The organism is Neobacillus niacini (assembly GCF_023715415.1).
In the GTDB taxonomy this organism is placed as follows: domain Bacteria; phylum Bacillota; class Bacilli; order Bacillales; family Cytobacillaceae; genus Neobacillus; species Neobacillus niacini_C.
In genome coordinates this window covers 115,343-230,685 of sequence record NZ_JAMBOB010000001.1, presented here as the reverse complement: position 1 = coordinate 230,685, position 115,343 = coordinate 115,343, and the positions used below count along the sequence as shown (strand labels likewise).

The window sequence follows — 115,343 nt, the reverse complement described above, 5'->3', positions numbered from 1 at the left end:
CCTGAAAATAGGTGACCCTATTGTTGTAGGAAACACGTATGGTCGTGTTCGTGCAATGGTAAATGACCTAGGACGCCGTGTGAAAGAAGCGGGACCGTCTACACCTGTTGAAATTACGGGCTTAAGTGATGTTCCACAGGCTGGTGACCGTTTCGTTGTATTTGACGATGAGAAAACTGCTCGTCAAGTCGGTGAAGCACGTTCACAGCAAGCATTGGTAGCACAACGTGGTGAGAAATCAATCGTCAGCCTAGACAATTTATTTGAACAGTTAAAGCAAGGTGAGATGAAGGATTTAAACATCATCCTAAAAGCTGACGTTCAAGGTTCAGCTGAGGCTGTGGCAGCTTCACTGCAAAAGATTGATGTTGAAGGTGTTAATATTAGAATTATTCATAGTGGTGCTGGTGCCATTAATGAGTCAGATATTACCCTTGCCGCTGCTTCAAATGCGATTGTGATTGGATTTAACGTTCGTCCAGACGTAAATGCGAAGCGTGCAGCTGAGCAAGAAAAGGTCGACGTTCGACTTCATAGTATTATTTACAAGGTTATTGAAGAAATTGAAGCTGCTATGAAAGGTATGCTAGACCCTGAATTTAAGGAAAAAGTAATTGGTCAAGCAGAAATTCGTCAAACCTTTAAAGTTTCAAAGGTTGGAACCATTGCAGGTTCTTACGTGACAGACGGGAAAATTACTCGTGATAGCGGAATTCGTTTAATTCGTAACGGGGTTGTCATCTTTGAAGGAAATATCGACGCATTAAAACGTTTTAAAGATGATGCCAAAGAGGTTTCACAAGGTTATGAATGTGGTATTACCATTAAAAACTTCAATGATGTTAAAGAAGGAGATATTATTGAAGCATACGTAATGGAAGAAATTGAACGCAAATGATTGTTGGTTTAGCAGTATGTGAATGTATCATCTACGATGCTCATTCTCTAAAAGAGAAACGTGCGGTACTACAGCGTATTCTCACTAGGTTAAAACAAAAATTTAATGTGTCTGTCTCAGAGGTTGATTATCAGGATATGTGGCAGAGAACAAAAATAGCTATTGCTACAGTAACATCCAGCCGGGTAATGACTGAACTAGAGCTGCAAAATGCACTTAAATTAATTGATTCTTTCCCTGAAATAGAAAGAACAATCACCGATATAGAATGGCTTTAAATTAAGAGGTGAAGTAATGAGCCACAGAGCAAATCGTGTTGGAGAACAAATGAAGAAAGAACTAAGTGACATCATCGGTCGAAAAATTAAAGATCCCCGGATCGGTTTTGTGACAGTCACTGATGTTCAAGTAACAGGAGATCTACAACAAGCAAAAGTATATATTTCTGTTTTGGGCGATGAAGAACAAAAGGAAAACACACTTAAAGGTCTTGCAAAGGCGAAAGGATTTATCCGAACTGAAATTGGACATCGTATTCGCTTGCGCAAAACACCTGAAATCCTTTTTGAATGGGATGAGTCAATGGATTACGGAAATCGAATTAACTCGCTTATTCACCAATTGCACCATGAAGAAAGAAGCATGGAAAAAAATGAAGAAGAATAAATGGATAGACAATTGTCTATCCTTTTTTTTCGATACAAAAAAGAATTGGAGTGACCAAGGGTGGAAGGAATCTTACCTTTATATAAACCGGCTGGACTAACGTCGCATGATTGTGTTTTTAGATTAAGAAAAATATTAAAAACAAAAAAGGTGGGTCATACGGGAACGCTAGATCCAGATGTAACTGGAGTGCTTCCTATCTGTATAGGGAAAGCAACTAAAGTAGCTGAATACATAACAGACGCCGGAAAGAGCTATGAAGGTGAAGTAACCCTAGGTTATTCCACTACAACCGAAGATGCTTCCGGAGAAAAGGTTGAGGAGAAAAAGGTTGTAGATACCTTCAGCAGGAAAGAAATACTTAAAGTTCTCGAATCTTTTACAGGTGAAATCGAGCAAACTCCACCAATGTATTCTGCGGTAAAAGTAAATGGAACAAGGCTTTACGAATTTGCTCGCAAAGGAATTGAAGTGGAACGCCCAACTAGAAAAGTGACCATTTATTCGATAGAACTTCTTGATGAAAGAGAAGAGTTTTCAGGAGAAACCATTTCTTTTCGATTTAGAGTAAGCTGCAGTAAAGGAACCTATATTAGGACATTAGCGGTTATGATTGGCGAGAGTCTTGGATACCCGGCACATATGTCAAATCTAATTAGAGTCCAATCAGCAGCATTTACACTTGATGATTGCCTGACGTTTGAACAAATAGAAAAGTTAATGGAAAGTGGTACTATTTCAACCTGTTTAAGACCTTTAGAAATGGCACTTTCTCATTTGCCGAAATACATAATAAATGATAAAGTAGCAGAGAAAGTGAAAAATGGCGCACTTTTACCTATACCAGAGTATTTAATAAATAGTAACGAACCTATTATCGCTCAAACGGAAGAGGGAAATGCTCTTGCCATTTATTCGGTACATCCGAACAAGCCAGGGCTCTTAAAACCAGTTAAAGTTTTGCGTAATGATCAAGGTTAAAAAGGTTACTGATAAGAAAAGGTGAGTTTCAATTGGAAGTAATAAAGCTAAAATATCCATTAAATATAGATAAAACTGAAATTCCTCCATTATCCATGGCACTTGGTTATTTTGATGGTGTTCACCTTGGTCATCAAAAGGTGATACTTGAGGCAAAAAAACAAGCGCACCAAAAAGGACTCCACTCTGCCGTTATGACCTTTGACCCTCACCCATCGGTTGTCTTAGGGAAAACTGACAAGCATGTTCAATACATAACACCTTTAGCTGAGAAAATAAAAATCATTGAGGAATTAGGTATTGATTTTCTTTTTATTGTCCATTTTACACCGGAATTTGCTAATCTGCTGCCACAAGAATTTATCGACCAGTATGTGATTGATTTAAATGTAAAACATGTGGTTGCGGGATTTGATTACTCTTACGGCCGTTTGGGGAAGGGAACCATGGAGGTATTGCCTTTCCATTCAAGAGAAAAGTTTACTTTCACCACTGTTGATAAATTAACCAGTGGGAATGAAAAGGTAAGTTCAACGAGAATTCGTCAATATATCAAAGATGGAAAAACAGTCGAGCTGCCAGAATTACTCGGAAGATTTTATATGACAGCAGGTATTGTTGTCCATGGAGATAAAAGAGGCAGAACGATTGGGTTTCCAACCGCAAATGTTGAAACGAAAGATGAATATATTTTACCTCCTCTTGGTGTTTATGCAGTGAAAATCAAGATAGGGGAAGACTGGTACGAAGGTGTATGTAATGTAGGCTACAAACCAACCTTTAATAAAGAAGCGTTAAAAGTGTCAGTTGAAGTCCATGTGTTTGACTTTAACAAAGATATTTATGGTGAGGTAGTAAAGGTCGAATGGCATCATTACCTGCGAAAAGAACAAAAATTCTCCGGAATCAAAGAACTAGTAACCCAAATCGAAAAAGATAAACAGAATGCACTTGAATACTTTAGTAAAATCGACAAACACTTACCGAATAATTGCGAATAATAGCCTTTTCTTAGGTTATAACTTGCTTTTTGACGTGAAACGTTGTATTCTTATTAACGTATTAAAAATAACCTTTGCTTGGCAAGTCGAGTCACCGACGCTTGCTCAGTAACAGGGGATATGAAATTTAGGAGGTGAATAGGATGGCAATCACACAAGAACGTAAAAACGAACTTATCGCTGAGTACAAAACTCATGATAACGATACTGGATCTGCAGAGGTTCAAATCGCTGTCCTTACTGAATCAATCAACAATTTGAATGAGCACTTACGTACTCACAAAAAGGACCACCACTCACGTCGCGGTCTGTTGAAAATGGTTGGTAAGCGTCGTAATCTTTTAACGTACCTACGTAATAAAGATGTTCAACGTTACCGTGTATTAATCACTAAACTTGGACTTCGTCGATAATCAAAAGAAGCGGGATTTTTCCCGCTTTTTTGTTAGGTTAAAAAAAGAATATCATACGAACAACACAAAATCTTATATACATATTTTAAGTCGCGAAAATTTGTGCATACTAATAGTATATTTGTATTGATAACATAAGCGTAAAACGCTTTTTTTATATTAGATGATTAGAGCGAAGTTATTTCGCATTATCCTCTAAAGTGATTTGGATAGAGAGGGGTAAGAATATGGAACATACGAAACATGAGTATTCCATGGATTGGGCTGGACGTAAATTAACCGTTGAAATTGGACAACTAGCCAAACAAGCAAATGGAGCCGTAATGATCCGTTATGGAGATACGGCAGTTTTAAGTACAGCTACAGCTTCAAAAGAACCAAAAAACTTAGACTTTTTTCCATTAACATGTAACTATGAGGAACGATTATATGCAGTTGGGAAAATACCTGGAGGCTTTATTAAACGGGAAGGTCGTCCAAGTGAAAAAGCTATTTTAGCTAGTCGCTTAATTGACCGTCCCATTCGCCCGCTTTTTGCTGATGGATTCCGTAATGATGTCCAAGTAATCAGCATTGTCATGAGTGTGGATCAGGATTGTTCGTCAGAGATGGCAGCAATGTTTGGATCCTCTTTAGCACTATGTACATCTGACATTCCATTCGAGGGACCAATCGCTGGTGTAATCGTTGGTAGAGTTGGCGGAGAATTTGTGATTAATCCAACCGTAGAACAAGCTGAAAAAAGCGACATTCATTTAACCGTTGCAGGTACAAAAGATGCAATTAACATGGTTGAAGCTGGTGCTGATGAAGTTTCTGAGGAAGTAATGCTAGAAGCTATCATGTATGGACATGAAGAAATCAAACGTCTCATCGAATTCCAAGAAAAGATTATGGCTGAAGCAGGCAAGGAAAAGAGAGAAGTTGTTCTTTATGAACTAGATAAAGATTTAGAAGCTGAAGTTAGAGAAATATGCGAAGCTGAAATGGTAACTGCTATTCAGGTTCAAGAAAAGCATGCACGTGAGGATGCCATTAAAGAAGTTAAAAATCGGGTTATAGCTAAGTTCCAAGAGGACGAGGCAACAGACGATGATTTGAAGCAGGTAAAACAAATACTAGATAAAATTGTTAAAGGTGAAGTCCGCCGTTTAATAACAGTTGAAAAAATCCGTCCAGACGGTCGGAAAATCGATGAAATACGTCCTTTATCTTCACAGGTAGGGATCCTGCCGCGTACTCACGGTTCAGGATTGTTTACACGTGGACAAACTCAAGCATTAAGTATTTGTACTTTAGGTGCCATGGGTGATGTTCAAATTCTAGATGGTTTGGGTATCGAAGAAGAAAAGCGTTTTATGCACCATTACAACTTCCCTTTATTTAGCGTTGGTGAAACTGGACCAATCCGTGGACCAGGCCGTCGTGAAATAGGACATGGGGCTCTTGGTGAACGGGCACTAGAACCAGTAATACCAAATGAAAAGGATTTCCCTTATACGATTCGCCTTGTTTCTGAAGTTTTAGAATCAAATGGTTCTACATCTCAAGCAAGTATCTGTGCAAGTACATTAGCGATGATGGATGCAGGTGTTCCAATTAAAGCACCGGTTGCAGGTATTGCAATGGGTCTTGTAGCTTCTGGAGAATATTACACTGTTTTATCCGATATTCAAGGTATGGAAGACCACCTTGGCGATATGGATTTCAAGGTTGCAGGAACAGCTAAGGGAGTCACTGCCCTTCAAATGGATATTAAGATTAAAGGACTTTCACGTGAAATCCTTGAAGAAGCATTGCAACAGGCTAAAAAAGGCAGAATGCATATCTTAGATTCGATGCTGGCAACGATTGCAGAGCCTAGAATCGAGCTTTCACAATTTGCTCCAAAAATCTTAACAATGAAAATTAACCCAGATAAAATCCGTGATGTTATTGGGCCAAGCGGTAAGCAAATCAATAAGATTATTGAGGAAACTGGTGTTAAGATTGATATCGAACAAGATGGAACAGTATTTATTGCCTCTACAAATCAGGAAATGAACCAAAAGGCAAAGAAAATTATTGAAGATATCGTTCGTGAGGTTGTTGTAGGCGAAATGTATCTTGGCAAAGTCAAACGCATTGAAAAGTTTGGAGCGTTTGTAGAAATATTTGCCGGAAAAGATGGACTTGTCCATATTTCCGAACTAGCTGAAGAGCGAGTTGGAAAAGTGGAGGATGTCATCAAAATTGGTGATGAATTCCTAGTGAAAGTTACAGAAATTGATAAACAAGGTCGTGTAAACTTATCACGTAAAGCAATATTAAAGGAACAACGTGAAAAGGCTGAAGCAGAAAAACAACAATAAGCCCTACCCGTTTAAAAGTGATATAGAAAGGTCAGGGGGAACCCTGACTTTTTCCATGTTAGATGTATCTTGTTCTACCTTGTCCCCCTAATTCATATATTGATTATGAAGGGGGAAGGTATATGAAGAAGTTATGTTTGTTTGCTTTCTTATTGTTTGCTGCATGGTTATCAGTTAATAATCCTTTTGTGGATACATATGTTGCTTCGCTCACAAGCAACGTGCTAACCGTGGGAAAGCAAGAAGATCCTCTTTATCAAAGTATTGTAAAAAATGCTTCTACATATGAAATACCGCCTTCCAATGCTAAAATTGATGAAGTATGGAAAGCGATTCCAGGTTATAATGGGATAACTGTCGATATTGAAGCTTCATATAAAAATATGAAGAAAATCGGTACGTTCAATGAAAAAAAATTAGTATTTAAACAAACAGTACCATCTGTACATCTTAACGATTTAACTCCATCTCCTATTTATCGGGGCCATCCTGATAAACCAATGGTCAGCTTCATCATAAATGTAGCTTGGGGAAATGAATATTTGCCTGAAATGCTTGCTGCCCTTAAAAAGCACCAAGTCAAAGCAAGTTTTTTCCTTGAGGGAAGATGGGTGAAAAATAATCCTGAATTGGCAAAAATGATCGTGAGTGCAGGTCATGAGGTGGGGAATCACTCCTACACACATCCTGATATGAAAAAAATATCAGCAGCACAGACTAGGGAGCAATTACTGAAAACGAATGAAGTAATTGAAGCAGCAACAGGAAAAAAAAGCACATGGTTTGCACCTCCGAGCGGCAGTTACCGGGACGAAACCGTTTCAATAGCAGCAGAGTTTAAGATGAAAACAGTTATGTGGACGGTAGATACCATAGATTGGCAAAAGCCATCACCAGACCAACTAATTAATCGTGTTACTTCAAAAGTTGGTAAAGGTTCAATGGTACTCATGCATCCAACTGAATCTACAGCAAAATCATTAGACACCCTAATAACACTTATTGAAGAAAAAGGATTAAAAATAGGTACGGTTAGTGACTTAATGAGTGAAGAAAGAATTATGAAATAAATTTAACAAAGTATCCAGATAATAAAAGATAATAGCTAATTTTTCCGCTTTTCTATAGACAGGAGGATTTTGATGATTAACAAATATTCTTGCAAAAATGGAGTAAGAATTGTATTAGAAAATATTCCAACAGTGAGATCTGTGGCGATTGGAGTCTGGATTGGAACTGGTTCAAGAAATGAAGATCCCCAAACCAATGGTATTTCGCACTTTTTAGAGCATATGTTTTTTAAAGGAACGAAAAACCGATCAGCGAAGGAAATAGCTGAATCATTTGATAGTATTGGCGGTCAAGTGAATGCTTTTACCTCTAAAGAATACACCTGCTATTATGCTAAAGTACTGGATACTCATGCACAATTCGCTTTAGATGTTTTAGCGGATATGTTCTTCAATTCAACCTTTGTAGAAGAAGAGTTAAATAAAGAAAGAAATGTCGTTCTTGAAGAAATTAAAATGTATGATGATACTCCCGATGATATTGTCCATGATTTACTTAGCAGGGCCATATATGAAGATCATCCACTAGGATATCCGATATTGGGCACAGAAGAAACCTTAAACACATTCACAGGATCGACACTTAAGGATTATATCCATAATCGTTATACACCAGAAAATGTTGTTATTTCTATAGCTGGGAATGTTTCGGATAAATTTATTCTTGAGGTAGAGAAGTACTTTGGCTCCTATGAGGGCGGAGATAGCTCAATTATTGAAAATATTCCAGTCTTCCAATCCAATCGATTATCACGAAAGAAAGAAACAGAACAAGCTCATCTTTGTCTAGGTTTTGAAGGATTAAAGATTGGACATGAAGATGTATACAGCTTAATCATTTTAAATAATATTTTAGGCGGCTCAATGAGCAGCAGATTGTTCCAAGAAGTTCGTGAGCAGCGTGGATTAGCCTATTCTGTCTTCTCTTACCATTCTGCATATCAGGATAATGGAGTTGTGACTGTATACGGTGGAACGGGGGCCAAGCAGCTTGATGTGTTATACGAAACGATTCAAGAAACACTTGAAAAATTAAAACAAAATGGAATAACTGATAAAGAATTAAATAATAGTAAAGAACAGTTAAAAGGAAGTTTGATGTTGGGCTTGGAAAGTACGAATAGCAGAATGAGCCGAAACGGTAAAAATGAACTTCTCTTAAAGCGTCACCGATCTCTTGATGAAATTATTGAGCAGATTGACCAAGTTACGAAACAAAGTGTAAATGGGATGGCGACATCAGTTTTCACAGACAAATACTCAGTTTCATTAATTAGTCCCACTGGAGAATTACCTAAAACATTAATTTAAAAGAAAAAACAGTTCATTCTAGAACTGTCAGGCTGTCGAGAAACTCTCGACAGTCTTTTATTTTGGCTCTTTTCGTATAAAATGTTGTCTTCTGTATACAAATGAACCGTTCCTTTCCTCTACAGGTGCTTGCTTTCCGCGGGGAGGAAGTCGAGCCTCCTCGACGCTGCGCGTCTGTGGGGTCTCGACTTTTCCTCTACATCCCGCAGGAGTCAAGCACCTTTCGCTCCAATCCACTCTTTGCTTTCAATATTGATAAAACATCTATCTGTTAGAAAAGAGCCTTTAATTATCAATAACTTTATCGATTCACGAATTAATTTATATAATATTATTAATATTAATAGGACGGTGATTAAACGTAAAAGCCAAAAATAGAGATACATAATGAAGCGAAATTTGTATTTATTGATGATTTAGTGCCTCAAGATCACCTGTTAAGTCATAACTGATGCGTTTGTAACACCAGGAAATGTTCATGACAGCATGCCAAAATATGAAAAAGATTGCTACGCACTTAGCCAGATTTGAGAAAGTGTGTGGCAATCTCCTGGTTCATTCCCCCTGTTGATTGGAGCGGAAGGTGCGAAGACTCCTGCGGGAGTACGGGGCTGGGGAGACCCCGCAGGCGCTTAAGCGCCGAGGAGGCTCCCCGGCACGCCCGCGGAAAGCGAAGCACCTGAAGCGGAAATCAACAGGCCTTTGGGCAGGCTGAAAAGTAAAAATTGCCGAGAAAGATACCTTCTCGACAATCTGACAGTTCGTTCTTAGAACTGTTTTTCTTTTTGCCCAAGCGCTGTTGGCCTAGCACTTTCACTTTTCTTAGTCTAAATTAGGACTTCCATCGATAAACTTATAGTAAGGAGTGTAGAGAGAGGAGTTCATTATAATGAGGTTAAGTGAATTAAGTGGAAAAGAAATAGTAGATGTGAAAAGGGCAGAGCGGTTAGGCGTTCTTGGTCAAACAGATTTAGAAATCAATGAGAACACCGGGCAAATACAAGCCTTGCTAATTCCGTCTGTAAAATGGTTTGGATTTAGAAAACAAGGCGGGGAAATAAGAGTACCATGGCAGCATATAAAAAAAATAGGAACGGATATGATCATTATTGATGTCCATGAAGAAGAAAAGGCTGAAGAATAACGAAACGGTAAAAAGCCCAAGCAAATAAAATTTTGCTTGGGCTTTTTTTTTTATCTGTGAATGAAAAACTCACAGATTCATTCACTCTTACATAAGATGTTGAAGTGATAAGAAGAAAAAGACTTCTGTTAGGATTTTTAAAAAAAGAAGGTGAATGATTTCATGCTGACAGGGATGCAGATAGCCGTGATCGGTGGAGATGCAAGACAGCTGGAAATTATCCGGAAGTTAACCGAGTTAGATGCCAGATTATCTTTAATTGGCTTCGAGCAGCTTGACCACGCATTCACAGGCGCTGTGAAGGAAAAGTTGGATGAAGTCGATTTTTCAAATATGGATGCTTTAATCTTACCGGTACCCGGTACAAATTTAGAAGGGCATGTTGAAACAATCTTTTCGAATGAAAAGGTAATTTTAACAGCCGAAATGCTCTTGAAAACACCTGAACATTGTACCATTTACTCCGGAATTAGTAATACCTATTTAAATGGTATTACGAAGGAAGCGAATCGACCGCTTGTTCAGCTATTTGAAAGGGACGATGTGGCTATTTACAATTCTATTCCGACTGTGGAAGGAACGATTATGATGGCCATCCAGCATACTGATTTCACGATTCATGGCTCAAATATTACAGTATTAGGCTTAGGAAGAGTTGGGATGAGTGTCGCAAGAACGTTCCATGCGCTTGGAGCAAAAATAAAGGTTGGTGCCAGGAAAACCGAACATATTGCAAGAATTACCGAAATGGCTTTAACTCCATTTCATTTAAACGAAATAGAACAACAGGTGAAGGATACAGATATCTTAATTAATACAATCCCGTTATTAATTGTAACGGCATCCGTTATTTCCAAACTGCCTGCTCATACTTTGATTATTGATTTAGCTTCAAAACCAGGTGGAACGGATTTTCGGTATGCTGAAAAAAGAGGAATAAAAGCACTACTAGCTCCAGGGTTACCTGGAATTGTCGCGCCAAAAACAGCTGGTCAAATATTAGCCAATGTTCTGGCCCAATTGCTTCAAGATGATTTAGGTAAGCGAAAGGGGATAATAAAATGAGTTTAAAAGGAAAAAAAATAGGCTTTGGTTTAACTGGATCTCATTGTACGTATGACGCAGTTTTTCCAGAAATTGAGAAACTGGTTCAAGCAGGTGCTGAAGTTTTACCTGTCGTTTCTTTTACAGTTAAAAATACAGAAACCCGTTTTGGTAAAGGGGAGGACTGGATTCAGAGAATCGAGGATCTAACAGGTAACAGAGCGATAGATTCAATCGTTAATGCTGAGCCATTAGGGCCGAAAATTCCTTTAGACTGTATGGTTATTGCCCCCTTAACTGGTGTTTCAATGAGTAAGTTTGCAAATGCAATGAATGATAGTCCTGTTTTAATGGCTGCAAAGGCAACGCTAAGAAATTTAAAACCAGTTGTACTTGGAATATCTACAAATGATGCTTTGGGATTAAATGGAGTTAACTTAATGAGATTAATGGCAACAAAAAATATATATTTTATCCCATATGGGCAAGATGATCCGGTAAAAAAGCCTAACTCGATGGTGGCGAGAATGCCGATGTTAATGGAAACTGTTGAAGCAGCAATTGAAGGCAGGCAAATTCAACCTGTCTTGGTGGAAAGATATAGGGATGCAGACTAATTCTCACACCTTTCGTCAAATATGGTTATTTCTTTTAAGGAATATGTTAATATATTAATAATTCAATCATCAGTGGGACCAATTTTCTCACTGATGAGAGTTTATATTAATCTTTTCTGATTTCTAAACCATTGAAACAGAAATGACCAATCATTATAGATGAAAGATTGAGAGGGGTACTAGAATATGAAGCAATCAAAAGGTTATCATGTGGCTGTTGTAGGAGCGACCGGAGCAGTCGGTCAACAAATGATCCAAACATTAGTGAAAGAAAAATTTCCTATTGGACAATTAACTCTACTCTCTTCTGCCCGATCCGCCGGTAAAAAGGTTACAATTGACGGTGTTGAGCATACGATTCAAGAAGCAAAGCCTGAAAGCTTTGCAGGAGTGGATATTGCTTTATTTTCGGCAGGCGGCAATATATCAAAAGAACTTGCTCCAGAAGCAGTAAAACACGGAGCAATCGTAGTAGATAACACAAGTGCATTTAGAATGGATGAAGAAATTCCTCTGGTTGTGCCTGAAGTTAACGAAAATGACTTGCATAATCATAATGGTATAATTGCAAATCCGAATTGTTCAACTATCCAAATGGTCGTAGCATTAGAACCAATTAGACAAAAATATGGTCTAAAGAAAGTGATTGTTTCCACCTATCAAGCAGTTTCAGGTGCAGGAGCCGTTGCAATTGAGGAGTTGCAGGATCAAACAAAGGCTATCATTAATGGTGAGACAATAGAACCTAAGATTTTACCTGTTAAAGGTGACAAGAACCACTACCAGATTGCCTTTAATGCGATACCACAGATTGATAAGTTCCAAGATAACGGCTATACTTTTGAAGAAATGAAAATGATTAATGAAACGAAAAAGATTATGCACTTACCAGAGCTTGCTGTTGCTGCAACCTGTGTGAGATTACCAGTCGCAGTGGGGCACTCTGAATCTGTTTATTTTGAAATTGAAGCAGACAACGTCAGTGCAAATGAAATAAAAGAATTATTGAAATCAGCACCAGGTGTTGTTTTGCAGGATGACCCAGAAAATCAAGTATATCCAATGCCTGCAAATTGTGTAGGCAGTAATGATGTGTTTGTAGGAAGGATTCGTAACGATTTAAATGAGAGTCGTGGTTTCCATATGTGGGTTGTTTCTGATAATTTACTAAAAGGTGCTGCCTGGAATTCAGTTCAAATTGCAGAAAGCTTAATAAAGCTTGGATTAATCAAAGAAAAAAAATAATGGTTTGATGATAAAGGCAGGTTACTATGTCTATGAAAATAATAGTTCAAAAATTTGGCGGGACATCTGTCAGGGATGAAGCAGGCAGGGAACATGCAAAGAAACATATCGAAAAAGCATTAGCAGATGGATATAAGGTTGTAGTAGTAGTATCGGCGATGGGTAGAAAGGGAGATCCCTATGCAACAGATACACTTCTCTCTTTAATTGGGGGTAATCAAAGTAAGGTTTCTAAACGTGAAAATGACCTGCTTTTATCCTGTGGTGAAATCATTTCTAGTGTTGTTTTTTCCAATATGTTGAAAGTCAATGGCATAAACGCTATTGCTTTGACCGGGGCTCAGGCAGGATTTCGAACGAATAATGAGCATTCACAAGCAAAGATTGTTGAAATGAAATGCGATCGATTACTAAGAGAGTTAGAACATAATGATGTGGTCGTAGTGGCTGGATTTCAAGGTGCTGCAAAGAACGGTGACATCACAACAATTGGACGAGGTGGCAGTGATACTTCAGCAGCTGCTTTAGGGGCTGCATTAAATGCAGAATGGATTGATATTTTTACAGACGTTGAAGGCATTATGACAGCTGACCCAAGAATAGCTGAAAATGCTAGGCGTCTATCTGTGGTTACCTATACGGAGCTATGTAATATGGCTTATCAGGGTGCAAAGGTGATACATCCAAGAGCAGTTGAGATAGCAATGCAGTCAAAGGTTCCCATTCGAATTCGCTCCACGTACTCAGATGATTTAGGAACATTGGTAACATCTATTTCGAAAGATTCACGAGGCAGTGATATTAAAGAAAGAACGGTTACGGGCATTGCACATGTTTCCAATGTAACCCAAATTAAAGTTTTTGCAAAAAAAGACCAATACTATTTACAAGCAGAAGTTTTTAAAGCAATGGCAAATGAAAAAATCAGTGTGGATTTCATCAATATTTCACCAAATGGTGTTGTATACACGGTTACGGATGAAATGACGGAGAGAGCAATAAAGGTCTTAAAAGAAATAGGTCATGAACCTGTGGTGGAGCGTCATTGTGCAAAGGTGTCTGTCGTTGGAGCCGGTATTGCCGGAGTACCAGGTGTTACTTCTAAAATTGTTACAGCTCTTTCTGAGAATGGAATTCGGATTCTTCAATCAGCTGATAGCCATACGACCATTTGGGTACTAGTGAAACAAGATGATTTGAAAAAATCTGTGAATGCATTGCATGACGCCTTTCATCTGGAAGAAGAAGCAATTGAAACAAAACTTACAGATATCTAATAGTGTAGAGGATACGATAAATGGCAGTTTGAAACCAAAAATGCCATTGTCGCTGCCTGGATTTCGTAATTGAAAGGAGTAGTATAATGGTTCATTTTGGGCGGGTTTCAACAGCCATGGTTACACCTTTTGATAAAAAAGGACATATCGATTTTCAGAAGACCACTCAATTAGTAAATTATTTGATAGAAAATGGTACGGATTCCCTTGTGGTTGCAGGTACAACGGGCGAATCGCCTACACTATCTAAAGAAGAAAAATTAGCTTTATTTGCTCATGTAGTAAAGGTAGTTAAGAAAAGAATACCGGTAATAGCAGGAACAGGCAGCAATAATACCTATGCTTCAGTGGAACTGACAAAAAAAGCGGAACAGCTTGGAGTGGATGGTATTATGGTGGTCGCACCCTACTATAATAAACCAAATCAAGAAGGATTATATCAGCACTTTAAATCTGTTGCTGAAGCTACTACTCTTCCTGTAATGGTTTATAATATTCCAGGAAGAGCATCAGTAAATATTCATCCTGATACCATCATTAGGCTTTCAAAGGTTTCAAATATTGTAGCTGTGAAAGAAGCAAGTGGGGATTTAAATGCAATGACTCACATTATTGCGAATACTGATAGTGATTTTGATCTATACAGTGGTGATGATGGTATAGCCATTCCAGTGCTTTCTATAGGAGGAGTAGGAGTTGTCTCTGTAGCCTCTCATGTAATTGGGAATGAAATGCAAGAGATGGTAAAGGCCTTTTTAGAAGGAGAAAATGAGAAAGCAGCAAAGCTGCACCAACAGCTTCTTCCTATTATGCAGGGACTTTTTGCTGCTCCAAGTCCTGCCCCTGTTAAAACAGCGCTTCAAGTTAAAGGACTCGATGTAGGTTCAGTAAGATTGCCGCTTGTTCCTTTAACCGAACAAGAAAGGTCAACATTAATTAAAATACTATTATAATTTATACAAAATGCCAATCGGAAAAATTCGATTGGCATTTTAAATGGCATAACTTACGATTCATTTATTTTCCTCCAAAGGGTAAAACAACTAAATTTGGTTGTAAAGGTTTTCAACTATCAAGTATAATAAGCATAACTGCCACTCGATCGGGCAATTTTGAAATGTCGAAGAACTTTTACGAAAAAGAGAGCTAGACAATCATCATAGGAGGAAACGGAAATTGATAAATAGAAAAAATAGTTCCATTAAGATTATTACGCTTGGTGGTATTGGAGAAATCGGGAAAAATATGTATCTTGTCGAGGTGGACAAGGACATCTATATCATTGATGCCGGGTTAATGTTCCCCGAGGATGAAATGCTTGGCATTGATATTGTGATTCCAGACATCAGTTACTTAACAGAAAACAAGGAAAGAGTGAAGGCAGTATTCCTTACACATGGTCATGAAGATCATATCGGTGCCCTTTCCTATCTTCTCCGTCAAATGGACGTACCTGTTTACGGAACAAAACTTACCTTAGCGCTCGCGGCTGCAAAGTTAAAGGAGCAGGAATATGGTGGGAAGACTAATTTTATTGAAGTGACATCGGATACGATTGTAGAGATGGATTCTGTCCAAGTAAGCTTCTTTCGAACAAATCACAGTATTCCAGACTCAGTAGGTGTATGCATCCATACTTCAGAAGGCAGCATCGTATATACGGGTGATTTCAAATTTGATCAGGCAGCAACAAAACTTTATAAGCCTGAAATAGGGAAAATGGCCGCTCTAGGAGAAAAAGGCGTATTATGTTTACTCTCAGACAGTACGGAAGCAGAGAAGCCTGGATACACCACCTCCGAAGCAATCGTTGAGCGAGAGTTATCCACTGCTTTTTATAATACACGCGGCAGAATGATAGCTGCATGCTTCGCTTCAGACATTAACAGAATTCAACATATCTTTGATGCAGCAAGGGATAATGGCCGTAAAGTAGCAGTAGTGGGGAAAAGTCTTGAAAGAATTTATCATATTGCACTGGATTTAGGCTATTTAGAAGTGAGCGAAGATCTAATTATCCCTGTTGGTGAAATAAATAATTATGAAGACAGAGAAATCGTTGTATTAATGACAGGAAGTCAAGGGGAGCCGATTGAAGCTCTTCAAAAAATGGCGAAGCAAACGTCAAAACATGTAAATATCAAACCTGGTGATACGGTTCTAATCGCTGCATCAACTCTTAGAGGTAGTGAACTATTGATATCCAGGACAGTGGATATGCTTTTTAGAGCAGGAGCAAATGTTATCTCAGGAAAAAGACCGTTACATGTTTCCAGCCATGGCAGCCAAGAAGAATTAAAGTTTATGATTAACTTAATGAAGCCTAAGTACTTTATTCCGGTGCATGGGGAATATAGAATGCTAAAGGCACATCGGAGACTGGCTCTTGCTTGTGGAGTACCGGATGAGAATATTCTTATCCCAGACCGTGGGGATGTGGTTGAATTTAAGGAGGGAAAGTTTTCTATCTCGGGTAAAGTTCCGTCAGGGAATGTATTAATTGATGGAATTGGTGTAGGTGACGTTGGAAATATCGTTTTACGAGATCGAAGACTACTGTCTCAGGATGGTATTTTAATTGTAGTGGTTACCTTAACTAGACAGGATAAGCAGATTTCTGCAGGTCCAGAAATTATTTCACGTGGTTTTGTCTATGTCCGTGAATCAGAAAAATTAATGGATGAATCCACAAAATTAGTTCGAGATATCGTGCAGAAGAACATTTCTAAAGAATCGTTTGAATGGTCAAGCCTTAAACAGGACATAAGAGATGGGCTAAACAGATATTTGTTTGAAAAAACAAAAAGAAGGCCCATGATACTTCCAATCATAATGGAAGTTTAAGAAGGTAAAGGAGGCATTGGGTAAACCAATGCTTCTTTTCTTTACCTAGGATTTTATTCCATGTAAGAATGAAATTGTTTCATAGGTCAATACTAACGTTATCATGCGTGAAGGGAGACTTATGATGAATAAGGATATACAAAAAAGTGAATCGGGAAATCAGGAAGGGCAAGAACCTCAAAAAGAGGATAAGCCTTCTTCTTTAATGGAAAAAATACAGCAGCTAGGGCAAACGAATGTTCCTCAGCTTTCTTCCGACTCTAGAATTCATTGTTTGACAATTATCGGCCAAATTGAGGGTCATTTAGCGCTGCCTCCACAAAATAAAACGACAAAATATGAACACTTGATTCCTCAATTAGTAGCGATTGAACAAAATCCTAAAATAGAAGGAGTATTGATAATATTAAATACAGTAGGCGGAGATGTGGAGGCTGGATTGGCCATTTCTGAAATGATGGCAACACTCTCAAAGCCAACTGTCTCGATTGTCTTAGGTGGAGGACATTCAATAGGAGTGCCGATAGCAGTCTCATGTGATTACTCCTTTATAGCTGAAACAGCTACGATGACCATCCATCCAATTCGTTTGACTGGTCTAGTAATTGGAGTACCTGCAACCTTTGAATATTTAGATAAAATGCAGGATAGGGTTGTCAATTTTGTAACCAAACACTCAAATATTACGGAAGAGAAATTTAAGGATCTAATGTTTGCTAAAGGTAATCTTACTCGTGACATAGGGACAAATGTCGTTGGTCCTGATGCAGTAGAGTATGGTTTGATTGACGAGGTTGGCGGACTAGGTCAGGCAATGAAGAAGTTAAATGAATTAATAGATCAATCAAAAGCTGCTAGTGAGGGGCTGGTTCAATGATTCTTTATACGATGATGCCGCAGGAATTAATTTTTCCAAATGACACAGAAGCCTTTAGTCGACAACAAACTGTAACCTATCAAGGAGTGTCAATGATAGTAGAACAATCGGATGCCCAGAATGTCCAAGTCATTCGCATATTAAGTAGTGATCCTCAGCATTATTTAGACGAGCGCCTATGCCCAGGTGCTAAAATTTCTTGTGCAAGCATTGAAGGATTGTCATCAAACTAATAGAATATTATGGTATAATAAGGATACCTAGCTTAAGCAGCCAATAACGGCTGCTTTCTTCCTTTTGTGGGTAATTTTCTAATAGGGAGTGCGTTTGATAAAGCAAAAGGTTGATAATGATGATAGTACTACACTTAGATAGACAGGTGATATGATGGCGAAGAAAAAGAGAAGATCAAAAAAGCGAGATAATCATTTAAAACAAACTGTACAATACGAACTTACTGCGCTTGCCTTATTAGCGCTTGCTATTATATCGATAGCTAAATTGGGTGCTGTTGGGGAAGCAGCCGTACTATTTTTTCGATTCTGGATGGGCGAATGGTACATGCTCAGCTTAATTGGCCTTGTTATTTTAAGCGTGTATCTTATGTGGAAACGGACAATTCCTTTTATTTTTCATATTAAATTAATTGGAATTTATCTTATCGTTTCTTCTATTCTCCTTTTAAGCCATGTAACACTTTTTCATTTATTAACGAATGATGGAAACTTTAAGAATCCTAGTGTGATTAGTAATACATGGGAAATATTTATGATGGAGGTTAAAGGGGAAACAAGCACCATTGACCTTGGTGGAGGGATGATTGGCGCCGTACTTTTTGCTATGTTTCATTACCTCTTTGCTGAAACAGGCACAAAGATTATTGCCTTTATTTTTATTCTAATAGGATTTATTTTGCTTACCGGTAAATCATTCGGAGAGTTTATTGCAAAAGTAGGAAACACGATGATTGAATTTTCAAAGGGACAATGGAGTGCCTTTCGATTAGATATGGAAGAATGGAAACGAAAAAAGCAAGAGCGGCGGGAAGAAAGACGGATACAACTGCAGCGAGAACGTGAGAACAGGGCAACAGCATCCGTTCAGCCAGAAATCATTCCACCGTTACAAAATGATCAAGAAGAAATCATCATCCCTGAACCCCTAATCTCAAGCTTTGCAGATCGTGCTTATCCTGATGAAGAGCCACAAAGAGCTAAACGAAGAAAAGAGGATTCAAAAAATAAAGGGACTGAACAGAAAATAGAAGAAGATAGTACACCTCCGATTACTTTTACAGAAGTGGAGAATGTTGCATATGAATTACCGCCGCTAAGACTTTTAAAGCTTCCGAAAAAAACAGATCAAAGCGGGGAGTACGAATTAATTCATGCGAATGCAGCTAAACTGGAAAGAACTTTTCAAAGCTTCGGAGTAAAGGCCCGAGTAACACAGGTACATCTTGGTCCAGCCGTTACAAAGTATGAAGTACATCCTGATGTCGGCGTTAAAGTTAGTAAAATAGTGAGCTTGAGTGATGATCTAGCATTAGCACTAGCTGCTAAAGATATACGAATTGAAGCCCCTATTCCTGGAAAGTCAGCGATTGGAATAGAAGTACCAAATTCAGAGGTGGCAGTTGTTTCACTAAGAGAGGTCCTAGAAGCTACTCAAAATAATAAGCCAGAAGCGAAGCTACTGATTGGTCTTGGCAGGGATATTACCGGGGAAGCAGTACTTGCTGAATTAAATAAAATGCCCCATCTCCTGGTGGCCGGGTCAACTGGAAGCGGGAAAAGTGTTTGTATCAACGGTATTATCACAAGCATATTAATGAGAGCTAAGCCACATGAAGTCAAATTAATGATGATTGACCCTAAAATGGTAGAGTTAAATGTTTATAATGGAGTACCACATTTATTAGCACCAGTTGTAACGGACGCTAAAAAAGCATCACAAGCTTTAAAGAAGGTTGTCAGTGAAATGGAGAGACGATATGAACTGTTCTCTCATACTGGAACTCGGAATATCGAAGGGTATAATGACCACATCAAAAGACATAACATCGAGGAAAATGATAAACAGCCACTTTTACCATATATTGTCGTCATTGTGGACGAGCTTGCTGATTTAATGATGGTAGCCTCTTCTGATGTAGAGGATTCCATTACAAGGCTTGCACAAATGGCTCGAGCAGCCGGAATTCACTTAATAATAGCAACCCAGCGTCCATCCGTTGATGTCATCACAGGTGTAATTAAAGCAAATATTCCTTCAAGAATTGCCTTTGCTGTCTCTAGTGCCACGGATTCAAGAACAATCTTGGATATGGGTGGCGCAGAAAAACTGCTGGGCAGAGGGGATATGTTATTTTTACCTGTGGGTGCTTCAAAGCCAGTTCGAGTACAAGGTGCCTTTCTATCAGACAATGAAGTAGAGGAAACGGTTAATTTTGTAATTGGGCAGCAAAAAGCACAATATCAAGATGAGATGATTCCAGACGATACACCTGAAGCAGTTGGCGAGGTAGATGATGACCTTTATGCCGACGCTGTGGATCTAGTAATCGATATGCAAACGGCTTCTGTTTCCATGTTACAGCGTCGTTTTCGTATAGGATATACAAGAGCGGCACGATTGATTGATGAAATGGAAGCTCGTGGGATTGTCGGAGCATATGAAGGCAGCAAACCGAGAGCGGTATTACAATCGAAACCAAATGAAGAAGTAAATTAAAAAAGAGCCAAACGGCTCTTTTTATTTTTCTAAAATATTCCTATTTGATTTGGACAATAATAAATTATAGCAGATTTAAGAGTAATTAGGCCTATTTTTTTGAATACTATTCGACATTATTACTTTTTTCGACAATTTCATGAATTTCTATTTCCTTATGATAAAAAAAGTGTTATATTATTTTCGATTAGTAGGAATGATTATACATCAGATGTCTGATGTCTTAGGAAGAAGCTGGAGGTACCCGCATGTCTATTAAGCTAGATAACCGACATTTATACCTACAAGTTATCGATCGGTTAAAACAGGATATCGAACAAGGAGTTTACAAGGAAAAAGAAAAACTGCCATCTGAATTCGATCTTGCCAAACATCTCGGTGTAAGCAGAGCCACACTTCGAGAAGCACTACGCATACTTGAGGAAGAAAACGTTATCATTCGCCGCCATGGTGTAGGTACGTTTGTTAATTCTAAGCCGCTGTTTACATCAGGAATTGAACAACTTAATAGTGTAACTGACATGATATTTCAGGCGGGGATGAAGCCAGGTACAATCTTTTTAAGTTCATCAACTGTTGGAGCTACTGAAGAGGACATTCGTCGTTTCTCATGTTCTGTTAATGAGGAAATTGTGATCATGGAGCGGGTTAGAACTGCAAACGGGGAACCTGTTGTATATTGTATCGACAAGGTACCTGAAAAAATCTTGCCAGAGACTTTTTCCCATGGAGAGGAATCCATTTTTTCCATTTTAGAAGAGGAGGCAAACCGAAAAATTACATATGCGGTTGCTCAAATCGAACCAATTGGTTATCATGAGAAAATTTCTCCCATATTAGAATGTGAACCAGAAACTTCTTTGCTCGTTTTAAAGCAAATGCATTTCGATGAAATGGATGAACCTGTGCTTTTTTCGGTAAACTACTTTAAAGCAGATAAATTTAGTTTTCAGGTATTAAGAAAAAGAGTGTAATTTTCTTAAATATTACGGAATAATAAATCATGTCTGCACTTTAGTACATTTCTACTAAATCAAACAATAAATATAGGGGGTAAATTGCCTTGAAAAAACGTAATTTTGGCTTGGCTATGTCAATGATTTTAGCTGCAGGCACATTGTTAGGAGCTTGTGGTGGCGCTGACGACAAAGATACTGGCAGCAAAGATAATGGTAAAGATGCTGTTAAAGTAGGTATGGTTACCGATGCTGGTACAATTGATGACAAATCTTTTAACCAAGGTACTTGGGAAGGTATTCAACAAGCTCAAAAAGAATTAGGCATTCAATCAAAATATCTTAAGCCAGCTGGTACAACAGAGGCAGAATACCTAAAAGAAATGGGCAATTTATATGATGCAGGGTATAAGTTTATTGTATTACCTGGATTCAAGTTTGAAACTGCTGTATTCAAAGCACAGGATAAATACAAAGATTCAAAGTTCGTCATTCTTGATGGTAATCCACATTCTGGTGACTTTAAACCAGTTGTTAACGATAACACAGTGGCAGTATTCTTCGCTGAACATGAATCAGGTTTCTTAGCAGGTGTAGCTTCTGCACTTGAATTAAAAGAAGGCGAAGCTGGATTTATCGGTGGTATGGAAATTCCAGCTGTTCAAAAGTTTAACTGGGGCTTCCAACAAGGTGTTAAATACGCTAACGAAAACCTAGGTACGAAACTTAACATGAAAGCTGAAAACGTACTTTACCAAGGTTCATTTGATAACGTAGCTGCTGGTGGACAAATCGCAGCACAAATGTTTGACCGTGGTGTAAATGTAATCTTCACTGCTGCTGGCGGTGTTGGTGTTGGTGCGATCAATGAAGCAAAAACACGTGGTAAAGCGGGAGACAAAATCTGGATCGTTGGTGTTGACTCTGACCAATATGCGGATGGTATCTATGAAGGTGAAAAATCAATTATCTTAACTTCAGCAATGAAGAAATTAGATAACGTAACATTTGACTTAATTAAGCGTGAATTAGATGGTGATTTCCCTGGTGGCGAGACATTAACATTCGATGCTAAAAACGATGGTATTGGTCTTCCAGAAGAAAATCCAAACTTAAGCGATGAAACATCTGCTAAAGTAAAAGAAGTATTTGAAAAAATTAAGTCTGGCGACATTAAAGTTGCGGCTGAACAAGGTGACTTGTTCAAGTAAAAAAGATCATAAAAGAGACGGTATTTTTCCGTCTCTTTTATGTACTAAATGTTTAACTTTTCAGATGAATAAAAATTATTATTGAAAATAAATAGTTTACTAATTAGCTTTAGTACTAAATTATTTTTTCAATATCCTTCAGTATTTGATGATCTGATAGGGGACTCCTAGTATCCCCGAGTCTAATTAAAAAGGTGAGTGCTACTATGAGTTATGTGGTTGAAATGCTGAATATTAGGAAAGAGTTCCCTGGTATTGTAGCAAATGATAATATTACCCTGACATTAAAAAAAGGGGAAATACATGCCCTATTAGGTGAAAACGGTGCTGGTAAATCAACACTCATGGGTGTATTGTTTGGCATGTATCAGCCTGAAAAAGGGATCATAAAGATACGGGAGAAGGAAGTAAAAATTACGAGTCCTAATGTTGCCAATCAACTTGGTATCGGAATGGTCCATCAGCATTTTAAATTAGTAGAAAATTTTACAGTTACAGAAAATATAATACTAGGCAGTGAACCGTTAAAAGGTATGGTCCTAGATATTGATAAGGCAGCAAAACGAATTGCAGAATTATCAAAACATTATGGTTTAAATGTTGACCCTCATTCAAAGATTGAAGATATTTCTGTAGGTATGCAGCAGAGAGTAGAAATTATGAAAATGCTATATCGCGAAGCCGAGGTTCTTATTTTCGACGAACCAACTGCAGTTTTAACTCCTCATGAAATAGAAGAACTAATGAAAATCATGCGTAATCTTATTAATGAAGGTAAATCGATTATTATTATTACACATAAATTGAAAGAAATTAAAGCGGTTGCAGACCGTTGTACTGTTATTCGACGTGGAAAAGGAATCGGAACGGTTAACGTAAAAGAAACAAGCACGGCACAAATGGCAGAAATGATGGTTGGCCGTGAAGTTAACTTTAAAGTGGATAAGAAAGCTAGTACACCAGGTGAGGTCGTACTTCAAATAGATTCTCTTTCTGTAAAAAATAATAGAAAAGTATTGGGACTGAAAAATTTTTCTGTTGAAGTTAAACGAGGAGAAATTTTCGGTATCGCTGGGGTCGAAGGGAATGGACAATCAGAAATCGTTGAAGCGATTACCGGACTAAGAAAAGTAGAATCTGGAAAAATTTTATTAAATGGTAAAGAAATAACAAATATTCCGATTCGTAAAAGAATTGAAAGCGGAATAGGCCATATCCCTGAAGATAGACATAGACGCGGACTTGTACTTGATTATACTTTAGAAAATAACATGGTTTTAGAAGTTTACAATAAACCGCCGTTTGCAAAGGCTGGATTACTTAATGGCTCTGCGATTAAGAATTATGCTAAGAGTATTTTAGAAAACTTTGACGTTCGTTCTGGTGAAGGCGGGGCATCCATTGCAAGGACTCTATCAGGAGGGAATCAGCAAAAGGCAATCATTGGCCGTGAAATGGAATTAGATCCTGATTTGCTTATTGCTGTACAACCTACACGTGGATTGGATGTAGGATCCATTGAATATATTCACAAAAGATTAATTGAACATCGTGATAAAGGAAAGGCTGTTCTTCTGGTATCTTTAGAGCTTGATGAAGTACTGCAGCTTTCAGACCGTATTGCCATCGTTAACAATGGAGAGTTAATCGGAACTGTAATTGCTTCCGAAACGAATGAGAATGAGGTAGGACTGATGATGGCAGGAGTTAGTAAGGAGAGAAGTGTATGAGAAACACCATAGTTTCATTAATTTCAATCGTTTTAGGACTAATAGCTGGGGGCTTACTAATGCTCTTCATTGGGGCAAGCCCGATTGAAGGGTACACATATTTATTCCAGGGTGCATTAAAGAATATTTCACGCATAGGTGATACTCTTGCAACCGCAACACCACTTATTTTCTCTGGACTTGCTGTGGCTTTTGCCTTCCGTACTGGACTCTTTAACATTGGTGCATCTGGCCAAATGTTGATTGGCGGTCTTGCTGCCACTGCAGTAGCCTTAACGTTTGATTTATCAAGACCGATTCTACTTATTGTAATGGTACTTGCCGGAATAATAGGTGGAGGATTATGGGCATTTATTCCTGGACTTTTTAAAGCGAAATTTAATGTGCATGAAGTAGTATCCACAATCATGATGAACTGGATTGCCTATTGGACAGTTTATTATGTTGTTCCTGGTTATTTTAAAGGTGAATTCCTAGAAACTGAGTCACGAAAACTAGCAGAAGAAACTACTCTGAGAACACCTTGGTTGACAGAATTGTTTCAGGGATCGTATATAAATTTAGGATTATTCTTTGGAGTTATTGCTGTAATCATCATGGCATTTATTATTAATAAAACAACACTAGGATTTGAATTAAAAGCTGTAGGGTTCAATCGACACGCAGCAGAATATGCAGGTATGAAAGTAAATCGAAATATTATCTTATCAATGTTAATATCAGGTGCTCTTGCAGGACTTGGTGGGGTTGCATTATACACTGGAAATGCTTCCAGCATGCAAATTGGTATACTACCATCGCAGGGTTATGATGGCATTGCCGTTGCATTACTTGGGGCAAACTCTCCAGTCGGCGTGTTCTTTGCAGCACTCCTTTTTGGTATTCTATATTCAGGAACTGGCTTTATGAATGCCATGATTGAGATTCCCCCAGAACTTGCTAATACAATCATTGCCATTATTATTTATTTTGCTGCTACCAGCGTATTGATTCACCGTGTACTTAATAAATTCCGCAAGACTCGTTCAAATTCAAACGATGTAGACGGACCTGTTGGCAAGAAGGGAGAAGCTTAAAATGTGGACCATAATTGAACAAATATTCCCTTACGCAATTGTTTTTACCATTCCACTTCTTATCACAGCCCTAGGTGGTCTTTTTAGTGAAAGAAGCGGTATCGTAAATATCGGTTTAGAAGGTTTAATGATTTCAGGAGCATTTGCGAGTGCATTAACGGTCAACTTTTTGCAGGACAAGATGCAAGGTTCGTCGATCCTGTGGATGGGATTATTAGTTGCGGTGGTAGTAGGTATTTTATTTTCACTCTTACATGCCTTTGCCAGCATTAATCTAAGTGCAGACCAAGTAATTAGTGGTACTGCAATTAACATGATTGCCATGGCATTAACCGTATTCTTGGCTAGAAATATTACTGGAAGTGGTAATATCCGTATTACCAGTGGTTTTACACCATTTGATGTGCCAATTTTATCTCAAATTCCGATTATTGGGGATTTATTGTTTACAAAAACGTATGCAACAACTTGGTTTATTTTATTAGTACTACTTGTTAGTGCGTTTATTTTAAATAAAACGAAATTTGGCTTGCGTTTAAAATCTTGTGGGGAGTTTCCACAGGCTGCTCAAGCTGCGGGGATTAATGTAGTAAGAATCCGTTATATCGGGGTTATGCTTTCTGGCGCTTTATCAGGACTAGGCGGAGGAATCATTATTTTAACGTACGCAGGTGAATTTACCGGTTCCGTTTCTGGTCTTGGTTTCTTAGCACTTGCTTCATTAATCTTTGGTCAATGGAGACCACTAGGAATCTTAGGAGCAACACTATTCTTCGGATTTGCCAGTACAATTGCTAACGTATCTCAAGTTATTCCTGAATTGGCCGTTATCCCGCCAATCATTTTGAAAATTTTCCCATATGTAGTCACGTTAATTGCTTTAGTTATCTTTTCTAAATCTTCACAAGCACCTAAAGCAGCTGGAGAACCATTTGATCCAGGTAAACGATAAATAGGATAAACAGGCTGGCTAATTAGTCAGCCTGTTTTAATTTGTTAGAAGCAGTGGTTGAAGCTTGTAAAATCCAAGCCTGGCAAATTATAGTAAGAATAAGGGTTTATAACAATGGAAATGATGTAAAATAACCGGATGATTGCTTACATATATAATAAGTAGGATTTTGAAATTTTAAGGAGGTCTTTTAATGGATTCAACAGCTGAAAAAATTACGGCTATGCAGGGATACAAACTCCATGTCATTGAAACAGATAAATATAAAACGAATACATTTGTATGGAAAATGAAAGCACCATTAACAAAGGAAGACGTAACGAAAAGGGCTCTGCTTCCACAGGTTTTACAAAGCAGCTCCGCAAAATATCCAACCACAACAGCATTGCGGTCATATTTAGATGAATTATATGGAGCTACACTGTTTATAGATTTAGCAAAAAAAGGTGAATATCATATAATCAGTTTGACGCTAGAAATCGCGAATGAAAAATTCTTAAGTGATCCTACCCCATTATTGAAAAAAGGATTCGAACTTCTTTCTGAGGTTTTGACGAAGCCGAATGTTTCAGGTGATAGATTTGATCAAGATACAGTGAACAAAGAAAAAAGAACATTAAAACAACGGATTCAATCTGTATATGATGATAAAATGCGCTATTCAAATGTCCGTCTGCTCCAAGAAATGTGTAAAGGGGAGCCGTATGCCCTTCAAGTAAATGGAGAAGCAGAGGATGTAGAAGCAATAACCCCAGAAAACTTATATGACTATTATAAAATGGCGTTTTTAGAAGATGAAATGGATCTTTATGTAATTGGAGATGTTAAGGAAGAAGAGGTGAAAAGCCTTGCCAAAGATTTGCTGAATTTTGAAGACCGCACTCCGAAGAAGCTAGACCCATTAGATGTACAGAAAAAGGAAAAGGTAAACGAAATTAAAGAAGAGCAGGATGTAAAACAAGGGAAATTAAACATTGGTTATCGTACGAATGTTGTCTACGGGGATAGCGATTACTTTGCTCTTCAATTGTTTAATGGAATTTTTGGAGGTTTCTCACACTCAAAGCTATTTATCAATGTCCGTGAAAAGGCAAGCTTAGCCTATTATGTTTCAAGCAGGCTTGAAAGCCATAAAGGATTAATGATGGTAATGTCAGGGATTGACCTAAAGAACTTTGACCAGGCAGTTGGAATTATTCGCGATCAATTGGAAGCGATGAGAAAAGGCGACTTTTCTGAACAAGAATTAGTTCAAACCAAAGCCGTCATTCGAAATCAGATTCTTGAAACCATTGATACTTCAAGAGGATTAACAGAAATCCTTTACCATAATGTTGTTGCTGGTAAGGATATAAAACTTGAGCAGTGGATTACCGATATGGAGAAAACGACAAAAGAAGAAATTGTCGCTGTCGCTGCTAAAATAGAACTTGATACCATCTATTTCTTAACTGGAAGTGAGGCGGTAAAATAATGGAGAAAATTAATTTTGACCAGCTACAAGAAGAACTTTACCACGAAAAGTTATCCAATGGTTTAAATGTCTATATATTACCGAAAAAAGGATTTAATAAGACATTTGCTACTTTTACCACAAAGTATGGATCAATTGATAATCACTTTGTTCCATTTGGTCAAGAGGAATATAAAAAAGTTCCCGATGGGATTGCTCATTTTCTTGAGCATAAGCTTTTTGAAAAGGAAGACGGAGACGTCTTTCAACAATTTAGCAAGCAGGGGGCTTCAGCCAATGCCTTTACCTCTTTTACCCGTACTGCATACTTGTTCTCCAGTACTTCAGATGTAGAAAAAAACCTGGAAACGTTAGTTGATTTCGTTCAGGATCCTTATTTCTCAGAAAAAACGGTTGAAAAGGAAAAAGGGATTATTGGTCAAGAAATCACGATGTACGATGATAATCCTGATTGGCGTCTCTATTTCGGGTTGATTCAAAATTTGTATCAAAACCATCCTGTAAAGATTGATATTGCCGGTACAATAGAATCAATCTCCCATATTACGAAAGATTTGCTTTATGAATGCTACAATACCTTTTATCATCCGAGTAATATGTTATTGTTTATTGTTGGACCAGTTGATCCGAATAAATTTATGGATCAAGTGAGAGAAAACCAATCGAAAAAGGATTACAAAGAGATGCCGGAGATTCAGCGTAAATTTGAAGATGAGCCTCTTCAAACTGCCGAGCAAAAACAGGTGCTGGAGATGAATGTGCAGACCTCTAAATGCTTAATTGGGATGAAAGCCTTACATGTAGATCAAAGTGGTGCTGAGTTATTAAAGAATGAACTGACTATGAATGTACTCTTGGATTTGTTGTTTGGTAAAAGCTCAGAAAATTATAACCAACTTTATACGGAAGGTTTGATTGATGAAACCTTTTCTTATGATTATACACAAGAACAGGGGTTTGGCTTTGCGATGATTGGCGGGGATACAGAAAATCCTGATAAACTAACAGAACAGCTGAAAAACATGCTTTTCCATGCGAAAAATGCTACCTCATTTTCAGAAGAGCAATTGGAAAGAGCGAAGAAGAAGAAGATTGGATCATTTTTGCGTGCTGTGAATTCTCCAGAGTATATAGCAAATCAATTCACAAGATATGCTTTTAATGACATGAACTTATTTGATGTTGTTCCTACTTTAGAGAAAATCACTTTGGATGATGTGAAGAAATTAGCATCTGAAGTTATTTCAGAAGAGCGTTTCTCCGTTTGCCAAGTGATTCCTAAAAAGTAAGAAGTAAGCGTCGCTAGCCGGCGCTTTTCTTTCGATTAAAATAAGGATTAGTTAATATAGAAAGAGTGAAGTTCGTGGGAAAATATGCACTAATTACAGGAGCAAGCGGCGGAATAGGACAAGCGGCAGCGTTAAAATTGGCTTCTCTAGGTTATCATTTATATTTACATTTTAATAAAAATGAAACAGCAATCAAGGAATTAGTAGAGCAACTTGAATCCTTTGGTGGTGAGTACATACCAATTCAGGCGGATTTAGAGGATCCAGAAGGATATAAAAAGATATGTTCACAAATATTCTCGCTTGATGCCATTATTCATTGCAGCGGCAATAGCCATTATGGTCTCCTCGTTGACTTAAAATATGAAGAAGTTGATGCCTTAATGAGGGTTCATGTTATGAATCCTATAATGATCACAAAAGAACTACTGCCAAAACTAATTAAAAAACGATCAGGAAATATCATTCTTATCTCCTCGATATGGGGTCAAACAGGTGCTGCCTGTGAAGTAGCCTATTCGACAGCAAAGGGAGCACAAATTTCTTTTGTTAAAGCTTTAAGTAAAGAGGTTGCATTGAGCGGAGTGCGTGTGAATGCCATTGCGCCTGGCGCAGTTGAAACTGCGATGATGGGTAAATTCTCAGAGGAGGATATTCAATTACTTCAATACGAAATCCCGATGGGTAGACTAGGTATTCCAGAGGAAATAGCGAATGGCGTGAAATTTTTATTATCAGATGAATCATCGTATATAACGGGACAAGTACTCTCGATTAATGGCGGCTGGCATACATAATTTATACATTTTTTTTCGTGAATAATTCCCGTCCTTTGTAAGCAAAATAACAATGTACAACTATAAAGGAGGGTTTATTATGTCTGTTTTAGATAACTGGAAACAATGGGAAGATTTTCTCGCTGATCGACTTCATCAAGCACAAAATGAAGGAATGAGCGAAGGGGCTATAAGCGCTCTTGCTTTGCAAATAGGTGATTATTTATCAGATCAGGTAGAACCAAAAAACGAGCAAGAGAGAATCTTGGCTGATTTATGGTCTGTTGCGGATAAAGAAGAGCAGCAAGCAATCGCCAACATAATGGTAAAATTAGTTCAAAATAATGGAAGTCGCTAAAAGGAGAGGTTTTAACCTCTCTTTTTTTTGCGATTAGAAGCAAAAATATATTAAATAAGCAATGAACTTGTTTTTGCTTTCATCTTCAATCAAAATCATATATTATAATGGATAGATAAGGAAATGAAAAATTTGTCGTTTTAGTTTAGGAGGTTTTTATGGAGAAGAAAGAGTGGTATTTAGAATATGAGATTCAAAAAAACCGTCCTGGTTTGCTGGGCGACATTTCATCATTACTAGGAATGCTGTCAATCAATATTGTAACCATTAATGGAGTAGATGAAGGGCGGCGCGGATTATTAATCTTAGCAAAAGATGATAATCAAATTAAACGGTTAGAGTCAATTTTAAATACAATGGACACAATAAAAGTAATTAAGATTAGAGAACCAAAGCTTCGTGATCGACTGGCAGTCAGACATGGACGGTACATACAACGTGACGCGGATGATAAAAAAACATTCCGATTTGTTCGAAATGAACTTGGATTATTAGTTGACTTTATGGCAGAATTATTTAAGCAGGAAGGACACAAACTGATTGGGATTCGTGGGATGCCGAGGGTTGGTAAAACAGAATCTGTGGTTGCTGCGAGTGTATGCGCAAATAAAAGGTGGTTATTTGTATCTTCGACTCTTTTAAAACAAACCATACGTAATCAGCTGATTCAAGATGAATACAATGAAAATAATTTGTTCATTCTTGATGGGATTGTTTCAACCAAACGTGCAAGTGAAAGGCATTGGCAGCTTGTACGCGAAATCATGCGTTTACCTGCGGTTAAAGTGGTCGAACATCCTGATATCTTTGTGCAAAATTCTGAGTATACACTTGATGATTTTGATTATATTATCGAGTTACGGAACGAGGCAGACGAAGAAATTACATATGATATTGTCGACCAAAATAACTTATTCTCTGGCTCTGATTTTGGAGATTTTGGATTTTAAATAATTGGAAGGTGTTAACAAGTGACTGAATTAGGTAATCGACTAAAAGAAGAGCGATTAGCCAAAGGTTTAAGCTTAGAGGATTTACAGTCTCTCACAAAAATTCAAAAGCGTTATTTAGTTGGTATTGAAGAAGGAAATTATTCTAGCATGCCAGGAAATTTCTATGTTCGTGCTTTTGTAAAGCAATACGCTGAAGCTCTCCAGCTAAATCCGGATGAAATTTTTGAATTATATAAGAATGAAATACCAGCAACCCACATTGATGATTTACCTGAACAATTGTCTAGAGTAAAAACACGTAAGAGTGTCTCAGAAGGTTCCTCGAAAATTTTTGATATTATCCCAAAAGTCTTAATTGGAGTCTTTATTATCGGTGCTGCGGGGGTACTTTATTATTTCGTTGTAAATAACGTCGGAGACAAGGCGAATGATTTGATAAACAATGAAAATGAACCTGTAAAGTTTGTCCGCTCTCAAAATCTTGAAAAAGCAGAAGATGCAGAGAAAGATACGACAAAGGAAACCGAAAAAGAGGAAGAAAGTGATGAACAGACTGTTGAGGAAACTCCTGTTGTAGAAGCACCGAAACAGGAATTAATCCCAATTCAAAACAGTGGAAAAAACTCTACCTATGAATTGAAAAATACTGATAAATTTATCGTGAGACTAGTTTCAACAGAGAAATCATGGGTAAGTGTTAAAAATGGCAGTGGCGTTTCCAAGTTTAATGGGCTATTATCAACCACTGGAACACAAAGTACTGAAGTAGATTTAGCGGGTGAACCCCAAGCAGTCATTGTTGTTGGAAATGCGGTTGCTACTGAGATTTATGTAAATGACCAAAAGCTTGAGTATGCAATACCACCTGCTGATGTGGTTGTTCAGAACATTACGATTCAATTTGTTCCGAAGAACGAATAGTCATCTAGTGATGACTATTTTTCGTTCTAATATTATTTGGAGGAAAAACGATGAATGTACCAAATCAAATAACGATATCAAGAATACTGTTAATACCAATTTTCTTGATTATTATGCTTGCCCCCTTTGAGTGGGGAAATATGCACCTACTGGGAGCAGACCTACCCGTTACCCATTTTGTTGGAGCTTTAATTTTTATTTTTGCTTCTTCTACAGATTGGGTAGATGGGTATTATGCTCGAAAATATAATCTTGTTACAAATATGGGGAAATTCCTCGATCCGCTAGCCGATAAATTACTTGTCTCTGCTGCACTGGTTGTCCTAGTTGATCTTGGATATGCAGCTTCATGGATTGTCATTGCAATCATAAGCAGAGAATTTGCTGTCACAGGTCTGCGTCTTTTGCTGGTTGAGGGTGGAGAAGTGGTAGCTGCCAATAACCTCGGGAAAATCAAAACCTGGGCACAAATCATCGCAATTTCAGCACTTTTATTACATAATATTATTTTTGAAATGATTGGATTTCCATTTGATGATGTAGCACTATGGGTTGCATTAATTTTTACTGTCTGGTCTGGATGGGATTATTTTTCAAAGAATATGCATGTTTTCAAAAATTCTAAATAGAACTTGGGGTAAAAGATGATGAATGCCGAAATTATTGCTGTTGGTTCTGAATTACTGTTGGGTCAAATCGTTAATAGTAATGCACGATTTATATCGCAACACATTGCTGGACTAGGGATAAATGTTTTTTTTCATACAGTAGTTGGCGATAATCCTGATAGATTAAGATCAGCAATTGAAATCGCAGAAAAACGCTCTAACTTAATCATTTTTACTGGCGGACTTGGACCGACTAAAGATGATCTGACAAAGGAAACGATTGCTCGTCATTTAGGAAAAAATCTCGTAATGGATCAAGAAGCATTAGAATCTATTGAACTGTATTTTAAAAAGGGAAATAGGGCAATGACTGAAAATAATAAGAAGCAGGCTCTTGTTTTAGAGGGTTCTGTAATACTGCCAAATCATCATGGAATGGCTCCGGGTATGATGGCTGAGAATGGTAATTGTATTTATATGCTTTTACCTGGGCCACCGAAAGAAATGGAGCCTATGTTTTTACAATTTGGTACAGCTGCTCTATCAAAACAAGTAAAAACGGATGAAAAAATAGTTTCGAGAGTGTTAAGGTTCTTTGGAATCGGAGAGGCTGCGTTAGAAACGGAAATCATGGATTTAATAGAACAACAAACCAATCCAACGATTGCCCCGCTTGCAGCTGACGGAGAATGTACCTTAAGGCTTACGGCAAAGCACCAAGATATGCAAACTGCAGAGTCAATGCTTGATGAAGCTGAGAGTAAAATTAGAGCTCGTGTAGGGAAGTTTTTATATGGGTATGATAATACTTCTTTAGTTGCTGAATTAATGAAGGTTTTAGATGAAAAAAATGTTAAAATTTCCGCTGCAGAGAGTTTAACCGGGGGATTGTTCCAAGAGGGAATAACTAGTTTTCCAGGTGTTAGTTCAGTCTTTAAGGGTGGAGTGGTTTGCTACACGAATGAGGTTAAGGAGAAAGTCTTAGGAGTTAAAAAGGAAACAATTGAAAAGTTTGGCGTAGTAAGTCATGAGTGTGCGAAAGAGCTTGCAGAAAATGTTGCAACATTACTATCCACTGATATTGGCATAAGTTTCACTGGTGTTGCTGGTCCTGATGAGCTTGAGGGTAAGCCTGTAGGTACCGTTTATATCGGTATTTCGATCAAAGGGCAACAAACCGTGGTTGAAAAGCTGGAGCTCGGCGGATCAAGGGAAGCAAACCGGAGCCGTTCGGTAAAATATGGCTGTTACTACTTAATAAAGCAATTGCAAGAATCACAGAAAGCTAACTAATCGTGACTTACAGCAGTTATAGTGACCGAGGCTCCTGCTAATTTGGGGTAACGGTAACTATAGAGCAGTTATAGTGACCGAAGCTCCTACTAATTTGGGGTAACGGTAACTATAGAGCAGTTATAGTGACCGAAACTCCTGCTAATTTGGGGTAACGGTAACTATAGAGCAGTTATAGTTACCCTAGTTCCAACTATTTTGATGTTACGGTAACTATATAGCTGTTATAGTGACCCTAGCTTCAACTAATTTGAAGTTACGGTAACTATAGAGCTATTAATCACAGAAAGCTAACTAAGCTCTCTGTGATTTTTTTTATCATAAAGAGAAAGGTCTGAAAATAGATGAAAAAGGTGAAATCAATGGAGAAGTATATCAAAAAGATATAATTCACTGGGGGAATTACCTATTTTTACATGACTATTAGCTTCAAAAAAGTCGAATGAATGTTCGTTTTTTTGCTGTACAAAAGTCAAAAAAGAGGTTATATTATTAATAGGATTTAAATTATAGATTTTGGCTATTAACTTTTTGGTTTATATATAAGGGAGGAACTAGTAGTGACTGATCGTAAAGCGGCCTTAGAAATGGCGCTAAAACAGATTGAAAAGCAATTTGGTAAAGGCTCTATCATGAAAATGGGAGAGAAAACAGACACAAGGATTCTAACAAGTCCTAGTGGCTCATTAGCACTAGATTCAGCACTTGGAGTTGGCGGATACCCTAGAGGAAGAATTATCGAAGTTTACGGTCCGGAAAGCTCTGGTAAAACAACCGTTGCCTTACATGCAATTGCAGAAGTCCAAGCTGCAGGCGGACAAGCAGCGTTTATCGACGCTGAACATGCCCTGGATCCAGCATATGCACAAAAACTAGGAGTAAACATCGATGAATTATTGTTATCCCAGCCAGATACTGGGGAACAAGCGCTAGAAATCGCAGAGGCACTTGTACGAAGCGGTGCAATTGATATTCTAGTAGTCGACTCCGTAGCAGCATTAGTTCCAAAAGCAGAAATTGAAGGAGAAATGGGAGATTCTCATATGGGTCTTCAAGCTCGCTTGATGTCTCAAGCACTCCGCAAACTTTCTGGTGTCATAAACAAATCGAAAACTATTGCAATCTTTATTAACCAAGTTCGTGAAAAAATTGGAGTTATGTTTGGAAATCCCGAGACGACTCCTGGTGGTCGTGCGTTGAAATTCTACTCTACGATTCGTGTTGAAGTACGTCGTGGAGAAGCATTAAAGCAAGGTACGGATATAGTAGGAAACAAAACGAAGATTAAAGTGGTTAAGAATAAAGTAGCTCCTCCATTCCGTACAGCTGAAGTAGATATTATGTATGGTGAAGGAATTTCTAAAGAGGGCGAAATCATTGATATCGGCTCTGAACTAGATATCGTTCAAAAGAGCGGTTCTTGGTATTCATATAATGAAGAAAGAATCGGTCAAGGCCGCGAAAATGCAAAGACTTTCTTAAGAGAAAATCCAAGCATTCGTCTTGAAATTCAGCAAAAAATCCGCGAGCATTACGGATTAGATGGTGAAAAGATTGTCACTGAAGTGGATGATGATGAGCAGTTTGAATTAATAGATTAACAAAAAGAGCAAAGCCTGATTAGGTTTTGCTCTTTTTAGTAAAATGCATAGTTATTAGTCTTTATGTATATTTATTCAACTCCTAACGATTTGAATATTGTTAAACTATGAACAAAGTCTAAATATTTCAAAAAGCTACCAGGAGTTACCCTTGACAATGAATATACACACATTTACAATTAACATGTATATTTTACATTTTTGTTAATATTACAATGAAAAGCCTGGTGCTTGCTGTATGTTGAACCAAACCAATGTACATGCCGACACTTAAAAGAGGGAAACAAAAGTTCATAGCAAGAGGAGGTGTAACGATGGACACTATTACTATCATCTCCATTTTGCTTGGCATTATCGTCGGTGCCGTTGTTGGCTATTTTGTTCGTAAATCCATTGCTGAGGCAAAAATAGCAGGTGCAAAGAATGCTGCAGAGCAGATTCTTGAAGATGCAAAGCGTGACGCTGATTCATTGAAGAAAGAAGCTTTGCTTGAGGCAAAGGATGAAATTCACAAGCTTCGTACAGAAGCCGAACGTGAGGTTCGTGAACGAAGAAATGAACTGCAAAAACAAGAAAACCGTTTACTGCAAAGAGAAGAGAATTTAGATCGAAAGGATGAATCGTTAAATAAACGAGAAATTCTATTAGAAAAGAAGGATGATTCTCTAAACCAAAGACAACAGCATATTGAACAGATGGAAAGCAAAGTGGACGAGTTGGTACGAAAACAACAAACTGAACTTGAACGAATTTCGAGTTTAACTCGTGAGGAAGCAAAGACCATCATTATCGATAAAATGGAGCAGGAATTAACCTATGACACTGCGATAATGATTAAGGAAAGTGAAAACCGTGCGAAAGAGGAAGCAGACAAAAAAGCGAAAGAAATTCTATCGCTAGCAATCCAGCGTTGCGCTGCTGACCATGTTGCGGAAACGACAGTATCTGTAGTCAACCTTCCAAATGATGAAATGAAGGGTCGTATTATTGGCCGTGAAGGAAGAAATATCCGTACACTAGAAACACTTACGGGAATTGATTTGATTATTGATGATACACCAGAAGCAGTAATTCTATCAGGATTTGACCCAATTCGTCGTGAAACAGCTCGATTGGCACTTGAAAAGCTTGTTCAAGATGGACGTATCCATCCGGCACGTATTGAGGAAATGGTAGAAAAATCACGTCGTGAAGTGGATGAGTATATCCGTGAAGTGGGTGAACAAACGACGTTTGAAGTCGGTGTTCATGGACTACATCCGGATCTCATTAAAATCCTTGGACGCTTAAAATTCCGTACGAGTTACGGACAAAATGTCCTTAAGCACTCAATGGAAGTTGCTCAGCTATCAGGCTTACTTGCGGCTGAACTTGGTGAGGATGAAACGCTGGCACGCCGTGCAGGGCTATTGCATGATATCGGAAAAGCAATTGACCATGAAGTGGAAGGCAGCCATGTTGAAATTGGGGTCGAACTTGCAACTAAATACAAGGAACACCCAGTGGTTATCAACAGTATTGCTTCTCACCATGGTGATACGGAGCCAACATCAACCATTGCGGTTCTAGTGGCTGCTGCTGACGCATTATCAGCCGCAAGACCTGGAGCACGTAGTGAGACTCTAGAAAACTATATCCGCCGCTTAGAAAAGCTGGAGGAGATTTCTGAGTCCTATGATGGTGTTGAGAAATCCTTCGCTATTCAAGCTGGTCGTGAAGTGCGGATTATTGTAAGACCTGATGCGGTTGATGACTTAGCTGCACATCGTTTGGCTCGAGATATTCGGAAACGAATCGAAGAAGAGCTTGATTATCCAGGACATATTAAAGTGACAGTCATCCGTGAAACACGGGCTGTGGAATATGCAAAATAAAGCGGTGCTTATGCACTGCTTTATTTTTTTGCAAGGTATCTAACGGTTAAATAAAATAAAAGTGTGATACAATTTATAATAAATAAATGCATCACGAAAGGATAACAAATGAACTTATTATTTATTGGAGATGTTGTAGGCTCACCAGGCCGAGATATGGTGAAAGAGTATGTGCCGAAAATTAAAGAAAAATATCGACCTAATTTTACGATTATAAATGGTGAAAATGCTGCAGGAGGCAGAGGGATTACAGAAAAGATTTACCGTGAGTTTTTGGGTTCCGGTGCACAGGCTGTTACCCTTGGAAACCACTCGTGGGATAACAAGGAGATATTTGAATTTATCGAATCGGCTAAGAATATGGTTCGGCCTGCAAATTTCCCTGAGGGTACCCCTGGAAAAGGATTGGCATTCTTTAAAGTAAATGACGTGGAAGTTGCTGTCATCAACTTACAGGGACGCACTTTTATGCCGCCTTTAGATTGTCCTTTTAAAAAGGCGGATGAATTAGTGGAATTGGCTCAGGAGAGAACACCATTTATTTTTGTGGACTTTCATGCGGAAGCAACGAGTGAAAAACAAGCAATGGGCTGGTACTTGGATGGAAGGGTGTCAGCTGTAGTAGGTACACATACACATGTTCAAACCGCAGATAGCCGCATTCTGCCGGGCGGAACAGGTTATTTAACGGATGTAGGGATGACAGGTCCCTATGATGGAATTCTTGGTATGGAAAGAGATGCAGTCATCACAAAATTCCTTACAAGCCTTCCAGTTAGATTTGAAGTCCCTAAAGCAGGTAGAACACAGCTTAGTGGAGTCTACATAGAACTTGATAGAAAAACAGGCAAGAGCAAAAAAATGGAAAGAATTTTAATAAATGAAGATAATCCCTGGTATTCTTAACCTTCCATTTAATGGAGGGTTTTTTCTTTGTCTAGCGCAAGCGGCCTAGGGGCTCTATGGTCTAAGTCAATCCGTCAAGAAGGTAAAAACCAACCTTCTCGCCGGCTCGTCTTATGCCTGTCGCCCCGAGGAAAAATTGAACTGCATTTTTCCCTGTACAAGGCGCTTCCGCTTTTCAAATTTTGTTGAGAAATATGCACTTTTTTTGTCCAAGCCGGAATATGTCTTTTGCAGAATGAATATAGTAGCAGTGGAATCTTATATACCTGATTTGCTCATGAAACTGCTCATGCCAGGATCGGGATTATACAAGGGGGAGCTAGGAATGGAAATATTAAAAGTTTCAGCAAAATCTAATCCTAATTCTGTAGCTGGTGCACTTGCTGGAGTTCTGCGTGAAAGAGGTGCAGCAGAAATACAGGCGATTGGTGCAGGTGCATTGAATCAAGCTGTTAAGGCAGTAGCGATTGCAAGAGGATTTGTAGCACCTAGCGGAGTAGATTTGATTTGCATCCCTGCGTTCACTGATATTCAGATTGATGGTGAAGAACGCACGGCTATAAAGCTTATTGTTGAACCAAGATGAAAGAGATAGAATCAATGAAGTGAAACAAAAAAGCACAAAGAAAAAAACAATCTTTTACCTGCTTAAATAATAAGCAGGTATTTTTATATACAAAATAGTATAAAAATGTTATTCTAGTATAAATGAAAACGTTTTCTGAATTAAAGTATTAAAGTAATATATGTTATTAGATTTATTAATAAATCGCATAACAACAGCGTTTTATCTCAATTTTATAGAGAGGTATGCAGATTTAGTAAATGTCAATTTTTATAATATAAAAAAATATTCATATTTTAGACAATATTTCGTCTGAAAGGGTTGCAATTTTTGATTTAGAGGTCTAGAATTGTAAGCGTTTAGTACATCTTCCAGTTTCAATTGATTTAAGTCTTTAAAGCTTTAAAAGGCTAAATTCTAGTGAATGACTCGGAATTGTGCTACACTAATTGTGAGTTATAAAATATATTTTTTACATATCCAAAGGGGTGTAAGTCATGATCAATCAACTTTCGTGGAAAGTTGGCGGACAACAAGGGGAAGGTATTGAAAGTACTGGGGAAATATTTGCTATTGCATTGAATCGCCTAGGTTATTACTTGTATGGTTATCGTCACTTTTCATCTCGTATTAAAGGCGGTCATACAAACAACAAAATCAGAGTAAGTACAACAGAAGTTCGTTCAATCTCTGATGATTTGGATGTTCTAGTCGCTTTTGACCAAGAAACTATCGATTTAAACTACAAAGAGTTACACAGTAAAGGTGTAATACTTGCAGATGCAAAGTTCACGCCGAAGAAACCAGAAGATACACAAGCAGCATTGTATGCGGTTCCATTTACAGAAATTGCTACTGAATTAGGAACATCCCTAATGAAAAACATGGTAGCCATTGGTGCTACATCCGCTGTCTTGAATCTTGATATTCATGTTTTTGAAGAAGTAGTTCAAGAGATTTTTGGTAAAAAAGGTGCTCAAGTAGTTGCGAAAAACATGGATGCCATTAAAGCTGGTTATGATTATATGAAAAAACAGCTTGTAGATGGTGTTGAAATAATGGAACTTGAAAAAGCTGACGGTAAGAAGCGTATGTTCATGATTGGAAATGACGCGATTGCATTAGGAGCAGTTGCTGCAGGATGTCGTTTTATGGCAGCATACCCAATAACACCAGCTTCTGAAATAATGGAATATTTAATTAAAAAGCTTCCTGCTCTTGGTGGTACGGTTATTCAAACGGAAGATGAAATTGCTGCATGTACAATGGCAATTGGTGCTAACTATGCTGGCGTTCGTACAATTACGGCATCTGCTGGTCCAGGACTATCGTTGAAAATGGAAGCAATTGGTCTTTCAGGAATAACTGAAACTCCACTTGTAGTTGTTGATACACAGCGTGGCGGTCCATCTACAGGATTACCAACAAAGCAAGAACAATCAGATTTAATGGCGATGATCTATGGAACACATGGTGAAATTCCTAAAATCGTTATGGCTCCAAGTACTGTAGAAGAGGCTTTCTATGATACAACTGAGGCATTTAACCTTGCTGAAGAATATCAATGTCCTGTAATCGTTCTTACAGACCTTCAACTATCTTTAGGTAAGCAGACAGTTGAACCTTTAAGTATGGATAAAGTTGAAATCAGACGTGGAAAGCTTGTTACGAACGAAATTCCTGATAGTGAAAATAAAGCGTATTTCAAACGTTATGAAGTTACAAATGATGGTGTTTCTCCACGTGTTGTTCCTGGTATGAAAAATGGTATTCACCATGTAACAGGTGTTGAACATGATGAAACAGGAAAACCTTCTGAATCGGCAGTAAATAGGAATGCTCAAATGGACAAGCGATTCCGTAAAATTGAAAATATTCGTTTTAATACACCAGTGTATAAAAACGTTAAGCATGAAGAGGCTGACGTATTACTAGTTGGTTTTAATTCAACTAGGGGTGTCATCGAAGAAGCAATGGTACGCTTAGAAAATGAAGGAATGAAAGTTAATCACGCTCATATTCGTTTGATTCACCCATTCCCAACAGATGAAGTATTACCACTGGTTCGTTCAGCAAAGAAAGTAGTAGTTGTTGAAAACAATGCTACAGGTCAATTGGCAAACATAATGAAAATGAATGTTGGCCATGCTGAAAAGATTATTAAACATTTAAAATATGACGGTAATCCGTTCCTACCACACGAAGTATATACAAAATGTAAGGAGTTGTTCTAAGCATGGCCACTTTTAAAGACTTTAGAAATAATGTAAAACCGAACTGGTGCCCTGGCTGTGGCGACTTCTCTGTACAAGCGGCAATGCAACGTGCAGCAGCAAATGTAGGTCTAGAGCCTGAAAACTTAGCTGTTATTTCTGGTATCGGATGTTCTGGTCGTATCTCTGGATACATTAATTCATATGGCTTCCATGGAATTCATGGGCGTTCATTACCAATCGCACAAGGTGTAAAAATGGCAAACCGTGATTTAACAGTCATTGCTTCAGGTGGTGACGGTGACGGCTTTGCAATCGGGATGGGTCATACCATTCATGCTATCCGCCGTAATGTAGATATCACTTACATTGTTATGGATAACCAAATCTATGGTTTAACAAAAGGACAAACGTCTCCACGTTCTGCAACTGGCTTTAAAACGAAATCATCGCCGCTAGGTTCGATTGAACAACCTATTTCACCAATGGAGATGGCTTTAACAGCAGGGGCGACATTTGTAGCGCAAAGCTTCTCGACAGATCTTAAAGACTTAACGGCTTTAATTGAAGCTGGTATTAAGCATAAAGGGTTCTCTTTAATTAACGTTTACAGTCCTTGTGTAACTTATAATAAGGTCAACACATATGATTGGTTTAAAGAAAATCTAACAAAATTAAGCGACATTGAAGGATATGATCCTTCAAACCGTGAAAACGCGATGCAAACATTGATGAAGCATAATGGATTAGTTACTGGTTTAATTTATCAAAACACTGAGCGTAAATCCTATCAGGAATTGATTAATAATTACTCCGAAACTCCATTAGCACATGCAGATTTAAACCTTGATCAAGAATACTTTGATAAATTAGTTAACGAATTTATGTAAAAGTACAAAGAAAATCCCGTAGTTACTACTACGGGATTTTCTATTGTTTTCAAGCCTATTAACCTTTATACTATAATAATGTGCGGGAGTGTGCTAGGTTGGATTCTTACACACTAGTACAGGGAAAATTTTTACTTTTCATAGAAAAAACTTTATACATTGATTGAAAGGAGATTACTATTTATGAATGAAAAACAACGTTTAGATGCCGGGCAAATCGAAGCTGCTAATTCTTCGGACAAAAAATCCGCCAAGGATTATAGTAAGTACTTTGAGCAGGTAATTACTGCACCTTCCTTAAAAGATGCAAAAAAGCGTGGCAAAGAAGAAGTAAAATATCATAACGATTTCTCTATTCCAGAAAAATTTCGTGGTATGGGAGATGGACGTAAGTTTTATATCCGTACCTATGGCTGCCAAATGAATGAGCATGATACCGAAGTCATGGCAGGGATCTTTTTAGCGTTGGGGTATGAGCCAACAGATTCTACAGAGGATGCCAATGTTATTCTTTTAAATACTTGTGCAATTCGTGAAAATGCAGAAAACAAAGTGTTTGGAGAACTTGGCCATTTAAAGCATTTGAAGTTGGAAAAGCCTGATTTACTTATAGGTGTTTGTGGATGTATGTCACAGGAAGAATCCGTTGTTAATAAGATTCTAAAAACTTATAACCAGGTTGACATGATATTTGGCACACATAATATTCACCGTTTACCAAATATTTTACATGAAGCATACATGTCCAAAGAAATGGTTGTTGAAGTATGGTCAAAAGAAGGGGACGTTATTGAAAACCTTCCAAAGGTAAGACGCGGAAATATAAAGGCTTGGGTTAACATTATGTACGGCTGCGACAAATTTTGTACCTATTGTATTGTTCCATTTACACGTGGTAAAGAGCGAAGCCGTCGTCCTGAAGAGATTATCCAAGAAGTACGCCATTTAGCCGCACAAGGATATCAGGAGGTTACACTCTTGGGTCAAAATGTAAATGCGTATGGGAAAGATTTAGAGGGAGTGAAATATGGTCTTGGTGAACTTATGGATGAATTACGGAAGATTGATATTCCGCGTATTCGTTTTATGACAAGTCATCCACGTGATTTTGATGACCGTTTGATTGAAGTTCTTGCAAAAGGCGGCAACCTAATGGATCATATCCATCTTCCTGTGCAGTCTGGTTCTACAGATGTGCTAAAGATTATGGCTCGTAAATATACGAGAGAACAATACTTAGAGCTTGTAAGTAAAATTAAAGCAGCCATTCCAAACGTTTCATTAACCACTGATATTATCGTTGGTTATCCAAATGAAACAGATGAACAATTTGAAGAAACAATGTCTTTATATCGTGAAGTGGGCTACGAACTAGCGTATACGTTTATTTATTCTCCTCGTGAGGGTACCCCTGCTGCGAAAATGCAGGATAATGTCCCAATGGAGGTAAAGAAGGAACGCCTGCAGCGTTTAAATGCTTTAGTTAACGAGATGTCTGCTGAGGCAATGAAGAAATATAAAGGACAAATTGTCGAGGTTCTTGTCGAAGGGGAAAGCAAGTATAATCCTGAAGTACTTGCAGGATATACTTCTAAAAGCAAGCTAGTTAATTTTGCTGCACCTAAATCAGCAATTGGTAAGATCGTTAAGGTGAGAATTACTGATGCAAAAACATGGTCATTAAACGGAGAAATGGTGGAAGAATTAGAAACAGTAGAGGTGAAATAAATGGTTAAATATACAAAAGACGATATCATCGCTCGTGCACAAGATTTGGCTCGTATGATTGCGGACACAGAGGAAGTTGATTTCTTTAAACGAGCAGAAGCACAGATTCACGTAAATGCAAAAGTTAGTACGCTGATTTCTGATATTAAGGGTTTACAAAAGCAAGCAGTGAATCTACAGCATTACGGCAAGCCAGAAGCACTTAAAAAGGTGGAAGATAAAATTGCTTCCCTTGAACAGGAACTAGACGATATTCCGGTTGTTCAAGAGTTTAAACAGTCACAAACTGAAGTAAATGACTTACTTCAGCTAATCGCCACAACCATCTCAAATAAGGTAACGGATGTCATTATTGAATCTACCGGTGGAGATGTATTAAAAGGTGAAACAGGTGCAAGTGTAATGAATGGTGGATCTTGTGGAAATCACGATGACCACGACCACAATCATTAAATAAAAAAACCAGGCTTTGTAAAAGCCTGGTTTTTTTATGCATAAATTTCTATTTAGAAAATCCCCCTGACTTATACATGCCTAATTGTAACCTACATAAAACTCCCGCATAAAATGAATCATGACTAAACTTTTAACCAGTATTCTCAGAAATATATCGCACACTAGTCTAAAAAATTGCATAGGATGAAATGAAAATGAATGAGGAGGTTTCGCGCGAAATGGGAGAATATAGAGAGATAATTGTTAAGGCCGTAGTAGCGAAAGGGCGTAAATTCACCAATTCCAATCATACGATTAGCCCGGCACATAGTCCAACCAGCATACTTGGCTGTTGGATTATCAACCATAAATACAACGCGAAAAAAGTCGGCAAAACTGTAGAGATACACGGCTCTTATGACATCAATGTATGGTACTCATACAATGACAATACCAGAACAGAAGTTGTTACTGAGTGTGTTAAATATACAGATGTCATTAAGTTGAAATACCGTGACCATGATTGCTTGGATGACAATGAGATTTGTGCACGTGTTTTGCAACAGCCTAATTGTTGTGAAGCAGTCATCTCCCCAAATGGTAATCGAATCATTGTCCATGTTGAAAAGGAATTCCTAGTGGAAGTAATTGGTGAAACAAAAGTATGTGTCGCCATTAATCCAAAGGGCTGCCATGATGATGACGATGATTGGGGAATGGATTTAGACGACGAGGAATTTGAGGAATTAAACCCAGATTTCTTACTTGGAGTCGAAGAAGAATAACCATACTAGGAAGTTTCTACTTCCTAGTTTTTTCTTTTGTATCACTGTATAATAATCTATAAGGAAAAAATGTATGATAAAAAAGAAAAATCAGCATGCTATTTTTTAGGAGGTGTCAAAGACATGGAGCCTAGACAACCCGGAAATAACAAACTGCCTGATTTCGACCAATTAAATGACAGGATTATTGCTGAGCAGCCCTCGGAACCACATTTGATTATTAAAACCAATCTTGACCCACAGGATTCCACTGGAAATAATCCATATTATCAGGGGAAGGATACCGTAAACCCCAAAGCATTTAAAGACTATTTTGAGGAATAAAGAAAGCCAGGATACATTTTCCTGGTTTATTTTTTTTATTTTGAGAAATAAAGTGTATATCGGATATATACTTAAATAAAGAATTTTAATCCGTTATATTCTGAGGTGTGCAATGAATATAGAGAAATATATAAAATTAATTGGTAATGAGTTACTGCCCAATATTCAACTATCCATGGAAGATCCATTTGAACCAATTATTGTGAAGAATTTCTCGAATACATGGAAAACAATTGGCAGCGGCAATTATGCAGGTGTCTTTTTGCATCAATCAAATCCTAAATGGGTTGTAAAGGTGTATGGAAGAAAACCTGAGGATTTAAAGAAGGAAGTGGATGTATACAAAAAGTTAGGTAACCATGAATCTTTTTCATCATTGATTGACTATGGAGATAACTATCTAATTTTAAAAAGGATAGACGGAATAAATTTGTTCGATGCCGTAGTAAAAGGCATTCGTATACCAGAATCAGTCATCGTAGATGTAGATGAGGGGATCGCCTATGCACGTTCAAGGGGACTGAATCCGTTTGATGTCCATGGGAAAAATGTCGTTATGAGTGATGGTAGAGGGTATATTGTGGATGTTTCAGATTTTTATAAGCAGGGTAAATGTCGTAAATGGGACGACTTGAAAAAGGCATACTATAGAATTTATCTGCGGTTTATTTATAAATATCATCCACCCATTCCATTTTTTATTGTTAATAGTGTCAGAAAAGGATATCGGTTATACCGAAAAATAAAAAAAGGGAAATAAATAATCCTATTTCCCTCATTTTGTTTATTGATTATTATTTTGAAATTGAATCATGAATTCACTAAATGCTTTACATGTTTCATATGGGACCGAGTTGTAAGTGGATGCGCGGCAGCCACCAACAGAACGATGTCCATTAACACCGATGAATCCTTCGCTCTTTGCCTCACTTAAAAATTTCTTCTCCAATACTTCATCATTTACTCGGAATGTAATATTCATAAGTGAGCGGCTTTCAGGCTCAGCGTGACCAACATAAAAACCATTGCTTTGGTCGATTGCATCATATATAAGTTTCGCTTTAACCTCGTTGCGTTCCGTAATAGCATTCATCCCGCCTAGTTCTTTTATCCAGCTTAATACTTCGCCAAGCATATAGATTCCGAATGTCGGAGGGGTGTTATATAAAGAGTTGTTTTTTGAGTGGGTGCTATACTTTAACATTGTCGGGATGTTTGGATTAGCCTTTTCAATCAAATCCTTGCGAATGATTGCTACTGTAACGCCGGAAGGACCAAGATTTTTTTGAGCACCGGCATAAATTAAGCCAAACTTGCTGACATCGAATGGCTTGGATAAGATATCACTAGACATATCGGCGATTAGTGGAACATCACCTGTGTCTGGAAAGTCACGCCACTGAGTACCATAGATCGTGTTATTAGATGTTAGATGTATATAGGCATCCGTTGGGTTGTACTTCAATTCGTCAAGTGAAGGGATTCGACGATATTGGCTTTCCTTCGTGCTGGCAACATGATAAGGCTCCCCAAACAATTTTGCCTCTGAAAAGGCTTTTTCAGACCAAGAACCTGTCATAATATAGCCTGCTTTTTCCCCAGCCTTCAAGAAGTTCATGGGAACCATTGAAAACTGTAGACTTCCTCCACCTTGCAGAAAAAGTACCTCATAATCTTCCGGAATAGATAACATTTCTTTTAGAAGGGCAATGGCATTATTATGTACCTCTTCATAGGCTGCGCTTCGGTGACTAAGCTCCATGATTGACATTCCAGTGCCACGAAAATCAATAAGTTCCTGCTTCGCTTTTTCAAGCACCTCAAGTGGAAGGGCAGATGGTCCTGCGTTAAAATTATAGGCACGCTGTATTAGTGAATTCATTTTCTCACTCCCTATTTTCATTTATTAGAATATAACATATTTTCTTACATTTTAAATATAAAAGAATCAAAATAATTCATTGATATATCAATATTTCTAGTGAATACGGTTACATTTTACGTGCGTACTTTATTGGTTTTCCAATATATATAAATACATAGAAAAATTGGTTATCTTGCTATTAACAAATTAGATAAAAAACGCTGAAATTTCAGCGTTTTTTTCATTTTCTAGTCAATAATCTAATGAAAATTATTCAGAAAATAAAAAACATTATGAATATATTGACAAGTATTTGTAGCGAATGTAGAATTACAGTTAGCAAAAGAAAGCGCTTTTTTTACGCTTTTCACCGGTAAAACGTAAAAAAATAAAAAATTAAAATTTTAGTTTAACAATAACTGGAATTTTAGCTGTTGTATCTTGCAGGCCACAAGGACAGCAGAGTCTATCTTTTTTTTAAAATGAAAACAAATAAAGGGAGGATTTAAATGGCAAAAAATATCAGTAAAAATATGCTTAAGTTTTTAGTCGTCATTCTAGCGTTCCAAGATGTAGCCGCTGGTGTAGCAGGATCCATTATGGCAGACATTATTAAAGCATTTCCTGAATATAATCCAACGATTGTCATGTTGGTAGCTACATTCCCAGGTCTCATACAAATCGTTCCTGCACTGTTTTATGGAAAATTGACAAAATTGTTTAAAAAGAAAACATTGTTATTTATCGGTTTGACCTTATTTATAATTGGTGGGACACTCCCAACCTTTATAGATAACCTGCCGATGATTATTGCGATGAGAGGGCTTTTAGGGCTCGGCGTTGGGATAACCATGCCGTTATCGATAGATGTAATTACAGATTTCTTTGATGGCAGAGAAAGAGATTTCTTAATTGGTTTTGGAACTTCCACGGTTGCATGTATTGGGGCAATTTTCTTCCAGTTAGGCGGCGGGATATTAGCTGATTCCTTTGGCTGGCAATATGGTTTCCTAACATACCTTTTCCCAATTTGGATTTTGGCTATCACCATGTTATATCTTCCTGAACCACAGAAGAAACAGATTTCAGAAGCGGCGGGCGCTAAGGAAAAGGTCAAGCTTCCAAAAGCAATTTATTGGGTATGCTTAGGACAGGTAATTTATTCTGGTTTGATTTTTGGTTATGTAACAAATATTTCTGTTGTTATACAGGGGGACCAACTAGGTAATGCAACAGAGGCAGGTATGGCGATCTCTGTATTTACTTTTGGTACGCTGCTAGCTGGGTTTATTTTCGGAAAAATAAAACATGCACTGCCAACCTTCTATCTGCCTGTAGGCGTTTTGGTAACAGGGATTGGGATGGCAATCTGTTATTTCTCACCTACCTTAACAATGATTCTTATTGGTAGTATTATTGGTGGGTTTGCAATGGGAATTGGACTTCCAGGGGTATTCACTAAAGTATCAGAACTTACTCCTCCAGGTGCCCCTCCAGCAGTAGGGTTAGTTGTTGTAGGTCAGGGTTTAGGTGGTATTTTAGGACCATTTGGATTCCTAATGGTACAGAATATTTTTAATCAAGATATTGGCAGATTCCCATTAGCTGTAAGTGCAATCGGATTAATTATGTTGGCTCTGATATGGGCGATAGCGGTTAGGAAACCGAACAAGGATTTAGAAGCTACTTTAAATCATTAACATTATACGAATGTGAGGATGATACAAAGAAAATTTTGTACATCCTTTTTTTAGTTATAGGACAAATTCTATAGTTTTTTAGTTGTAAGTTTTAAATTTATAAAATATTTAGAATTTATTGACAAGGGTTGAAAGTGGAGGTAAAATTATAGTTAGTTAATGAAAGCGCTTTTAGTGCACGGTTTACACTGTTTATATGGTGATAAACACAATACTAAAATTTTAGTTAAGGGAAGTACTACTGCATTAAAGTATTTTAGAAGGTGAGGTTATGAAGGATGTCGGTTGTTAATACTAGAAAAATTCAAACAGGGAACTATCAAACTTTTATTAATGAGGGTGGAGATAAGAAGTCATCTGAGACCATTATATTTCTTCACGGCAGCGGTCCAGGGGTAAGTGCCCAGTCAAATTGGAAGGAAATATTACCTCACTTTAAAGGGAAATTCCATGTAGTGGCACCTGATATCTTTGGCTTTGGAAATACTGAGCATCCTGAGAATTACCCTAATAATGGAGCAGAGTGGATGAACATAAGGGTGAAGCAAGTAATTGAGTTGATGGATGCTTTAGAAGTTGATAAAGCCCATCTAGTTGGAAACTCACTTGGAGGTGTTATCGCTCTTCACCTACTTATGTATGCTCCAGAACGGTTTGACCGTGTCGTTCTAATGGGAGCTGGAGGAGGATTAACAGAACCTACTCCTGAGTTGGCTAAATTAGCAAATTTCCACAAAGATCCGAATCCAGTTGCCTTTAAGAACTTATTGAGCTGGTTCTTATATGATAAAAGTATTCTTGAGGATAAACTTGGGGAAATCGTATCTGAACGCTTAGAGCTGTTCCTAAGGCCGGATGTTCGCAAATCATATGAGGAAAATTTCTCAAAGTCTCAATTAACAGATATGTTGGTCCCACCATCAGCACTCAAAGAAATGAATCATGAAATCTTACTGATACATGGGCATCAAGATCGATTTGTACCGCTTCAAAGCAGCCTCTATGTAATGGATTATTTGCCAAATGCACAGCTCCATATCTTCAAACGTTGTGGACACTGGGCACAGGTAGAGCAAAAAGAGAGATTTATTAAACTAACATCAGATTTTTTCAACGGTGAATGATAAAGAATCAATATATTGATAGTAATTATCTATTTAAATATACCGTTGAATCCCTTACCTTATTATTAAGGGGACAAAAACAAAAAAGAGGATAAAGGGTGTATTGGAAAATGAAAATAGATCAAGCATATCGATATATTAAAATGCAAATAATTGATGGCATATGGGAACCTGAATCTGCTATTAATGTGAATGAAATTACTGCACATCTTAACATAAGTAGAACGCCTGTTCATAAGGCATTAGCGAAGCTTGAACAAGAGGGTTTTCTTTCTATTATTCCACAAGTAGGGGTTTACGTTAAACGACCAGAGCCAAGTGACGTTTTAGAACGGTTATTAGTTTGTGCAAATCTGGATGCCTTAATGACAGAACGTGCTGCATTTAACCTCACCGACGAGGAACTTACATACATGAAAGAGACATTGACGATGATGGATAATCTAGATTTATCCGAGGATGAGTATTCGGCCCTTAATATTGAGTTCCACCGGACTATTTATGAAGCCTCCAAGTTAACGTATGCACTAAGTCTTGCCAAGCAGCTTTGGGATTACCTGAATTATGTAGGGAATCCAGTAATACTGTTTTCAAAGGATAGAAGAAAGCAATCACAAGCTGAACATTGGTTAATCTATTATAGTTTAAAAGAAAAGGATGCAAAATTAGCAAAAAAGCTGATGGAAAAGCATTTGCTACGCGTTGCCGAAGCCGTAAGCTTGAAATACCAGGATATAGACAAAAATCAACATATGTTTAACTAGAATTAGTGAAAGATTCAGATTTGCCACTATTTTGCAGGAGGTAATGAGATGGAACAAAGTGTGTTGGAAACCAAAAATGTATTGGTAGATAGAGCAAAGGCTCTTATTCCTAAACTGAGAGAGTATAGTGGTGCCATTGACAAGAATAGCAGAATCCCTGATGAAATTATTGAAGATTTGAAAAATCAAGGTCTTTTGAAAGTACTTAGACCACATATGTTTGGTGGTTATCAAACAAATATGAGAGCGTTCACAGAGGTCGTTACCGAAATATCCCGCGGAAATGGATCAGCCGGTTGGTTCGTATGTCTAAGCAATATTCGTGATTATATGATTTCTTACACATTCGGAGAGAAAGCACTAAATGAAATCTATAATTCTGGCAAAGATGTAGTCCTTGCAGGAAATTTTAAACCGATTAAATGTGATATCAAAAAAGTAGAGGGCGGCTATTACATTGAAGAAGCTCAATGGCCTTTTGTATCTGGCAGCCCACATGCTGACTGGTGTTACTTTGGTTTCCCATTAGTGGATGAAAATGGCGGAATGGAAATGGCTATTATGGTTATTCCTCGTGAAGAACTTGAAATCCTTGATGACTGGCATGTTATGGGACTAAAGGGGTCCGGCAGCAATAGCTGTAGAATTCAAAATGTATTTGTACCTGAACACAGGGTATCATTGGACCGTTTAGCGAGCAAAGGTCATTACTTAATTGATCCGCTTAAGGATGTGGCTTTATACAAGTCTTCCTTTGTTCCATCACTTACTCTATCAATTGTAGGGCCGGCTTTAGGACTTGCACAGGCAGCGATGGATCTCTATATGGAAAGACTTCCGAAAGCTGGAATTGGGAACACATTCTATCATAAACAAAATGAAGCACCAATCACACATCACCAGGTTGCCCAAGCACAATTGAAAATCGATACTGCTGAAATGTTTTTATACCGTGCTGTGGATAAAATTGATAGCTATGCTGAACGTGGAGAAGTAATGGATACTGCTGAAATTGTAAAAGTGAAGGCAGATTTCGGCTATGTGAATCAATTATGTAAGGAAGCAATTGATCTTCTAGTTGCAGGAGTCGGTTCTATGTTTACCTATCATAATAACCCTTTACAATTAGTCTATCGTGATTTTTTTGCCATGCATTTACATGGTTTCATCACACCATCAAGTTTAATAGAAACATATGGAAGAGTTCTTTGCGGCCAAGAACCGAATACCTATTTTGTCTAATCTAAAATGAAAAGGCTTTCTGTTTTTTGAATATTCTAGTAAAACTAATTAGGAGGAAAAAATATGAGTTTACCAGAAATCGCAAAATTAGGACACGTAGCTTTAGTTTCGTCAGACCTTGAAAAATCACTTTGGTTCTTTAAGGAATTGATTGGATTAGAAGAAACAGAAGAAGTAAACGGTACACATTATTTACGCGCATGGGGCGACTTTGAACATCACACTTTATCGATAACTGCTGGCGAAAAGTCGTATGTTGATCATATTGCATGGAGAACAAAACGTCCGGAAGATGTTGAGCAATTTGCTCATCTACTTCAAGAAGCTGGTACAGAAGTAAATTGGGTGGAGGCTGGAGTGGAAGCAGGGCAGGGTAGAGCAATTCGATTTAAATTGCCGAGCGAGCACCGGTTTGAAATTTACTATGACATGGAAAAAACCTTAGCTGAACCATCCAAACGTTCAGTGTTAAAGAATCAGACCTATAAATCCTGGGCAAAAGGCTGTTCACCGCGAAGAATAGACCATGTAAATATTTTATCATCCTTAAAGGCAAATGTTATTGCTGATTACTTAATGGAGAAACTAGGCTTTAAAATGAGGGAGTGCGTTCAGGCTCCAGATGAATCCTTACTTGGTGCTTGGTTAAGCGTAACACCACTGGTACATGATATCGCAGTTAGCCATGATCCATTCTCTCCATCGACACATCAGATTCATCACTTGTCATACTGGCTTGATAATGCTCAAGATCTTCTTCGCGCTGCAGATATCTTAACAGAGCATGGACTTAAGTTTAAAGGTCCTGGTAAGCACGGTATTTCACAAGCGATGTACTTATATGTGGTCGATCCAGGCAGTGGAGTACGTGTGGAATTGTTCACGAATGGTTATTTAATCTTTGAACCAGACTGGGAACCAATTGTCTGGACTTTAGATGAGATGGATGTGGGCTTTACCTTCTGGGGTGATCAAACAGATACGTTACCAGAAAACAATCCGACAATTGAAGCGTAAGAGTATAGTAGCTAATTTATAGAAAAGAGAGGTTAGTAGAATGGATGATCGTCAATTTCGAACCGCGATGGGGAAATTTGCAACAGGAGTAACCGTTATTGCTACAAATCTGGATGGTGATGTGCATGGGATGACAGCAAATGCTTTTATGTCCGTGTCACTTGATCCTAAACTGGTAGTAATCTCTATTGGAGAAAAAGCTCGGATTCTTGAGAAAATTAAACAAAGTAAATCCTTTTCAGTCAATATTTTAGCGGCTGACCAACAGGAACTTTCGATGATTTTTGCAGGCCAGTTGAAGGAACACCGCGAAGTCGAGTTTGACACTCTTGATGGGAAGCCTGTTCTAAAGGGTGCAGTTGCACAAATTGCCTGTGAGGTATCCGCAGAACATCTTGAAGGGGATCACACGCTATTTATTGGAAGAGTAACAGATATTCATTTAGAAGATGCTGAACCACTAATATTTTACAGTGGAAAGTACCGAGCTTTAGTTGAAGAAAAAGCAGTTACGGTATAAGTAACACTTAAATTGAAAAGGGGACAGCTGTAATGGATATTCAAAAAGCAGCAACTGCTTTAATGGAAGCGGAAACTGAGAGAAAACCGATTGCCCCATTCACATCATCAACAGAAGAAATCTCTGTTGATGATGCATATAAAATCCAGCTTTTCCAAATTCACCAAAAGGTCGAGAATGGTGCTGAAATCGTTGGGAAAAAGATTGGGCTAACGAGTAAAGCGATGCAGGAAATGTTAAATGTTAACGAACCAGATTATGGTCATATTCTAAATGACATGGTATATAAGGATGGAGAATCGATTAGTCTCGATAAATTTATCCAGCCTAGGATTGAATTCGAAATTGCTTTTGTTTTGAAAGAGGATCTAAAAGGTCCTGGTGTGACAATGAACGATGTCATAGCGGCCACGGATTATGTCGTCCCTGCTCTTGAAATTATTGACAGCCGAATCAAAGATTGGCAAATTAAGTTTGAAGATACCGTTGCAGATAATGGTTCATCTGCCGGGGCAATTATTGGAAGTACTACTGCTAAACTAGATGATTTAGATTTAGCAGTAATTAGGATGACCGCTACAAGAAATGGTGGATTTTTGGACACAGCATTCGGTTCAGCCGTGATGGGTCACCCTGCCGAAGCAGTAGCGTGGCTAGCCAATTCACTTTGCAGCTACGGAATTTCTCTTAATGCTGGTGAAGTAATACTTTCAGGCGCACTTTCAAAAGCAATTCCGATTGAAGTTGGAGATACATTCACAGCTGAATTTGAACATATAGGGGCTGTAACTGCTACCTTCAAAAAATAGTGAGACGCTATAAAAGATTAAGACTCCTTGTATGAAAAATGTAAGGAGTCTTTATTTTTTAAAAAATAATGGATGAAATTAATCTTATAAATAATCTTTAATGGGAAAAAGGTGAGCTTATGAAGGGTAACTCTAGCAATATACTGGAACCAAACTACATAGAAGAAGGAAATAAAAAAATTCTAACCACTGCGGGAGCCTTTGGTCTTTTACGTAAGGGAATAATCGAGAATTTAGGTTCAAAGAGAGCCAAGGGCTTTTTGCTTCGTTATGGTTGGAGCCTAGGTGTCAGTGATGCAAAAGAAGCAATGAAAGCGAGTACCTCAATAGAATACCTTATTAAACAAGCCTCCGTTCTCCATTTAAGTACTGGACATATTGGAGATATCCAATCTGAAAGATTTATTGAAATGGTTGATTCCGAAAATATTAAAACGATAAGTGGAAAAGGAAAGTGGATTCATTCTTTTGAAGCTTCTGAGCATCTTAAACATCATGGAAAATCAGATTCACCACAATGTCATACGCTAACTGGATATGCAAGTGGCTATATGTCTACGATTTGTAAAAAGAGTGTCATTGTCAAAGAGATTAGTTGTATGGCTAAAGGTGACCCTGAATGCTGTTTTGAAATGAAGCTCAAAGAGGACTGGGGAATGGAGATTCAGGAGGAGGTCAAATTCTATCATGAAATAAATATCATTGAAGAATTAGAGTATACCTATGAACAATTGTTAGAGCAGCGTAATTATATCGAGAAGGTATCCAAATTTCATAAGAAATTAACGGAAAGTATTTCAAACGGCAGCAATCTTCAGGATATTGCTGATACCTCCTTTGGATTATTACAAATTCCCATATCAATTGAGGATTTAAGCTTTCAAAAAATTGTTTACTCGGGTGTGAACGAACAAGAATATAACAGTCTTAGTAAAGAACTGAAGGAGAGTTTAATTCGGAAAAATAGGAAAAATAATTTACTTCCTCTTTTTAAAGAGACAACTAGATTACAGACTGAAAATCAGGAACGGCTAGTCACACCCATCATTGTACAAAAAAAGGTAATTGGATACTGCACATTTCTTTATCAAAAGGGTGATGAGAACACTGAGAATAATATTATGTTTATCGAGCGAGTGGCAAATGCTGCTTCTTTATACCTCTTAAATGAAAAGACGAGTTTTGAAGCCCTTGAAAAAATGAAAGGTTATTTTTTGGAACAAATTTTAAAGGGACAATATACTTCAAGGGAAGAAATCATTAATCGCGGTCGATACATGGGGGTTAATCTAGAATCAGCTTTTTATATTGCAGCAATTGACTATATAGAGACTAGCAAGGCATCGATAGAAAACAAGGAACACTATGACCAAATTCTAGAATCAATTGCAAAGTATTTGGATATTCAGGGACATAAAGCGCTTGTCGGTCAATACGAAGGTAAAATCATCATGTTGATCCCAGAATCATCAAATATATTACCGAATATGGAAAGAATCTTAAAACATATTGAAACGACCCATCCTTCCTATAAATATAAAATTGGAATCAGTGACAAATCTGAAGATATAGAACATATTCTGGACAATTTAGATGAATCTTTTATTTCTTTACGAATGTCTACGGAAAAGAAAATTATCCATTTTAATGATTTGGGTATTGTGGGAATTCTAATTAATTCCAAAAATGTAAGCGGGATTAAGAAAATTGCCAAACAAGAATTGGGACCTCTTTATACATTAGGGAATGGTAAACAAAAAGAATTAATGAAAACACTTTATGTATTTTTAACAAATGGAGGAAAACTCCAGCAAACGATGGATGATTTGTCATTATCGATGAGTGGTCTCATGTATAGGATTAACAAGATTGAAAAACTAATTGGAAAAGACTTACGAGATTCATCACAAAGCTACCAGTTACTATTGATTCTAGATTCACTGTTAGCTTTAGGAGAACTAGAAATATAAATTTAAAATCCAATAAAAACCTACTAAAAACCAACGTAAAATCAAGTAGTTATTAGTCTAGATAAATAGTAGTAAATCTTCTAAAATTTCACTAACAACCAAAAATGTAAGGGATTTCAAACTAGATTGTTTTCTATTTTACAAGGAGGAGAATAGGGTTGACAAACATTACTCAACAATCAATTAAAACGGCTAACTTTGAAACATATTTAAATCGTGCTGGTGAAGGGAATTCCGAAGTGATTTTATTTCTACATGGCTCCGGACCAGGTGTTACAGCGTTTGCGAACTGGCGTTATGCTTTAAATGCCTGCAGTGAAATGTATGACTGTCTTGCACCAGATCTTTTAGGATTTGGAGACAGCAGTCATCCGGAGACATTGCCTAAGAATAGACAGGGATGGATGGATTTATGGGTAAATCAACTTATGGAGCTTTTAGATGATTTAGGTGTTCAAAAGGCCCATTTAGTGGGGAATTCATTAGGATGTTCGATTGCACTAGAGCTGCTATTAGAACATCCAGAGCGATTTAATCGAGTGGTTTTAATGGGTCCAGGAGGAACGCCAAATACCAAATTAAGTCCAGAATTAGCCCGTGCGAAGGGATTTTATGACAATCCCTCACCAAAGAAATTACGTCAAATTATGAGCTGGTTTGTATATGATGCACAGGCAATGGCACCAATCATTGAAGCGATAACGGATTATCGATATGAAACAGCGATGAAACCAGAGGTCCGTATTTCCAATGATTCTATATTCGCAACAGCAGCTGTCCCTGTACCTGTGACTGCCCTAAGAAGAATTGAACATCCTGTACTGCTCGTGCATGGACGGGATGATATGGTTTGCTCGGTGGAGTCCAGCTATTATTTACTATCACATATTCCGAATTCACAACTGCATGTATACGGTAATTGTGGACATTGGACACAAATTGAAAAGCAGGAAAGCTTTAATCATTTAATTCAAAACTATTTTTCTAATAAAATCTAATAATTTGAGGAGGAATTAAAAATGACTTTACCTGAAATTGCAAAGTTAGGGCATGTCGCTATCGTAACACCTGATCTTGAAAAATCACTATGGTTTTTCCGTGATGTGATTGGGCTTGAAGTAACGGAAGAAGTAAACGGTACGTATTATTTACGGGCTTGGGGTGACTTTGAACATCACTCCCTATCATTAACAGATGGGGATAGAGGGTATGTTGATCATATCGGCTGGAGAACGAAGCGCCCTGAAGATGTAGAGGGTTTTGCTCAGCTTCTTGAAAAAGCGGGAACGGAAGTAAAATGGATTGAAGCAGGTGAAGAAACGGGTCAAGGGCGGGCAATTCGTTTTAAACTGCCAAGTCAGCATTCCTTTGAAATCTATTATGATGTTGAAAAACCGAAAGCGGACGAAAAAAGACGTTCTGTCTTGAAAAATCAAACATACAAGGCTTGGGCCCGTGGCTGTTCACCTAGAAGATTTGACCATGTCAATATTGCTACATCAATGGATGTTCAGGAAATCCTTGATTACTTGGGTAACCAGTTAGGCTTTAAGCTACGTGAATATGTAAGATATAACAACGAGAAAACGTTAGCAGGCTGGATGAGTGTGACACCTTTGGTTCACGACATAGCTGTTATCACAAGACCAGAGGCAAAAACGCCAAACCAGCTTCACCACATTTCTTATTGGCTGGATAATGCACAGGATGTTTTACGGGCAGCTGATATTTTAAGCGAAGAAGGTATTAAGTTTATTGGCCCAGGTAAACACGGTGTTTCTCAAGCTCTATATTTATATGTGATTGATCCAGGCAGCGGCTGCCGTGTTGAATTGTTTAGTAATTCATATTTAATTTTTGAACCTGACTGGGAGCCTGTCGAGTGGACAGAAGAGGATCATTCAATAGCCAACACCTATTGGGGTGACTCTGTCATGGATAAAGAAATGAACAAACCAACAATCGAGGCATAAATGAGAAAGCTGACTCAAAAGTAAACGAGTCAGCTTTTTTAAAAGAAATTTTTTGGAAGAGAGGCAGATAGAGAATGAGTGACATCAAAATTTATGAGACAGATATTGTGGTAGTTGGTGCCGGTAATGCTGCCATGTGCGCAGCCATCTCCGCAAGGGAGAACGGAGCTGACGTCCTTGTACTTGAAAAAGCACCTGAAGCTGAAAAAGGAGGAAACAGCACCTTCACACATGGATCCATTCGGTTTTCCTATAATGGTGTCGAGGATTTAAAAGAAATAATGCCCGACCTTTCACAAGAGGATATTGATTCTTCGGATTTTGGGGTCTATAGTGAGGAACAATTTTATGATGATATGTGCCGGGTCACAGAGTACCGGACTGACCCAGAATTAGCTTCCATTCTTACAGAAAAAAGTTTTGAAACGATGAAATGGCTCACGGATCACAAGGTAAGATGGGTGCCTATATATGGTCGGCAAGCCTTTAAAGTAGACGGTAAATTTAAATTCTGGGGCGGTATGATTGTTGAATCGGTAGGCGGGGGGCCGGGATTGGTCGAAGCGCTTCATAAAGAGGCGTCCTCGTTAGGGGTTCAGATTTTGTTTGATGCGATGGCGGTGGAACTAATCCGTGATGACAATGGTGTACAGGGTGTGATATTTAACCATAATGGCAATAGTGCAAAGGTCCTGGCGAAAGCTGTTATATTGGCCTCTGGAGGCTTTCATGCTAACCCTGAAATGCGAACCCGGTACCTTGGACCAAAATGGGACTTGGCCCATGCAAGAGGGAGCAGGTTTAATACTGGAGAAGGTATTCAAATGGCGTTAAATATTGGTGCACTTTCCTCGGGCAACTGGTCAGGCTGCCATTCAGTTGGAGGGGACCGCTATTTGCCAGAATTTACGGAAGGCTTTCAAAAGTTAAGTTATCCCTTTGGAATCATGGTAAACGCCCAAGGCAAACGCTTTGTCGATGAAGGTGCTGATTTCCGTAATTACACCTATGCGAAATATGGAAGATTAATTTTGGATCAGCCGGGACAATTCGCTTGGCAGATTTTTGATCAAAAGGTTACCCATTTGTTACGGGAGGAATATAAAGGCAGACAAGTAACAAAAGTAAAAGCCAATACATTAGAGGAATTAGCTGAAAAACTTGAAGGAATTGACCCAGCTGGTTTCTTACAAAATGTTAAAGAATACAATGCAGCTGTCCGTAAAGATATACCGTTTAATCCAAATATCAAGGACGGCAGATGTACAGAAGGGTTAGCAGTTAAGAAATCAAATTGGGCTCTTCCCTTGGAGGATGGCCCGTTTGAAGCCTATGCTGTTACCTGCGGTATAACCTTTACGTTTGGCGGTCTGAAAATTAACACAGCTACGGAGGTTCAGAATTTGTTATCCAAGTCTATTCCAGGATTATATGCTGCTGGTGAGGCAGTAGGGGGACTATTTTATTTTAATTACCCTGGAGGTGCAGGGTTAATGGCAGGTTCTGTATTCGGAAAAAGGGCAGGAGAACATGCAGCCCATTTTATCAAAACAAAGGAAACAATAAATTCGTAAAAAAACCTTACTAATTTCTATTCTTTGGGACAAAAGTGCAATTTTAAGTTTAGAAAACCAATAAAAGTTATCTAAAAATGTTTCAAACTTGAAAGGTTTTTACCCTTTAAATTAATTTTATAATTTTCTAAAATTTAAGAAAGAGCTAAATCAAATCAGAGGAATAATAAAGGTGAAGAGGAGAATATAAAATGATAAAAGTTGCTCAAAGTGACACTTTTCTTGTAGAAAAAGCCAAATCCCTTGTTCCAAAACTAAAGGAAAGAGCAAAAGAAACCGAAGAAATCCGTCGAATTCCAGAAGCAACTATCAATGAACTAAAGGAAGCTGGCCTTTTTAAACTGCTTCGCCCGAGTAATTATGGCGGTTATCAAACGAATATGAGAACATATTCAGATTGTATTGTGGAAATTTCACGTGGCTGTGCTTCTACAGGCTGGATTCTCTCACTTTGTGCAATTCGGGAACTTATGGTAGCGGAATCATTTACAGAAAAAACGCACCAGGAAATTTTCGGTGAGAATGAAGATAATGTCCTTTTTGCAGGCGTATATGAACCTAGAAAGTGTATTGCCCGAAAAGTAGACGGTGGATATTTAATTGAAGAAGGGTTCTGGATGTTCTGCTCGGGTTCTCTCCATGCGACTTGGGGATACTTCGGTATGGTAATAAGGGATGATGAAGGAAACCTTGTGGATCAAGCCTTAATGACAGTTCCTTTTGAAGAAGTAGAAATTATGGATGACTGGCATGTTATGGGATTAAAGGGTACGGGAAGTAACAGTGTGAAAATGACCAACGTATTTATTCCAGAACACCGAGTCGTTTCTTTTGCAGAAGTGTTAAACGGTCAATTTAAATCAGAACATTTACGCGATATCCCACTCTACAATACGGCGCTATTTCCGGCTCTAGCATTGTCTTTGGCATTACCAGGCTTAGGATTGGTAAAGGCAGCGTTAGAATTTTTCCAGCAAGTACTACCTAATCGAAAAGCTGCTCATATTGGTGTAGAAAACTTAATTGATTCACCGACTCTCCATGCATTACTTTCGGATGCTGCTTTAAAAATTGATACCGCTTCCATGCATTATTACCGTGTGGCGGATGAGCTAGATGCGTGGGCTGCCAGCGGTAAATTCATGGATAAGCCAGGACGAGTTAAGGCTCTAGCTGATATCGGTTATGCCAATCAAGTTAGTAAGGAAGCACTCGATATATTAATTCTGGCCAGCGGTTCAGGTTACGTATATGAAGGTCACCCGCTACAAAGAATTTTCCGTGATTTTTGGACGCTCTATTCACACAGAACGATTTCACCGTTAATCACCAAAGAAAATTATGGACGCGTTTTAGCAGGCTTAGAATCAAATGCACTAAGATATTAGGATACTCCGAATCTATCAAAAAATCTTAATCAAGAAGAAAGGAGACTGTATGGAAACGATCTATATAAACCGTGATAATTTGGCAGATTGGCAAGGTAAGGCAGATGCATGTGTAATGGCACTTGGTTTTTTTGATGGACTCCATTACGGACATCGGGAAGTAATTAAAACAGGTTTACGGATAGCGAAAGAAAAGGGTGTGCAGCTTGCTGTTATGAGTTTCTTTCCACATCCAAAGTCTGTCCTGTCAAATGGGGAAAAACAAATTGACTATTTAATTCCCCTTTCTGTTAAGGAGAAAATTCTTCGGGGGCTTGGTATCGATACCTTTTATATTGTTGAATTCACGAGGGAATTTGCCGCTCTTTCACCTGAACAATATGTTAATGATTATCTGGTCAATCTTGGGGTTATCCATGCAGTCGCCGGTTTTGATTTTACTTATGGTTCTAGGGGAATTGGAAATTTAGAGCGTTTGAAGATTGATAGTGGTGGAATCATTGATGCGACAAAAGTGGAAAAAGTAGCATGCCGGGGCGAGAAAATCAGCTCGACTAGTATTCGTGAAAGATTAGCTTGTGGCAAAGTAGAGGAACTGCCCGATTTTCTAGGATGCTGCTATGAAGTGGAAGGAATGTGGGACGGTCAAACCTTCAAGCTGAATCCTTACTATACATTGCCTGCCCCCGGAAAGTATGCGGTAACCATTAATTTAGGTAATTTATCAATGCTTACAGAAGCAATGGTCGAAGAAAAATCACTTATACCGGTTTCAGAACTTCCGCCATTTTTGCTAGGGGCCCTATCAATCGTTTGGCACCAGCGTATCTCAGAGGAGGCTCCCTCTTCTCGTCCTATTTTAAAAGTTGGAGGATTAACTCGATGAATAAATGTAAAGATTTTCAAATGCTGCTGCATGAACCAGGTTCCTTTATTCTTCCTGGTGCATATGACGCAATGTCAGCAAAATTGATAGAAGAAACTGGCTTTAAGGCGATTTACGCAACGGGAGCTGGTATATCTAATGCACAGCTTGGCTGGGCTGACGTGGGACTAACTTCTCTAAAGGAAGTAGTTGATATTGTTGCTAGAATGGCCGACGTTACCAATATTCCGATTGTAGTAGATGGCGATACTGGGTTCGGAAATGCCATCAATGTGATTCGGACTGTTAAAGAACTTGAACGAGCAGGTGTCGCAGCCATTCAGATGGAGGACCAGGTATCACCAAAGAAATGCGGCCATTTTAACGGCAAAGATGTCATTTCGAAGGAAGAAATGGTTGGAAAAATCAAGGCTGCCTTAGATACAAGAAAGGATGAAAATCTAGCAATTATGGCTCGTACAGATGCGATAGCCGTTAATGGTGTGGAAGATGCGATAGATAGGGCTTTTGCCTATTACGAGGCGGGTGCCGAAATAATTTTTGTCGAAGCACCAAATACAGTTGAAGAATTAAGGCAAATTACAAGTTCACTAAAAGGAATCCCACAGGTTATTAACTTAGTAGAAGGCGGCAAAACCCCGCTTATTTCCTTAAAAGAAGCAGAGGAAATCGGTTTTAAAATCATGCTGTGTGCAAATACAGCACTTCGTTCCGCTATTAGAGGAATCACTGATTCTTTAAGAATTCTAAAAGAAGAAGGCTCACAGGAAAATCTATTACCTTTGATTTGTACCTGGGAAGAAAGACAGTCTCTTTTCAAACTGAATCAAATCAAAGAGTGGGAAAAGAAGTATTTAAATATATAAGGAGGACCAAAAAATGGAGAGAGAATTGGATTATGACATTGTAGTCATTGGCTGCGGGGTGGCAGGCACAGCAGCAGCTTTGTCTGCTGCGGAAAGTGCCAAGAAAGAAGGAAGGAATTTACGAATTGCAATCTTAGAACGTACAGATTACGATCATCGAGGCGGAAATTCCAGATGGACGGCCTCTTACATGCGAATGAAGAATATTGATGAAATCGCAGATAACTTTGTAGAAGATATGATGGCGTTCTCTGATGATTTCTCCGATAGGGAGTACATAGAAACGCTCGCAGAAAACGCAGGAAGTACACTGCGCTGGGTCGAGGAAAAAGGGGTAGATTTTGACTACCTGCCAACGATGTTTTTAACTTCTTCAAAACCGCGGCTGCTTCCAGTTGGCGGCGGCCGGGCAATCATTGATACATTATCACGACGTGCTGGCGGACTTGGTGTTGAAATTATTTATGAGGCAACAGCATGGAATTTACTTCTTGATGATGAAGGTGCGATAAACGGACTTATGGTCCGGGTTAAGGGTGGAAACTCACTTCAGTTGAAAGTCGGTGCCGTTGTTCTTGCAGCTGGCGGATTCCAGGGAAATCAAGAGATGATGGCACAGTATGTTGGCAGGAATGCACATAAAATTCGGACCGTAGCCGAAGGCGGCCTTTACAACAAAGGGGAAGGTATTCGGATGGCAATGGCAATAGGAGCGAAAGGAGCGGGTCAATTCGATGCCTTTCATGCAGAACCAGTGGACCCTAGAAGTAAGCGGGAAGAAGCAGCCGTAATGACTTACCCTTATGCGATTTTGGTTGATAAAAATGGCAACCGTTTTGTCGATGAAGGAATTTCCACAGTAGACGAACAATACGAAGCGGTAGCCCGTAAAATTTTCTACGACCTCCCTGACCATATCGCCTATATGATCAGTGACCAAAAAATGTACGATATTCCGAATTATGAGAGAGCAATCGAAACGGATAAACCGGCGATTGAGGCCGATACACTAGAGGAATTAGCTGCGAAAATTGGGGTGCCAGCAGATCAATTAATTTCAACAGTAGAATCCTTTAATGCTGCTGTACAGCCAGGGGAATTCCATTGGGATAAGAAGGACGGAAAACAGGCTGTTGGGATTACACCGGCTAAATCAAATTGGGCGATAACGATCGATAAAGCGCCATATATTGCCTACCCAATTGTCTGCTCCAATGTTTTCACGAATGGAGGTATAGCTTCTGATACAAATGGCAGAGTTTTGTCACAGGATGATGAGGTAATACCAGGTTTGTACGTCGCAGGTGAAACTGCTGGTCTTTACTATGGAAAATATCCTGGCGGCACTTCCGTGCTTCGAGGCCTTGTGTTTGGGAAACGAGCCGGCGAGCATGCAGCTTCTTACGTTAGCAGTGATAGAAAACTTGGAGTGTAAAAAAGGAGTGATTAACTTTGGATTTGAAAAATAAAGTTGCATTTGTTACTGGAGGCGGCAGGGGAATTGGCCGGGAAACATGTATCCTCCTAGCAAAACATGGTGCAAAAGTAGCTGTTTTTTCTCGTAGTCTAACAGAAACGTCGGAAGTGGCTGCTTATATTCGGGAAGAGCTTGCTGGTGAAGCTATTGCTCTTTCGGGTGATGTTCGCTCTGAGGATGATGTGAACAAAGCTGTTCAGGAAACGGTAGAAAAACTCGGAAGTGTAGATATATTAATCAATAATGCAGGTGTTATGCTGCTCAAGCCATTCGATGAAACAACAGTTGAAGAGTGGGAATTTGTCCAAGAAATCAATACCCGCGGTGTATTTTTATGTGCGAAAGCAGTAGTACCACAAATGAAAGAGAAAAGAAATGGTGTCATTATCAATCTATCATCCATTTGGGGAACAAAAGGTGGCCCAGATAGAAGTGCCTACATTACCTCGAAATGGGCTGTAATTGGATTTTCCAAAGCATTAGGAGAAGAGTTAAAACCTTTCAATGTTAGGGTGAATGCGGTTTGCCCTGGCCCAGTTGACACAAAGATGATGGAAGATATTGCACCAGATGCGAACAAAGATAATTGGCTGCATCCAATAGACATGGCAACTGTAATCGTAGATTTGTGTCTGCCAAAAATGAAAGCCGTATCCGCAACAGTAATCGAAGCATTTGGAAATGGAAGACCAGTAAATTTATAAACTAATATGTTGATAGAAAAGGGGAAATAAAATGGAGAATATTACAACAGCAATTGAATCAAAAAATATTAGCCTTGCTTTAGCAAATAAAATGCTCGAAGCTGCTTTAGTAAAGGGACAAGAACTAGGAATTCCTTTTAGTATTGCAATTGTTGACAAACCAGGAAATTTAAAAGCATTTTATGCGATGGATGGTGCACCGATTCTAAGCCTTGAAATCGCTCAAAATAAGGCGTTTTCCGCTGCAGCCTATAACCGCGCAACACATGAATGGTATGACAGATTAAAGGATGATCCTCCATTGCTCCATGGGATTGTACATACACCAAGACTTGTTATTTTTGGCGGTGGGTATCCAATCAAAATCAATAACGAATTAATTGGTGGAATTGGAGTTAGCGGTGGACATTATTCTCATGATATGCAGGTCTGTCAAGCAGGCTTAGAAGTGTTAAAAGCCTTTGAATCAGAGGAGTGATAGGATATGGAATCCTATGAGTTAATCATATTAGGCGGCGGACTGGCGGGAATGTGTGCAGCGGTTGAGGCAGGAGAGCAGGGCGTCAACGTCCTGCTGCTTGAAAAACAAGATGAACTGGGCGGAAGTACTGTCCTAAGCTCAGGTTATATGGCTTTTGCAGAAACAGATATGCAGGAAAAAGCAGGAATTATCGATTCCACTGAATCGCTATTGGAAGATATGATCGAGGTTGGCGGCAGGGTAAATAATCAAACACTTGTAGCTGAATATGGCAGACACCAGCTCGAGACCTATCAATGGCTGGTTGACCATGATATCGAGTTCAGGTCGTTGGAAGCAGTAAGCGGTCATAGTGTTCCCCGCGGACATATTATTGATCCTCATCAGGCAATCCAGTCTCTATACAGGAGAGTAAAGCAGCTAGCGAACGTGAACATTTATTTTAATGCTCCCGCACGAAGACTGCTGAAGAATGATGAAGGGCGTATTGATACAGTTTTATATGAAGTGGATGGAGAAGATAGAACGGCAATTGCTTCTAAGGGAATAGTAATTGCCTCTGGTGGTTTTGCGAAAAGTGAAGAGCTTCTCGGACAGCTTGCTCCACAATTAAAGGGTGCTTTACGAATAGGCGGGGCCGGCAATCATGGTGATGGGATTCGGATGGCCTGGGAGCATGGTGCATGGATGAAGGACCTCCCTTATTTGAATGGGACATACGGATTTCATCCAAGTGCAGCTGGGAAGTTAAAGTCGCAGGGATTGGCATTTTATAAAGGAGCCATCATGGTGAACCAGCTTGGGAAGCGGTTTGTGAATGAGTCTATTTCTTATAAATTATTAGGAAAAGCAGCATTCGAACAGCCCGAACAGATCAGCTATCAAGTATGGGATCAGACCGTAATGGATAAGGGTGTTTTAGATGATCCCCTCTATGATTTTGAATTGCTTAAGAAGCGCAGACTTCTGTACAAAGCAGACACGTTAGAAGAATTGGCAGATTGTATTGATGTACCAGTAGAAGTACTGGAAGATACCATTTCTAGATACAATCAAGGCGTTCAAAATGGGGAAGATCATGATTTTGGCAGAAAGTCGTTGACCCATAACTATGGAAAACCAACAGCAATTGAAACAGCGCCTTTCTATGCTTTTGAATCAACTGTTGCCATGCTTGCTACCTATGCAGGAATAGCTGTAAATGAGCGGGCCCAGGTCCTGAACCCTTACGGAGAGCCTATTCCTGGTTTGTATGCAGCAGGAGAGGTAACGGGAGGATTCCACGGAGCAGGTTATATGACGGGAAGTTCGTTAGGAAAGTGTGCTGTTTTTGGACGGCTGGCCGTAAAGGCTGCAGTTGCTGAGAATGCGGTAGTTTGAGCGGAGGCAGATGTTTTTGGCGGATAGCGAGAAATACTGGCGGATGGGCTAGAAATACTGGCGAATAGCCTAGCTAAGTTACATTCTATATAAAATATACGAAAAAGGAGGTTTTTTATATGAAAATTTGGCATCAAAGTCTTACAACTATTGACCGGGTTCCACATTATCGGGATGCAATCATCAATCATGTGAGCAGGATTGCCCGCCCGGACGTGGAGGTTGTTTTACATGGTATGTCAGAAGAAACATATCCTTCACATTACCCAGGAATATTTATAACACATTCCTATTTACAAAATCTTCACCGGGAACAGTTTGTACGGGCTGCCCTGACGGCTGAAAAGGCTGGATATGACGCAATGTTCATTGCTACGATTCCGGATGTAGGTCTTTTAGAAGCACGAACATTGGTTGATATTCCTGTAGTCGGATATGGTCAAGCCTCCTTCCATATGGCATCGATGCTTGGTGACCGGATTGGCGTTGTGAATTTCTTGGCGCCGCTTGCAGATGAGCTTCGACAAAATGCTGATAAGTACGGTTTAGGAGGAAAGCTAGGACCTATCGTACAGACGGAAGTGGGCTTTGACGACATTATGGCTGGATTCAATGATCCTGAACCGATTATTGAGTCTTTCAAAAAAGCTGCAGAGCTGGCGATTGCAGATGGTGCAGATGTCATCATACCAGGAGAGGGCCCGATGAATGTCTTTCTAGCAACCCAGGGGATCTCTAGAATTGGCGATGTACCAGTAGTTGACTCCTTTGCGGCTGGAATTAAAATGTGTGAGTCCCTTGTAGATTTACGAAAAAACTCTGGTGTCTACATGACGCGACGCGGATACTATAATGCAAAGCCGCCTGCTGAGGCAGTGGAAAGGTTAAGAGAAATGTACGGACTTGTTCCTTCTCCAAATCCTAAGGATGATAATGGTTTATCGGTTAAGGGAGTTGGAGTTAAGAATTAATGGTGCTCTTCTGACGGGAAAAAGCGTGATGAAGGGAATCAAAAGAGGCCTTTGGTGCCCTTTAGCCGGGAAAAACCGTACTGAAGGCAATCAAAAGGGGTCTTTGGTGCCCTTCGACCGGGAAAAAGCGTGATGAAGGGAATCAAAGAAGGTTTTTAGTGCCCGCCCTAAACAAAAACCCCCACTAAGGGAACTAAAAGGAAATCAATCAATGTTAACATTACTGAGGTGAAATAAATATGCACATCGTTGTCTGCCTTAAACAAGTTATAGATCCGGAAATTACACCAAAATATTTTAAAATTGATCCTGAAACAAATCGTCCGGATAAAAGTGACACCGATTTGGTACTGGACTCGTTTGCCGAGAATGCACTTGAACTGGCCATTCAACTTAGAGATAAAATACCTGGAGCAACCGTAACCGCTCTCTGCCTTGGGGATGATGAATCGGAGGAGGTACTACGCAGGGCACTCGCCTTTACTGCGAATGCAGTTGTAAGGGTGTGGGATGAAGAATGGGAGAATCTAGACGGACAGGCTGTTGGCCATATTCTAGCACAAACCATTAAGTCCTTAGGTGGAGTACAACTTGTGCTGACAGGGTACCAAGCAAGTGATATCGAGGAAGGTCTTGTTGGACCTGTTATGGCTGAAGAACTAGGAATTCCTTGCGTAACACTTGTTTCGGACCTTGAGGTGGAAGAGAATAGTGCAAAGGCTACGGTTGAAGTTGAAGGTGGATATGCTGTTGTCAGTGTTCCATCTCCTGCTGTATTTACCATCATAAGCTCTGAGACAAACGTTCCAAGGCTTCCGAAGGTCAAGGATATTAGACTGGCGAGAAGTAAACCCATTGTACTATTAGAATCAGAAGATCTTAATCTTGATCATGAGCGTTGTCAACCAGGTGTTAAGCTAGAGCGGGCATACGTCCTGAAAAAGGAAGTTGCTTGCGAGGTCTTGCCTGGCAATGATGGCGCAGAACTTGCTAGCGAATTAGCTGACCGGCTTTTTGCTCTCAAGGTAATATAGGGGGAATTCAACTATGTCGAGAATTCTTGTATTTGCAAATCAACAGGGGACTGGCTTGAGTTCAGGTGCCAAGGAAGCGCTAGCATTTGGCAGTCGCTTGGCTAGTTCCACTGGAGGCGAAGTTCGATCAGTCACATTTGGACCTTTTGCTGAGGCTGGCGCTAAGGAAGCAATAGCGAGTGGGGCAAGCATCGCTTACACCATTTCTAATCCTTTGTTAACAGAATATGATGTTGAACTGTTTGTTAACAGCATCCAGACTGTTTTTCAACAGTCTGGAGCCGATATCCTTATCCTGTCTTTCGACAAGATGGGGAAGGATTTAGTAGGCAGATTAGCTACACGTAATTGCGCATCTGCTATAACGGAAGTAGTTGATTTTCATACCAGCAATGACAAACCAACATGGATTCGCCCAATCTATGGCGACAAGGCGTATGGAGAATATACCACTACCCGTTCTAAGGTAGTAGTTGGTATCCGTCAAAAAAGTCAGGAATTAGCTGTGATTGACGAGAAAGCTGTTGGCGAAATTATTCCAATTGACTATTCTCCTTCAGAAGAAATGATCGTAACGAAGCTAGTGGTGAAAATACAGTCTGCTTTATCAGATATCCGTCTTGAGGATGCTTCGATTATTGTCTCTGGAGGTCGTGGTGTTGGCGGTCCAGAGGGCTTCAATGATTTACAAACACTGGCAAAATTACTAGGAGGCACATTAGGGGCTTCACGTGCAGCGTGTGATGCGGGTTGGGTTCCTTCTAATCTTCAGGTAGGTCAGACAGGTGCAGTTGTAGCACCAGATCTTTATATTGCAGTTGGTATTTCGGGTGCAAGTCAGCATCTAGCTGGCATTACAAATGCCAAAACAGTTGTTGCAATTAACACAGACCCTGAAGCACCAATCTACAAAAGGGCCAATATTGGAGTCGTAGCTGATTATAAGACAGTCATTCCTGCACTAACTGAAAAGTTGAAAAAAGTACTTGTATAAATTAATATAGGATTGCTTTCTAATTAAATTAAGCATCCAAGCTGATAATTTAATCAACAGTACTAATACAGATTTCAAGATAAGCCCTCAAAAACCATAGAGGGCTTTTTAGATTTATACGTACATGTCAGATGGGGAATTTGAATAGTAAAAATTTTCATTAAATTCTATGAAAAAAGATAGTTAAATGATAAAATCGAATTAATTTCATACGGACAAGTTTATTCAGCTCTTATTCTTTTATTATTTGGCTGCGCTTACACAAGAATAGAAATTTTTGATTAAAAAAAGTAATCGGAGACTTACTACTTCAAAGACTAAGCATTCGAGGCAGGGGATAACAGAATATAGGAATCAATAGGATCCATACATAGTAGAAAAAGTTAATTGAATCAGTTTTAGAGTACATATTTTTAAAGAATGAGAGGGATAACTTTGCCCAAGGTATTGATGACTTTCCCGGAAGGAAAACATAAAGTCTTAACCATGAGTTATGATGACGGCGTGGCCGCTGACAGAAAATTAGTAAGTATTTTTAACCAAAATGGAATTAGGGGTTCCTTTCATGTAAATTCAGGATTATTAGGATTTGAAAATCGTATCCCCAAAGAGGAAGCAGCACAGCTGTACGAAGGACATGAAATCTCAACACATACGGTAACACATCCAACCATAGCTAGGTCACCGAAAGAACAAATTATCGAAGAAATCATCGAAGATCGGAAAAGTCTTGAGAAAATTGCCGGATATACCGTGAGAGGATTATCTTATCCGAATGGTTCCTATAATCGATCAATTAAAGAAATGCTCCCATTTTTGGGAATTGAGTACGCCAGAACCGTTCATAGTACTGGGGATTTTTCTATGCCTGATGACTTTCTGGAATGGAATCCAACTTGTCATCACAACCGAAATTTAATGAAACTTGCCGAGGATTTTGCTGGTCTTCATAAAAAGCAATATTTGTATATGATGTATGTCTGGGGTCATAGTTATGAGTTTGATAATGATCAAAACTGGGACTTGATTGAAAACTTTTGTGAATTTATCGGTAATCGAAATGATATCTGGAATGCAACGAATATCGAAATCGTGGACTATATAAAGGCATTCCAAAACCTCAAATTTGCAGCTGACAGTCATTTTGTATACAATCCTTCAGCGATTTCGATTTGGCTTAGTGTGGACAATACTATTGTCGAGGTAAAGGCAGGAAAGCAAATTAATATAATTGATTGAGATAAAATTGGACAGAAGTGCTAATGAAAAATGCACATCGGATGATGGATGGACTAAGTATCCACTATTATACCGTTCCGGGAGATTGGTCGGATAAGGGTGCAACGGTCGATTTTGCAGAGGATGAATGGTTTATCACGATGGAAAAACTTTATCGGATGGATGAACTTATCACTAAACAGAGCACCATTATGGACAAATATGATCCACAAAAACGAGTAGGGCTGATTATAGATGAATGGGGTACATGGTTTAATGTGGAAAAAGGGACGAATGCATGGTTTTTATATCAGCAAAACACCCTTTGGGACGCACTTGTAGCAGGATTACACTTTAATATTTTTCAAAACCACAATGACCGGGTTCAGATGGCAAATATTGCTCAAACTGTAAATGTACTTCAACTTCCACCGATGTCAGTTGTGACAATATCAATTGAATCCTAAATAGGGGTGTCAAATACAATGGTTGATAAGGGTCTTTGTAAAGGTTGTCTTGAAAGTGTCATAGTATCAGAAGAAGTTATTCAGCAACTAGTATTGGATGCGGAAGAGGATCCTTCCCAAATCGTTAGTGATGAAATTTATCAGTATAGATTGAAGCATTGCAATAGTTGTCGCTTTTTACAATATGAAACAACCTGCTCACATAGCGGGTGTATCGTACGCTATCGAGCAAAGTTTAAAAATAAAAGTTGCCCCAATATAGATAAATCTAAATGGGATAAAGTGATCTAGTTAAGCAACAAGGAACGAAGACGGGAGCCTAGATTTTTTAGATTTCTAATAGTAATTTACCCCAAATGAACAAAAAACCGGTTGGAGATTATTTCCATTCGGTTTTTTTATGCAGAAATAGAGTATATTTCCATCTATATTATTTGAAAAAAGACCAAAAATAAGAAGGCAAAAAAACATTTTTGCAAGGGGGTAATCAATTTGATAAAAAAACCTTTAGGGTTACTATTATCAGGGGTTTTGACAATCGGTTTAGCTGCATGTAATAACAATAATGATGCAGCGGACGAAGTGCGTACAAGCAGGGTTGATCGAGACAATACCATTTTGAATGTTGGGAATGGAAGAGATGATGGGATAGACCACAATGGTCCGCTCACCGAGGACTACACGAACAACGATAACAACGATCCGGATTGGGATCGAAATGGGTATAACCGAAACAACAATGACGATTATATTACCAATGTAAATAATAATCGTACAAACATTCGAAACAACAGAACAAGAAATGTCAACAACAACGGTGTGACTAATCGAAACATGAACACCAACAATGTGCGTTACAATCGATTACATGATAATAATAACCAAGATGTAAATCGGACCAACAATAATAATTTGAATGCTGTGGATATCTCTGCTGATCGAACATCGTTGGATAGTAAAAGTTATCCTCACACAAAAGCGATCTTAATCCAACATGCGCAGTATAGATATATTCCATTTGGTTCTGTTCAATGGTACCAATTTGGAGGGAATCAGCAAGGGCAGCCTCCGGCTCAGCAACAAAAGCCAACTGCACCAGCACCAACTGCACCAGCGCCGGCACCAACTGCACCAGCACCACAACCGGCAGCGCCGGCACCAGTTGCACCAGCACCAAAACCAGCAGCGCCGGCACCAACTGCACCAGCACCAAAACCAGCAGCACCGGCACCAGCTGCACCAGCACCAAAGCCAGCAGCGCCAGCGCCAGCTACTGGTGATGTTGGTCAATATGTACAACAAGTTATTGATTTAACGAATGCACAACGAAGCAAAAATGGATTACCAGCCTTAAAAGCCGATTCACAATTAAGCGGAGTGGCACAAAAGAAATCAGCTGACATGGCTCAAAACAATTATTTCTCACATACCAGCCCAACCTATGGTTCTCCATTTGACATGATGAGGGACTTTGGTGTGACGTATAAGTCAGCAGGGGAAAATATTGCCCAAGGACAACGTACACCACAGGAAGTTGTCAATGCTTGGATGAACAGTGAAGGGCATAGAAAGAACATTTTAAGTAGCAACTTTACTCATATTGGAGTTGGTTACGAAAAGTCTGGTAACCACTGGACACAAATGTTTATTGGTAAATAATGTGACAAATAGGAAGGAATCTGTAAATGATTCCTTCCTAAATTAGTTGTACAAGGTTCTCTGAAAACACATACAAGCTTATTCTAATTATAATTTGGAATTTGTCTTGAAGCATGAGAAGGAGTCTAAAAGCAGACCATATTAAAGGGTTGATTTTAAGACCCTACAGTTTCATAAATAGTCCTAACATGGGGGGATTTGCGCATGCATACAAGCCAACATTCACTTACACATGTACAACAATGCCGTCAATTAGCACAACAATTAATTCAACAAACACAAATGGCAAACCGCCAATACGAACAAATGCTGCAAAATGAGCAACATAATGCACAAGTGCTTGAACAGATGGTACAAAAGGAACGGTTGGCAGTGCAGACTATTCAGCAAAGTCTCCAAGGACATGAATTAGCGATTCAGAGATGCCAGGAAGTCATTGCCCAATGTAATCAATTGGAACGGGAACTTTCTGGTCAAACAGGTTCAGCTGGATTTCAACATCAGACGTTTGTAAATCCAGGATTCCAAACCCAAGGGTATCAAAACTTTCGAAACCCGTCATTCCGTCAATAACTTAAGAAGAAGCACGCTCTAGCAGCGTGCTTCTTCTGTATATAAGTAATACTTGTTAACTCCACCTCTTTAACAATTTGCTTTAAGTGTAATGTAATTCAACTTATCCTAATAAGACTATAAAAAAGCAATATTTGCAATATAATAAGCAATAAATACAAAGATTATCAATCAATCTTATTATAGAATACTATGTAATTAGAGGAGAAGGTGGAATAGATTAGATTAATAGTTACTTATAAAAATACTAAAGATACTAATGCAGCTATTAATAGTAGGCAGCTATCCCGCCCTTTGGGCTCTTAGGGGCTGCCTTTTTCGTGCAATATTCCAGAGAAAAATAATTTTTTATTAGGAGGGTTAGGATTGAACAATATCACCATTACGAATCCGATTATCTGGGCAGATGTACCGGACCCAAGTGTGATTCGAGTAGGATCTATGTTTTATATGGTAAGCACAAGCATGCATTCGATGCCGGGATGCCCAATTATGAAGTCAGAGAACTTAATGAACTGGGAGATAGTCAATTATGTGTTTGATACATTTGAGGATAATGACGAGCATAATTTAATCAATGGAAAATACATTTATGGGAAAGGTTCATGGGCGTGCAGCTTACGATATCATGGCGATACATTTTATGTATGTTTCTCGAGTAATGATATGAAACAGTTCTATGTTTACCAAACAAAAGATATCGAAAATGCTAGATGGGAACGTTCTGTTATCCCAGGTCTCCATCATGATCCTAGTATGTTGTTTGACGAAGGACGCGTCTTTGTTATTCATGGAAATGGTGAAATACGGATTATAGAGCTGGAAGAAGGGGCAACGGCCCTGAAACCGGATGGAATTAATCAATTGCTGTTTGAAACTGAGCGAGAAGGGATTGGCCTTCGATGTGAGGGCTGCCACGCTTATAAGCTGAATGGCTACTATTACTTGTTCTTCATCGATTGGCCGAAGTCCGGTAATGGGCGGCGAAGAGAACTTTGTTACCGTTCGAAGGATCTTTTAGGTCCTTATGAGCACCGAGTACTTCTTGATGACGATATGGGCTATCATAATAAAGGAGTAGCACAGGGCGGTATTGTCGACACGCCAGCAGGGGATTGGTATGCGTTCCTTTTCCAAGATCATGATGCTGTTGGGAGAATTCCTTGTGTTGTCCCCGTTAAATGGGTTGATGACTGGCCTGTTTTCGGCTGGGATGGGAAAGTCCCGAAGACATTCGAGGCACAATTACCCAAGTCTGAGACTAAACCACTCGTGATTAGCGATGAATTCGAGTATTTTGAAAATAAATTGGCATTGAATTGGCAATGGAATCATAATCCAAATAATCAATTGTGGTCCTTTTTGGCGCGGCCGGGTTTTCTGCGATTGGAAACGGGTCATCTAACAAGCAGTGTTGAATATGCTCGCAATACATTGACACAGCGAACAGAAGGACCTGTTTGCTGCGGGATGACTTTATTGGAAGTCCATCATTTGAAACCAGGTGACCGTGCTGGATTAGTTGCCATGCAGCACCATTTCGGCTGGGTAGGAATTCAAGTGGGTGACAGCGGCGACCGGTACGTCGCTATGTGTATTAATGGAGGTAAAGGATCTGAAGAAACAGTCGAATGCATTCGATATGAGTCCAACAGTATTTATTTGAAAATCAAATTTGATTTCGAAGACAGCAAGGACCTAGCAACCTTTTATTATTCTGAGGATGGGGTTGTATGGCGTTTGATTGGTCGTCCATTCCAGTTAAGATATACGCTTGACCATTTTATGGGATGCAGGATTGGTTTATTCAATTATGCAACCAAGCAAATTGGCGGATATGCAGATTTTGATTATTTCCGTTACACCAATTCTTTGTAAGTTTTTTCACAGGTAATGTGCTATACCGATTATAACATTAATTTATTAGGGGTGTCGGGTAACCGGCACTTTTTACATATTTGAACTACATAGAGTTATCGTTGGGTTTGAATTCAGAAAGTTGGTAAAATTCAAGTAAATATATGTTAAAATATTCACTAACCAGTAGGATAATCATTATGGATAGTGAGTTAATGCAATCGATCACTTATTAAGATTAGGAGTGTAATCGTGTTCAAACTTTCTATTACTGCATTAAAACGTATAAAAATACCTATCATAATTAAATTATTTTGTTCGTTTTTAATTCTTGCCACTCCTGTATTATTTTTAAGTTTACATGTAATTGAGAAGGCGAAAGAAGAAGTCAAATCACAAATAGCAAGCAGTAAAATTGAACAGGTAGATTTTTATCTTTCTTCTTTAGAACAAGAAATCCAACGAATTATGTCGTTACAAAAACAATATATGAATGACAAAGATTTGCAGAAATTAAGTAGTATTGGACCAAGTCTTTCAGAATATGAAAAAACAGAAACGATAAATCGACTTTATCAAGAATTAAATGTGCTAAAAAACTCAAGCGCTTACATCCAAGAAGTAAAAGTAATGATTCCTTTACTTGAACGTAGCATCTCTCCTACTGAGTATATTGATTACTATGAGTACCAGAAGAATGATGAATGGAATCAGAATTTAGCAACAATAAAAAACGGGGAAATTTATTTAAATCTAGTATATCCAACCTACTATAATGAAACACCTTCCTTTATTTTGGAAATAAAACTATCAAACAGCTACTTAAAAGAAACATTAAGTCAATTTGCAGATATTGGAGGAGCAATACTTATTCATCCTGAGATTGAAATAAGTTCATCGGAGGAGCAAATCGCAAATAAAATTATGAAAACGTTTATGGATAATGATTTTCCATTGGATCATCCAACTACCCTATCATCTTTGAATGTTAACACTATTGATTATATGATCATTAATGGAAAATCAACTATTTTAAATACTTTACTATACGTATATATCCCTGAAGAAAACTTAATTGGAACGATGAATGAATATGGTGGATTTATAAAGTTATTGATAGGAATTACCGTTCTCATGACTTTATTATTTTCATATATTATTTATTTGTTTATTCATAAACCGATTCTAACTCTTGTTAATTCCTTTAAACGAGTAGAAAGAGGAGAATTTAACTTTAAAATAAATAGTTTATTTAACGATGAGTTTAATTATATTTATAATAGTTTTAATACGATGACAGAAAAATTAGAAAGGCTGATTCAAGAGATATATCTTCAAAAATTACATTTGTATCAAGCTGAATTAAAGCAATTACAAGCGCAAATAAATCCGCATTTTCTTTATAATAGTTTTTTTATTTTACATCGTATGATCAAGTATAAACATGCAGAAGCAGCTACATTTTCTATTAATCTCGGGCATTATTTTAAGTACATTACGAGAAATTCAGATGAAAAAGTACCCTTACATGAAGAATATAAACATACGATTGCGTACTTAGAAATACAAAAATTAAGATTCTCAAATCGTTTATCAGTCTTTGTTGATCCATTAACTAGAGAGTTCAAAGAAATTAAGGTACCTAGACTTATTTTGCAACCAATTGTAGAGAATGCATTTGAACATGGTATCCAAGATAAGATTTCTGATGCAGCATTATCCATATCGTTTATAACAGAAGGTGATATCCTTTCAATTTGTATCGAAGATAATGGAGACATAACACAACAAGTGATAGATGATTTAACAGAATCACTAGATACGGATAAAATGCAAATAACAGGACTTATTAATGTTCACAAGCGCCTACAAATGAATTTTGGGAAAGCGAGTGGACTAACGTTTGAAATGGGTAAAGACAATGGATTAAAAGTTTTAATTAAAATTCCGATAAAAGGTGATGAATTTCATGTATAAGTTATTAATAGTTGATGATGAACCGATAATAGCTGATAGTCTACAATTATTATTTAATAGCATAGAATCATTACACCTCGAAGTCTTTGCTGTTTATAATGCATATGAAGCCATTGCCGTGCTCAAAAAGGAGCAGATAGATATTGTATTAACCGACATCCAAATGCCTGGAATGGATGGAATAGAGTTACATAAAAAAATATGCGAAGAATGGAAACAGTGCAAAACTGTATTTTTAACAGGGTTTAACGATTTTTCGTATGCTCAACAGATTTTACGAAATGGTGGAAGTGTTGATTACGTTTTGAAAAATGAAGATGACGATGTAATTTTGGAAGCAGTCCAGAAAGCGATAAATCTTAAGGAACTAGAGAATCAAGAGAAAGCAAGAAAGATACAAAATGAAGAAAAAGTGAATAGAGCACTACCAATACTACAAAGAGAGTTTTTTAATCACCTCATTTATCATCCAAATAAAGAAGTGGAACAATCTAAATTACAAGAATTAGAAGTCCCTATTTACGGTGGGCGACCCTTTTTCATCGCTTTGGGGAGAATTTACACTGATGGAAATCAGGAGCTGGATATTAATATACTTAATGATTACATCAAGATAAAACTAGAAGATTCCTACCAAATGTTTCATTTTAATTATCAGAATAGTAAGAGTATGTACTTATTTCAGCCTAAAGCATGGAAAGATGATTTTGATGCGTGCGCACAAATGGACAGTTATACGGAACAGTTAATGAAGATAATTGAAAAGTTTACTCTATCATTTTATCTGTATGCGGAACCAATTACATGGGAAAGAATACATTACTGTTTTTACGAATTAAACAAGAAGTTATTTAACAGTCCAGTAAACGTTAGGGTTACTCTTGTAGAAAAAGAAGATAGAAGTGAGTGGAAACAGACAATCATATCCAAAGAAGAATATATCGTCCAATTACAAACGGACTTAGAGGTAGGGAATAAAAACCATTTTTTCGAATTATCTAGTCGTATATTCGAAAGATTGATAGAACAAGGTAATCAAAAAGCATGTGAATATATAATGGTGTTAACAAATATAGTTGTGCAATATCTTAATAAATATAATTTATATCATGAGGTACATCTAAATTTTGATGATATCTTGTATTATTCTAATCCAGTCAATTCTTCTATACTTGAGGCTTATTTCTATCTCAGCGAAAAAATTGAGAGGGTATTTCAGGGAAATAAGCACAATCAAGAAGATGCTAGTACTCTTGTCATTGCAAAATTACACTTGTATATCAGTGAATGGTTGAATGAAGACTTGTCACTTCAAACATTAGCGGAATATACTGCTCATAGTCCAACTTACTTGTCCAAGTTATACAAAAGAAAAACCGGCAAATCATTATCTCATTATATTACGGAACAACGAATGAATCTGGGGAAGTCCTTATTAATAAATACGAATAAAAAAATTTATGAAATTGCTGCTGAAATCGGGTATGAACAACAATATTTTATTCGATATTTTAAAAAAATGTATGGTATTACACCTCAACAATATCGTGAGAAGGCTGGGTATAAACTAATCGTTAATCAAGCTGCTCATAATTAAAATAGGCTGTTTTTTTAAAATGTTGTTTAAAACGGTTTTAGTAAACCGAGTAGAACAACATCTTTTTTTTTTGAGATATTTATATCGGTAATTAAGATGGCAAGATAAGTTTATAAATGACAACAAACTAATATAGATTTATCTAGTAAGACATTCGATAATTAAGATATAGTAAGCGCTTGCAATAAATATTAGGGGGAAATTCACTTGTCTAAAGGTTTGAAAGTGTTCTTTATGATTCTACTTGCGTTTAGCTTAATTATGACAGGCTGTTCAGATTCTAGTACATCAGGTGATGCTAATGAAGGTTCTGAAGATTCAGGAGATGTATCCATTGCAGAAAATGGAGATCCACTTGGAAAATATGACCCTGTAATTGAAGCTACATTTGTACGATCCGTTGACGAAACTCTCAAATTATTAGAGGGAGAAACAGTGAAAGATAATGTTTGGTTGGATTATTACCGAGATGAACTAGGTATCAATGTTAAATATGAATGGATTGCACCAGTTGGCGATCAATTTGATCAAAAAATGAACGTTACATTAGCTTCAGGAGATATTCCAGAATTTATTAATGTTACTCCTACCCAATTAAAGCAGTTGGTAGACGCTGATATGGTAATGGATTTATCAAAGATTTATGAAGGTTATGCTGCACCATTGACAAAGGAAGTACTAACCGCTGATGGCACAGGTCCATTTGATGCAGCAACTATTGATGGGAAACTTTTTGGGTTACCAAATATAGATTCTTCAATCGACAGAGCTCATTTTATTTGGGTTCGTACAGATTGGTTAGAAAAATTAGGATTACCTGAGCCGAAAACGATGGATGATGTGTTGAAAATTTCTGAAGCATTTGCAAAACAAGATCCTGACAGCAATGGAAAAAATGATACTACTGGTTTAGCAGTGACAAAAGACCTTTGGGATGGTTACGCAGGTCTTACCGGATTTTTTAATGGTTACCATGCATATCCAAACATCTGGATCAAAGACGACGGTGGAAAACTTGTTTATGGGTCGATTCAACCAGAAATGAAGAAGGCATTAAAGGCCTTACAAGATATGTTTAAAGATGGACAAATTGATAAAGAGTTTGGTGTTAAGCCAGGAGGAAAAGTAGCAGAAGATCCAGCTTCAGGTAAAAATGGTCTTCACTTTGGCCAACAATGGACATCGCTATGGCCATTACAATCAAATCGTGATCAAGATTCATCTGCCCAATGGAAGGCATTCCCGCTTGTTTCTGTCGATAATCAACCTGCTAGACCTCAAATTACACTAGGAACAACTTCTTGGTGGGCTGTGAAAAAAGGTGTAAAACATCCAGAAGCCATTGTGAAAATGTTTAATGGTTTTGTCGAGAAGAACTGGGGAGAAACCGCTGAATTTGACAAATACTATTTACCAGAGGGTGCTGAAGGAACATGGAAAATGTCACCTCCAACTCCAAGCCCACCAATGAAAAATTTAGAAGCATTTTTATCGATTCGTGAAGCCGTAGACAATGGTACGACTGATCAGCTAACGGGAGAAGCGAAAGTTGTTTATGACCGTGTGAAAAGTCATGAAGATGGTGACCAAACGATGTGGGGCTGGGAACGAATTTATGGTGCTGACGGTGTGTTTGGAATTATGAAAGAATACAAGGACAAAGATTTGTTCATGAGAAATGAATTTAATGGTGCTCCAACAGCTACAATGACACAAAAACAAGCAACGTTAGAACAGCTTCAAAATGAAGTATTCACCAAAATTATTTTAGGATCTGCTGATATTAGTACCTTTGATAAATTTGTTAAAGATTGGAAGGCACTAGGCGGGGAACAAATTACAAAGGAAGTTAATGGATGGTACAAAAGTATTAAGTAATTATTAATTTTAGGAAGAGGAAAGCAAAGGCTCTATCTGCTTTCCTCTTCTTCATAAAAGTAAATAAAGAATAAAATTTCTTACACCGTATAAAAGAAGAAGGGGGAAATGAGGATTGAAAGTATCACAAGGACCACTTTATCTAATGGTACTACCTGGAGTTATATTAGTTCTTATCTTTTCATATGGCCCCATGGTAGGTATCTTGATGGCATTTCAACAGTTTATTCCAGCAAAGGGATTATTCGGAGACCAAACATGGGTAGGGCTCGATAATTTTAGATATGTTCTAGAGTTGCCTAATACAATGCGTGTTCTTTGGAATACTTTGTATATTGCAACCCTTAAAATCATTTTTGGTCTAATAGTTCCAATCATTGTAGCAATATTAATTAATGAAGTTAGACATATGACTTTAAAGAAATCAATTCAGACTACAATCTATCTTCCACACTTTCTATCTTGGGTAGTCCTTGGTGGTATTTTAATCGATATTCTTTCGCCGTCACAAGGGATAATAAATATGATTTTAGGATTAGTAGGAATTGAACCTATATTTTTCCTAGGCAGCAATACGTGGTTTCCGGTTACTTTAGTTGGTTCCGAAATTTGGAAGGAGTTTGGTTTCGGTACTATTATCTATCTTGCCGCAATAACAGGAATTAACCCCGAGTTATATGAAGCAGCAAAAATGGACGGTGCGAACCGATTTAAACAAACGCTTCATGTTACATTACCTGGATTGAGAATGACAATTGTTTTATTAGGGGTATTAAGCTTAGGAAATATTTTAAATGCAGGCTTTGACCAGGTATTTAACCTATATAGTACTCAAGTATATGAAAGTGGAGATATCATCGATACGTTCGTTTATAGGATTGGTTTGTTGGAAGCACAATATGGAGTTGCTACTGCAGTAGGTTTATTTAAATCAGTAGTTTCATGTATATTAGTGACTGTTTCTTATTATCTAGCATATCGTTTTGCTAATTATCGAATCTTCTAAGGGGGGAACTGGTTTGGAAACGAAAGGTTATAAATATTTTACATGGTTTAATTATATATTTTTGATTTTATTATCGCTATTATGTATTTTCCCACTGGTCCATGTGTTAGCTCTCTCATTTAGCTCAAGCTCGGCAGCATCAGCTGGCCTTGTAAAGCTATGGCCGGTAGAATTTACCTTAAGTTCCTACCAGTATGTAGCAGCAAAAGCTGAATTTTGGCAATCGATGTTTGTCTCTTTTCAACGAGTGATCCTAGGAGGATTAATTAATTTTTTACTCACTGTGTTACTAGCATACCCGCTATCACGAGAAACAAAACAATTTAAACCAAGAACATTTCTTGCCTGGTTTTTATTTATGACCATGATCTTTCATGGAGGATTAATACCTTGGTACATAGTTATTAAAGAACTTCAGTTGCTAGATACAATCTGGGCTTTAGTATTACCAAATGCTGTACCAGTATTTAATGTAATCCTGTTAATCAATTTCTTTAGACAATTACCAAAAGAAATGGATGAAGCTGCACATGTGGATGGGGCAGGGCATTGGACAATATTATGGAAAATATATATTCCTCTATCCTTACCCGTTCTTGCAACGATTACCCTGTTCTCTCTTGTTATGCATTGGAATAGTTGGTTTGATGGATTAATTTTAATGAATAGTCCAGAAAATTACCCATTGCAAAGCTTTTTACAAACTGTCGTCATCCAACGAGATTTAAGTATGATCGGTTCAAGTGATTTAGAGAGTTTATCAGAAATTTCAGATCGCACGTTGAAATCGGCGCAAATTTTCTTAGGTTGTTTACCAATTTTAATCGTTTACCCATTTTTACAGAAATATTTTGTAAAGGGCATTGTTATTGGTGGTGTGAAAGGCTAATGACAGAGAAAATCTAGAGAATTTCTTCAAAGCAATAAATGAAAGAATTTATTTACTATATATTTAGGAAGGTGTAAAAATGGAAAATAAAATTATTGTAAATGCAGATATCGAACAAGGAACAATTAATAAAAATATATATGGTCACTTTGCTGAACATTTAGGACGTTGTATTTATGAAGGAATTTGGGTAGGTGAAGATTCACCAATTCCAAATACACAAGGGATTCGAGATGATGTCCTAGAAGCTCTGAAACAAATTAACATCCCAGTATTACGCTGGCCTGGTGGTTGCTTTGCAGATGAATATCATTGGAAAGATGGAGTAGGTCCTCGTGAAGAGAGAAAAAGAATGGTTAATACTCACTGGGGCGGAGTCGTTGAAAATAACCATTTTGGTACACATGAATTTATGCTACTTTGCGAACTACTTAGGGCTGAACCATACATCTGCGGAAACGTAGGTAGCGGAACAGTTCAAGAAATGTCTGAATGGGTTGAATACATGACTTTCAATGGTGAATCTCCAATGGCAAACTGGCGTAAGGAAAATGGTAGAGAGGAACCATGGAAATTAACTTACTTTGGAGTTGGAAATGAAAACTGGGGTTGTGGTGGTAATATGCGACCAGAGTATTATGCAGACCTATATCGTCAGTTCCAAACATACGTACGTAATTATGGAGTTAATAAGATTTATAAAATTGCCGGTGGTGCAAATGTAGCCGATTACAAGTGGACAGAAGTTTTAATGAGTGAGGCCGGCCGTTATATGAATGGTTTAAGTCTTCACTATTATACGGTTCCTGGTGAAACTTGGACAGCCAAAGGTTCAGCGACTGATTTTACTGAAGATGAATGGTTTACAACAATGAAAAAATCACTTTTTATGGATCAGTTAGTAACGAATCATTCTACAATCATGGATAAATACGACCCAGAAAAGCGGGTAGGATTGATCGTAGATGAATGGGGTACATGGTTCGATGTAGAGCCAGGAACAAACCCAGGGTTTTTATATCAGCAGAATACAATTCGTGATGCGCTTGTAGCAGGTATTACATTAAATATATTTAATAATCACTGTGATCGAGTTCAAATGGCAAACATCGCTCAAACAGTAAATGTACTTCAAGCAATGGTATTAACAGAAGGGGAAAAACTGATTTTAACACCTACCTACCATGTGTTTGACATGTATAAAGTACACCAAAATGCGGCTCTATTAGCAGTTGATTCTAACATTATCGACTATGAAAGAAACTCTGAAAAAATACCTTCTGTACATGTTTCCGCATCAAAAGCCGGAAATGGTGATGTAAATATCAGTTTATGTAATTTAGATAATACAAAGAGCTCGACTGTAACAGTTGAACTACAGGGTATGAGCACGAAGGTAATTCAAAATGTAACAGCGACGATTTTAACATCAATAAATATAAACGATCACAATACGTTTGAACAGCCGGATACGGTTATGCCTACAAGCTTTAATGATTTTACATTAGAAAATAATGAACTAACAATAGATATGCCTCCTATGTCAGTTCTTGTTGTTAATGTTCAGTAATGGAATATGGCAATAAAAAAGTGATTATGGCTGTTTTGTGCAGTTTAAAGCAAAGCTAGCTTATAAAAAATGTCCTTTTGCGTTCGACCTTATTATACATTGAAAGGGACACGATTTTGTGTCGTGCGCCTCTGCAAATTCCTGTCCACTGCCCAAGATAAAGTAATATAACTCTTTATTTCAATGCTAACTATGCTTTTGTCCCACACGCTTATTAAATACTCAATGAATATAAATATATACTCCAAAGATTAATAGTATATTTATATTAAGAAATTGGTTGAAGTAGCAATTGATTGAGTGAACAAATTGTTCAGCCAATCAATTGCTTTATTAATAATAAATTACCACTTAGTACTTTCATACAGGAGTTTCAAATTCTTGACAAAGTTTTTCATATTGAATAAAATATCTAATAGTATTAGATATTTCGGAAGGGGTTTGTAAATGAATTACAAAGCGTTGGCGGAAGAACTGTTTCATATTATGACTAGGACAGCTAAACTGCCGTTTCAGAAAAAAGTTGACGATCTATCTCATGGAGAGAGAAGAATATTAGGGTATCTTACTTTTGGAAAAAACGGGGTTCCATCAGGTGATCTAAGTGAGAAGCTAGATCTCACCACACCTCGTGTCGCTTCCGCCCTTAACAGTTTAGCCAAAAAAGGATTTATTGAACGAAACAGGGATGAAAATGACAAACGAATGGTTATTGTAACGATAACGGAACCGGGTAAGAGCTTCATGATGGAAGAATATAATAAACTGATTTCGATGATGCAGCAAACACTTCAAATACTTGGTGAAAAAGATTCTCAGGAATTAATTCGAATTATTAAACGTATAAAGGATATTACCAACGAAATGAATGATAAAGAATGCAGGCATGAATAGCTGGTCTGCCTATTTTTCGAAAAAGTATCTAACACTATTAGGTTTAATGCAAACAGTTCACAGGAGGGATATACATGCTGAAAATTTTTAAGTATTTACAGAAAAAAGATTACCTGTTAATACTGTGCAGTTTGGTATTTATAGTGACACAGGTGTATCTTGATTTGAAACTGCCTGATTATATTCATGAAATTACCATACTTGTACAGACAGAAGGAAGTAAGATGAGTGATGTGCTCGTTCAAGGCGGTTATATGCTTCTGTGTGCCATAGGTAGCGTGATTGCATCCATCATTGTTGGCTTCTTTGCAGCCAAAGTCGCAGCTGGTTTTTCTGTTCGTCTCAGGGCTATGGTATTCGAGAAGACGATGTCTTTTTCAATCGAAGAAATCAATGGCTTCTCAACACCAAGTCTAATTACCCGCTCAACCAACGATATTACTCAGATTCAACTCCTCATTTCAATGGGATTACAAGTAATCGTAAAGGCTCCCATTCTAGCTGTTTGGGCAATCATGAAAATGATGGGGAAGAGCTGGCAATGGACAGCTGCAACTGGTTTTGCTGTATTATTTCTAATTATGATGTTGTCTATTCTTATTTTTGTTGCATTGCCAAAATTCAAAATAATTCAGAGTTTAACCGATAACTTGAATCGTGTAACAAGGGAAAACTTGACGGGCATTCGGGTTGTGCAGGCCTACAATGCCGGCAATTATCAGGAAAAGAAATTTGAAGTAGCCAACAATGCGCTTACAAATACAAATCTTTTCACCAGCCGAGCAATGGCCTTAATAATGCCGACGATGGGAATCATCATGTCAGGTATGAGTCTTGCAATCTATTGGATTGGTGCAGTGCTAATTAATGCTGCAGCACTACCGGATCGATTATTCTTGTTCTCAGATATGGTTGTTTTTTCATCCTATGCCATGCAGGTAATTATGGCCTTTATGATGCTTTCATTTGTATTTATCATGCTTCCCCGCGCTGCCGTTTCTGCAAAACGAATTCTAGAAGTACTTGATACCAAAGCAAAAATTATTGATGGAAACGTGACAGATGGGAATAAAGGTCTTTCTGGAGAAGTTGAGTTCCGAAATGTAAGTTTTAAATATCCTGACGCAGCAGAATATATCCTCCGCAATGTTAGTTTCAAGGCTAGTAAGGGTGAAACGGTAGCATTTATTGGCTCAACAGGCAGTGGTAAAAGTACACTACTCAACCTAATTCCCCGCTATTTTGATGCAACAGAAGGGGAAGTGTTAGTCGATGGTGTTAATGTTAAAAATTATACCCAGGAATCATTACGTAAAAAGCTCGGTTATGTATCTCAAAAAGCGATATTGTTTAGTGGTACAGTTACTACAAATGTAGCATATGGGGACAGTGGATCGAATGAAACAGCAGTTAAAAAGGCAGTTGATATTTCACAAGGGACTGAATTTGTCGAGAAAATGGAAAACCAGTATAATGCCGCGATTTCTCAAGGAGGTACCAATGTTTCTGGGGGACAGAAACAAAGATTATCTATCGCAAGGGCAGTTTACAGACAGCCAGAAATTTATATTTTCGATGATTCATTTTCAGCACTTGATTATAAGACCGATCGAGTTCTGCGCTCCAAACTTAAAAATGAAACGAAAGATGCCACCACGTTAATAGTGGGTCAGCGTATCGGTACTATTAAGGATGCGGACCGGATCGTGGTGCTGGACGATGGCGAAGTTGTCGGCATTGGAACACATGAAGAGTTGATGCAAAATTGCAGTGTTTATCAGGAGATTGCTTATTCTCAGTTGTCGAAGGAGGAGCTTGAAATTGGCTAAGAAAAATCAGAAAAGTGGCGATCACATGGTATTTCCCCATGGAAAAGGCGGTCCTGGTGGAAAGGCAAAAGATATTAAGAAAACGATAAGGCAGCTCATTTCCTATTGTAAGGTGTATTTACCAGCTATTATTATTGCATTAATTCTTGCAATGGCAGGAGCCGTTTTCAATATTATTGGGCCAGATCTACTTAGTGAGATTACGGATATCATTACAGAAGGAATGATGTCTACCATTGACCTTGACGCAGTTTTCAATATCGCAAGCCTACTTGCATTCCTTTATGGATTAGGATTTTTGTTTAACTATATACAAGGATTCATTATGGCCACTGTCACCCAGCGTGTGTCAAAGAATCTACGATCTGATCTTTCAACTAAAATCAATCGGTTACCACTAAAATACTTTGATTCTACCAGTACTGGGGACGTACTTAGTCGTGTAACGAACGATGTTGATATGATTGGGCAAACGATGAACCAAAGCTTAAGTACACTTGTTTCAGCGATAACCATGTTTCTCGGCTCCCTTATTATGATGTTCTACACAAATTGGATCATGGCGATTGCAGCAATATTGTCTACTTTTTTAGGGTTTGGATTGATGACATTCATTATCTCTAAATCACAAAGATACTTTGCACAGCAGCAAAAAGAGCTAGGAAAATTGAATGGTCATATCGAAGAAATCTATTCAGGTCACAATGTTGTAAAAGTTTATAACGGAGAGAAAGAAGCGCGGGAGACTTTCCATGAAATTAACACAAGACTATATACGAGCGCTTGGAAATCTCAATTCATGTCAGGATTGATGATGCCGCTTATGATGTTCGTTGGTAATTTTGGTTTCGTGGTGGTATGTATTGTTGGGGCAGTTCTTGCCGTAAATAATATGATTTCATTTGGTGTGATTGTTGCATTTATGCTCTATGTCCGCCTCTTTACACAGCCTCTTTCACAGCTTGCACAGGCAGCAACCAACCTGCAGTCTACAGCAGCTGCTAGTGAACGTGTTTTTGAATTTCTTGCAGAAGAAGAGCTTGCGAATGAAAGTGATAAGAGTGAAAAGCTTGGAACAGCAATCGGTGATGTCGAATTTAAGAATGTGCGCTTCGGCTATAGTGAAGATAAAATGGTTATCAACAACTTTTCGGCAACAGCTAAAGCAGGGGGAAAAGTAGCGATTGTCGGGCCAACAGGTGCTGGAAAGACAACATTGGTAAACCTGCTAATGCGTTTTTATGAATACAATGGCGGCGAAATATTGATTGACGGTGTTCCGATTAACAAACTTACTCGGGAAAACATCCACGAACTATTCAGTATGGTTCTACAAGACACATGGCTATTCGAAGGGACCATTCGAGAAAATATTGTCTATTCGAGACATGGTGTAAGTGATGAAGAAGTAGAGGCTGCCTGTAAATCAGTGGGGCTGCATCACTTCATTAAAACCCTGCCAATAGGATATGATACGATTCTCGACGACAAAGCCAATCTTTCAGCAGGGCAAAAGCAGCTTATCACCATTGCACGAGCGATGGTTGATAATAAACCATTACTAATTTTAGATGAGGCGACAAGTTCGGTGGATACTCGCACTGAAGTATTGATACAGCAGGCAATGGATAAATTGACTGTCGGCAAAACCTCATTCGTGATTGCACACAGACTATCTACGATTAAAAATGCGGATTTAATCCTTGTGATGAAGGATGGAGACATAATCGAAAGTGGAAATCACGAAGAATTACTTTCGAAAAATGGCTTCTATGCAGAGCTTTACAATAGTCAATTTGAAGAAGCGTCTTAATATTACTACTAATTTTTTTCAATAAAAAATCCCTGATTTATGCTCTATTGACGAGCTGAAATCAGGGTTTTTTTCTCAGTAACAGCTTTCGATTATTATTTTGCTATTCCCCAGCATTGCATTAATTGGTGAATGCCGTCCTCAATTTTCTCTAATGGGATTCCGCCAAACCCTAATAAAAATGTTGGATACTTATATTCTATTGGTTTTAATAGGTAATCAGTTACAGGGTAAATGGCGATAGAGCTTTCTGCCGCGACCTTTTTTAAACTTTCTTCACTTATTGACAGAGGAAGGGAAATTAAAATGTGCATCCCGGCCTGGTCTCCAGTAATGATGACTTCAGGGTAGTACATTTTAAAGATATGGGTCAGTTTATCAAGTTTTTTACGATAAATTTTCCGCATCCGGTTTAAGTGCTTTGAAAAATGGCCGTCTCTCATAAAGTTGGCTACTATATGCTGGTCGAATCTCGGGACAGTCGCTGAATAATAACTGAATGTTTCCTTATATTTTTTCAGCAATGTTGAAGGCAAAACAAAATAAGCTACTCGCAATGACGGCATTAATGACTTGGTAAAAGTACTCAGGTAAATGACCTTATTGTTTTGGTCCATCCCTTGCAATGCCGGAATGGGTTTTCCGGTGTAACGGAATTCACTGTCGTAATCGTCTTCAATAATGTAGCGATTTTCAGCTTTTGCTGCCCAATGCAATAGCTGTGTTCTTCTTGTTGCGGAAAGGACAGCACCGGTTGGAAATTGGTGGGATGGCGTAATGTAAACCACGTTTGCGTTTGTTCTTTCTAGTTCATCTACAATTAATCCATCTTCATCAACCGGAATCGGAATCGCTTTATTTTGCAGTTGAATTCTTGGTATTGCCGAATAACCGGGATTCTCGAGTGCGAAGTTTGAATCATTTTCTAGCAGCCTTAAAATCATCGGAAGGAGTTGTTCCGTTCCTGAACCAATCACAATTTGCTCCGGTTCACACACAATCCCCCGCGATTGATAAAGGTATTTTGCTATTTCAGACCGTAACGCGTTTTCCCCTTGAGCTTCTCCAATCTGTAACAACTCCTTTGACGGAAGGTCGTATAAATCTTTTGCATATTTTCTCCACAGTGAAAAAGGAAAAGAATCTGTATCGATTTTTCCCGGGTGAAAGTCAAATTGGATTATCTTTTCCTCAGCAGTCTTTACAGGTAATTCAACCTGTTTCGTTTCAATATAGGGTAATTCATCAAAATCCTCTACAAAAAAACCAATCCGCGGTTTTGACACAATAAAGCCCTCTGCAATCAGCTGGGCATAGGCAACTTCAATGGTGGTTTGGCTGATGTTTAAAAAATCGGCCAATTTTTTTTTGGAGGGCAGTTTGGTACCAACTTCAATTTGTTTGCACATAATGCCAGTCTTGATACCCATATAAAGCTGCTCATACAAAGGTTTTGTTGTGTTTTTATTTAATTCAAACATAAGCATATCCATTCTGTATTCCTCCTCTTGTGACCATGTTATTTTTTGAAAAAGTGGCACTTTTTATATTGTCAGAATTTATTATACTAGTAATCATTAAAGAAGAGGAGATTCTTTTTTATTAACTTCACACTATCATTGGGGGGACTAACATGTTTACGACAGAACAAAACAAAACGAGAATCCTGGTTCTCAATGCACTATTTATTACTTTAACCTTTCTAGCCACAATGTTTATTAACATCAGGCTGCCGCTGATGGGAAATGGAGGCCTGATCCATTTAGGTAACGTGCCTCTTTTGATTGCCGCGTTTGTTTTTGGTAAAAAACCAGGAATGATAGCAGGAGCTTTCGGTATGGCTCTGTTCGATATTATTTCAGGCTGGACATTATGGGCTCCGTTTACATTTGTTATCGTTGGTGCAATGGGCTATGTAGCTGGCCTTATTTCTGAAAAGATGCCTGGAAAAAAGGTTATCGTACATATAGTGGCTGTGGCTGCTGCCTTGATTATTAAAGTTATCGGCTACTATTTTACAGAAGTCGTCCTTTATGGTAACTGGATCCAACCGTTCGGCTCTATCCCGGGTAACATCATGCAACTCGTCATCGCCGGCATCATTGTCGTGCCACTTGCAAATGGATTTAAGCAAAGAGTTGGGGTGCACTAATTCAATATCCCATTGGAGACCGTCTCTTTTTGTAACGGGTTCCGTTTCCTATCACAAGCATAAAAATGTAAGTTAAAATGAGTGCCAATTCGCTAATGAAATTGACACTCATTTTTTATTGGTGTAAAGCCATTTGTGCAAGATAAAATAAGATTACATAAAGTGTTCAGTAATTGGTACATATTGTTTAGGATTAAGGTAAAATAAAATTACTTATAGAGATAGTAATTTATCCAATTTTAGGGAGGGATAAATAATGGAAATGAAATTTAAAGTTTATGATAATGCTCATGACTTTGAGAGAAAGATAGAACCTTTTTTTACGGAAAAGGAAGATGTATTCAGTCTATTTTGGGGTATACTTCAAGCAATTAAAGCTGGTAAATATGAAAATCCATTTATGGCGACAATTGAGGAGGATGGAAGAGTATTAGCTCTTTTCCAAATGACACCCCCGCATCCGTTAAATCTAATTTTTGTCGATGAAATCCGTTTAGAAGAAATAATGGATGTATTTATAAATAAAATGGTCGAACTTGAAATAAACTTTAATTCCATCATCAGTTTGAAACCGTGGGCATACAAAGTCGCGAAGAAATGGGAAATAAAAACTGGCAGAACTCATCAATTACTTATGGATCAGGGATTGTATCGATTAAATAAGATAAATGAAATGCTTAAACATAGTTCTGGTAATTGGCGCTATGCAGAAGAGAGTGATTCTTCACTTATCGAGAAGTGGTTCAACTTATTTGAACGTGATACTGGATTGTCGATTTCGCCAATCGAAGACGTGAAAAAACGTGTTGCCATGTTTCTAAAGGAACGAGAGGTTTTTCTTTGGGAGGATAAAGGAAAGATTGTATCTATGATGAAGAAGTCACGTCCGACAAAGAACGGTGTAACGGTTAGTTTTGTTTTTACACCAAAGGAAGAGCGTAAAAAGGGATATGCTCGGACGCTTGTTACGGCGGTTTCAAGAGAGCTACTCAAAGACTTCGACTTTTGCGTTCTATACACAGATATGATGAATCCGACATCGAATAAGATTTATAGGGAAATTGGCTATGAAAGGATTGCGGATTCTGTTCATCTTGGTTTTGATAAAGACGAATGATTCTTCTACTTAAACTATAGGGTGCTTTGGTTCAGGATAATGATCGCTGCGACGGTCATTTTTCCTTATTGAGGCTTTAGTTCAACAGCTAACCAAAAAAATGGATATATTAAAATGGGCTCAGTGTGAACTGAGCCGTTTATTTTTTATTGCAAAAACGTCTACAAAAGGCATACAAATTGGGATACATTTTCGAATGTATTTTCCCGTTACTCTTTTTGCTGGTCTTTTTATGTGAGTGGATTTCTAGCAATAGAAAAAAAACCTCCACAAAGGATGTTTATGGTAAAAATACCTCCTAGACCTACTCGTTTGCTTCATGATGAAGAACCGATTTATTTACCAAAAAGACTTATCAAATTTTCATAAAATATTTCGCTTGACGAAGTAATTTGTTCTGTGTTATTTTTGTATGCATGTTGGTTTTCAAACCAGTTATTAACAAATCGATTTTCAAATGATAGTTACTTATTTTCATAATAAAAACAATGGTTTTATAGAAAGGAGAGTAATAGTTGAATACTTTAGCAGGCGCGAAACGATTACAACTTGCTTTACTATTAGGATCACTTGGCCTTTTAGGTCCTTTTACAATCGATACGTACTTGCCATCATTTCCTACGATTGTGAAAGACTATGATACAACTGCATCTCTCGTTCAAGTTAGTTTAACGACTTGCCTACTCGGATTAGGACTCGGTCAATTAGTTATCGGACCGATGAGCGATGTGCAAGGCCGCCGGAAACCACTCAGGACTTTCCTCTTTTTGTACTTAATCGCTTCAGTAATTTGTGCATTTTCACCCAATATTTACACCTTTATTGGCGCCCGCTTCATTCAAGGCTTTGCGGCAGCAGGCGGTCTCGTTATTTCTAGAGCGATCGTTCGCGATCTCTACAGTGGAAAAGAACTGACTAAGTTTTTTTCATTATTGATGTTAGTGGGAAATCTCGGACCGATCGTGGCACCGATTGCGGGAGCCATCATCCTGGCGTTTACAGACTGGTCAGGAGTTTTTCTAGTTTTATCATGTATAGGAATCCTATTAGTTTTAATGGTTTCATGGAAACTAGAGGAAACCTTACCTGAGGATAAACGTGTCCCAAGTAATTTTTCACATGTCGTTAAGAATTTTGGTTCCTTGTTCAGGGATCGAGAGTTTACAGGATATGCCTTTACTCAAGGGTTAATCGTTGCAGGGATCTTTGCATATGTTTCAGGTATTCCGTTTGTTTATCAAAATATTTACGGTGTCACTCCGCAAGTATTCAGTTTATTATTTGGAGTGAATGGTGTTGCATTGATTATTGGAAGTCAACTTGTTGGACGTTTAGCAGATTTCATATCTGAAACGACTTTCTTAAAAATCGGGTTATTTACGGCTAACATAGCGGGTGCTGTGTTACTAGCAGCACTTCTATTGAAGGCGCCACTGATTGCCGTTGCAATCCCTATCTTCTTTTTTATTGCGTCATTAGCCGTCATTTCTTCAACTTCGTTCACATTAGCTATGGAGAAACAAGGCCATATAGCGGGAAGTGCCTCTGCGCTTTTAGGTCTATTGCCATTTGTTCTGGGGTCTTTAACATCTCCGCTTGTTGGAATAGCAGGAGAGTATTCTGCCATTCCAATGGGGGTTATCATGTTGGCAACGAGCTTTATCGCTTTATTGATTTATTTTGGAGTAGTCCGAAACGTTTTCAAGTTTCAGCCAAGAAGCTTAAAGGAAATTTTCAAATTAAGGGATAATAGAAACGCCTGACTGTGATCAGTCAGGCGTTTTCACTTCTGCAATAATAACCTTTGACGGTGCCTGTTACTTAGATAAGTGGCAGGTTTTATTTTGGTCATGGGCAACAAACTCTACAAAATGCTTATTCCAATTCCGGTGTAACCTCATCACCCATTTTATTGCTAGATTCTGAATTAAGAAATGCCCGAGTAAAGAAATTTCCCACGGGCATTTTTTTCTGTTTTGGAGTAAGCCCCAAAGCCTCAAATGTATATATTTCAAATACTTTTCTTCTCTAAAGTACAAAAATAAAAACTAAAATACAATAATTGATCATGATGAAATGGTATTCTATTCGACAAGTAAATAAAGTATTGAATTGAAAAATGTTGAGAGAAGGTAAGGTTATGGAATATAGTCAAGGAAAAATCCTTGCGAATGAAATTAAAAGAAGGCCGCTTATGCTGGTCTTAATTTCAGGTGCTTTTGTGGCGGTTTTAAATCAAACCATATTAACTACGGCATTACCTGATATTATGAAAGATTTAAACCTGGATGCCAGTGTAGCTCAGTGGTTACAGTCTATTTTCTTACTGGTTAATGGCATTATGATACCCATCACTGCTTTTTTAATTGAACGATTTTCTACAAGAGGATTGTTTCTAACGGCGATGGGACTGTTAGCAATAGGGACTTTGATTGGTTCAGTTTCACCTAATTTCGCTTTCTTAATGCTTGGTAGGATTCTTCAAGCAGCAGGTGCAGGTATTATTATGCCATTAATGCAAACAATTGTATTTCTAGTTTTTCCTGTTGAAAAACGTGGAACAGCAATGGGGCTGTTTGGATTGGTTATAGCATTTGCTCCTGCAATAGGACCAACCTTATCGGGTTGGCTTGTAGATCATTTTGATTGGAGGAGTTTATTTTATATCCTTTTGCCGTTCATTGTAAGTAATATATTAGTAGCCTTTTTTATTTTGAAAAATGTAACAATACAAAAGTTTTCTAAAATTGATATTTTGTCCATTGTATATTCTACACTTGGTTTTGGCGGGATATTGTATGCTTTTAGCACAGCTGGTGGAAGTGGATGGAGCAGTGTACAAGTCATTGTATCAATGCTAGTTGGTGCTGCTTGTCTAGTATTGTTCATTGTGCGCCAGGTAAAAATAGATCACCCTATCTTACGTTTTAGTGTATTTAATTACAGGGTGTTCACTGTCACTACTATTCTTGGAATGATCGTTTTTTTGTCACTAATTGGCGGTTCCGTTATACTACCGATTTATATGCAAAATATGTTGAAGTTTACGGCATTTGAATCTGGATTAATTCTGTTACCAGGTGCACTTGTTATGGGGATCATGAGCCCTGTTACAGGTAGGCTTTTTGATAAATTTGGTGCAAGATGGCTATCAATTATAGGTTTAATCATATTGGTCATAACTACATTTATGCTAAGTAATTTAACCCAGAACACAACGTTCAATTACTTAGCAGTTGTTAATGCGATAAGAATGTTTGCTGTTTCGATGGTATTAATGCCGGTTACAACAGCTGGATTAAATGAACTGCCACCTGAATTAATAGCGCATGGTACAGCAATGAATAATACAATGCGACAAGTAGCCGGAGCAGTAGGAACAGCTGTACTTGTCACTGTCATGACAAATTATTCAGTGCCTGCAGCAGGTGTTAGTGGATTAATCCATGGTGTAAATATATCGTTTATTGTAGCAGGTATTATCGCTTCAATAGGTCTTTTACTATCTTTTTTTATAAAAAACAAACAACCTAAAGTAGAATCCTTCAAAGTGACCAGTTTGGAAAACGAAAACAAATAACTTTTAAAAAGGGAAGCAGGTTAATTACGCATTATTTTTATGCGCGATTAACCTGCTTTTTTTGTCCTAGTAGTATTTTTACGCTAATATAAATTCACACTGGATCGTCATTTATCTATTAGATGGTGTCTTTCTCTGAATTGCATAGGAGTGATTCCACATACTTTTTTGAAAACTCTAGTAAAATAACTTTGATCGTTAAATTGTAATGATGAAGCTATTTCTGATATTGAGGTTTTGCTGTAAATGAGCGATTTTTTTGCTTCGTCAATTCTAGTTTGCTGAATATAATCACTGACAGAAATGCCAGTCTCCCGTTTAAATAATATAGACAAGTACTTTGGGCTCAGGTCAACCTTTTGGGCTATATCATCATGGTTTATCTTTTGATAAATATTCTTATAAATATAGTCTTTACAAATAATAACCGTTTTAGAATAGTTTTCGTCCTTTATTTGTTTTACATTCTTGGTAAATGTAGTAAGAACTTCTCTAGCTACTCCCTTAACTTCATCTAATCGTTGCATTTCCTCTAAGTTTTGAATAAAACTATCATGTAAGGAATAAGCTAAATCTTCATTTAGTCCTCCTTCAATAGCTGCCCGTGATACTAAAGAAATGAGGGAAATAATATGGTTTTTTAATGAACGAATATAGCTTGATTTTGATAATACACTTACAACCTCTTCCTCCATCCTTAGCAAAGAAACTTTTTTTAATTCTTCTGGCCTTCCCTCTCTTACCATTTGTAAGATTTTCTTCTCAAATAAACTGTCACGATGAATAACATTGGATTTCAAAATCTCAGAAACGTCGATGTGCACTTTTTCAATTATATTATTTGGATTCGTCGATCCGGAACTCTCATTCATTACCGAATTTGGAGAAATGAGTTCGTTATTGAAAAGGTGATGGACAAATATACATATACTTTTTTGTTTCTTAGATTCTATAATAGGCAAAGACTTGTAATAATGAATTACTTTTTCGCGTTGAAAAAATGCATTTGTATCATTGATTATGACATCAATCTTTTCTTCAGATAATGGAAAAGAAAGAATGGGTCCGATTATTGCTGTCCCTTCGAAAACTTCATCATTCACCACACTAATTAACATGTATTTGTCAAAATACGATGATTTCCTAATAACAGGAAAATGAAAATCCCTTCCGAACTGATAATTCAAATGTTTAAAGAAGTGCTCTTTTTCGTTAGCTAGCAAAGGATTCAAAATTTGATGATTTAAATCTTCATAGATTACATTTCCTTTTGGATCGATGAAGAAAATCGATAAGTTTAAACTATCCACAATAAGGTTACATTTATTTCTAATATTTTCGATGTTAGCGTTCAGATGTACCATCCCCCAATAAAAGACATAATTCCGTTATATCAACTCTTATGATAAGACTATTAAATTCGAATTTTAATAAATTTCTAAAACTTTATACTTATATTAAAAAAAAAAGTACCAGAATGCAATAAAGGTTATTAAAATTGATTTATTCTATATTTGAAAGTGCTTCCAACTTGATGTCTCTTAATTCTTAGTACACTAAACTAATTTAATGATTTGGGTTATTGATTTATTTTTAATAGCTCCCAAACAAGGAAGGGAGGAGGATAAAAACTATCATAAAAAATTTGAGCAAAAGACTGTCATTAAATATAGTCCATAGGGGTGGACAAGTTAGTAAGAGGAGTTTTTTGGATTTATTCTTCATACTATTTTGTTAATTTAATTCGTTTTGTTAATTAGGGGGATGGAAATATGTCAAATGTTGAAATAAATAGTGGTCAAACATACAATACAGCAAAGTTATGGCAAATTGCCTTATTTACTTTAAATAACAGCTCTACGAATCTTCACATGCTTATTCTAACCTTTGTTACTTACTACGCAACAGGGATTGCTGGACTTGCTGTTATGGTGGTAAGTTCGCTATTAATGGCAGCACGATTATTCGACGGCATCATCGATCCCGCGATTGGCTATATTATTGATAAAACAGAGGGGAAATTTGGAAAGTATACACCGTTGATCGTAATAGGAAACATTATTTCGGCAGGCAGTATTCTTGTGATTTACAGTGTCACTCACAATTTACCTGAATCCATGCAGTTCCTTTTCTTTACTAGTATGTTAGTTATTAATAAAATTGGTTACTCTTTACAAACTAGTGTTACAAAAGCTGCCCAAACTGTTTTAACCAATAATCCAAAACAGCGGCCGTTGTATTCAATTTTTGATGGAATCTTTAATGCTTTATTTTTCACTGGTGGTCATCTTTTCGTTTCGGCTTATCTTGTTAAAAAATATGGTGGTTTTACTCTTCCTGTATTTACGGAATTAAGCTTTTATGGACTTATTCTTTCAGCGTTATTAGCAGTATTAGCAATCGTAGGTATCTGGTCAAAAGATAAAAGAGAATATTATGGTTTGGGAGAAGAAGGTACAAAAACCACCTTACGTGAATATTGGGGTGTTGTTAAAGGAAATAGACCGTTGCAGATGCTTTCGATTTCCGCGGCCTTTGACAAACTGGGATTAACTATTTTTAGCTATTCTGTCGTCGGTGTCATGTTGTACGGTATTTTATTAGGGGATTATTCTTTAAGCGGTAAAATAGGTCTTATTACGTTAGTACCTGGAATATTAATTACCTTTGCAGCAGTCGGAATCGCAAGAAAGACCGGTTTAAGAAAGTCTTATATTATGTCAGCATGGATAGGGGTGTTATCCTTCCTAGGATTAATTGCTCTATTCTTGTTAATCGATGACCCTACTTCCATTTCACTCTCGAATATTGGGACATCTACTATCTTATTCCTATTTTTAATGGCAATAGCCAGTGGTTTCTCAAGGATTCCAACAACGCTTGTTATTCCAATGATTGCAGATGTTTCTGACTATGAAACACATAAATCTGGACGTTATGTACCAGGCATGATGGGCACAATATTCTCGTTTATTGATCAGCTTGTTTCATCGTTAGCTCCAACAATCGTTGGTGTCATCGTTGGTATCATAGGGTACAAAGAAAAATTCCCTGAAGTTGGTGAAGTGTTAACTACACCTTTGTACGTTGTAACATTATTGTTAGCATTCGGTTTACCTGCTGTTTGTTTACTGGTATCCATTACTACAATGAAGTTTTATAAACTGAATGCAGAGAAAATGGAAGATATTCAAAAGGGAATTGCTGAAATAAAAGCAAGTTCAAAAAAAGGAATTATAGAAATACATGAAAACCTGAGTTAAACCCTAGCTGGACTATAAATCGGTTAAGGACAATAAATCAACAGTGCTCCTTAATCGATTTTTCTTAGTTTTAAAAAATATAAAATTCTATTGGTAAATTCATAGATACTAATAAAATGTTAATAAAAAAAGTACTAAACTACAATATTTGTTGTTTAAGAATTAACATAAAAGGTAGGTTAAGTTAATTGGAGGGGTTTTATGGGGAAATTTGATGGCAAGGTAGTTTTAATTACTGGTGGTGCAAGAGGTATGGGGGCAGCTCACGCTCGAGCATTTGTTAAAGAAGGAGCAAGTGTTGCTATTTCCGATATTTTAGTAGAAGAAGGAGAAAAGTTAGCTGCGGAACTTGGTGAACAAGTGAAGTTTTATCATCATGATGTAACCAATCAGGCAGAATGGGAAGCGGTCGTAGATGATATTGAGAATACATTTGGCCCAATCCATGTTTTAGTTAACAACGCAGGTATTGTTTTAATGAAATCTATACTAGAAATGTCGGAGGAAGAATATCGTAAAGTCATTGATATAAATCAGGTTTCCGTATTTCTAGGAATGAAAAGTGTGTTACCTTCAATGCGTAAAACAAAAGACGGTTCCATTATCAATATTTCTTCCTTAGCTGGTTTCCGAGGCTCAAGTCACGGCTCCGTAGCTTATTCAGGTTCTAAGTTTGCACTTCGTGGTATGACAAAAGCAGTAGCTCTAGAAATGGCTAGCGAAGGTATTAGAGTAAATACGGTTCATCCTGGTCTTATTTTAACTCCTATGACTGTACAGAAAGGTGCAGAAGAGATTATAGAACATCTTTCCAAAGAAATTCCAATGAAACGGGCAGCACAACCGGAAGAAGTATCAAAGCTTGTTATGTTCTTAGCATCTTCAGACTCCAGCTTCTCAACGGGGTCAGAATATATTTTGGATGGAGGACAATTAGCGGAACTGTAAAAATGTGAAAGCATGAACAGAATTGATAACTATGATAATCGATAAGTGATGAAAGATTTAGGAGGAGTTAGGATGAGAAAAACAATACTTATTAATGAAAATTGGAAATTTGTAAAGGAAAATGTTGGAGCCACGGAAGTATTTACAGCACCAGGTGAAAAAGTTAATATTCCTCATACATGGAATGCCATTGATGGGCAAGATGGAGGGAATGATTATTACAGGGGTACTTGCTGGTATGGTAAGACTTTTTCTAAACCAGTATTAAATAATGGTGATCAGTTATATCTGGAATTTAGAGGTGCAAATTCTACAGCAGAAGTTTGGGTGAATAATCATAAATTATGTACACATGATGGAGGTTATTCTACTTTTAGAATAAACATAACAGACGCCTTGCAAGAAGAAAATGAGCTGGTAGTTTCTGTTGATAATGGACCTAATGATAGGGTATACCCGCAGATGGCGGATTTCACGTTTTATGGTGGGATATATCGGGATGTATACATAGTGATCGTGCCTAACAGCCATTTTGATATGGATTATTTTGGAGGGGATGGATTTCAAATATCTTCCGAGATAAATGAGAAAACTGCAGTTGTAACTTTAAAATCATATATTTCAGGGGAAGCTGAAGTTGTTCGTTATACAATCGCAGGTGTGGGAAATGTAGAAGTACCTGTTTTAGATGGAGTTGCTTCTGGTAGTTTGATAGTTTCAGAAGTTCACTTATGGGATGGAGTGGAGGATCCATATTTATATCAAGCAAAAGCAGAACTTATCAAAAATGGTCACGTCATTGATCAGGTTGATAGCCGTTTTGGCTGCAGAACTTTTTCGTTTGACAAGGATAAAGGATTTTTCTTAAACGGCAGGTCTTATCCTCTTAGGGGTGTATCTCGTCACCAAGATAGAATAGGTGTTGGAAACGCCATAACGAAAGAAATGATGCAAGAGGACATGGAACTTATAAAGGAAATAGGTGCAAATACTATCCGTCTCGCACATTATCAACATGACCAGTACTTTTATGACTTATGCGACGAATATGGAATGATCGTTTGGGCTGAAATACCTTACATTACTGAACACATGCCAAATGGCAGAGAGAATACAATTAGTCAAATGAAAGAATTAATCGTACAGAATTTTAATCATCCGTCTATTATTTGTTGGGGATTATCGAATGAGATTTCCGTTACTGGTGTAACAGATGATCTGATGGAGAATCATAAGATATTAAATGATTTGGCACATAAAATGGACCATACTAGACCAACCACTATGGCTCATGCTTTTATGCTTGAAATTGATGAACCTTTGGTATTTTTACCTGATGTTATGTCCTACAATCTTTATTATGGGTGGTACTTAGGGGACGTGACTGATAATGACGTATTTTTTGATGACTTCCATAAAAAATATCCAGATACAATTGTTGGTTTAGCTGAGTACGGAGCAGATGCTAATCCTAGATTACAATCTGCAATGCCTGAGAAAGGAGATTATTCGGAACAATACCAGTGTGTATATCATGAGCATTTGATAAAAATGAGTGCAGAACGTCCATATCTTTGGTCGACTCATGTGTGGAATATGTTTGACTTTGCAGCAGACGGTCGTGATGAGGGCGGCAAGAACGGAATAAACCAAAAGGGACTTGTTACTTTTGATAGAAAATATAAGAAAGATACGTTCTATCTCTATAAGGCATATTGGAGTAAAGAACCCTTTGTACATTTATGTGGAAGAAATTATATAGAACGTCATGAAGAAGAAACGGAAGTGAAGGTCTATTCAAATTATAACAGTGTTGAACTTTATAATAACGGAGAGCTTGTAGATAAGCAAAGTGGTGAAAAAGTATTTACATTCAAACTGAAACTACAGGGTAACCATAGAATTGAAGTAAAAGCAGGTAATTGTTCAGATGAAATCACCATATGTAAAGTGCCAGAACCAAATAAGGCTTATCAGTTAGAGGGAAGAGAAGTTATTAATTGGTTTGATGAGCCAGACATGAATTGTCCAGAAGGCTATTATTCTATTAAGGATGTCATGGCAGATATACGGAAATCCACAGAAGCAGCCAAAATTTTAGATGATATGATATTTTATGTAAAGTCCAAGCGTGGAGACGTCGCAAAAAAAGTTAAACAATCGAAATCCATGGCAAAAGCTATGAATGCCATGACGGTTGAAGCTCTGATTAAGCAAGCAGGTGGATCTATTCCGAAGTCAATGGTTGTTGAAGTCAACAAATCTTTAAATCGAGTCAAGAAAGTGAACGATATAGTTGTTGAGCTAAAAGAAGAAAACTATTCAATTTAATATATTTCCTTTTTCTTAACTGTTTCAATTAATTGAAAATGGTTTGAGTTAGATATCCATTAGAATAGAAGGTAATTTTTATGGAAATTGCTGTTCCTGCTCATATGAAGAAAATCAATAAAAGTGTAATATTAGCTAACATTATAAAACATGGAATGATTTCGAGGGTAGAATTAGCTAATATAACTAAGTTAACAAAGGCAACTATATCAACACAAGTATCACATTTAATTGAAGAAGGATTACTCATTGAGACCCATCAGGAGTATTACAATGTTGGGAGAAAGCCAATCATGCTTTCTCTCAATTACCATGCCGGTTATGCAATAGGAATTGATTTGGACTATCGGGATATTACATTTACTGTATCTGATTTAATAGGAAAACCAATTCATTCCGATAAAGTAGAGTTAGGAAACTCGAACTATGATGAGGTTCTTCAAATCTTAATAAGCCAAATTAATAAGTATAAGGAAACATATTTTCAAAGTCGTTATGGAATTGTGGGTGTGGTAATTGGAATCCATGGAACTGTAAAGAATGATGAAACCATAGGTTTTGTTCCACAGCATAAATGGCAAAATATGAACCTAAAGAAAGACCTTGAGCAACATTTAGATTTGGCAGTAACGATTGAAAATAATGCGAATTTATGTGCATTTGCAGAAAAAGTATTTAGTTGCCATACAAGTGAGAATTTAATCAGTATTAATATGTATTCTGGAATAGGTCTAGGAGTCTTGATGAATGGAGAATTGGTAAAAGGGTATCTTGGTTATACAGGAGAAATTGGTCACATGATTATCAATCCTGATGGCAAATCTTGTAATTGTGGGAATTCTGGTTGCTGGGAGCTGTATGCTTCTGAAGGCAGCTTCTTTAAACAATTATCGAAAAAAATTGGTCAATCAAAACTGAACTATAGGGATATCAAAAATTTTATTAATGATAGAGACCCAGTAGTCATGAATGAAATTGATGAATATATTAAGTATATCGTAGTCGGTCTAAATAATATTATTAATTTGCTAAACCCCGAGACGTTGGTATTAAATAGCGAACTATTGAAACTAATTCCTGATGCAGAAAGTAAAATTAAAATGAAATTAACCTCCTCGATTAGTAGTTATAAAGAAATATTATTATCAAAACTTGGAACACATGCATGTGTCATGGGTGCCTGTGCACTAGCTATAAAGAAATTTTTAGAAATCCCTGAGTTAAGCTTACCTGTTGCTTAAAAAATAGGAATATTTAAATTAACCCGACAAATTCCTGTCGGGTTAATTCAGATAGGTTAGTAAAAAGCTAGGACAAATGTTTGTCTTGCTTGACTGGAAAATGACATAGAGCCCAATTTCTAAAGATACTTCTTCTATTCCATCTTTTATTTTTTTGATCCAACTTCAGTTAAAATATTTTCTATATATGGTTGTTGCGCTTATATTTACTAATCGATTTAGAATATTTTTATTATATAATAGAAAATAAGAAAAATGTGTCTTTATCTACAGTTTCAGTCATCACGAAAGGAAGATGAATTACATGAAAAATGCTGTTCTCTTTTTGACGCAATTGCTTATTCTACTTGCCATTTATAGTGTATCTAATTACATAGTTCAATTAATAAACCTGCCTATACCCGGCAGTGTCCTGGGAATGATTCTATTATTCATATGCTTATCTATGAAAATAGTAAAATTAAACTATATTGAAAAGGCTGCAGAGTATCTTATCAAACACCTTGCATTATTTTTTGTTCCATATGCGGTGGGTTTAATGACTTATGGTGATTTAATTAAAACGAGTGGATGGAAATTACTTCTTATGATCGTTGGTAGTACGGTGATAGGATTAGTTGTAACTTCTGGAATCACACAATACTTATCATCGAAGGGGACTAAGAAACATGTACGGTCTGACTCTATTTAATATTAGTTTAACTTTACTTATCTATATCGGTCCAAGGGTTTTATATAGACACATCTCCAACCCTTTTACGACTCCAGTATTGTTAACAACGATTTTAGTTATAATCGTTTTAAGGATAGTGGATATAAATTATGAACAATATACACCGGCTAAAGAATGGTTAACTTACTTGCTGGGTCCTGCGACAGTAGCGCTGGCTGTTCCTATGTACAAAAATCGCCTCGTAATTAGGGAAAAAGCCATACAAGTTTCTGTAGGGTTAACTGTAGGGAGTCTTGCTACAATAGCTTCTGCTATAGGGATCTCAAAGATGCTTAATCTTTCAGAAAGGATACAGGCTACTTCTGCTGTTAAGGCAGTTACGACCCCAGTGGCAATTGAAATCGTTCCTATTATTGGTGGAGATCCGACATTAGCTGCAGTACTTGTGATTACTGCAGGAATCTTTGGAGCTGCCTTTGGCTCACTGTGCTTAACATTATTTAAGATTCACGATCCAATCTCACGCGGTCTGGGAATTGGAACTGTGTCACATGGTATCGGTACTAGCCAGGCGGTAACAGAAGGTAGATTACAAGGAGCTGTGTCCAGTGTAGCAATGGGTGCCGCTGCAATTCTTACCTCTATAATTCTTCCACTGATTTACAAACTGTTTAATTAATATGATTAACCACCCACTAAGTTGATAGATAGTAAACAACATCTTGTATTGCTTTTGAATTATAAAAATATATAAATAAGAAGCCTTGATTAGAAACAAGGCTTTTTCCATTCTTTGGAGAATATATAAAAGATGGGTATAATAACACAAATGAAATAAATGGTGGTGATATTGATGCTATCACAACAAGAAATCCTAGAAGAATTATCGAAAAATTTAAATGCGTGGAAAGAAAAATACGGTGTAAAACGAATTGGTATATTTGGGTCTTATAGCCGAGAAGAACAAAAAGATAGCAGTGATATTGACGTGTTAGTCGAATTTGACCCTTCTAAATTGTCTTTTGATAACTACATTGAATTAAAATTCAATCTTGAAGACCGATTTCGAAAACCAGTAGATTTGGTAATAATCGATGATATAAAGCCAGCGTTGAAACCTAGTATTTTAAGGAGCGTGAAATATGCAGGTGGAGCCTAGAGTGTTTTTAGAAGTACATGGAAGATACCAAAATACCGAGTTATTTTGCATTGACCCTATTCACACGTTTTATTAAACACATTAAAGCCTGTTACTTGCATAGAGATAACATGGACCACCTGAACCAAAGAAAGTGCAGGGCACTTTTAATCTTCATTTACTATTCATTAACAAAATATAAAAAGCCTTGAAAAAACAATCAAGGCTTTTTGACGTCCCGAAGAGGATTCGAACCTCCGACCTACAGTTTAGGAAAAGTATGAAAATGGTAATATTGACGGTAATAAACTTTACAAGTTGCTAATTTATCAAGCCTTTTTGTGATTTAAAATAAATCCAATACAATTAAATTAATTAGGTATTACTGAGTATTTCGGCAAATTTTCGGCAATTCTGGTTACCCACACCCACAGGGCAAATAATATACAACAACAATTTTGTTAAGTTATTGGAAGGTGTCAAGCACTTATCTATTTGAGTGAATTTTGTTATATTAAGATAAATAATATGGTTTTCATAATAGAAGTGCTCTAAAAAGGAGAATAAGGATGAAGGGATTACTTCAAGGATTTTATAAACTAAGTGAATTTAGTAAGCATCTTGAAGTTTTAAATATAAAAGCAAAGGTATCTTTTAAAAAATTTTTATATGAACTGGAAGACACGGTGCAGGAATATGAAGTTTAATCGTTTCTTAAGATTTCGCCATTTGAAAAATCAATTGTTATTCCAGAATGCTCTAAGTATCAGTCTAATAATTGGATTGACTGCAATTATTACCTATACAATTGCTATAAAAATCCAGATTAATGAGGCAATTAGATATAATACTGTAATGGTCATGCAAATTAGTAAAAGTATAGATAATATGGTGGAATCCTTTAATCGTGTGATGGATGGTGTAACTTTCAACAATGATGTACAAGGGATATTGCCAGATGCATACCAAAATAGTAAAGAAAAAAACCTCTTAAATAAAAACTTATTATCCAAAATAACAGATGAAACAGTTATGTTCAATGAAGTCGATCTTGTCTATCTTTATGACACTGAAGGATTAAGAGTCAATTTAAGAAGAAGTGTTAATAACAATAACTATGAATTTTTTAATACATTACGTCCCGAGATCTATGATTCAAGTGGAAAAGTCACTTGGAGCGTTGAGAAGTCTGTGATTACAGCTAATCGGACAATTTACGATATACACTCTTATAAAATGAAAGTCATTGGTTATCTAACAATGTCTATGGATAAAGCATATTTACAGGAGCGGATTCAGAAATTTGATCCAACTGAAGAAAGACATATCATTATACTGGATAAAGAAAATAATGTGGTTATATCTAATTCAAATGATAAGGAATTAAGAGCCGTTACCTCATGGCTGTCAAATTCATCTAAACATTTAGCCAATACCGATACATTAATTGAAATCCCGGATTCTGGGAAAATGATAATAAACAATTATCAATCTGAATTAACAGGGTGGAAAATCATTTCTATAATAAGTTTGAAAGAGATTTCGGAAGGTCCTGCACTTATTGGTAAGACCATCTTTCTAATTGGAATAGTAGCGATCATTATTGGAATCATTATTATTTGGATAAGTACTAATTATATTGTTAGACCTTTAAATAAATTAAGTTTGGTAATGGATGAGGTTGAAAAAGATAACTTCAATGTTCAGCTTCAAATCGACCGTTCGGATGAGCTTGGAAGAGTTGGCGAAAGCTTTAATAGAATGATGAGTAAAATTAACAACTTGATTTCGGACATCTATCAGAAGGATATAAATGAAAAAGACGCACAGCTAAGAGCACTTCGAGCCCAAATAAATCCACATTTTCTTTATAATACTCTAGACACAATTAATTGGATGGCACAATTTGGGAAATCAGATGAAGTTAGTAAAATGACAACCTCATTAAGCAGGCTGTTGAAAAAAAGTATTACTAATAATGGGGAGTTCATTAGACTCGAAGAAGAGATTTATTATATTGATGATTATATGACGATTCAAAAAATTAGGTTTCAAGACAGAATTCATTATTCTGTTAACGTTGATCCAGAGGCTAAAAATTGTTTAGTTCCAAAACTGATTCTGCAGCCAATCGTTGAAAATTCTATGATTCATGGAATTGAAAAGAAAATTGGTAACGGATATTTATTTATCAATGCCAAAATAAAAAATAATAAATTACACATTGAAGTTTTAGATAATGGAGTAGGTATGGATGAAAATACTGTAGCCTCTCTTTCAAAGGGTAGATATGTAAATCTTGATGACAACAGAGGAACAGGAAATGGGATATTAAATGTTCAAAACCGGATTCAATTATTATTTGGTGATGATAATGGTTTAAAGATTGAAAGTAATCTTAACGTCGGAACCTCGTTTGAGCTGACTTTACCTATAAGAAGGGAGGGAGCCTGATGTTGAAAGTACTTATTATTGACGATGAACCATTTATTAGTAAAGGATTATCTGAAAAAATCGATTGGCCAGCCCTTGGTTGCGAAATTTGTGGAATGGCGTCGAATGGTTACGAAGGAAAAAAACTAATTAATGAACTTAAGCCAGATATAGTAGTGTCTGATATTGTTATGCCAGGACATACAGGCCTAGAATTGGCAGAGTTCGTTCATCAAAATCATAAAGAAATCTTAATGATTCTCTTGTCAGGATATGATGAGTTTACATTTGCTAAAGAAGCCTTTAAATATGGCGTTTATGATTATTTACTTAAACCAACAGTCGTCGAAGAAGTAATGGTAGTGATTAAAAATGCTGTAAATACCATAGAACAAAAAAGAGATAAAGAGAAAAACTATGAATATTTGGAAAATGCTCTTCAAGAGAGTATTCCCATTATTGAACAATCAATATTATATGAAATGACGGTTAAGGGGATAGTACCACAAAATATTAAACAAAGCATCGATCTTACGCCTGGAAAAGGTGCCGTGGTAACAGTAGAAATGGATAGTGATACACAAAATGATAGTGTTTTAAAATCAATTAAGGACTTATTACGAACAAAAAATATGGAAGCAAGATTTGTAACGCATGATCAACAACTTTTGGTAATACCTTCATTCTCATTATTAATGCCAGATAAAGTGGTAGAAACACGATTAAAAGATATTGCTGAGAATATATTGAGTTATTTTTCTTTTGAGGATCGCACTCATGTTTCAATTGGTATTGGAGGAATGTTTACTTCTATCAACACCTTACACTCCTCTTACTTACAAACTATCACAGCATTATCACGGAGTTATTTTGTTGGGAAAGGAAAAATTCATATTTATTCTGAAACTAGCACAAAACTTTATAACAATAATTTCTCAGCAAAATTATCGAGCTTTATTGAAAAGTTTGAAGAATGGGAACTTGAGAAGATTCTGCTTGAAATTGAGGCACTATTCAAGGAGCTAAAATACACATTTGATAGACAGTTAGTATTAAATCTTTGCTTAGAGTTATTAATTAAACTAGGGTTAGTCGTTGCAAAATGGGATAAAAATTTTTCAATGACCGTTGGATATGAACAACTTGAACGGTGTAAAACCTTTGATCAACTACTTGAATTTATGAAGCAAACCTGTGTGAAGGTAAAAAAACATCTTTACGAAACAATGAATAAAAATAACATAGGTGTAGTTGAGCAGGCAAAGCGAATTATTGAACAACATTATGCGAATCCAGATATAAATGCACAGTTTATTGCAGAACAACTTGATGTTAGTGTTAGTTATTTAAGCCGGACCTTTAAAAGGGATACGGGGGAAAATCTTAGTAATTTCTTAACAGAAAAACGGATTGAGGTGGCACAAAAGCTCTTAACTACTACTGATTTGAAAGCGAACGAAGTCTCATTAATGGTAGGATTTCTTGATGCAAGATATTTTGGTCAAGTTTTTAAGAAAATTATGAGAACAACACCTTCTGAATATAAAAAAAGTAGGTAGTCAAATATTTCAACATCAAAAATTCAACCTTTCTCCCTCATGGCCGTATCACATGAAATTCATGTGCATGCGGCTTTTTTATTAACGGTAGTCAATATTTTCAACAACTACATCAATAATTTCAACCTTTTTCTCTTATGACTGTCAGGTAAAATAATAAACAAGAAAGCACTTTCAAATACTTTTGTAAGGGATTGCAATTGCAGGAGGGAATATACAAAAAGATACATTGTACCAAATTTTTATAAACTCTAATAAATCGTTGGCTGGAGAAAGGGAGAAAAGTAGTTAAATTTTATGAGGAGAGAGAAGGGGATTATATGACAACTATGAAGAAAAAGATTACCATACCTAGAGCCGTTGGTTATGGGTTAACGGACATAATGGGTGGAGGTGCTTTCACCGTTATTGCTGCTTGGTTAATGTATTACTATACAACATTTGTAGGTTTAACTCCTGTTGAAGGTGCCTCCATTATTGCAATTGCTCGTGTCGTGGATGCGATAGTTAGCTTATCTATCGGCAGTATCACAGATAACTTCTATAAGTTTAAATTGGGAAGAAAGTTTGGCAGACGCCGTTTCTTTCTATTAATTGGTTCGCCGCTAATGGCCACATATGTGTTGCTCTGGTTTACAGGAATGAATTATTGGTACTATCTATTAAGCTATTTGTTGTTTGAAATCGTTATGGCTTTAGTATTAATTCCATGGGAAACGCTGCCATCCGAAATGACAAAAGATTTTAATGAAAGAACGAAATTATCCACAGCAAGAATGTTTATGTCTGGTACAGGTGTATTTTTAGCCACTTTTGTTCCTGCACGTTTAATTTCTTACTTTGGTGAAAATAATGCGTACGCTTATTTTATCAATGCTGTATTTTTTGCCATACTTTTTGCAATATGTATCTTTATCTCTTATAAAGTAACGTGGGAAAAGAAGCTTACACCTGAAGAAGAAAGAGAATTTATCGCACAATCTAGCAAATCTAAAAGTTTTGGTGAAACACTTAGTACGATTGGATCTGTATTAAAGGAATATGGAACTACCTTAAAAATAAGAAGCTTTCGTAAACATTTAGCGATCTATTTATTATCGTTTACTGCTAAAGACGTATTTAATGCTGTTTTTGTTTATTTCTGTGTGTTTGCTCTAAGCATTTCATCATCACTTGCTGCAGACTTACTATCACTCAGTATAATTGGGGTGCCTATTATGCTGGTAGCTGGTTTCTTAATGATAAAAGTTGGCCCTGGTAATCTGTATAAAATCTCCTATTCCGTAATGCTTATTTGTTTGGGAGCCTTTTATGTAGTCTATTTAACTAAGCCTGATTCAATGGTGGTCATGCTGTTTGTGATTGCTGCTTTTTATCAAGTTGGCAGAGCAATTTTAGACTTTACACCGTGGAATGTATTCCCTTTCATTCCGGATATTGACGAGATTGTAACGCGACAAAGACGAGAAGGATTGTTTGCAGCAGTTATGACATTCGCCAGAAAAACGTCTGTTGCATTGGCTACTATGGTTGTGGGACTTGTACTACAATGGGGCGGTTTTGTTGCAGGAGAAAAAACACAAACAGCAGAGGCAGTTCATACCATCGTCTATACTATGGTCATTGGCGCTTCAGTACTTCTTGTTGCAGCATTACTAGTGGTTTTCACTTTTAAATTAAATAAACAAACTCATAAAATATTAGTCGATGAAATTGATAGATTAAAAAATAATGGTTCAAAGAATAAAGTGGATCCACAAACAAAAGAAGTTGTTGAAGATCTTACTGGATTTAAGTATGAGGATATCTGGAAGGATAATAATGAAGGCAAAATAAAATCTGCATGAGTTTAGACACTCTCAAGAAAGCGTAAGGTGAAAAAATTATGTCAATCCGTGAAAAATATATGTTCAAGTTTATCAATCTAGACAATAATTGTTTATCTTTTAAATTAAATCAAAGTAATTTAATTGCTAGAGTGTTTGTTTTAGAAAATGATATAGTTCGTGTTTTGATGACAGAGGGTGAAAAGCTACAGCTGCCACAAACTTGGTTAGTGGCACCGGGGATGGAAGATGTCCCAATGGAAGGTAGAAACCGTTTGGATCTTAGTCCATTTAGTCTGCCAGACTTTGATTCGTACGAAAAAGAAGAAGTATTTTATATTGAAACATCAACATTAAAAGTTGAAATTAATCTAAATGGATTCAATATACATTGGTATTATAAGGATTTAGAAACATCAGATTATATTCATTTTATGAATGACCGAAAAACACAAGCCTATAATTTTGATGGTTCATTAGGTGAAGGAATATTCCATTATATCGAGAGAACGAGAGAAGAAAGTTATTACGGTTTAGGGGAAAAGGCTGGCGAAACCGACCGCTACGGTAAGCGCTATCGTATGTTAAACGTTGATCCAATGGGTTACGATGCCCAATATACTGACCCATTGTACAAACATATCCCGTTTTATATCACCCGAAGTGATAAGACAAATATTTCATTTGGAATATTTTACGATAATATGTCAAAAGCAGTATTTGATATGGGCAATGAAATGGATAATTATCATGGCTGGTATCGCTATTTCCAATCAGATGCCGGAGATTTAGATTACTATATCATTGCTGGTCCGGAAGTAAAGGATGTTGTAAAAAGATACACTTGGTTAACCGGGAAACCGATTTTCCAGCCAAAATGGAGCTTGGGCTATTCGGGATCTACGATGACATATACAGATTTACCGAAATCCCAAGAAAGATTAAATGAATTCCTGCAATTATGTGAAGAACATGATATTATTTGTGATTCGTTCCAATTATCATCAGGCTATACGTCTATTGGGGATAAACGTTATGTATTTAACTGGAATAGAGATAAGTTTCCAGACCCTAAAGGGTTCACAGATGGATATCATGAAAAGAATGTGCATCTTTGTGCCAACATTAAACCTTGCTTGTTAAAAGACCACCCATTATTCAAAGATTTAGAAGATAAAGGGATGTTTATTAAATCGGAAGATGGCAAAACACCTGAAATGGCACAGTTTTGGGATGAAGTTGGAGCCTATTTGGATTTTACAAATAAAGACACTTATGTATGGTGGAAAAAGAAGGTAACAGAAGCATTACTGGAATATGGTATTGATTCTACATGGAATGATAACAATGAGTTTGAAATTTGGACGAAAAATGTAAAAAGCAATGGGTTTGGACAAGAGGTAAATTTTGAACTTGTACGTGCCTTACAGCCATTATTAATGATGAAAGCTTCCTATGAGGCACAAAAGGAATTTTCACCAGCAGTAAGACCATATTTAATTTCACGTTCCGGTAGTCCAGGGATGCAGCGATATGTTCAAACATGGACAGGTGATAATTATACCAGCTGGAAAACCGTAAAATACAATATTAAAATGGCCGTTGGTTTAAGCTTATCAGGTGTATATAATATCGGTCATGATATTGGCGGATTTTCCGGTCCTGCTCCGTCACCGGAATTATTGGTCCGTTGGGTGCAAAATGGAATTTTCTATCCTAGGTTTACGATTCATTCATGGAATGACGACCAAACGGTCAATGTTCCTTGGATGTATGAAGAAACTGCGGCCCATATAAGAGATTTAATTAAGTTTAGACACAGATTAACTCCATATTTGTATACTTTGTTATACAATGCTCACGATCAGTATGAGCCTATTATTAAACCAACATTCTACGAGTTTGGTCAAGATAAAAAGACATTTGAAGAATGTGATGATTTTATGTTAGGTGATTCAATACTAGTGACATCTGTGGTAGAAGAAGGAGCTACTGAGCGAACAGTATATTTACCAGAGAACGATGGTGGGTGGTACGATTATCATACATCAACCTGGTATGAAAGTGGACAAACTGTAACCATACCTGCACCATTAACGTATGCACCGTTCCTTGTAAAAGCAGGCAGTATCATTCCAGTGAATGATGCAGACTGTTCATTTCTAACAAAAACAAACGATGAACGGGGGTTTGAGTTGTTCCCTCATCAACAAACAGGTACATCAGATTATGTATTGTACGAGGATGACGGAATCTCTTCAAATTATCAAGAAAAGCATACTAAACTTCATGTCCACATGAAAACAACTAATAATCGATTGGAAGTTTCATTAGAAAAAGAAGGGATCTTCGAGTTGTCATATAAGCAAATTACATTCCATTTGCCAAAAGGTGAAACACGGGAGCTAGTGGTGAACGGACAGCCTTTACAACAAACAGATAATAGAAGTTTTGTTTACTATCTATAAAATTTAAAGGATTTTCTCCCTCATTATTAAATAGGCCCTATAGTATAGATATACATAAAAAGTCTAACTATAGGGTATTTTTTTTGTATAATGTATAGTGGGATTTTAAGTATTTCACATCCCCAATGCAGCATTATAGAAAAGGAAGTATCATCCTATGAAACAATCATTGAAAACGATTTCCATTTTTTTTATAACATCGATTTTTTTATTTATAATATCAGCCTGTGATAACAACCCGAGTCAAAAAGAAACAATCGGAACAGACAATGAAAAGAAAATTACCTTGGATTTCCTTTGGTTTAGTGACGGTGTCGAGGGAAAGGTAATGAAAGAGATTATCAAGGATTATCAAGCAAAAAATCAAAATGTTGAAATAAATTTAATAGAAGTGGCATATCAAGATTTAGATACAAAATTAAAAAGAATGATTGCAGGAGGAGAACCTCCAGCATTAGCTCGTATAACAGATACTGGGAATTTTGCAGATTTTGCATTAGATCTTACACCATTTGTTGGGGGAGCGGAAGAATTTACTTCTCAATTCCTCTCAGCAATTAAACCTTATTATGTAAAAGAGAATAAAATTATTGCAGCACCGATGGATGTTACTGCAAACTGCATCATCTATAACAAAACATTGTTTAGTAAAGCAGGTGTGCAAGTTCCACAAACCCCTGACGAAGTTTGGACCTGGGATGAATTTGCCGAAGCTCTTAAAACTGTAAAAGAAAAAGGTGGGGCAAAACACGGGCTGTTAGTTGATTTTACACCTCGAAGATATTCCACTTTAGTTTATCAATTTGGTGGAAGCCTCATGACAGAAGATGGTTCTGCACCAGCAATCAATAATGAAAAAGGCGTAGCAGCATTAGATTATTTTATTAAACTTCATAAAGAGGCAATCATTCCTGAATCTGTTTGGTTAGGTGTGGAAGATCCAATTAAAGTGTTCCGCTCAGGACACGCTGCTGCTCACTTATCTGGAAACTGGATGTTAAGTAACTATAGCGATATTGAGAACTTTGAGTGGGGGGTAACATATCTTCCAAAAAAAGAGATTCGTTCTTCTGTACCAGGGGGAAAATATATCATGGGCTTTAAAAATACAGAGGTAGAAGACGAAACAGCTGATTTTATTAAATATTTAGCATCAAAAAAAGTAAATGCTAAATTTAGTCAAGAGTCTCTGTTGTTAAGTTCAAGATTAGATAACAATGAATTAAACTACGAGTATGGCAAAGAGATGTTTAAAATAT

The 115,343-nt window shown here is 37.4% G+C and carries 97 protein-coding genes and 2 pseudogenes (2 of these 99 running past the window's edge); 96 read left to right on the top strand and 3 right to left on the bottom strand.

Translation table 11 applies throughout. From position 1 onward, the window contains the following. From infB to M3189_RS00790, 43 genes are all read left to right on the top strand, one after another. Window positions 1–898 carry the final stretch of a translation initiation factor IF-2 gene (infB, locus tag M3189_RS01000; protein WP_251630974.1) on the top strand. Its footprint begins 1,376 nt before the window's first position, so the window shows 898 of its 2,274 coding nt (coding positions 1,377–2,274); its start codon lies beyond the left edge, outside the window; the stop codon is at window positions 896–898. After that, entirely contained in the window at window positions 895–1,176 is a 282-nt protein-coding gene (locus tag M3189_RS00995) for a DUF503 domain-containing protein (protein ID WP_251630972.1), read from the top strand. The genes infB and M3189_RS00995 overlap by 4 nt, the downstream gene beginning before the upstream one ends. A gap of 16 nt (window positions 1,177–1,192) precedes the next feature. Continuing rightward, window positions 1,193–1,564 (top strand): 30S ribosome-binding factor RbfA, encoded by a 372-nt coding sequence (gene rbfA / locus M3189_RS00990; protein ID WP_179161206.1) that lies wholly within the window; start codon window positions 1,193–1,195, stop codon window positions 1,562–1,564. A 60-nt stretch (window positions 1,565–1,624) separates the two neighbouring features. After that, the gene (gene truB / locus M3189_RS00985; protein WP_251630970.1) at window positions 1,625–2,545 is read left to right on the top strand and encodes a tRNA pseudouridine(55) synthase TruB; all 921 of its coding nucleotides are present in this window, start codon (window positions 1,625–1,627) and stop codon (window positions 2,543–2,545) included. Window positions 2,546–2,577: 32 nt separating this feature from the next. Continuing rightward, window positions 2,578–3,546, top strand: coding sequence for a bifunctional riboflavin kinase/FAD synthetase (gene ribF / locus M3189_RS00980; protein ID WP_251630968.1), 969 nt, complete (start codon window positions 2,578–2,580; stop codon window positions 3,544–3,546). Window positions 3,547–3,689: 143 nt separating this feature from the next. Continuing rightward, complete coding sequence (gene rpsO / locus M3189_RS00975; protein WP_095247643.1) at window positions 3,690–3,959, top strand: 30S ribosomal protein S15; 270 nt, start codon at window positions 3,690–3,692, stop codon at window positions 3,957–3,959. Window positions 3,960–4,186: 227 nt separating this feature from the next. Next, window positions 4,187–6,310 (top strand): polyribonucleotide nucleotidyltransferase, encoded by a 2,124-nt coding sequence (gene pnp / locus M3189_RS00970; RefSeq protein WP_251630966.1) that lies wholly within the window; start codon window positions 4,187–4,189, stop codon window positions 6,308–6,310. Window positions 6,311–6,432: 122 nt separating this feature from the next. Beyond that, window positions 6,433–7,380: a polysaccharide deacetylase family protein gene (locus M3189_RS00965; RefSeq protein WP_251630964.1), complete on the top strand. Its 948-nt coding sequence runs from the start codon at window positions 6,433–6,435 to the stop codon at window positions 7,378–7,380. Between the two features lie 72 nt (window positions 7,381–7,452). Beyond that, a complete protein-coding gene (locus M3189_RS00960; RefSeq protein WP_251630962.1) occupies window positions 7,453–8,691 on the top strand; it encodes a M16 family metallopeptidase in 1,239 nt (412 codons plus the stop codon). A gap of 889 nt (window positions 8,692–9,580) precedes the next feature. Beyond that, complete coding sequence (locus M3189_RS00955) at window positions 9,581–9,835, top strand: YlmC/YmxH family sporulation protein (RefSeq protein ID WP_251630960.1); 255 nt, start codon at window positions 9,581–9,583, stop codon at window positions 9,833–9,835. Window positions 9,836–9,997: 162 nt separating this feature from the next. Further along, the gene (gene dpaA, locus M3189_RS00950; RefSeq protein WP_251630957.1) at window positions 9,998–10,900 is read left to right on the top strand and encodes a dipicolinic acid synthetase subunit A; all 903 of its coding nucleotides are present in this window, start codon (window positions 9,998–10,000) and stop codon (window positions 10,898–10,900) included. Beyond that, a complete protein-coding gene (gene dpaB, locus M3189_RS00945) occupies window positions 10,897–11,496 on the top strand; it encodes a dipicolinate synthase subunit B (RefSeq protein ID WP_251630956.1) in 600 nt (199 codons plus the stop codon). The genes dpaA and dpaB overlap by 4 nt, the downstream gene beginning before the upstream one ends. Before the next feature lie 186 nt (window positions 11,497–11,682). Further along, window positions 11,683–12,741: an aspartate-semialdehyde dehydrogenase gene (asd, locus tag M3189_RS00940; RefSeq protein ID WP_251630954.1), complete on the top strand. Its 1,059-nt coding sequence runs from the start codon at window positions 11,683–11,685 to the stop codon at window positions 12,739–12,741. A 32-nt stretch (window positions 12,742–12,773) separates the two neighbouring features. Beyond that, entirely contained in the window at window positions 12,774–14,018 is a 1,245-nt protein-coding gene (dapG, locus tag M3189_RS00935) for an aspartate kinase (protein WP_251630952.1), read from the top strand. An 86-nt stretch (window positions 14,019–14,104) separates the two neighbouring features. Continuing rightward, entirely contained in the window at window positions 14,105–14,971 is an 867-nt protein-coding gene (gene dapA, locus M3189_RS00930; RefSeq protein ID WP_251630951.1) for a 4-hydroxy-tetrahydrodipicolinate synthase, read from the top strand. A 223-nt stretch (window positions 14,972–15,194) separates the two neighbouring features. Continuing rightward, on the top strand, window positions 15,195–16,862 hold the full coding sequence (locus M3189_RS00925) for a ribonuclease J (RefSeq protein ID WP_285889263.1): 1,668 nt from the start codon (window positions 15,195–15,197) through the stop codon (window positions 16,860–16,862). A 124-nt stretch (window positions 16,863–16,986) separates the two neighbouring features. Next, window positions 16,987–17,739, top strand: a complete 753-nt coding sequence (locus M3189_RS00920) for a ClpP family protease (RefSeq protein ID WP_251630950.1) — start codon at window positions 16,987–16,989, stop codon at window positions 17,737–17,739. Beyond that, the gene (locus M3189_RS00915; protein WP_251630949.1) at window positions 17,736–17,972 is read left to right on the top strand and encodes a YlzJ-like family protein; all 237 of its coding nucleotides are present in this window, start codon (window positions 17,736–17,738) and stop codon (window positions 17,970–17,972) included. The genes M3189_RS00920 and M3189_RS00915 overlap by 4 nt, the downstream gene beginning before the upstream one ends. A 154-nt stretch (window positions 17,973–18,126) precedes the next feature. Next, window positions 18,127–20,472: a DNA translocase FtsK gene (locus M3189_RS00910; RefSeq protein WP_251630948.1), complete on the top strand. Its 2,346-nt coding sequence runs from the start codon at window positions 18,127–18,129 to the stop codon at window positions 20,470–20,472. A gap of 248 nt (window positions 20,473–20,720) precedes the next feature. After that, entirely contained in the window at window positions 20,721–21,446 is a 726-nt protein-coding gene (locus M3189_RS00905; protein WP_251630946.1) for a GntR family transcriptional regulator, read from the top strand. 89 nt (window positions 21,447–21,535) lie between these two features. Next, entirely contained in the window at window positions 21,536–22,639 is a 1,104-nt protein-coding gene (locus M3189_RS00900) for a BMP family lipoprotein (RefSeq protein WP_435368045.1), read from the top strand. Between the two features lie 206 nt (window positions 22,640–22,845). Continuing rightward, the gene (locus tag M3189_RS00895; protein WP_251630944.1) at window positions 22,846–24,369 is read left to right on the top strand and encodes an ABC transporter ATP-binding protein; all 1,524 of its coding nucleotides are present in this window, start codon (window positions 22,846–22,848) and stop codon (window positions 24,367–24,369) included. Next, on the top strand, window positions 24,366–25,445 hold the full coding sequence (locus tag M3189_RS00890) for an ABC transporter permease (protein WP_251630942.1): 1,080 nt from the start codon (window positions 24,366–24,368) through the stop codon (window positions 25,443–25,445). Before M3189_RS00895 ends, M3189_RS00890 begins: the two co-directional genes overlap by 4 nt. A 1-nt stretch (window position 25,446) precedes the next feature. Further along, window positions 25,447–26,397 (top strand): ABC transporter permease, encoded by a 951-nt coding sequence (locus M3189_RS00885; protein ID WP_251630940.1) that lies wholly within the window; start codon window positions 25,447–25,449, stop codon window positions 26,395–26,397. Between the two features lie 193 nt (window positions 26,398–26,590). After that, window positions 26,591–27,871: an EF-P 5-aminopentanol modification-associated protein YfmF gene (gene yfmF, locus M3189_RS00880; RefSeq protein ID WP_251630938.1), complete on the top strand. Its 1,281-nt coding sequence runs from the start codon at window positions 26,591–26,593 to the stop codon at window positions 27,869–27,871. Continuing rightward, on the top strand, window positions 27,871–29,160 hold the full coding sequence (yfmH, locus tag M3189_RS00875) for an EF-P 5-aminopentanol modification-associated protein YfmH (protein ID WP_251630936.1): 1,290 nt from the start codon (window positions 27,871–27,873) through the stop codon (window positions 29,158–29,160). The genes yfmF and yfmH overlap by 1 nt, the downstream gene beginning before the upstream one ends. Window positions 29,161–29,234: 74 nt before the next feature. Next, window positions 29,235–29,957 (top strand): elongation factor P 5-aminopentanone reductase, encoded by a 723-nt coding sequence (gene ymfI / locus M3189_RS00870; RefSeq protein ID WP_251630934.1) that lies wholly within the window; start codon window positions 29,235–29,237, stop codon window positions 29,955–29,957. A 79-nt stretch (window positions 29,958–30,036) separates the two neighbouring features. Beyond that, window positions 30,037–30,294 carry a DUF3243 domain-containing protein gene (locus M3189_RS00865; RefSeq protein ID WP_251630932.1) on the top strand — a complete coding sequence of 86 codons (258 nt, stop codon included), beginning with the start codon at window positions 30,037–30,039 and terminating at the stop codon, window positions 30,292–30,294. 158 nt (window positions 30,295–30,452) lie between these two features. Beyond that, on the top strand, window positions 30,453–31,244 hold the full coding sequence (locus tag M3189_RS00860; protein WP_251630930.1) for a DUF3388 domain-containing protein: 792 nt from the start codon (window positions 30,453–30,455) through the stop codon (window positions 31,242–31,244). Between the two features lie 21 nt (window positions 31,245–31,265). Next, window positions 31,266–32,168, top strand: a complete 903-nt coding sequence (locus M3189_RS00855) for a helix-turn-helix domain-containing protein (protein WP_251630928.1) — start codon at window positions 31,266–31,268, stop codon at window positions 32,166–32,168. 50 nt (window positions 32,169–32,218) lie between these two features. Continuing rightward, the gene (gene pgsA / locus M3189_RS00850) at window positions 32,219–32,797 is read left to right on the top strand and encodes a CDP-diacylglycerol--glycerol-3-phosphate 3-phosphatidyltransferase (RefSeq protein ID WP_179161179.1); all 579 of its coding nucleotides are present in this window, start codon (window positions 32,219–32,221) and stop codon (window positions 32,795–32,797) included. Window positions 32,798–32,815: 18 nt separating this feature from the next. Further along, entirely contained in the window at window positions 32,816–34,069 is a 1,254-nt protein-coding gene (locus tag M3189_RS00845) for a competence/damage-inducible protein A (protein WP_251630926.1), read from the top strand. 560 nt (window positions 34,070–34,629) lie between these two features. After that, window positions 34,630–35,670: a recombinase RecA gene (recA, locus tag M3189_RS00840; protein WP_251630924.1), complete on the top strand. Its 1,041-nt coding sequence runs from the start codon at window positions 34,630–34,632 to the stop codon at window positions 35,668–35,670. A gap of 314 nt (window positions 35,671–35,984) precedes the next feature. Beyond that, the gene (gene rny / locus M3189_RS00835) at window positions 35,985–37,544 is read left to right on the top strand and encodes a ribonuclease Y (RefSeq protein ID WP_251630922.1); all 1,560 of its coding nucleotides are present in this window, start codon (window positions 35,985–35,987) and stop codon (window positions 37,542–37,544) included. A 108-nt stretch (window positions 37,545–37,652) separates the two neighbouring features. After that, window positions 37,653–38,450: a TIGR00282 family metallophosphoesterase gene (locus tag M3189_RS00830; protein WP_251630920.1), complete on the top strand. Its 798-nt coding sequence runs from the start codon at window positions 37,653–37,655 to the stop codon at window positions 38,448–38,450. Between the two features lie 325 nt (window positions 38,451–38,775). Further along, entirely contained in the window at window positions 38,776–39,036 is a 261-nt protein-coding gene (spoVS, locus tag M3189_RS00825) for a stage V sporulation protein SpoVS (RefSeq protein WP_003181955.1), read from the top strand. A 476-nt stretch (window positions 39,037–39,512) separates the two neighbouring features. After that, window positions 39,513–41,249 carry a 2-oxoacid:acceptor oxidoreductase subunit alpha gene (locus tag M3189_RS00820; RefSeq protein WP_251630917.1) on the top strand — a complete coding sequence of 579 codons (1,737 nt, stop codon included), beginning with the start codon at window positions 39,513–39,515 and terminating at the stop codon, window positions 41,247–41,249. A 2-nt stretch (window positions 41,250–41,251) separates the two neighbouring features. Beyond that, window positions 41,252–42,118 carry a 2-oxoacid:ferredoxin oxidoreductase subunit beta gene (locus M3189_RS00815; protein ID WP_251630915.1) on the top strand — a complete coding sequence of 289 codons (867 nt, stop codon included), beginning with the start codon at window positions 41,252–41,254 and terminating at the stop codon, window positions 42,116–42,118. Window positions 42,119–42,301: 183 nt separating this feature from the next. Further along, window positions 42,302–43,846, top strand: a complete 1,545-nt coding sequence (gene miaB, locus M3189_RS00810; protein ID WP_251630913.1) for a tRNA (N6-isopentenyl adenosine(37)-C2)-methylthiotransferase MiaB — start codon at window positions 42,302–42,304, stop codon at window positions 43,844–43,846. Further along, entirely contained in the window at window positions 43,847–44,299 is a 453-nt protein-coding gene (locus tag M3189_RS00805; protein WP_251630911.1) for a RicAFT regulatory complex protein RicA family protein, read from the top strand. A gap of 221 nt (window positions 44,300–44,520) precedes the next feature. Continuing rightward, entirely contained in the window at window positions 44,521–45,066 is a 546-nt protein-coding gene (locus M3189_RS00800) for an outer spore coat protein CotE (RefSeq protein ID WP_251630909.1), read from the top strand. Window positions 45,067–45,189: 123 nt separating this feature from the next. After that, window positions 45,190–45,390, top strand: coding sequence for a hypothetical protein (locus tag M3189_RS00795; RefSeq protein WP_251630907.1), 201 nt, complete (start codon window positions 45,190–45,192; stop codon window positions 45,388–45,390). 112 nt (window positions 45,391–45,502) lie between these two features. Continuing rightward, entirely contained in the window at window positions 45,503–46,150 is a 648-nt protein-coding gene (locus tag M3189_RS00790) for a serine/threonine protein kinase (RefSeq protein ID WP_251630905.1), read from the top strand. 24 nt (window positions 46,151–46,174) lie between these two features. On the opposite strand, the gene serC is transcribed toward M3189_RS00790, so the two are convergent. After that, window positions 46,175–47,272: a 3-phosphoserine/phosphohydroxythreonine transaminase gene (gene serC, locus M3189_RS00785; RefSeq protein ID WP_251630903.1), complete on the bottom strand. Its 1,098-nt coding sequence runs from the start codon at window positions 47,270–47,272 to the stop codon at window positions 46,175–46,177. A 491-nt stretch (window positions 47,273–47,763) separates the two neighbouring features. Between serC and M3189_RS00780 the strand changes: the two genes are divergently transcribed. The 36 genes and pseudogenes from M3189_RS00780 to M3189_RS00610 all read left to right on the top strand — a co-directional run bounded on the left by M3189_RS00780 (window position 47,764) and on the right by M3189_RS00610 (window position 89,355). Next, window positions 47,764–48,954, top strand: coding sequence for an MFS transporter (locus tag M3189_RS00780; RefSeq protein ID WP_251630901.1), 1,191 nt, complete (start codon window positions 47,764–47,766; stop codon window positions 48,952–48,954). 278 nt (window positions 48,955–49,232) lie between these two features. Continuing rightward, window positions 49,233–50,078, top strand: a complete 846-nt coding sequence (locus tag M3189_RS00775) for an alpha/beta fold hydrolase (protein WP_251630899.1) — start codon at window positions 49,233–49,235, stop codon at window positions 50,076–50,078. 110 nt (window positions 50,079–50,188) lie between these two features. Further along, window positions 50,189–50,842, top strand: a complete 654-nt coding sequence (locus tag M3189_RS00770) for a GntR family transcriptional regulator (RefSeq protein ID WP_251630897.1) — start codon at window positions 50,189–50,191, stop codon at window positions 50,840–50,842. A 48-nt stretch (window positions 50,843–50,890) separates the two neighbouring features. Beyond that, window positions 50,891–52,084, top strand: coding sequence for an acyl-CoA dehydrogenase family protein (locus tag M3189_RS00765; protein WP_251630896.1), 1,194 nt, complete (start codon window positions 50,891–50,893; stop codon window positions 52,082–52,084). A 63-nt stretch (window positions 52,085–52,147) separates the two neighbouring features. Continuing rightward, window positions 52,148–53,101 carry a VOC family protein gene (locus M3189_RS00760; RefSeq protein WP_251630894.1) on the top strand — a complete coding sequence of 318 codons (954 nt, stop codon included), beginning with the start codon at window positions 52,148–52,150 and terminating at the stop codon, window positions 53,099–53,101. A gap of 40 nt (window positions 53,102–53,141) precedes the next feature. Continuing rightward, complete coding sequence (locus tag M3189_RS00755) at window positions 53,142–53,621, top strand: flavin reductase family protein (RefSeq protein ID WP_251630892.1); 480 nt, start codon at window positions 53,142–53,144, stop codon at window positions 53,619–53,621. 32 nt (window positions 53,622–53,653) lie between these two features. Continuing rightward, window positions 53,654–54,430, top strand: coding sequence for a 2-keto-4-pentenoate hydratase (locus M3189_RS00750; RefSeq protein WP_251630890.1), 777 nt, complete (start codon window positions 53,654–53,656; stop codon window positions 54,428–54,430). Between the two features lie 119 nt (window positions 54,431–54,549). Next, window positions 54,550–56,400 carry a V4R domain-containing protein gene (locus M3189_RS00745; RefSeq protein WP_251630888.1) on the top strand — a complete coding sequence of 617 codons (1,851 nt, stop codon included), beginning with the start codon at window positions 54,550–54,552 and terminating at the stop codon, window positions 56,398–56,400. Between the two features lie 158 nt (window positions 56,401–56,558). Continuing rightward, a complete protein-coding gene (locus M3189_RS00740) occupies window positions 56,559–57,398 on the top strand; it encodes an alpha/beta fold hydrolase (RefSeq protein WP_251630886.1) in 840 nt (279 codons plus the stop codon). Between the two features lie 21 nt (window positions 57,399–57,419). Next, on the top strand, window positions 57,420–58,373 hold the full coding sequence (locus M3189_RS00735) for a VOC family protein (protein WP_251630884.1): 954 nt from the start codon (window positions 57,420–57,422) through the stop codon (window positions 58,371–58,373). A 74-nt stretch (window positions 58,374–58,447) separates the two neighbouring features. Next, entirely contained in the window at window positions 58,448–59,947 is a 1,500-nt protein-coding gene (gene tcuA, locus M3189_RS00730) for an FAD-dependent tricarballylate dehydrogenase TcuA (protein ID WP_251630882.1), read from the top strand. Between the two features lie 191 nt (window positions 59,948–60,138). After that, window positions 60,139–61,335: an acyl-CoA dehydrogenase family protein gene (locus M3189_RS00725; RefSeq protein ID WP_251630880.1), complete on the top strand. Its 1,197-nt coding sequence runs from the start codon at window positions 60,139–60,141 to the stop codon at window positions 61,333–61,335. A gap of 49 nt (window positions 61,336–61,384) precedes the next feature. Further along, on the top strand, window positions 61,385–62,221 hold the full coding sequence (locus M3189_RS00720; RefSeq protein WP_251630878.1) for an FAD synthetase family protein: 837 nt from the start codon (window positions 61,385–61,387) through the stop codon (window positions 62,219–62,221). Next, entirely contained in the window at window positions 62,218–63,087 is an 870-nt protein-coding gene (locus tag M3189_RS00715) for an isocitrate lyase/PEP mutase family protein (protein ID WP_251630876.1), read from the top strand. Before M3189_RS00720 ends, M3189_RS00715 begins: the two co-directional genes overlap by 4 nt. A gap of 13 nt (window positions 63,088–63,100) precedes the next feature. Then, on the top strand, window positions 63,101–64,522 hold the full coding sequence (locus M3189_RS00710; protein WP_251630874.1) for an FAD-binding protein: 1,422 nt from the start codon (window positions 63,101–63,103) through the stop codon (window positions 64,520–64,522). 17 nt (window positions 64,523–64,539) lie between these two features. Then, entirely contained in the window at window positions 64,540–65,268 is a 729-nt protein-coding gene (locus M3189_RS00705) for an SDR family NAD(P)-dependent oxidoreductase (protein WP_251630872.1), read from the top strand. A 31-nt stretch (window positions 65,269–65,299) separates the two neighbouring features. Continuing rightward, on the top strand, window positions 65,300–65,746 hold the full coding sequence (locus tag M3189_RS00700) for a GlcG/HbpS family heme-binding protein (RefSeq protein ID WP_251630870.1): 447 nt from the start codon (window positions 65,300–65,302) through the stop codon (window positions 65,744–65,746). 6 nt (window positions 65,747–65,752) lie between these two features. Further along, window positions 65,753–67,129, top strand: coding sequence for an FAD-dependent oxidoreductase (locus M3189_RS00695; protein WP_251630868.1), 1,377 nt, complete (start codon window positions 65,753–65,755; stop codon window positions 67,127–67,129). A 119-nt stretch (window positions 67,130–67,248) separates the two neighbouring features. After that, a complete protein-coding gene (locus M3189_RS00690) occupies window positions 67,249–68,100 on the top strand; it encodes an aspartate/glutamate racemase family protein (RefSeq protein ID WP_251630866.1) in 852 nt (283 codons plus the stop codon). 239 nt (window positions 68,101–68,339) lie between these two features. Further along, complete coding sequence (locus M3189_RS00685; RefSeq protein ID WP_251630864.1) at window positions 68,340–69,134, top strand: electron transfer flavoprotein subunit beta/FixA family protein; 795 nt, start codon at window positions 68,340–68,342, stop codon at window positions 69,132–69,134. A 13-nt stretch (window positions 69,135–69,147) separates the two neighbouring features. Beyond that, on the top strand, window positions 69,148–70,128 hold the full coding sequence (locus M3189_RS00680) for an electron transfer flavoprotein subunit alpha/FixB family protein (RefSeq protein ID WP_251630863.1): 981 nt from the start codon (window positions 69,148–69,150) through the stop codon (window positions 70,126–70,128). Window positions 70,129–70,563: 435 nt separating this feature from the next. Continuing rightward, the gene (locus tag M3189_RS00675) at window positions 70,564–71,367 is read left to right on the top strand and encodes a polysaccharide deacetylase family protein (RefSeq protein ID WP_251630862.1); all 804 of its coding nucleotides are present in this window, start codon (window positions 70,564–70,566) and stop codon (window positions 71,365–71,367) included. Between the two features lie 8 nt (window positions 71,368–71,375). Beyond that, window positions 71,376–71,771 (top strand): annotated as a pseudogene (locus M3189_RS00670) (alpha-L-arabinofuranosidase C-terminal domain-containing protein); the annotation flags it as partial. Between the two features lie 60 nt (window positions 71,772–71,831). After that, window positions 71,832–72,104 (top strand): DUF6171 family protein, encoded by a 273-nt coding sequence (locus M3189_RS27080; protein ID WP_353057386.1) that lies wholly within the window; start codon window positions 71,832–71,834, stop codon window positions 72,102–72,104. Between the two features lie 1,011 nt (window positions 72,105–73,115). Next, window positions 73,116–73,472 (top strand): annotated as a pseudogene (locus tag M3189_RS00665) (CAP domain-containing protein); the annotation flags it as partial. 204 nt (window positions 73,473–73,676) lie between these two features. Continuing rightward, window positions 73,677–74,045 (top strand): hypothetical protein, encoded by a 369-nt coding sequence (locus tag M3189_RS00660; protein ID WP_251630861.1) that lies wholly within the window; start codon window positions 73,677–73,679, stop codon window positions 74,043–74,045. Between the two features lie 366 nt (window positions 74,046–74,411). Continuing rightward, entirely contained in the window at window positions 74,412–75,923 is a 1,512-nt protein-coding gene (locus tag M3189_RS00655; RefSeq protein WP_251630860.1) for a glycoside hydrolase family 43 protein, read from the top strand. A gap of 231 nt (window positions 75,924–76,154) precedes the next feature. Next, the gene (locus M3189_RS27075; protein ID WP_251630858.1) at window positions 76,155–77,879 is read left to right on the top strand and encodes a sensor histidine kinase; all 1,725 of its coding nucleotides are present in this window, start codon (window positions 76,155–76,157) and stop codon (window positions 77,877–77,879) included. Further along, entirely contained in the window at window positions 77,872–79,476 is a 1,605-nt protein-coding gene (locus M3189_RS00645; protein ID WP_251630857.1) for a response regulator transcription factor, read from the top strand. The genes M3189_RS27075 and M3189_RS00645 overlap by 8 nt, the downstream gene beginning before the upstream one ends. A 207-nt stretch (window positions 79,477–79,683) precedes the next feature. Beyond that, on the top strand, window positions 79,684–81,354 hold the full coding sequence (locus M3189_RS00640) for an extracellular solute-binding protein (RefSeq protein WP_251630855.1): 1,671 nt from the start codon (window positions 79,684–79,686) through the stop codon (window positions 81,352–81,354). A 145-nt stretch (window positions 81,355–81,499) separates the two neighbouring features. After that, window positions 81,500–82,360 carry an ABC transporter permease gene (locus M3189_RS00635; RefSeq protein ID WP_251632013.1) on the top strand — a complete coding sequence of 287 codons (861 nt, stop codon included), beginning with the start codon at window positions 81,500–81,502 and terminating at the stop codon, window positions 82,358–82,360. Window positions 82,361–82,373: 13 nt separating this feature from the next. Then, a complete protein-coding gene (locus M3189_RS00630) occupies window positions 82,374–83,249 on the top strand; it encodes a carbohydrate ABC transporter permease (RefSeq protein WP_251630853.1) in 876 nt (291 codons plus the stop codon). A gap of 79 nt (window positions 83,250–83,328) precedes the next feature. Further along, window positions 83,329–84,819, top strand: coding sequence for an alpha-N-arabinofuranosidase (locus tag M3189_RS00625; protein ID WP_251630851.1), 1,491 nt, complete (start codon window positions 83,329–83,331; stop codon window positions 84,817–84,819). A 447-nt stretch (window positions 84,820–85,266) separates the two neighbouring features. Continuing rightward, window positions 85,267–85,713: a MarR family winged helix-turn-helix transcriptional regulator gene (locus tag M3189_RS00620; RefSeq protein ID WP_251630850.1), complete on the top strand. Its 447-nt coding sequence runs from the start codon at window positions 85,267–85,269 to the stop codon at window positions 85,711–85,713. A gap of 74 nt (window positions 85,714–85,787) precedes the next feature. Beyond that, a complete protein-coding gene (locus M3189_RS00615; protein ID WP_251630848.1) occupies window positions 85,788–87,542 on the top strand; it encodes an ABC transporter ATP-binding protein in 1,755 nt (584 codons plus the stop codon). A gap of 25 nt (window positions 87,543–87,567) precedes the next feature. Beyond that, a complete protein-coding gene (locus tag M3189_RS00610; RefSeq protein WP_251632010.1) occupies window positions 87,568–89,355 on the top strand; it encodes an ABC transporter ATP-binding protein in 1,788 nt (595 codons plus the stop codon). A 95-nt stretch (window positions 89,356–89,450) separates the two neighbouring features. On the opposite strand, the gene M3189_RS00605 is transcribed toward M3189_RS00610, so the two are convergent. Then, window positions 89,451–90,848 (bottom strand): PLP-dependent aminotransferase family protein, encoded by a 1,398-nt coding sequence (locus M3189_RS00605; protein WP_251630846.1) that lies wholly within the window; start codon window positions 90,846–90,848, stop codon window positions 89,451–89,453. Window positions 90,849–90,988: 140 nt separating this feature from the next. Between M3189_RS00605 and M3189_RS00600 the strand changes: the two genes are divergently transcribed. The 4 genes from M3189_RS00600 (at window position 90,989) to M3189_RS00585 (ending at window position 96,204) form a co-directional block, all read left to right on the top strand. Beyond that, a complete protein-coding gene (locus M3189_RS00600) occupies window positions 90,989–91,507 on the top strand; it encodes an ECF transporter S component (protein WP_251630844.1) in 519 nt (172 codons plus the stop codon). Between the two features lie 256 nt (window positions 91,508–91,763). Further along, the gene (locus M3189_RS00595; RefSeq protein WP_251630842.1) at window positions 91,764–92,624 is read left to right on the top strand and encodes a GNAT family N-acetyltransferase; all 861 of its coding nucleotides are present in this window, start codon (window positions 91,764–91,766) and stop codon (window positions 92,622–92,624) included. A gap of 515 nt (window positions 92,625–93,139) precedes the next feature. After that, window positions 93,140–94,387 carry a multidrug effflux MFS transporter gene (locus M3189_RS00590; RefSeq protein ID WP_251630840.1) on the top strand — a complete coding sequence of 416 codons (1,248 nt, stop codon included), beginning with the start codon at window positions 93,140–93,142 and terminating at the stop codon, window positions 94,385–94,387. A 377-nt stretch (window positions 94,388–94,764) separates the two neighbouring features. Then, a complete protein-coding gene (locus tag M3189_RS00585) occupies window positions 94,765–96,204 on the top strand; it encodes a DHA2 family efflux MFS transporter permease subunit (protein WP_251630838.1) in 1,440 nt (479 codons plus the stop codon). Between the two features lie 107 nt (window positions 96,205–96,311). Here the strand turns inward: M3189_RS00585 and M3189_RS00580 are convergent, their stop codons facing one another. Beyond that, entirely contained in the window at window positions 96,312–97,568 is a 1,257-nt protein-coding gene (locus tag M3189_RS00580; protein ID WP_251630836.1) for a helix-turn-helix transcriptional regulator, read from the bottom strand. A gap of 408 nt (window positions 97,569–97,976) precedes the next feature. Here M3189_RS00580 and M3189_RS00575 point away from each other — a divergent pair, with 408 nt between their 5' ends. From M3189_RS00575 to M3189_RS00515, 13 genes are all read left to right on the top strand, one after another. Continuing rightward, on the top strand, window positions 97,977–99,467 hold the full coding sequence (locus tag M3189_RS00575) for an MFS transporter (RefSeq protein ID WP_251630833.1): 1,491 nt from the start codon (window positions 97,977–97,979) through the stop codon (window positions 99,465–99,467). 201 nt (window positions 99,468–99,668) lie between these two features. Further along, window positions 99,669–100,415, top strand: a complete 747-nt coding sequence (locus M3189_RS00570) for an SDR family NAD(P)-dependent oxidoreductase (protein ID WP_251630831.1) — start codon at window positions 99,669–99,671, stop codon at window positions 100,413–100,415. A 72-nt stretch (window positions 100,416–100,487) separates the two neighbouring features. After that, window positions 100,488–102,746 (top strand): glycoside hydrolase family 2 protein, encoded by a 2,259-nt coding sequence (locus M3189_RS00565; RefSeq protein ID WP_251630829.1) that lies wholly within the window; start codon window positions 100,488–100,490, stop codon window positions 102,744–102,746. Window positions 102,747–102,826: 80 nt separating this feature from the next. Then, window positions 102,827–103,987, top strand: coding sequence for an ROK family transcriptional regulator (locus tag M3189_RS00560; RefSeq protein ID WP_251630827.1), 1,161 nt, complete (start codon window positions 102,827–102,829; stop codon window positions 103,985–103,987). Window positions 103,988–104,282: 295 nt separating this feature from the next. Beyond that, window positions 104,283–104,678: a CidA/LrgA family protein gene (locus tag M3189_RS00555; RefSeq protein ID WP_353057385.1), complete on the top strand. Its 396-nt coding sequence runs from the start codon at window positions 104,283–104,285 to the stop codon at window positions 104,676–104,678. Next, window positions 104,656–105,339, top strand: a complete 684-nt coding sequence (locus M3189_RS00550) for an LrgB family protein (RefSeq protein ID WP_251630824.1) — start codon at window positions 104,656–104,658, stop codon at window positions 105,337–105,339. The genes M3189_RS00555 and M3189_RS00550 overlap by 23 nt, the downstream gene beginning before the upstream one ends. A gap of 174 nt (window positions 105,340–105,513) precedes the next feature. After that, window positions 105,514–105,819, top strand: coding sequence for a nucleotidyltransferase family protein (locus tag M3189_RS00545; RefSeq protein ID WP_251630821.1), 306 nt, complete (start codon window positions 105,514–105,516; stop codon window positions 105,817–105,819). Between the two features lie 548 nt (window positions 105,820–106,367). After that, the gene (locus tag M3189_RS00540) at window positions 106,368–106,505 is read left to right on the top strand and encodes a hypothetical protein (RefSeq protein WP_251630819.1); all 138 of its coding nucleotides are present in this window, start codon (window positions 106,368–106,370) and stop codon (window positions 106,503–106,505) included. Then, window positions 106,495–108,252 (top strand): cache domain-containing sensor histidine kinase, encoded by a 1,758-nt coding sequence (locus tag M3189_RS00535; protein ID WP_251630817.1) that lies wholly within the window; start codon window positions 106,495–106,497, stop codon window positions 108,250–108,252. Before M3189_RS00540 ends, M3189_RS00535 begins: the two co-directional genes overlap by 11 nt. Further along, window positions 108,252–109,790, top strand: a complete 1,539-nt coding sequence (locus M3189_RS00530) for a response regulator (RefSeq protein WP_251630815.1) — start codon at window positions 108,252–108,254, stop codon at window positions 109,788–109,790. The genes M3189_RS00535 and M3189_RS00530 overlap by 1 nt, the downstream gene beginning before the upstream one ends. A gap of 329 nt (window positions 109,791–110,119) precedes the next feature. Then, the gene (locus M3189_RS00525; protein WP_251630813.1) at window positions 110,120–111,637 is read left to right on the top strand and encodes an MFS transporter; all 1,518 of its coding nucleotides are present in this window, start codon (window positions 110,120–110,122) and stop codon (window positions 111,635–111,637) included. A 38-nt stretch (window positions 111,638–111,675) separates the two neighbouring features. Then, the gene (locus M3189_RS00520; RefSeq protein ID WP_251630811.1) at window positions 111,676–114,084 is read left to right on the top strand and encodes a glycoside hydrolase family 31 protein; all 2,409 of its coding nucleotides are present in this window, start codon (window positions 111,676–111,678) and stop codon (window positions 114,082–114,084) included. A gap of 157 nt (window positions 114,085–114,241) precedes the next feature. Next, window positions 114,242–115,343, top strand: the 5' portion of a protein-coding gene (locus tag M3189_RS00515) for an ABC transporter substrate-binding protein (RefSeq protein ID WP_251630809.1). It continues 257 nt past the right edge of the window; the window shows 1,102 of its 1,359 coding nt (coding positions 1–1,102); the start codon lies at window positions 114,242–114,244; the stop codon falls past the right edge of the window.

What these genes read in the sequence shown, in the direction of transcription:
- M3189_RS00995 (WP_251630972.1), top strand. Translation starts at nt 895, where the DNA reads ATGATTGTTGGTTTAGCAGTATGTGAATGTATCATCTACGATGCTCAT.
- rbfA (WP_179161206.1), top strand. Translation starts at nt 1,193, where the DNA reads ATGAGCCACAGAGCAAATCGTGTTGGAGAACAAATGAAGAAAGAACTA.
- rpsO (WP_095247643.1), top strand. Translation starts at nt 3,690, where the DNA reads ATGGCAATCACACAAGAACGTAAAAACGAACTTATCGCTGAGTACAAA.
- pnp (WP_251630966.1), top strand. Translation starts at nt 4,187, where the DNA reads ATGGAACATACGAAACATGAGTATTCCATGGATTGGGCTGGACGTAAA.
- M3189_RS00965 (WP_251630964.1), top strand. Translation starts at nt 6,433, where the DNA reads ATGAAGAAGTTATGTTTGTTTGCTTTCTTATTGTTTGCTGCATGGTTA.
- M3189_RS00960 (WP_251630962.1), top strand. Translation starts at nt 7,453, where the DNA reads ATGATTAACAAATATTCTTGCAAAAATGGAGTAAGAATTGTATTAGAA.
- M3189_RS00955 (WP_251630960.1), top strand. Translation starts at nt 9,581, where the DNA reads ATGAGGTTAAGTGAATTAAGTGGAAAAGAAATAGTAGATGTGAAAAGG.
- dpaA (WP_251630957.1), top strand. Translation starts at nt 9,998, where the DNA reads ATGCTGACAGGGATGCAGATAGCCGTGATCGGTGGAGATGCAAGACAG.
- dpaB (WP_251630956.1), top strand. Translation starts at nt 10,897, where the DNA reads ATGAGTTTAAAAGGAAAAAAAATAGGCTTTGGTTTAACTGGATCTCAT.
- asd (WP_251630954.1), top strand. Translation starts at nt 11,683, where the DNA reads ATGAAGCAATCAAAAGGTTATCATGTGGCTGTTGTAGGAGCGACCGGA.
- dapG (WP_251630952.1), top strand. Translation starts at nt 12,774, where the DNA reads ATGAAAATAATAGTTCAAAAATTTGGCGGGACATCTGTCAGGGATGAA.
- dapA (WP_251630951.1), top strand. Translation starts at nt 14,105, where the DNA reads ATGGTTCATTTTGGGCGGGTTTCAACAGCCATGGTTACACCTTTTGAT.
- M3189_RS00920 (WP_251630950.1), top strand. Translation starts at nt 16,987, where the DNA reads ATGAATAAGGATATACAAAAAAGTGAATCGGGAAATCAGGAAGGGCAA.
- M3189_RS00915 (WP_251630949.1), top strand. Translation starts at nt 17,736, where the DNA reads ATGATTCTTTATACGATGATGCCGCAGGAATTAATTTTTCCAAATGAC.
- M3189_RS00910 (WP_251630948.1), top strand. Translation starts at nt 18,127, where the DNA reads ATGGCGAAGAAAAAGAGAAGATCAAAAAAGCGAGATAATCATTTAAAA.
- M3189_RS00905 (WP_251630946.1), top strand. Translation starts at nt 20,721, where the DNA reads ATGTCTATTAAGCTAGATAACCGACATTTATACCTACAAGTTATCGAT.
- M3189_RS00895 (WP_251630944.1), top strand. Translation starts at nt 22,846, where the DNA reads ATGAGTTATGTGGTTGAAATGCTGAATATTAGGAAAGAGTTCCCTGGT.
- M3189_RS00890 (WP_251630942.1), top strand. Translation starts at nt 24,366, where the DNA reads ATGAGAAACACCATAGTTTCATTAATTTCAATCGTTTTAGGACTAATA.
- M3189_RS00885 (WP_251630940.1), top strand. Translation starts at nt 25,447, where the DNA reads ATGTGGACCATAATTGAACAAATATTCCCTTACGCAATTGTTTTTACC.
- yfmF (WP_251630938.1), top strand. Translation starts at nt 26,591, where the DNA reads ATGGATTCAACAGCTGAAAAAATTACGGCTATGCAGGGATACAAACTC.
- yfmH (WP_251630936.1), top strand. Translation starts at nt 27,871, where the DNA reads ATGGAGAAAATTAATTTTGACCAGCTACAAGAAGAACTTTACCACGAA.
- M3189_RS00865 (WP_251630932.1), top strand. Translation starts at nt 30,037, where the DNA reads ATGTCTGTTTTAGATAACTGGAAACAATGGGAAGATTTTCTCGCTGAT.
- M3189_RS00860 (WP_251630930.1), top strand. Translation starts at nt 30,453, where the DNA reads ATGGAGAAGAAAGAGTGGTATTTAGAATATGAGATTCAAAAAAACCGT.
- pgsA (WP_179161179.1), top strand. Translation starts at nt 32,219, where the DNA reads ATGAATGTACCAAATCAAATAACGATATCAAGAATACTGTTAATACCA.
- M3189_RS00845 (WP_251630926.1), top strand. Translation starts at nt 32,816, where the DNA reads ATGAATGCCGAAATTATTGCTGTTGGTTCTGAATTACTGTTGGGTCAA.
- rny (WP_251630922.1), top strand. Translation starts at nt 35,985, where the DNA reads ATGGACACTATTACTATCATCTCCATTTTGCTTGGCATTATCGTCGGT.
- M3189_RS00830 (WP_251630920.1), top strand. Translation starts at nt 37,653, where the DNA reads ATGAACTTATTATTTATTGGAGATGTTGTAGGCTCACCAGGCCGAGAT.
- spoVS (WP_003181955.1), top strand. Translation starts at nt 38,776, where the DNA reads ATGGAAATATTAAAAGTTTCAGCAAAATCTAATCCTAATTCTGTAGCT.
- M3189_RS00820 (WP_251630917.1), top strand. Translation starts at nt 39,513, where the DNA reads ATGATCAATCAACTTTCGTGGAAAGTTGGCGGACAACAAGGGGAAGGT.
- M3189_RS00815 (WP_251630915.1), top strand. Translation starts at nt 41,252, where the DNA reads ATGGCCACTTTTAAAGACTTTAGAAATAATGTAAAACCGAACTGGTGC.
- miaB (WP_251630913.1), top strand. Translation starts at nt 42,302, where the DNA reads ATGAATGAAAAACAACGTTTAGATGCCGGGCAAATCGAAGCTGCTAAT.
- M3189_RS00805 (WP_251630911.1), top strand. Translation starts at nt 43,847, where the DNA reads ATGGTTAAATATACAAAAGACGATATCATCGCTCGTGCACAAGATTTG.
- M3189_RS00800 (WP_251630909.1), top strand. Translation starts at nt 44,521, where the DNA reads ATGGGAGAATATAGAGAGATAATTGTTAAGGCCGTAGTAGCGAAAGGG.
- M3189_RS00795 (WP_251630907.1), top strand. Translation starts at nt 45,190, where the DNA reads ATGGAGCCTAGACAACCCGGAAATAACAAACTGCCTGATTTCGACCAA.
- M3189_RS00790 (WP_251630905.1), top strand. Translation starts at nt 45,503, where the DNA reads ATGAATATAGAGAAATATATAAAATTAATTGGTAATGAGTTACTGCCC.
- serC (WP_251630903.1), bottom strand. Translation starts at nt 47,272, where the DNA reads ATGAATTCACTAATACAGCGTGCCTATAATTTTAACGCAGGACCATCT.
- M3189_RS00780 (WP_251630901.1), top strand. Translation starts at nt 47,764, where the DNA reads ATGGCAAAAAATATCAGTAAAAATATGCTTAAGTTTTTAGTCGTCATT.
- M3189_RS00775 (WP_251630899.1), top strand. Translation starts at nt 49,233, where the DNA reads ATGTCGGTTGTTAATACTAGAAAAATTCAAACAGGGAACTATCAAACT.
- M3189_RS00770 (WP_251630897.1), top strand. Translation starts at nt 50,189, where the DNA reads ATGAAAATAGATCAAGCATATCGATATATTAAAATGCAAATAATTGAT.
- M3189_RS00765 (WP_251630896.1), top strand. Translation starts at nt 50,891, where the DNA reads ATGGAACAAAGTGTGTTGGAAACCAAAAATGTATTGGTAGATAGAGCA.
- M3189_RS00760 (WP_251630894.1), top strand. Translation starts at nt 52,148, where the DNA reads ATGAGTTTACCAGAAATCGCAAAATTAGGACACGTAGCTTTAGTTTCG.
- M3189_RS00755 (WP_251630892.1), top strand. Translation starts at nt 53,142, where the DNA reads ATGGATGATCGTCAATTTCGAACCGCGATGGGGAAATTTGCAACAGGA.
- M3189_RS00750 (WP_251630890.1), top strand. Translation starts at nt 53,654, where the DNA reads ATGGATATTCAAAAAGCAGCAACTGCTTTAATGGAAGCGGAAACTGAG.
- M3189_RS00745 (WP_251630888.1), top strand. Translation starts at nt 54,550, where the DNA reads ATGAAGGGTAACTCTAGCAATATACTGGAACCAAACTACATAGAAGAA.
- M3189_RS00735 (WP_251630884.1), top strand. Translation starts at nt 57,420, where the DNA reads ATGACTTTACCTGAAATTGCAAAGTTAGGGCATGTCGCTATCGTAACA.
- tcuA (WP_251630882.1), top strand. Translation starts at nt 58,448, where the DNA reads ATGAGTGACATCAAAATTTATGAGACAGATATTGTGGTAGTTGGTGCC.
- M3189_RS00725 (WP_251630880.1), top strand. Translation starts at nt 60,139, where the DNA reads ATGATAAAAGTTGCTCAAAGTGACACTTTTCTTGTAGAAAAAGCCAAA.
- M3189_RS00720 (WP_251630878.1), top strand. Translation starts at nt 61,385, where the DNA reads ATGGAAACGATCTATATAAACCGTGATAATTTGGCAGATTGGCAAGGT.
- M3189_RS00715 (WP_251630876.1), top strand. Translation starts at nt 62,218, where the DNA reads ATGAATAAATGTAAAGATTTTCAAATGCTGCTGCATGAACCAGGTTCC.
- M3189_RS00710 (WP_251630874.1), top strand. Translation starts at nt 63,101, where the DNA reads ATGGAGAGAGAATTGGATTATGACATTGTAGTCATTGGCTGCGGGGTG.
- M3189_RS00700 (WP_251630870.1), top strand. Translation starts at nt 65,300, where the DNA reads ATGGAGAATATTACAACAGCAATTGAATCAAAAAATATTAGCCTTGCT.
- M3189_RS00695 (WP_251630868.1), top strand. Translation starts at nt 65,753, where the DNA reads ATGGAATCCTATGAGTTAATCATATTAGGCGGCGGACTGGCGGGAATG.
- M3189_RS00690 (WP_251630866.1), top strand. Translation starts at nt 67,249, where the DNA reads ATGAAAATTTGGCATCAAAGTCTTACAACTATTGACCGGGTTCCACAT.
- M3189_RS00685 (WP_251630864.1), top strand. Translation starts at nt 68,340, where the DNA reads ATGCACATCGTTGTCTGCCTTAAACAAGTTATAGATCCGGAAATTACA.
- M3189_RS00680 (WP_251630863.1), top strand. Translation starts at nt 69,148, where the DNA reads ATGTCGAGAATTCTTGTATTTGCAAATCAACAGGGGACTGGCTTGAGT.
- M3189_RS27080 (WP_353057386.1), top strand. Translation starts at nt 71,832, where the DNA reads ATGGTTGATAAGGGTCTTTGTAAAGGTTGTCTTGAAAGTGTCATAGTA.
- M3189_RS00660 (WP_251630861.1), top strand. Translation starts at nt 73,677, where the DNA reads ATGCATACAAGCCAACATTCACTTACACATGTACAACAATGCCGTCAA.
- M3189_RS00645 (WP_251630857.1), top strand. Translation starts at nt 77,872, where the DNA reads ATGTATAAGTTATTAATAGTTGATGATGAACCGATAATAGCTGATAGT.
- M3189_RS00635 (WP_251632013.1), top strand. Translation starts at nt 81,500, where the DNA reads ATGGTACTACCTGGAGTTATATTAGTTCTTATCTTTTCATATGGCCCC.
- M3189_RS00625 (WP_251630851.1), top strand. Translation starts at nt 83,329, where the DNA reads ATGGAAAATAAAATTATTGTAAATGCAGATATCGAACAAGGAACAATT.
- M3189_RS00620 (WP_251630850.1), top strand. Translation starts at nt 85,267, where the DNA reads ATGAATTACAAAGCGTTGGCGGAAGAACTGTTTCATATTATGACTAGG.
- M3189_RS00615 (WP_251630848.1), top strand. Translation starts at nt 85,788, where the DNA reads ATGCTGAAAATTTTTAAGTATTTACAGAAAAAAGATTACCTGTTAATA.
- M3189_RS00610 (WP_251632010.1), top strand. Translation starts at nt 87,568, where the DNA reads ATGGTATTTCCCCATGGAAAAGGCGGTCCTGGTGGAAAGGCAAAAGAT.
- M3189_RS00605 (WP_251630846.1), bottom strand. Translation starts at nt 90,848, where the DNA reads ATGGATATGCTTATGTTTGAATTAAATAAAAACACAACAAAACCTTTG.
- M3189_RS00600 (WP_251630844.1), top strand. Translation starts at nt 90,989, where the DNA reads ATGTTTACGACAGAACAAAACAAAACGAGAATCCTGGTTCTCAATGCA.
- M3189_RS00595 (WP_251630842.1), top strand. Translation starts at nt 91,764, where the DNA reads ATGGAAATGAAATTTAAAGTTTATGATAATGCTCATGACTTTGAGAGA.
- M3189_RS00585 (WP_251630838.1), top strand. Translation starts at nt 94,765, where the DNA reads ATGGAATATAGTCAAGGAAAAATCCTTGCGAATGAAATTAAAAGAAGG.
- M3189_RS00580 (WP_251630836.1), bottom strand. Translation starts at nt 97,568, where the DNA reads ATGGTACATCTGAACGCTAACATCGAAAATATTAGAAATAAATGTAAC.
- M3189_RS00575 (WP_251630833.1), top strand. Translation starts at nt 97,977, where the DNA reads ATGTCAAATGTTGAAATAAATAGTGGTCAAACATACAATACAGCAAAG.
- M3189_RS00570 (WP_251630831.1), top strand. Translation starts at nt 99,669, where the DNA reads ATGGGGAAATTTGATGGCAAGGTAGTTTTAATTACTGGTGGTGCAAGA.
- M3189_RS00565 (WP_251630829.1), top strand. Translation starts at nt 100,488, where the DNA reads ATGAGAAAAACAATACTTATTAATGAAAATTGGAAATTTGTAAAGGAA.
- M3189_RS00560 (WP_251630827.1), top strand. Translation starts at nt 102,827, where the DNA reads ATGGAAATTGCTGTTCCTGCTCATATGAAGAAAATCAATAAAAGTGTA.
- M3189_RS00555 (WP_353057385.1), top strand. Translation starts at nt 104,283, where the DNA reads ATGAATTACATGAAAAATGCTGTTCTCTTTTTGACGCAATTGCTTATT.
- M3189_RS00550 (WP_251630824.1), top strand. Translation starts at nt 104,656, where the DNA reads ATGTACGGTCTGACTCTATTTAATATTAGTTTAACTTTACTTATCTAT.
- M3189_RS00545 (WP_251630821.1), top strand. Translation starts at nt 105,514, where the DNA reads ATGCTATCACAACAAGAAATCCTAGAAGAATTATCGAAAAATTTAAAT.
- M3189_RS00540 (WP_251630819.1), top strand. Translation starts at nt 106,368, where the DNA reads ATGAAGGGATTACTTCAAGGATTTTATAAACTAAGTGAATTTAGTAAG.
- M3189_RS00535 (WP_251630817.1), top strand. Translation starts at nt 106,495, where the DNA reads ATGAAGTTTAATCGTTTCTTAAGATTTCGCCATTTGAAAAATCAATTG.
- M3189_RS00530 (WP_251630815.1), top strand. Translation starts at nt 108,252, where the DNA reads ATGTTGAAAGTACTTATTATTGACGATGAACCATTTATTAGTAAAGGA.
- M3189_RS00525 (WP_251630813.1), top strand. Translation starts at nt 110,120, where the DNA reads ATGAAGAAAAAGATTACCATACCTAGAGCCGTTGGTTATGGGTTAACG.
- M3189_RS00520 (WP_251630811.1), top strand. Translation starts at nt 111,676, where the DNA reads ATGTCAATCCGTGAAAAATATATGTTCAAGTTTATCAATCTAGACAAT.